Below are 112,406 nucleotides of genomic sequence, written 5' to 3' on the forward strand. Positions count from 1 at the left end.
GCACCCCGGCTGTGCCCATCAGCAGCGCCACCGCATACAGCTGTCCCAGCGTCACCGCCCCTAACAGGTAGGCCGCCGGGACACTGAGCAGTACTGCGGCGCGCACCAGGTCGGCAAGGATCATCAGACGGCGCTTGTGGGCTCGTTGGTCGACCCATGCCCCCAGGAAGATCGCGAGCAGGTTCGGGGTCCAGATCAGTGCGGTCAGCCACGCCACCTGGTTGGCCGAGGCGTTCAGGGCGCTGATGGCGATCAGGGGCAGGGCCAGTTCGGTGATCCTGTCGCCTAACTGTGAAACCGACTGACCGGCCCAGAAGCGGCGGAACCGTCGATCCCGCCACAGCGATATCGCTGCGGTCCGGTCCGGGCTGTTCACGACGTCTGCCCGGTCTGCTCCTCGGCACCTTCCGGCAGGACGTAGCGCATCAGCCGGACGCCGCGGCCGTCCGCGGGCCGCTCGGCCGGATCGCGAGTCACGTACGGCGCGAGAACGCGCTCGATCCCGTCCTCGATGGCGGCGAGTTCCTCAGCCGAGACGACGACGCGGGTGTTGGCCAGCCCGGCCAGCCTGCCCCACGCCGGATCGAGTTCGGGCTCGACCTCGGCAGCCCACTGGCTCGGGAGGTCCGCATAGCGCACGAACATCTGCTGCGACAGCACCCGCGCGGCTGACCGGCCTTCCTCATCGGCCGGGTCCTGCGGTGCCTCGAATCGGAAGCCTCGTGCCACGGCCTCCCACCGTCGCTGGCGTCGGTCCGGGCCCGGCTCACTGTCGCGGACCAGTCCGAAGCTCGCCAAGTGGCGCAGATGCCAACTGGTCACCGACGGCGTCGCTCCCACGTCGGGCGCGAGTTGCGTCGCGGTCGCAGGCCCGTGCCGGTGGAGGTGGTCAAGGATCGCCAGCCGAACCGGATGCGCCAAGGCCCGCATGGCTTGGGGGTCAGTGATCTCGATATCGCCCAGGCGATTATGGGAGGCCATGACGTGAGAGTCTCCTCTCACAATTTGTGAGAGTCAACTCTCACGTCTGTGCGGGGCGACGGTCTCGGTCGGTAGGTTCTCGCCAACAGCCTCGGTGCGGCGCCCGAAACGGCGACGGCCCGGTTCGCCACACTCACCCGGCAGCGGCTCGGCCAAGAAGCCACGGCGAGTCATCTGATCGCGGGCCGCGGCATCGTAGAGATAGAACGGCCCCTCCCAGCCGATGGACGACGAAGCCCGCTGGCCCACCGCCCGACGCCTGCTGCACGACGACAGAGAGGAAACGCACCAATGGGTATTTACGTGTCGGTCAGAGGATGGCTGGAGTGCGACAAGAAACAACTCGCCGCAGCCCAAGAAATCATCTCCTCTCACGAAGACGATCATTACTCCAACGGATGGGGCACACCTCGCCAGCACGTCAACTGGACTCACTATCTGTTCTACGGCGCCGACATCCGCGAGTCGGCCCTGGACTGGCTCGTTCACCAGATCCGAGACATAGCGAGGATCCCGGCCTCCGACGACGACGGAGACCGCATCAGGGGCCTCTTCCTCGCCGGCCACGAAGTCGATGGCACGGCTGAATGGCAGGTTCGCGAGGGCCAACTCTTCATCTCGTCAGGCGACAGCAGACACCGTTACCTCGACGGATAGCCGACCCAGGAGGTCGATCACAGCCGGCTGATGGAACGCGTCCAAGAACGGGAGCGCCAAAGTCATGGCTCGTCGTCCGACCCAGCGGTCCTGATCGCCCAGCGCCCGCGCGAGGGACTCGGCCGCCCCCGCGTCCAGATCCTCGCCCGCCAGGTGCTCGCACGAAGGTCCGCGGACGAGGAACCGGCTCTGAGCACGCTGCGGACAGCTTGGCGTGAATGTGGGCGACTGTGTCGTCCATGGGCGCTTCTTTTCAGATGCAGCCACACCCTGTGTGTGCCGCGTTCGCCGACATCCTAGGCGGAGACGGCCCACGACTGAGCGCGCCGCCTGTCGGTTGCGCTCTGTCTCAGCCGCCGCACTGCGTCAGCATCATCTTCTTGTCCGCCGCGGTCACCGGCAGGTCGTACTTGAGAGAGACCTGTGCGAAGCGCACCGCGTACGAACAGCGGATCTGCTTGTTCGGCGGTAGCCAGGAGGCCGGGCCCGAGTCGCTCTTGGAGCCGTTGGTCGGCCCGTCGACCGGGATGAGGTTGAGCGGGTCGTTTATGTCGGCACCCGTAACTGTCTCAGCGATCATCCGGTTATGCATGCATACAGCTTGTCTCACGACGGGTAGGACGGCATGCGTACGGAAGAGGCAGCAGGGTCCGGCAGTGCACCTGAGGCAGTAGTGGTCCTGCATCGGACCGCCGGCCGACCGGCGACGTCAGAGAGCTTCGGCTTCGATGCCGAAGCGGTCCTGAAAAGAGCCGGGGTCCGCGAGGGGCGACCGTTCATCCTCGCCCCGGACGGCAGCTACGACCTCGAACTGAACCGGTTCCTGCGGGACATGGAGAACTGGGGCGTGAGATCGAAGAACGGGATCATCGGCTACAGCACCGACATCATGCTGTACTGCCGGTTCCTGTACGAGTCCCGTTGCGGCAAGGCCATCTGGCAGACGGACGGCGCCGACCTCCGTGCATACAAGGGCGTACGGCTGCACGGCACCGGCCCGGGCAGGGTGTCCGTGGCGACCTGGAACCGTTCCATCGCCGCGCTCGACAAGTGGGTTCAGTGGTCGCTGTACGAGGAGCTGCTGCCTGCGGAGCCGTTCCGGTACGTCGACAAGACTGTGGTGTCTCCGCAGGGACCGAAGCGGGTGCGGGTCAACGCGGACGCCGAGCCCGAGGTACCCCGGCAGCCGATCAGGTTCCTGTCTCACGAGGACTTCATGCTCTGGCGGGACGTCGGCCTCCGGGGTCTGCTGCCGGATGGCTCCCCGGACGCAAGGTGGCGGGGCCGCAACGGCGAACGCAACGCCCTCTTCGCCGATCTCCTGATCTGCACCGGCATGCGGCTGGGCGAGGCGGCCGGCCTTCTGGCGACGGAACTGCCGCCGGTCACCGGCAGACGCGTGATCGGCGACATCACCGTCTCGGCCGCCGTGGCGAAACGGAACAGAGCACGCACGGTGTATGTCCGCCCCCGGGTAGCCCGCGACCTGCACCACTACGTCGGCATCGAGCGCGACGAGTTGGTGCAGCGGCGACGCACTCAAGGCGTGTACGAGACGTGTGCCGATCTTCTGCCGGTACGCCGTGCGAACCGCCACGCGTTGGCGATCGAATGCGGGTCCACCTGGTTGTACTCACGGATCGGCACGGCGGACCGGGCACGGCTTATGCAGGTCGACGGTCAGGGGCTCGCGAACGGGCCTCTATGGCTGTGGCTGGGCGAGAACGGACTGCCGCTGCGGAGCAGTACGTGGCAGTCGGTCTTCCGGCGGGCGAACGAGCGGTGTACTGGCTTCGGGCTGGACTTCGACGTCCACCCACACACACTGCGGCACTCCTTCGCAGTGCACATGCTCGGCCTGCTGCTGCGGCAGACCGTCCGGGCGCTCGGCATGCGGGAGGACCGCCGGTTCACGCACGCCGAGGTGAAGCGCCTGCTCATCGGCAACCCTTTGCGCAAACTACAACTGCTGCTCGGCCATCGTCATGAGGCGACGGTCTACACGTATCTGGACGTGCTGGACGAGGCCCAGGAGATCGTGCTGGCGGCTCTCGGTGACTGGGACGAACAGGCCGCCGCGTTCGAGCAGGTCCGCCTGGGCACGGAGGAGGACCGGTGAGCCCGCGCCGCGTCCGCTTCCCCGCCGTTGTCGACACCCCTGCTGCCGCGGAGCCGGTGCCGTCGATCGGTCCGGTGGTCTTCACTGTGGATCTGAGCGGGAGCCCCGAACGCATCGACCTGTCCGGACTCCCGTGCCCACGCCTCACCCGGGCCCTCGCCACCGCGCTCGCCGAGGTCATCAGCCTTCCCGGATCTCTGCGTGACCGCAGCGCTGTCCGCTACGTCGTCAAGCGCGTGCGGGAGTTCATCCGGTTCACAGCCGCGGCCCTCCCCGAATCCGCCGACGACCTGCGGCTGGGCGACCTGGAGCCGGACCTCCTCGACGCTTTCGAGCTGCGGCTGATCGCCCAGTACGGGGAGGCGAGCAAGGAGCCATACCTGACCATGACGTACCTCGTGCGACTCCTGAAACTGGTGCACGAGGCACACCCCGCCGCCTTCGACGCCGCGTTCCACGCTCGCTTGGGATTCACCTCGGCATCGGCCAACCGCGTGACGAAACCGCTCGACGCCTATCCGTTCCCGGTGCTGGACGCCCTGGAGAACGCCGCCCGGGAAGACGTCGCCCGTATCCGCGACCGGATCCTGGAAGGCGAGAAAGTGGCCGCTACTGGACGCGACCCTCATCAGCACGGCTGGGACCGGCTGGAGAACGTCCTGTGGCACATCCTGAATCGCGGGCCACTGACGGCAGACGACATCTCGTACAAGACCCTTCGCCCCTGGGGCGGCAAGAAGGAACTCAACGGCCGCCTGCACCTGAGCCCGCGGGACTTGGTGCCTTTCCTTGTGCTGCTGGCCTGCCAGACCGGTATGGAGCCGGAGTGCATCCGGCGGCTGCGGTCCGATTGTCTGGTCAGTCCGGCACGCGGCTACGTCAGCGTCGCCTACGTCAAGAAGCGCGCTGCGGGCTCCACCCACAAGACGATCAGGGTCACCGACGGCGGCTCCCTGCGCTTTCCCGGTGGAGTGATCCGGCTGGCTCTTCGTCTGACAAAACGGATCCGTGAACTGATCGGTACTGATGCACTGTGGTGCGACGTCAGTGGGTTCGGGCATCCCCGCGCGCCCTTCGACGGCCTGCACGCCTGGTCGACCGTGACCCGGGAGTGGATGTCCGAGCACGGGCTCGACCGCCTGAGCGACCGCAGCGGACTGCCGGTCGTCCTCGATCTGCGCCGCGTTCGCAAGACGGTCAAGTCCCGGCAATACCTGCGCGCCGGCGGGGTGCTGGAGGACTTCGCGTCGGGCCACACGCGGCCGGTCGCGGCGAAGCACTACGCGGACATCGGCGCTCACCACGAGACCCATGAGCAAGCGGTGGAGGCGGGCCTTGAGCAAGCGCTGCGCGCGGCTCTGGTCCCGCCGGTGGTGCTGTCGGACGACGGTGACCGTCTTGACGACGGCGAGGCCGCGCTGAGCGCGAAGGAGATCGAGTCCGCGATCTCGGGTGAGCAGGACGTGTGGCTCGCCTCCTGCCGCGATTTCTTCGCCTCCCCGTTCGCGCGCAAACCCGGGGCAGCCTGCCCGGTCCCGGCCTGGGGGTGCCTGGAGTGCCCGAACGCGGTGTTCACCAGCCGCCACCTGCCGAGTCTGCTGTCCTTCCTGGACTTTCTGGAGCGGCAGCGCGAGGAGTACCCGACTGCCGAGTGGAACGCGCGGTTCGGGCTCGCGTGGGACCGCATCGTCCACGGCGTCCGGGCCCGCTTCAGCACCCGCCAGCTCACCACGGCGCAGGCCATCGCCGAGGCCGATGGCGTCCGTCTGCTGCTGCCCGAATCGTTCCTGGAGGCCATCACATGACTGCCGTGCCGAGGCCCAGAGCCGAGCAGCAGGGCCTGCCGCCCTCCGAGGAGTTCGCCCTCCCTGAGCGGCTCACACTCGGCCTGCCGAGCCGGGGGCCGCTCCTATCCGACGACACCTGGGACCTGCGGTGCGTGCTCCCCCGTACGTGGCGAACGTGGCGGCTCGACTTCACGCAGATCTTCGACCCGGTGACGCGCCACACGGCAAAGGAGTACGTCGCCTCCCGCCTGCGTCGGGGTTCGCTGGGCCTGGGTCCGATCAAGGCCACGGCGGCGGCTGGAGAGTTGCGGGTCTTCGTCGCTATCGCGGCGGATCTACGGGACGAAGGCGCCTCACGACTGTCCGAGGTGAACCGAACCCATCTCGATGCGGTGCTGAAGAAGTGGAAGAGCAAGCCGCACACGGCTGTCCGTAACGTGACGCTGCTCAAGCAGCTCTCGGCGCACGGACCATTCCTGTCCGAGGACAGGCTGAGAATCCTGCCGTGGAACGGCCGCAGCGCCTACAGTCTCGCCGGGATGCAACGGGTCAAGGGCGAGAACGCCACTCCCCGCATCCCAGAGGAGGTTCTCGCCCCTCTGCTGCGGGCGGCGGTCTTCTACGTGGAGACAGCGAGCGGCGACATCCTTGCCGCACGCAGGGAGATCATCGCACTCCAAGCAGCCCGCAAAGGCCGGAGTCTCGGGCACGGCCAGGCCCGGGCGCGAGTGCTGGCCTTCATCGCCGAACGTCGCACGGCAGGCCGGGGCATCCCCGCGGTTCCTCGCGAGACGGCCCATACCGTGCCGCACGCCGTCGCCGTCAACGGAGTACTGCAGGCCCCCAACCACACCCTCATCTCTCTCCTCGCCGGCTGCGGAACGGCCGAACACCTGCGAGCGCTGATGGTCGAGGCCGGGGAAGCCATTGGATACGAGGAGGGCGGGCTCGACACACGGCTGTCGGAGTGGCCAGGATCGGACAAGCCATGGCGGTCACGGCTCAGCCCCTTCAGCCTGGCCAACGAGCTGTCCTTCCTGCGCACCGCGTGCTGGATCGTCGTCGCCTATCTGTCGGGAATGAGGGACACAGAGGTGCGTGAGCTGGGCCGCGACTGCGTGCTCACCGAACGCGGGGCCGACGGGCGGACCCGGTACAAGATCCGCGGCAGGGTCTTCAAGGGGAAAACACGCAGGCTCAGCGGAGAAGAGGCCGAGTGGGTTGTCCTTGAAGTCGTCCACCAGGCCGTCGCCGTTCTCCAAGAGGTCAACGACGACCCCGGTCACCTCTTCGGCTACGACGGGGGTGGCCGCGACGGGCACGTGCTGCTGAGCAATCTGCCCCGGCGCATCCGAGCCTTCCGGGATCACCTCAACGAGCTGTTCAGCACACCGGATGGCCTCTACGTGCCCTTGGCCACGGCGACACCCAACGATCCCGGCCCAGGCGGGGATGACACAGCGGAATCTACCGCGCTCCCCTGGGCCTTCGACACCCGGCAGTTCCGCCGGACCCTCGCCTGGCACATCGCCCATCAGCCATTCGGCGTGGTCGCGGGCGCCCGCCAGTACAAGCATGCCGCGATCACCATGTTCGAGGGATACGCGGGAACCTCCGCCTCCGGCTTCGCCGACGAGGTCGCCGCCGAGGAAGCTGTAGCCAAGCTCGACTACGTCGAGGACCTTTACCACGACTGGAACGAGGGCGGGCGCTCGGCAGGCGGCGCCGCCCAGCGGATCGAGGCCGAGTTCGACCGAATCCGCAGCGAACTAGGCGGCCTGCCCGGCGTCGTAGCCAGTCCCGCCCGGCTCCGGACGCTGCTGCACCATCTGACGAGGACCCTGCACCCCGGTGTGCTCAACGACTGCTTCTACCAGGCTGAGACAGCCGTGTGCCGCAAGCGCGCCAAGCCTCTGGGCCGTCCCGTCCCCATGCTCGACATGTGCACGCGTTGCCCCAACTCACGCCGCGCTTCCGTCCACATGCCCCGCCTGGAGCGAGCGCGGAACATGGCGAAGGCCGAACTCGGCGAGGCCACCGGACTCTCGCATCTCCAGCAACTGGCCATCACCGAACACCTGGCCACGCTCACCCGCCTGATCGCCGAGATCGACCACGAGGACACCTCACGATGACCGACTCCATGGACGAGACCCTCCGAGTCATCCGTACCGCCTTCGGACGCCTCACCCGAGAGAACTCCGACCTGACCGACATCGACCGAAGGATCATGCGCGCCTTCGAGCAGCTCATGCTCGGCCGGCCCGGGATCACGGACGGCCGGACCTCGGCGGTGAACATCTGCGCCGAGGCCGGTGTCTCCAGAGCCTCGTACTACCGCTCGCCGGTCTCGGCGGCGATCAAGGAAATCCTCGGCGCCCCGCAGGCCAAGCGGCCCGAGGCCGACGAACTCAGGCAGGAGATCGCCCGGATCAAGAAGGCTGTGCACGAGCTCCGTATCGAGAAGGCCGCCGAGATCCGGGAACTGCGATCGACCGTCGCGGCGTACGCGAACCAGATCCAGACCCTCACGCTCAGGAACGCCGAGCTGGAAGCGGACTCCCGTCGCCTGCAGTCCCGGAACGCGGAGAGCCAGGACGGTGTGATCAGGCAACTTGAGCGCCGACGCGAACCTGCTCCGTCGTCTCCGCCGGTTCAGACGTGACGCGTCGATAATCTGTCGGCTGACTATCAGCCCTTCGGCTCTTCCACTGGCCGCTTGCTCAAGAACTGCTCCGCGGCCTCGACCGCTTCCCTGTTGAGCTCCTCAATGGAGACGCCCCAGCTCTCCTCCCAGCCGTCCAAATTGTGCGCACAGTGGACGAGTGGTTCGAGGTCTTCGGGATAGTCGAGGTCGTAGGCGATGTCCGCCCAGATGAGATACGTGCCGGTGGCAGGATCGATGGATCCGTCGACGATCTGACCAGCGATCCAGTGGGCCATGGCCCACTTTGCGGCCGTGGGGTCAGCCGGCAGGCGGAAGAGCAATCCCAGCTCCTCCAGCACGTGGTCGAAAAGCTCTGGAGCTTCGGGCTCTTCGCTCCGCAGGAGGCCTGCCAACATGGCGAGCGAGGGACTCTCGATTCCAGCGACCAGTGCGTCCAACCCCGCCTGGATTAGCCGGTCAGACCCAACATGCCTACCGAACGCCCTCTCGCGCGCGATATGGCTGAGATGTCTCCGGGCATCGTCCTGGGTCATTCTTGGGCTCCGTCGATGGTCAGGGGAGCACTCTTGCACGGCCGCCGAAGCTTTCACCATTGAGTTCCCAGGCGCCCACCTGGCGATCAGAACGTCAAGGTCCGCTTCCGTTGCAGACCTGAAGCCGACAAAGCCGAACATCTGGCGCCTGCGTATCTCAGGCACCGCACTGCTTGAGCATCATGCTCTTGTCCGCCGACGTCACAGAGAGCTTGTACTTCTCTGCCACCTGCGCGAACCGCACCGAGTACGAGCAGCGAATCGCCTTACTGGGTGGCAGCCAGGATGCCGGCCCTGAGTCTCGCTTGGCGGAGTTCGTCGGGCCTGAGACCGGCAGAAGATTCAGCACGTCGTTCGCCAACTGCTCCCGCTTGTCCTTGTCCCAGTGGGCGGCACCCATCTGCCAGGCGTAGGACAGTGGCACCACGTGGTCTATCTGTACCGCCGACGCCTCCGCCTTCTTCCAGGAAATGTCCTTGGCCGTGTACGGATCGTACAAGTTCATCGAGACGACCACGCAGGTGGAACCCGAGCGGAACTGGACCTTCTGACCATCCCGTTTCAACAAATCGTTCCGCGTGTCACAACCGTTCCTGGCCAGCGGCACGCCGTCCGCCGTATCCATCCACGCGTAGCCGAACTTGTCCCGTGCGTACCCCGTCTTCGGCCCTCGCCCCTTGGTATCAAGCTTGGCGATCAGGTCACGAGCCGCCGCTGTGTCCTTCGCGGAAGAGATCGCTGCCAGCCCCGGCTTTGTGCCGTCCGGATCGGCAAGCGGACTGATGCCGCGCGCGTCCGACACTGGCGGGCCGCCACCAGGCGACTGGCTCTCGCTGGAGAGAGGGCCTTCCTTACAACCTGTCAGCAATGCCCCGAGCACCAGCACGGTACAGATGAGGGCCCTTCCACGAGCAGCCCGGATCATGTGTTCCGTCACTTCCCCACCTTCTCGCCGACCACCGAGCCGAGACAGTTCCCGCGTGAGACATGGCTTCGCAGTACGGGGACCAATCCCCTGAGACACCACAGCGTGAGACACCTACGCCGCCAACATAAGGTCGTTGGCGATCTGCTCGCGCTTGGATTCGTTCCAGCGGGCGGCGCCCATCTGCCAGTCGTACGACAGCGGCATCACATGGTCGATCTGCACCTTCGTCGCCGACTGTTTGCGCCACTCGATGGACTTCCCCGTGTAGGGGTCGTGCAAGGTCATCGAGACGACGACACAGTCGGACCCCGAGCGGTAGCGCACCTGCTGACCGTCCCTGGCCAGCAGGTCGTTCCGCGTGTCGCAGCCGTTGCGCGCGAGGGGCACCCCGTCCGCCGAGTCCATCCAGGCGTAGCCGAACTCGTCCCGGTCGTAGCCGGTCTTCGGGCCCCGGCCGGCGGTGCGTACCGTGTCGATGAGCCGGCGCGCGGCCTTCTTGTCGGGCTCCGAGGTGATCGGCGCGAGCCCCGGCTTCGTACCGTCGGGGTTGCCGAGCGGACCGGCACCGTGGCCGGTTCCCGAGCCGGTTCCCCGGTCGCCGCTCGCCGCCGACTGCCCCGGATCCGGGACGAGTTCCTCCTTGCAGCCCGCGAGCACGAGCAGGGAGAGGGCAACGGCCCCTCCGCAACGACACGTTCGCGATATCCGTACCCGAAGTCTGCGCACGTCCGCACCTTACGTCCTGTGCCGGACGGGCCCGGCACAGGACGTGTGCCCCAGTTGTCAGCTGAGAATCGTGGTGAGGAACTCGCCTGTCCACACCAGCAGTTCGCGTCCCACCACCGGCTTGCCGCCGATCTTGCCCGCCGTCGGGCGCGGGACCAGGATCTGGTGGGCGCCCGGCTTGATGACCGTACGGGGATGGAGCCGCTTCAGCCGCAGCTCCTGGGACTCCCTCAGCTCCACCGGTGCGAAGCGGATGTTCGGGCCCTGGAGCACGATCTCGCCGACGCCGCACGCCCGCGCGAGCATCCGCAGGCCCGCCACCAGCAGCAGGTTCTCCACCGGCTCCGGGAGCTTGCCGTAGCGGTCGGTGAGCTCCTCGCGGACCGCGGTGATGTCCTCCTCCGTATTGGCGGAGGCAATCGCGCGGTACGCCTGTAGACGCAGCCGCTCACCCGGCGCGTACTCGTGCGGGACATGCGCGTCGACCGGAAGCTCGATCTTGACCTCCAGCGGCGGTTCCTCCTCCACCCCGCCTTCGAGGGAGGCGCGGTAGTCGGCGACCGCCTCGCCCACCATGCGCACATACAGATCGAAGCCGACGCCCGCGATATGACCCGACTGCTCGCCGCCCAGCAGATTGCCCGCGCCGCGGATCTCCAGGTCCTTCATGGCGACATACATGCCCGCGCCCATCTCGGTGTGCTGGGCGATCGTCGCGAGCCGCTCGTGGGCGGTCTCGGTCAGCGGCTTCTCCGGCGGGTAGAGGAAGTACGAGTAGCCGCGCTCCCGCCCGCGCCCGACACGGCCGCGCAGCTGATGCAGCTGCGAGAGACCGAAGTTGTCGCCGCGCTCCACGATCAGGGTGTTGGCGTTCGAGATGTCGATCCCGGACTCCACGATCGTCGTGGAGACCAGCACATCGAACTTGTTCTCCCAGAAATCCACCACGACCTGCTCCAGCGCCTGTTCCGACATCTGGCCGTGCGCCGTGGCGATCCGGGCCTCGGGGACGATCTCGCGCAGCCGGGCGGCGGCACGGTCGATGGACTCGACGCGGTTGTGGATGTAGAAGACCTGGCCCTCGCGCAGCAGTTCACGCCGGATGGCCGCGCCGATCTGCTTCTGCTCGTACGGCCCGACGAAGGTCAGCACCGGATGCCGCTCCTCCGGCGGGGTGGTGATCGTCGACATCTCGCGGATGCCGGTGACGGCCATTTCGAGCGTACGGGGGATGGGCGTCGCGGACATCGTGAGGACGTCGACATTGGCGCGCAGCTTCTTCAGCTGCTCCTTGTGCTCCACGCCGAAGCGCTGCTCCTCGTCGACGATGACCAGGCCCAGGTCCTTGAACTTGGTCTCGGCGGAGAACAGCCGGTGCGTCCCGATGACGAGATCGACCGAGCCCTCCCTGAGCCCCTGGAGGGTCGCCTTCGCCTCCGCGTCCGACTGGAAGCGGGACAGCGCCTTCACGACGACCGGGAACTGCGCGTACCGCTCGGAGAACGTGCCGAAGTGCTGCTGCACCAGCAGTGTCGTCGGGACCAGGACCGCGACCTGCTTGCCGTCCTGGACCGCCTTGAAGGCCGCCCGTACGGCGATCTCCGTCTTGCCGTAACCGACATCGCCGCAGACCAGCCGGTCCATCGGGACCGTCTTCTCCATGTCCTCCTTGACCTCGGCGATCGTGGAGAGCTGGTCGGGCGTCTCCACGTACGGGAAGGCGTCCTCCAGCTCCCGCTGCCAGGGGGTGTCGGGGCCGAACGCGTGACCGGGGGCCGCCATCCGCGCCGAGTAGAGCTTGATCAGGTCGGCGGCGATCTCCTTGACGGCCTTCTTGGCGCGCTGCTTGGTCTTCGTCCAGTCCGCGCCGCCGAGGCGGTGCAGCGTCGGGGCCTCGCCGCCGACGTACTTGGTGACCTGCTCCAGCTGGTCGGTGGGGATGTACAGCCGGTCCCCGGGCTGGCCGCGCTTGGCGGGGGCGTACTCGACGAGCAGATACTCGCGGGTCGCGCCCTGCACGGTGCGCTGCACCATCTCGACATAGCGGCCCACGCCGTGCTGCTCGTGGACGATGTAGTCGCCCGCCTCCAGCGTGAGCGGATCGATGGTCTTGCGGCGCTTGGCGGGCATCCGCGCGCCGTCCTTGCCGGCCGCCTTCTGGCCCGACAGGTCGGTCTCCGTGAGCACGGCCAGTCCGAGGGCCGGGTCCACGAAGCCGTAGTCGATCGAGCCGCAGGCGACATGTACGACGGCCGGGGCGATCTCGGCGAGGCCGCCCGCGGTCCGCGCGCCGGGGGTGTCGAGCCGGGCCGGGATGCCCTCGCCGCGCAGGACCTCGACGGTACGGGACGCCGTGCCGTGGCCCTCCGTGACGAACACCGTCCGCCAGCCGTCCGCGAGCCAGCCCTTCGTGTCGGCGAGCGCGCGGGCGGTGTCGCCCCGGTACGACTCCGGGGCGTGCATCCCCAGCGTGATGGACTCTTCGGAGAGCTCCTCGTCCACGGCGAACGGGGACACCGACCACCACATCATGCCCAGCTCACGCGCCCGGTCCCGGACGTCCGCGATGCCCCACAGCGAGGCCGCGCCCACATCGATCGGGGCCTCGCCGCCACCCGCGGTCGCCGCCCACGACGCCTGCAGGAACTCCTGGCTGGTGGCCACCAGGTCCGCCGCGCGGGTCCTGACCCGCTCCGGGTCGCAGACCAGCGTCATCGAGCCCTTGGGCAGGACGTCGAGCAACAGCTCCATGTCGTCGACGAGGACCGGCGCGAGGGACTCCATGCCCTCGACCGCGATCCCCTCGGCGATCTTGCCGAGCAGTTCGCCCAGCTCCGGATGGAGCTCGGCGAGGGCGGCGGCCCGCTCCCGTACCTCGGGCGTCAGCAGCAGCTCCCGGCACGGCGGCGCCCACAGGCCGTGCTCGGCGACCTCCAGGGAACGCTGGTCGGCCACCTTGAAGTAGCGGATCTCCTCGACGTCGTCGCCCCAGAACTCCACCCGCAGGGGGTGCTCCTCGGTGGGCGGGAAGACATCCAGGATGCCGCCGCGGACGGCGAACTCGCCGCGCTTCTCGACCAGCTCGACCCGGGCGTACGCGGCGGCCGCCAGCGCTTCCGTGACCTCGTTCAGGTCGGCGCTCTCGCCGGTGCGCAGCGCGACGGGCTCCAGCTCGCCGAGGCCCTTGACCTGCGGCTGGAGTACGGACCGCACCGGCGAGACCACGACGCTGACCGGACCGGCCGACGGGTCGTCCCGCACCGGGTGCGCGAGCCGGCGCAGCACGGCGAGCCGGCGTCCGACGGTGTCGGAGCGTGGTGAGAGCCGCTCGTGCGGCAGCGTCTCCCACGACGGGTACTCGACGACGGTGTCCGGGTCCAGCAGGGACCGCAGGGCCGCCGCCAGGTCCTCGGCCTCCCGGCCCGTGGCGGTCACGGCCAGCACCGGCCGCCCGGCCTCACGCGCCAGCGCGGCCACCGCGAAGGGCCGCGCGGCGGGCGGTCCCACCAGGTCGACATGCATGCGGTGACCGTCGGTGGCGGCCTTCACCGCTTCGGCGAGCGCCGGGTCCTTGGTGACGGCGTCGAGCAGACCGTGCAGGCTCATGAAGGGGGTTTCCGTCCGGGTCCGAAGAGCGAGGGGCAACGCGAAGGGCCCGACACGTCTCACGGGCCGGGGTCCTCCAGCGTACGACGCCGGTGTGACACCCGGGACCGGAGCGCGGTCGCGGGGCGAGGCCGCACGGTCACTGTCCGGGCGAAACCGGGAATGATCTCACCAGCTCCGGTCATTGAGCGAAGGAAAAGACGCGAAAAGACGCGGCCGTGACCGGCGCGGCGTGAGATTCCGTAGATTCCGACGCGAGATTCCGCAGATGGGGATGGTCAGCATGCCTCTTGAGGGTGAGTACGAGCCCAGTTCGTTGGCGATGGCACGCGAGCAGGTCGAGGTGTACGAAGGCTCGGGCGGTACGGAAGGGACGACGCTGGGCGGCCGCCCCGTCATCGTCCTCACGACCCGGGGCGCGAAGAGCGGCAAGATCCGCAAGAGCCCGCTGATGCGGGTGGAGCACGAGGGAGCGTACGCCGCCGTGGCCAGTCTGGGCGGCGCCCCCAAGCACCCGGTCTGGTACCACAACGTCGTGGCCGACCCCCGGGTGGAGCTCCGGGACGGCACCGAGCGCTGGGACATGATCGCCCGCGAGGCCACCGGGGAGGAGAAGGCCATGTGGTGGGAGCGCGCGGTCGCGGCCTTCCCCCCGTACGCCGAGTACCAGGAGAAGACGGACCGCCGGATCCCGCTCTTCATCCTGGAGCCGTCACCGACCCCGCACTGAGCGCCGATGGGCTGACGCCGGACGGCCCCGCACACCACGCGGTCCGGCCCCGGTGGGCGTTGGAGGACGCCCACCGGGGCCGGAAGCCCCCACCGTATCGCTCCGCTCCCCCGCTCCCTGTTACTCCGTGGCTATCGCGGTTACTCCGTGGCTATCGCGTTGAGCACGTTCATCCGGCCCGCCCGGAAGGCCGGGATCAGGGCGGCGAACAGGCCGACGAAGGCCGAGGCCACGAAGACCGTCAGGATCGTCGGCCACGGGATCTCCAGGACGCCGAGGCCCTCCAGGGCCAGCAGCTTCTGGGCCGCCGTGCCCCAGCCCATGCCCAGGCCGAGACCGAGCAGGGCGCCGAAGAGGGCGATGACGACCGACTCCAGGCGGATCATGCGCCGCAGCTGGCGGCGGGAGAGACCGATCGCCCGCAGCAGACCGATCTCGCGGGTCCGCTCCACCACCGACAGGGCCAGGGTGTTCACCACGCCCAGCACCGCGACGATGATCGCGAGGGCCAGCAGGCCGTAGACGATATTGAGCAACTGGCCGATCTGGTCCTTGAGCTGCTGCTTGAAGTCGGTCTGGTCCTGCACCGTGTACTGCGGGTAGGCGGCGAGCGAGTCCTTGAGGGCCGCGTACGCCTGCTTCTCCTTGCCGTCCTCGGCCGCCGCGAACATGATCATGTTCTTGGGCATCTTGTCGGCGGGCACGTACCGCTCGGCGGTCGAGATGTTCGTGTACATCGCGCCCTTGTCGACGCTCGTGTCGTCCGAGGTGATCGCCGCGACCGTCAGCCGGGCCGTCTTTCCGCCCGGGAAGACGACCGACATCGTGTCGCCGACCTCGACGCCGTGCTTCGTGGCGTACGTGTCGCCGACCGACATCGCGTCCTTCCCGTACGCCGCGGACAGCTCACCCCCGACGGTCTCGCGGCGCAGGTCCTGCGCGTACGTCGGGTCGGCGGCGACCACTCCGACGCTGTCCGTCTTGCCCGCGGGGTCGGTCAGCTCGACGTCGACCCACTTGTACTCGGTGACGTACGCGATGTCCGGCGCCTTCTCCAGCGCCGCCTGGGCCTGCGGCATGATCGGCTGGCCGTTGCCCGACTGGATGATGAAGTCCGCGCCGACCGACTTGTCCAGCTCTTCGGTCGCCGAGGCGACCATCGAGGAGCCGACCACCGAGAGACAGGCCACCAGCGCGAGCCCGATCATCAGGGCGGCGCCGGTCGCTCCCGTACGCCGCGGGTTGCGCAGCGCGTTGCGCTCGGCCATCCGGCCGACCGGGCCGAACATGCGCAGCACGACCGCGCTGAGCACCCGGACCAGACCGCCCGCGAGCAGCGGGCCGATGACGACGAAACCGATGAGCGTGAGGACCACGCCGAGGCCGAGGAAGAGCGAGCCCTCGCCGGCCTTGTCGGCCTGCGTGGAGACGAGCAGGGCGGCGGTGCCGCCGCCCGTGAGAACCAGTCCGATGCCCGCCCTGATCCATCCGGCCCGGCCGTCGGCCGGCGTACCGGCGTCGCGCAGCGCGGCCATCGGGGAGATCTTCCCGGCCCGCCGGGCGGGGATGTACGCGGCGAGGACGGTGACCACGACGCCGAGCACCAGCCCGATCGCCGGAGTCGTCCACTTCACCGTCAGATCCTGCGTGGACAGCTCCATGCCCATGGTGGCCATGAGCTTCATCAGCCCGACGGCGAGCCCCACCCCGGCGGCGACACCGGCTATGGAACCGAAGATCCCGAGCAGCACCGCCTCCAGCAGCACCGAGCGGTTGACCTGCTTACGGCTGGAGCCGAGGGCCCGCATCAGGCCGATTTCCCGGGTCCGCTGGGCGACCAGCATCGAGAAGGTGTTGACGATCAGGAAGATGCCGACGAGGAAGGCGATCCCGGCGAAGCCGAGCATGGCGTACTTGATCACGTCGAGGAAGGACCCGACGTCCGAGCGGTTCGCGTCCGCGGCTTCCTGCTGCGTCTGGAGCTTGTACGGGCCGTCGCCGATCGCGGCCGCCACGTCCTGCTTGAGCCGGGTGTCGCTGACGCCGTCGGCGGCGGTGACGTTGATGTGGGTGAACCGGCCGGTGTCCCCGAGCAGGGCGCGCTGGGCGGTGGCGGTGTCGAGGAAGACGATGGCCGCACCGGGGTTGGTCACGGTGAACGAGGCGATACCGGAGATCTTCGCCGTGAGGTCGCCCGTGACCGCGATGGTGCGCAGCTCGTCACCGATCGCGAGGTGGTGCTTGTCCGCGGTGTCGGCGTCGACCATCACCTCGGTGGGGCCGCGCGGGGCGTGGCCGGAGGTGATCTCCATCGAACGGAGGTCGTTGCGCGTCCAGTTGCCGGCGATCGTCGGGGCGCCGCTGGTCGCGCCCACGTTCTCGTTGTCGGCGTCGACGACGGTCACGCTCATGCTGCTGACCGCGCCCTCGGCGGACTTCACGCCGTCCGCCTTCTCGACCGTCGCCACGGCCGAGGCCGGCAGCGACTCGGGCTTGCCGGTCTGCGAGACCTCGTCCGCGCCCTTGGCGGCCTTGGGGCTGACCGTGACATCCGAGGAGGTCGCGGCGAAGAGCTTGTCGAACGTGGTGTTCATGGTGTCGGTGAAGACGAGCGTGCCGCACACGAACGCCACCGACAGGAGGACCGCGACGGCGGAGAGCGCCATCCGTCCCTTGTGCGCGAAGAAGTTGCGCATCGAGGTCTTGAACACGGTCACGACGTCCGTCCCCGCGCGTCGAAGTCCTTCATACGGTCGAGCACGGCGTCGGCCGTCGGCCGGAACATCTCGTCCACGATGCGGCCGTCGGCCAGATACAGCACGCGGTCCGCGTAGGACGCGGCGACCGGGTCGTGCGTGACCATCACGATCGTCTGGCCCAGCTCGTCGACGGACCGGCGCAGGAAGCCCAGCACCTCGGCGCCCGCCCGCGAGTCCAGGTTCCCGGTCGGCTCGTCACCGAAGATGATCTCGGGCCGGGCGGCGAGCGCCCTGGCCACCGCGACGCGCTGCTGCTGGCCGCCCGAGAGCTGGGTCGGCCGGTGCTTGAGCCGGTCGGCGAGCCCCACGGTCTCCACGACCTTCTGCAGCCACGGGCCGTCCGGCTTGCGGCCGGCGATGTCCATGGGCAGCGTGATGTTCTCCAGGGCGTTGAGCGTCGGCAGCAGGTTGAACGCCTGGAAGATAAAGCCGATCCGGTCTCTGCGCAGCTGCGTGAGCCGCTTGTCCTTGAGCTTCGTGATCTCCGTCTCGTCGAGGTGGATCTCCCCCGACGTCACGGTGTCCAGACCGGCGAGGCAGTGCATCAGCGTCGACTTGCCGGAGCCGGACGGGCCCATGATCGCGGTGAACTGCCCGCGGTCGATGTCCACATCGACATGGTCGAGCGCGACGACCCGGGTCTCCCCCGAGCCGTACGCCTTGACGACCTGCCGCGCTCGCGCCGCGACGGCCGTACGCCCTCCAGTACCCCCGTGCCTGGGAATGGTCACAGCCGTTGTCACGGTAAGTCTCCTATTTCGCTTGATACTTCGATGAGGCCGGTAGACCGGTGAGGATCGATTCACCGGTGCCGTCGTCGGGTGTGTGATGAGTCTGCTGTCTTCAGGGGCCCCGGCGCGCTGGTGCGCAGCGCAGTCTTCGCCTGGGGTTTTCCCCACCCCCCTGCTGCGGTGAGCCCCCGTCGGGGGCCGTCCGCAGCCGTAAGAACAAGGTAAAGAACGGGCGCCCGTCTCCTCGTCCTCCAGCGGGACGAACGGTCCCTGGCCAGAAGTAAGGACAACCCCCTAGGGGTCTCCCCCTTCAGGTGGAGCCCCTGGGTGGAGCTGATGGGGGAGTTCCTGGGGGAACGCGTCGGGGGAACCCGCGCCCTCCCGCCGCGCGAGGTGCGGGTGAGAGGGTGTCCCCCAGGAGATACGTGCACAGGGAAGGGATCTTGTGAGCGGCGGCGGAAGTGGCGGCGGAAGTACCGAGGACTCCGGACGGACGGAGGCGATACCCGAGGCCCCCGCGCCGGCCTCCGCGCCGGTTTCCGCATCGGGCCCCGCGCCGGCCTCCGCGCCGGTTTCCGCATCGGGCCCCGCGACGGGCTCCGCACCGGGCTCCGCACCGGGCTCCGCACCGGGCCCCGCGCCGGCTTCCGCACCGGGCCCTGCGCCGACCTCCCCACCGGCCCCCGCATCGCCCTCCGCACCGCGCGAGCGCAAGCGCGGCCGCGGCCCGGTCGTCGCCGCGCTGATGCTCGGCATGGCGCTCGCCGCCCTGGACGGCACCGTCGTCTCCACGGCCGTCCCGCAGATCGTCGGCGACCTCGGCGGATTCGCCGTCTTCTCCTGGCTGTTCTCCGGCTACCTGCTCGCCGTGACCGTCACCCTGCCGGTGTACGGAAAGCTCTCCGACACCCTCGGCCGCAAGCCCGTCCTCATCGCCGGCATCATCCTCTTCCTCGTCGGCTCACTGCTCTGCGCCACCGCCTGGAACATGGCCTCCCTGATCGCCTTCCGCGTCGTCCAGGGCCTCGGCGGCGGCGCGCTCCAGGGCACCGTGCAGGTCATCGCCGCCGACCTCTACCCCCTCAAGGAACGCCCCAAGATCCAGGCCAAGCTGTCGACGGTCTGGGCCACGTCGTCCGTGGCGGGTCCTGCCCTCGGCGGACTGCTCGCGGGCTACGCGGACTGGCGCTGGATCTTCCTGATCAACCTTCCGGTGGGCGCGGTCGCGCTCTGGCTGGTGGTCAAGTACCTGCACGAGCCGCGCCGTACGCCGCCGACTCCCGACGGCGCCCGTACCGCACCGGCGCTCCGGCGCCGTATCGACTGGGCGGGCGCGCTCGCCGTCTTCGCCACCGGCGCGCTCCTGCTCACCGCCCTCGTTCAGGGCGGGGTCGCCTGGCCCTGGCTCTCCGCGCCCTCGTTCGCCTTCCTCGGCGGCAGCGCGGTCCTCGCCGCCGCCACCGTCGTCATCGAGCGCCGCGCCGCGGAGCCGATCATTCCGGGCTGGGTCTGGCGCCGCCGTACCATCGCCGCCGTCAATCTCGCGCTCGGCGCGCTCGGCCTGCTGATGGTCGCCCCGACCGTCTTCCTCCCGACGTACGCCCAGTCCGTGCTGGGCCTCGGACCGATCGCCGCCGGCTTCGTCCTCTCCGCCATGACGCTGAGCTGGCCGGTCAGCGCGGCCCTGTCCAACCGCGTCTACAACCGCATCGGCTTCCGGCAGACCGCCCTCATCGGCATCTTCCTCGCCATGCTGATCCTGCTCGCCTTCCCCCTCCTGCCGTTCCCCGGACAGGCCTGGCAGCCGGCACTGATCATGCTGCTCCTCGGCGGCGCGCTCGGACTCTTCCAACTCCCCCTGATCATCGGGGTCCAGGCGACGGTCGGCTGGTCGGAGCGGGGCACCGCCACCGCGTCCATACTCTTCTGCCGCCAGGTCGGACAGAGCGTCGGCGCCGCCCTGTTCGGCGCCGTCGCCAACGGAATCATCGCCTCCCGGCTCGCCCACCCGCCCACCCCGGGGCTCCCCGACGACCTCGACTCGGTCTCCCACGCCCTGGAAAACCCGGCCACCCTCACCACCGAGGCCGCGGACTACCTGCGCCGCGCGGTGGACGCGGCGGTGGACCACGTCTACCTGGGCGCGGCCGGAGCGGCCGCCGTCGCCCTACTGACACTCCTCTTCGTAGCCCCCCGCCGCTTCCCGGTCCTCCCGGACAAGGACGGCGCCTGACCGCACGATGACGTCCGAGGATGGTAATCATGAGAAGGGCTCTCGCCCTCCCCCTGCTGGTGGCCCTGCTGCTCGGCGCAAGCGCCTGTAGTGACGAGGGCGGGGACTCCGCGCCCAAGGATTCCGCCGCTGCCCAGGACTCCGCCTGCGAGGAACTCCTGGGCGACGCCGGCCTGAAGTGGCTCGAAAGCCGCACAGGAGGGCCCGGGAAGGCACACATGAGGAGCGACGACGGCCTGGAGGAGGCGCGGACGCTGTTCTACGACCAGGTGCTGGGCTGGGATCCGGACAGCGACGGTGTGCCCTCGTTCGTGACGGCCGAGGTGTGCAAGGCAAGGACGGACGTCGCAGATCCCCGGAAACAGCTCGCCCTCCAATTCGGCGCCTCCCTCTTCCCTTTCGACTCTCCTTTCGACGCGGAGTCCGACATCCAGGCCGAGCCGGCCGTGACTCCGGTCGGCCCCGATGTGAAGCTGGTCCACGGGAAGGACCGCGACGGAACGGTTCGCTATCGCGTGTACGTCAAGTGCCGGATCGCCGGGGCACCCGCGGAGCAGGAGAACGAGATACCGGTCGAGGGGCAGCTGGCCGACACTCTCACCGGCGAAACCAGCGCCCGCGTCCACCTCACCCGTCTGCTGCACTCCGCCGGGGTCATGACGAAGAACCTCGGCTGCGAGAACAAACCCCTCGTCCCGGCCGAACCGCCCGCCTCCGTGAAGTAACCGGCCGCTCGTGGTGGAGGGGTGGGGTCAGCCCTCCACCGGGGCGCGGCCGGTGAGGGCTGCCAGGCTGTTGCGGACGTGGGCCATGTGCGCCTGCGTTTCCTCGCGGCTCTCCTTGTGCTCCCGGAGCACCCGCTCCGTGTCCCGTGCCACGCGTTCCGCGCGCGCCCGGGCCTGGGCGATCAGTTCCGCGGCCCGGGCCTGGGCGTCCTCCTGGCCGTGCCGTGCCTGCTCGCCCGCCTCGGCGAAGGCACGCTGCGCCTCCGCGAGACCCGCCTGCGCGTACGCGGCGAGTTCGGCGCGCTGGACCTCCACCGCGGCCTCGCGCTCGGCGAACTCACGCTCCATCACCGCCAGCCGCTCGGACTGCTTCCGCTCCAGATCGTCGATCACACCCTGAGCTCGCCGGCGCATCGCCTCGAACGCCGCGAGTGTCTCCCCGCGCCGTGCCTTCACCTCGCGCCGCGCGTCGGCCCGCTCCGCGTCGGCCACGTTCTGCGCGGCCCGCAGGACCTGTTCGGCGAACGCCTCCGCGTCCGCCCGTACCGTGTCCGCCTGTTCGCGGGCCGCCGCCCGCACCCGCCGGGCCTCGGCCGCTTCGAGCAGCGCCCGGGCCTCCTCCCGCGCCCCGGCCCGTACCGCCTCGTCCGCCTCCGCCGCGAGCACCAGGATCTGCTGGGCGCGCCGGCCGAGCGTCTCGTACGTCTGCGGTGCGAGCGCCGCCGCCCGGCGGCTGAGCCGGTCCGCGTCGCCCTCCATCCGTTTGGCGAGAACGGTGAGCCGTGCCGCGCGCTCCCAGGCGTCGTCGCGGTCCCGGAACAGCGCCACGACGCGCTGGTCGACCTGCTCGGGGTGGTAGCCGCGGCCCCGCACGGACACAAAGCCATGAGCCGACAACGGTGCAGCACTCATCCTTGAAACCCCTCTCCGACAACAACGCCATCCGGCGCAATCCTGCTGGATCCAAACGAAGTGCCCATAACGCGACACTCTGCCTGCTCAACCCGGCCTAGGATGCGGCATGAGGGGTGAAAAGCCGGAATTTCCCGCCGGAGGGAGGCCCCTTCCGAGAGCACGTCCGAGAGCGCGGCCGGCACCACAGCCGTCAGCACAGCCGTCAGCGCGCCCGGAAACGGCCGAGGCGCCCACCGCGTCTCGCGGGGGCGCCTCGGTCCATCCGTACCCGGTACGTTCACCGGGCCGCGCTCACATCACAGCAGGCCGTCCCACATCTGCTCCAGCAGCACCGACCACCAGCTCTCCGGCGACGACAGCGCCGCCGGGTCGAGCGCGGCGAGCTGCGCCTGGAAGTCGACGGTCCAGCGGCCCGCCTGCTCCGGAGTGAGCCCGAAGCGCAGCCGCCACATCCGGCCGAGCAATGCCAACGACCGTGTGAATTCAGGCAGTCCCGTGTTGACGAACTGCGGCGGCACCGACTGCCCGCCGGGGCCCGCCTCGACCGGCACCGCCATGATGTGCGCCGTGCCGTACTGGACACAGATCGCCCGGCCGAAGTCGCTGCCCATCACCAGATACGAGCCCGCGTCCGGGGCGGCCTGCACCTGCCGCTGCGCGGCCAGTTCGGCCAGCGTGGGCACCACCGGCTGGGCGGGCTGCGCCCAGAAGAACGGGCCGAAGTCGGCCGGCAGACCCGCCCACACCAGGGTGCGCGCCACGATCTCCGGCACCCCCTGGCGGGACACGCCCCGCTGGTCGAACCGGCAGATGCCCTGCGGGCCGAACGCCCCCATCAGCTCCTGCGCGATCCCCTCCGGCGGAAGCGGCGGCGCGGGCGGCATCTGCGGCAGCGGCGCGCGCACCGGCGCGGGCCGCGCGGGGCCGTCCGCGACCTGATGCAACTCACCCTGGTGGGTGAGCAGATGCTGCACGCCCTGCTGACGACTGGCGTGATCCTGCCCGTACGGGGCGACGCTGGTGATCCGCACCTGCGGCCAGGTCTCCCGGATCATCCGCGCGCAGTAACCACCCGGGAGCTCGCACGACTCCAGCTCCGTGTGCAGTTCGAGCACCTGCTGCGGCGGCACGTTCATGCCGCGCAGCTCATGCAGGATCTGCCATTCGGGATGCGGGGTGCCGGGCGCGGAGCGGCGGATGAGCTGCGCCTCGGAGCCGTCGGGCGCACGGTAGCGCAGCACGGCCTGGTAGCCGGGGCCGACGGTCGGCAGACCGGGCGGCTGCTGCGGATAGCCGTACGCCGGGGGCTGCGGCGCCTGCGGTGACTGCGGTACGGGGCCGGGGCCGGGGGCGCCCGGCGGCATACCGGGAGGACCCGGAGGGCCGGGAGGCCGTGGTGCGGCCGGCGGCGGGCCGACCGGGCCGGGCCCCGCGAGCATGGTCGCCGCGTGGTGCACCCCGCCCGGAGGCGTACCCGGCGCACCGGGCGGACCGGGAGGCTGCGGAGCACCGTGGGCACCCGGCGCACCAGGAGGGCCGGGCGGCTGAGGCGGACCCGGCGGCGGGGACTGACCGCCCAGGCTCGGGTTCGCGAACATCGTCGCCGCGTGATGCACCCCGCCCGGAGGCGTACCCGGCACACCAGGAGGACCGGGCGGACCGGGAGGCTGCGGAGCACCGGGCGGCTGCGGCCCCTCGGGGCCGAGGTTCGGGGCCAGTTGCGTCGGCAGGTATCCGCCCGCCGGGGCACCGGGCGCACCCGGACCCGACGCGGGCGGGGTGGCGCCCGGCGGCCGCGCGCCCGGGATACCGGGAGCGCTGGGCGGCGGCGGAGTCGTCGGACCGCTGCCGCGCGCACCACGCCGCGGGACGGTTGCCTTGCTGGTCGCGGCGTCGGCGATATCACCGGCGCCGGAACCGGGACCGCCGGGACCGGGACCAGAAGCGGGACCGGCAGGCCCTCCGGGCCCTCCGCCGGGGCCGGGCGGCTGCCCGCCCAGCCCGGGAGCGAACGTCGTACGCGGCAGTTGACTGCCGCCCGACATCAGCGCGGTCGGCGCCTCGGCGCCCACCACCGGCGGCGGGGTGTCATCGTCGTCCGACCCGGAGAGCGGCGGCGCGAAGACCGTCACCGGCAGCGGTACGGAACCGTCCTGCGGCGACGCGGACCCGCCATTGGTGTCGGTCCCGGCCCACGGGGTGGCGCCGGCGGGCACACCCGGCGACGAGGCCGGCACACCCTCGTTGGCGGTGGGCTCGTACACGGCGCCACCACTACTGCTGCCCGGCCCTGCCCAGCCGGAACTGCTCTGCGAGGCGTTGGCCCCGGAGACCCCGGCCGCGCCGGCGCCGTAACCGCCCCCCAGGGACGGCGAACTCGCGCCGCCCTGAGGCCCGGACAAAGCGGACGACGCCGACGCCGACGCCGACGCCGAAGGAGCCGACGAAGCTCCCTCCGGCGTCCGCCGGTCCGGAATTCCCAGCTTGTCCGCCGCCTCCTGGAGCCACTCAGGCGGGCTCAACAGGAACGACGTCTGATTCAGATCGATCCGCTGCGGCGGCTCCGGCGCGGGCACCGCCTCGGCCGGTGTCCCGTACTCCTCCTCGTACCGCCGGATCACCTCACCCACCGGCAGCCCCGGCCACAGCGTGGCCTCGCCGCTGTCCCGGGCGATCACCAGCCGCTGTCTGCCGCCGTCCGACGTCGGACCGTCCTCACGGTCCTCCGCCCACACGACGAAGCCCAGCTCGAACTCCCGTACCCGCACCTCGCGATGCTGATAGCCGGGCAGATCGCCGTTGACCCACTCTTCCGCGCGCTCCTGCGCCTGCGCGAAGGTCACCATCGCGCTCATCCCTCCACCGGGACGGCGCGCGCGAAGCCGCCGTCCACCATCAGGTTCGCCACGGTCTCCAGCTCCGCCGGACTGCCCGCCAGCCGCTGCAGAAAGGCGTCGAAGTCGTCGCCACAGGGCAACAGCAGGCGCTCCACGCGCTCCTGCACACTCCAGCCGTCCTGGTCCCTGGCGTCGTCGTACGCGCAGAACCAGACCGAACCGGTCCGCTCGCCCTTGACCTTGACCGCGAGAATGCCGCCCTGGACGAAACCGACGCCCAGATAGTCCTTGGTCAGATGGTCCCGCAGACACTTGTTGACGTACACCAGGTCATTGACCGCGGCCTCGTCCCGCACCGTGAAGAACGGCTGGTCCACCAGCAAACCCAGCTCCGGATCGAGCGCCGCGCCCACCGGCGCGCAGCCGCCCGCCGCCTTCAGGAACGAACGGTAGGCACCCGGCAGCCGGTAGCCGAGATCCTCCTCCACGCCCAGCAGTTGCTGCTCGCTGACCGCCACCGCGCCCTTCGGCAGCCCGAAGTGCACCGGACGGGTCGCCTGCAACGGACGCGTGCCCCGCTTGCCGTGGTCCACGAGCGCCGTCGCCAGACCGCCGTGATGCCGCAGCAGCGCCTTCACCTCGACCGGCACCAGCACCAGCCGGCGCGAGGCCGGCACATGGTGCCAGGTCAGACCGTGCGGGGTGGCCACCGAGGGAATCGTGCCCCACAACTCGTGGCCCGCGGCGTGCAGCGCGGCATTCGCCGACACATAGTCCGTGAGCCGCAGCTCGTCCACACCGAACCCCTCGGGGGGCTCGGCTATCTCCGCGGCGGCGCGCGCGTACGGCGAGAAGTCCGGATAGCCGTTGTCATCCACCCGCACACCCCTGGGGTGACGGGAGGCCCGGACCGGATCCGGGAAATGCACGACCTGCCCGGCATAGGCCGCGTTTGGCGCGGCGTGCTGCCCGAGCCGACCTGTCGTCATGGCGGTTGCCCCCTGCTGCTTCCGGCTGGTTCACCACAGCCCTGGTTCACGACAGCCTATGCGGTGAGGCAAGGGGGAGATCCGGCGCTCCTCGCCCCTGCCGGTCCCGCTCCGGCCCGCCTCCGGTTCCTGCTCCGGTCCCACCCGGAGCCGACACCGGCCCGACACCGATCCGCCCCCTCCCGCGCGGTGACCAACGGTCACGCGGGAGTGACCCAGCGCCGACGCCACGCCACAATCCCCGCCCCAGCTTTCCCACAGCCCTTCACATTTGGCAGGCTGTCCCCGCAACTCGGGGGCGTGACACCAGCGGCCACCGGCCGCGGCACAGGGGAGGGGACAGCACTTTGCACACAGCAGCAACCGACGCATCCGGCGACCCACGCCTCAGCTGGAGCAGTACGGAGCCCCACCGCGCACCCGCGCTCCACCGGCGGCGCGACGGCATCCTGCCCGCCGTCGCCGCGGCACTCTCCGTCCGCGGCGAGACGCTCACCAGCACCGCGGGCAAGGGTGACCGGCCCCCCACCCTCCACCCCCTCGTACAGGACTTCCTCGACGCCCTCACCAGCAGCCAGCGTGAACGGTTCACCGGCCGCTGCCCCGAAGCCATACTGCTCTCCCGCCATCTCACCGCTGCCGAGGAAGCCCGCTCCAAACGAGCCCGGCGCAAACCCCTCACCCACAGCGAGGCGCGCCGCTCCCTCAAACACTCCAAGCTGACCGCGCGCCGCATCCGCGAGGACGGCGACCCGCTGCACGGCAGCTACGCCCCGCCGTGCCGTTCCTGTACGGCCCTGCTCGCCCACTTCGGCGTACGGCCCGTCGACCCCACCGAGAACGGCTGAGCATGCCCGACCTCAACACCGCCCGCTTCCCCGTGCCCGTCGACGCCGCGCTGCGCGAGGCCGGCTGGCAGCCGGGGCGCTGGGACATCAGACAGGCCGAGGTGTGGGCCGACGCCCTGAGCGCCCACACCACCCCGGCCGGCCACCGGCTCAACGTCTTCCCCACCGCCGTCGAGGCCTGGGCGGAATTCGGCGGACTGCGCGTCACCGCGCCGGGACCTGGCCGGCAGGTGGCCCCCTCGTCCGTACGCATCGACCCGATGGCGGGCATCCACCTCGCCCGTACGCTGGCCGACCTCGGCCGGTCCCTCGACACGGAGATCAGCCCGCTCGGCGAGGAAGGCGAAGGACAGGCCGTCCTCGCGATCGACATCACCGGCCGCGTCTTCAGCATCGACCACACCGGCGACTGGTACCTGGGACCGGACATCGACCAGGCGCTCGCCACCCTGATCACCGGCATGGAACCGGCCCGGCTGATCTCGGACTGACGGACCGGGGCCGGGCGGCCCGAAGCGGGGCCGGGCGACCCGAAGCGGGGCCGGGCGACCCGAAGCGGTCGTACGCGAGTCCCCTGCGGCCCGGTCACGCAGCCCCGGTAGGTCAGCCACGGTCAACCAGCGGCGGTCACGCAGCGGCACGCGGCGCCGGCAGCACCGCCGACACCCGGAAACCCCCCGCGTCCGTCTCACCCGAGACGAACACGCCCCCCAGAGCCGTCACCCGCTCCCGCATCCCCACCAGGCCGTTCCCCCCGCTCGGCAGCCCCGCGTCCTGCGCGCCACCGTCCGAAGGCCCGTTCTCCACCTGCATCGCGACCTCCGCGTCACGATGCGCCAACCGCACCATCACCTTCGCCCCGGCCGCATGCTTGAGGACGTTCGTCAGCGCCTCCTGCACCACGCGGTACGCCGTCTGCTCCACCACGGGCGCGTACGAACGCCACTCCCCCTGCACCGACAGCTCCACCACCATCCCCGTCTCCCGGGACTGGCCCACCAGCACCTCGATGTCCTCCAGACCGGGACCGGCCTCCGCCGCCGCGGCTGCGGCCGCCGCGGCCGCGAGACCCACCGACGCCAGCGGCACCGCCACGGGCACCGCCGCATCCGCCGCCTTACGCGCGGCCACCTGCTCACCGGCCCGCAGCACCCCGAGCATCTCCCGCAACTCGGTCAGCGCCTGCCGGCCCATGTCCCCCACCAGCGCCGCGTTCTTCACCGCCTTCGACGGATCCTTCAACGCCACCGCCTGCAACGCCGCCGCGTGCACCACCATCAGACTCACCCGGTGCGCCACCACGTCGTGCATCTCCCGGGCGATCCGCGTCCGCTCCTCCGTACGCGCCCACTCCGCACGCTGCTCCGCGCGGTCGGCGAGCAGCGACAGCTCCTGCTCCAGACTGTCCGCCCGTTCCCGCAGGCTCTCCATCAGCCGCCGTCTGGCCCCCACGTACAGGCCGAACAGCACCGGCGGCGCGGTCAGCCCCACCGACATCAGCACCGCGACCGTCGGTACGTACCACCGCCCCGAGTCGAACCCCGTGTCGGTCACGTTCTGCCGGGTCCGTACGAACGTCACGATCAACGTCCCCACCAGCGACATCCCCGCCAGCGAGACGATGATCCTGCGCGGTGTCTCCGAGGCGGCGAGCGTGTACAGCCCGACCAGCCCCATCAGATAGCCCATCTCCGCGGGCGTGATGGCGATCGAGACCAGCACCACGGCGAACGGCCACCGCCGCCGCACCAGCAGCACCGAACCGGCCAGCAGCCCGAACACCACCCCCACCGGCACGAGCAGCCCGGCGGAATCCGAGAACCGGACCCCCTCAAGACCGCACTCCAGAGCCGACACGAGTGCCAGCCCCACATCCAGTACGGCACTGCGCCGCCGCCCCCACCACCACACACCGCGGGCGGTCGTGCCCGCAGCGTCCTGGTGTGCCCCCGTTGTGGTCATGTCTCCCAGACTACGGGCGCCCGCGACCCAATTTCCGGCGACCGCGACAGCACAGAACGCAACGACGCACGCCCAGAACAAGCGTCGATCCCTCGAACTGGCGAACCGCCCGCGTATTCGATCCGAGCGTCCGCATTCCGGACGACGATCTCCCCTATGACAGCAATCACCAGCAAATGCCCGGACTTCGAACGCCTCCGCGAACGGCCGAAACGCCCGAACGCGAAGGACGACCTGCGCGAAAAGGCACGGGAACTGCGCCTCAAAGGGCTCACGTACAACCAGATACAGCGGGAGCTGGGCTGCTCGAAGAGTTCGATCTCCCTGTGGGTGCGGGACCTGCCGAAACCGGAGCGGCACGACTCGGTCGAGCAGGCGAAGCTGGCGTCCCGGAAACGGTGGGACCAGGAACTGGCGACACGGGACACGGACCGCCGGCAGACGAAGACCGAGGCGGCGCGCGCGATCGGCACCCTGACCGACCGGGAGCTGCTCATCGCCGGAGTCACCCTCTACTGGGCCGAGGGGGCCAAGGACAAGCCGTACCGCCGCTGCGAGAGGCTCCAGTTCATCAACAGCGATCCCAATGTGATCAGGCTCTACCTGCGCTGGCTCGAACTTCTGGAGGTCCCGCGCGACCGGATGCGCTTCCGGGTCAGCATCCACGAGTCGGCGGACGTCCCCGGGGCCGAGGCATTCTGGGCCGGCCTGGCAGGCGTCGACCCTTCCGCCTTCCAACGGGCGACGCTCAAGAAGCACAACCCGAAGACGACACGGAAGAACACCGCCGAGGCATACAGGGGATGCCTGATCATCTACGTCACCAAGAGCGCCGAGCTCTACCGTCGCATGGAGGGGGCTTGGTACGGCATAGTGTTGGGTGCTGATTCACCGACCTGACCCAATGTCCGGTTTGGCGATATATATTCCCCCGTGGTGTAATTGGCAGCACTGCGGCTTTTGGTGCCGTATGTCCAGGTTCGAGTCCTGGCGGGGGAGCTGCTCACTTCGGGTCCTGACCTCACCGGTCAGGACCCGCATTCGTTTCCGCCCCGATACCCCCCGGTATCCTGCGGTTGTCCACCACCCGAAGCCGAAGGGCATTCCCGTGAGCGCCAACCGCCCGGCAGCCGTCGTCGTCCTCGCAGCGGGTGAAGGTACCCGCATGAAGTCGAAGACCCCCAAGGTTCTGCATGAGGTCTGCGGGCGCTCGCTCGTCGGACATGTCGTGTCCGCGGCCCGTGAGCTCGGTCCCGAGCATCTCGTCGTCGTCGTCGGCCACGCCCGTGAGCAGGTCGAAGGCCATCTCGCCGACTCCTTCCCCGGCGTACGCACCGCCTTCCAGGCCGAGCAGAAGGGCACCGGCCACGCCGTCCGGACGGCGCTCCAGGAGCTGGGGAACACGCCTGACGGAACCGTGGTCGTCGTCTGCGGGGACACCCCCCTGCTCTCCGGCGAGACCCTGACCGCGCTCGCCGCGACACATGCCGCCGACGGCAACGCGGTGACCGTGCTGACCGCCGAGGTCCCCGACTCGACCGGGTACGGGCGGATCGTCCGGGACGGCGCGAGCGGCGCGGTCACGGCGATCGTGGAGCACAAGGACGCCACCGACACGCAGCGCGCGATCCGGGAGATCAACTCGGGTGTGTTCGCGTTCGACGGGCAGCTGCTCGCGGACGCGCTGGGCAAGGTGCGTACGGACAACAGTCAGGGCGAGGAGTATCTGCCCGACGTGCTGGGCATTCTGCGGGAGGCCGGGCACCGGGTAGGGGCGTCCGTGGCCGTTGATCACCGGGAGATCCTGGGGATCAACAACCGGGTGCAGCTGGCGCAGGCGCGGCGGCTGCTGAATGAGCGGCTGTTGGAGCGGGCGATGCTGGCGGGTGTGACGGTCGTTGATCCGCTGTCCGTGCTCGTGGATGTCACGGTGACGTTCGAGCAGGACGCGGTGGTGCATCCGGGTACGCAGCTGCTGGGGGCCACACATCTCGGTGAGGGCGCCGAGGTGGGGCCGAATTCGCGGCTGAAGGACACGACGGTCGGCGCGGGTGCCCGGGTGGACAATACGGTCGCCCACGGCGCGGTGGTGGGTGAGGCCGCGTCGGTGGGTCCTTACGCGTATCTGCGGCCGGGTACCCGGCTGGGTGCGAAGGCGAAGGCCGGCACGTATGTGGAGATGAAGAACGCGACGGTCGGCGAGGGCACCAAGGTGCCGCATCTGTCGTATGTCGGGGACGCGACGATCGGCGAGTACACGAATATCGGCGCCGCGAGTGTCTTTGTGAATTACGACGGTGAGGCGAAGCATCACACGACGGTCGGCTCCCACTGCAAGACGGGTTCGGACAACATGTTTGTGGCGCCCGTCACGGTCGGGGACGGTGCCTATACGGCGGCCGGGTCGGTGATCACGAAGGATGTTCCGGCGGGTTCGCTGGCGGTGGCCCGGGGCCAGCAGCGGAATATCGAGGGTTGGGTGGCCCGGAAGCGTCCGGGCAGCGCTTCGGCGCTGGCGGCTCAGGCAGCTCAGTCGGCGCCGGGGAGCGCCGGGAACGAAAGCTGACCGGAAACAGGTGCTCCGATCTGGGCGTACCGTGATATCTGCACGATTCGGCTGGCTCGCAGGGACGCGCGGGTGCAGCGGCCGTCAACACGTCTGAGGAGACAGTGCTGTGACCGGGATCAAGACGACCGGCGAGAAGAAGCTGATGCTCTTTTCCGGCCGCGCCCACCCCGAGCTGGCCGAGGAGGTCGCGCAACAGCTGGGTGTCGGCATTGTGCCGACCAAGGCTTTCGATTTCGCCAATGGTGAGATCTATGTCCGTTATCAGGAGTCGGCGCGCGGTGCGGACTGTTTCCTGATCCAGAGCCATACCGCTCCGATCAATAAATGGATCATGGAGCAGCTGATCATGATCGATGCTCTGAAGCGGGCTTCGGCCCGGAGCATCACGGTGATCGTTCCGTTCTACGGTTATGCCCGGCAGGACAAGAAGCACCGTGGGCGTGAGCCGATTTCGGCCCGTCTGGTGGCGGATCTGATGAAGACGGCGGGCGCTGACCGGATTCTGACGGTGGATCTGCACACGGATCAGATCCAGGGCTTCTTCGACGGTCCGGTGGATCATCTTTTCGCGCTGCCGGTGCTCGCGGACTATGTGGCGGGGAAGGTGGACCGGTCGAAGCTGACGGTCGTCTCCCCGGACGCGGGCCGGGTGCGGGTCGCGGACCGCTGGTGCGACCGGCTGGGTGCGCCGCTGGCGATCGTGCACAAGCGGCGTGACAAGGATGTCGCGAACCAGGTGACGGTCCATGAGGTCGTGGGCAATGTGTCGGGCCGGGTGTGTGTGCTGGTCGACGACATGATCGACACCGGTGGCACGATCTGCGCCGCGGCGGACGCGCTGTTCGCGCACGGCGCGGAGGATGTCATCGTGACGGCGACGCACGGGGTGCTGTCCGGTCCGGCGGCGGACCGGCTGAAGAATTCGAAGGTCAGTGAGTTCGTCTTCACGAATTCGCTGCCGGATCCGGGCAATCTGGAGCTGGACAAGATCACGGTTCTGTCGATCGCGCCGACGATCGCGCGCGCGGTGCGTGAGGTCTTCGAGGACGGTTCCGTGACCAGCCTCTTCGAGGAGCAGGCGTAGCGGTACGGCCTGGTGTCCGCCCCGGTTCCCGGGTGCGGGTGATCGATTTCTGAGGCGGCCTCCCCGCCGGGTAGACTCACGGAGTTGCTCGGCGAGGGAGGCCGCACTCATGTGCGGCGGTCCGTTATCGACGCGCTCTTCGTAGCAGGCCTCGTGGCCGGGTGACGGCCGATTTCCTGTCATCTACGAGGAGTGCAGCCATGGCTGAAGTGAAGATCAGCGCCGAGATCCGTACCGAGTTCGGCAAGGGCGCCGCCCGCCGTACCCGTCGCGCCAACAAGGTCCCCGCGGTCATCTACGGCCACGGCGCCGACACCGTCCACGTGACCCTGCCGGGCCATGACCTGATGATGGCGCTCAAGACCGCGAACGCGCTGATCGGCCTCGACATCGAGGGCCGCAGCGAGCTGGTCATCCCGAAGGCCGTGGTGCGTAACCCGATCAAGGGCTTCATCGAGCACGTCGACCTGCTCGCGGTGAAGCGCGGCGAGAAGGTCACCGTCGAGGTCGCGGTGCACACCGAGGGCGAGCTGGCCCCGGGCGCCAACCTGCTGGAGAACGTGCTCAACACGCTGACCGTCGAGGCCGAGGCCACGCACATCCCGGACTCGGTGACGGTCTCCGTCGCGGGTCTGGACGCCGGTGCGTCGATCCTCGCGAAGGATGTCCCGCTGCCGTCCGGCACCACGCTGGTCACGGACGAGGACGCGGTGGTCATCCAGGTCCTGTCCGCGCAGGCCGAGGAGCCGGCGGCTGAGGGCGCCGAGGGCACCTCTGAGGGCGCCGAGGCCTGATCCTCGGGCTGTTCCCTGCGGGGTGGCGGGCCACGGCCCGCCACCCCGTTCGCCTGTGAAGAACCCGACCTGACGAACGCCGGTACGCGAGGAGACGCAGCGCGCGATGACGACGGATGCCAACGCCCCCTGGCTGATCGTGGGCCTGGGGAACCCCGGTCCTGGCTACGCGGCCAACCGGCACAATGTCGGGTTCATGGTGGCCGACCTGCTGGCGGAGCGCATCGGTGGCTCGTTCAAGCGGGCGCAGAAGGCGCAGGCCCAGGTGATCGAGGGCCGGATCGGGGCGCCGGGTCCGAGCAATCGCCGGGTGGTGCTGGCGAAGCCCGGCTCGTACATGAACCTGTCCGGTGGTCCTGTGGTGGGGCTGCGTGATTTCTACAAGGTGCCGACGGCGAACATCGTCGCGATCCACGACGAGCTGGACATCGACTACGGCGTGCTGCGGCTGAAGCTGGGCGGCGGGGACAACGGGCACAACGGTCTGAAGTCGATGACGAAGTCGATGGGTCCTGACTACCACCGGGTGCGGTTCGGGATCGGCCGTCCGCCGGGCCGGATGCAGGTGGCGGATTTCGTGCTGAAGGATTTCTCGCCGACGGAGCGCAAGGAGCTGGGGTACTTCGTCGACCGTGCGGCCGACGCGGTGGAGGCTCTGGTGATCGAGGGCCTGGAGCGGGCGCAGAGCACGTACAACTCCTGACAAGAGCCCGCATTCCACGGCCGTGGGTTGACCGGGCGCGGTCCCATGGCCAAGGATCCGGCCCCATGTTCAGCCGTTCCGGGGGACGCCCCCAGACCTCCAGGGCCTCGTCGGCTCCCAGAACCTCGTCGCACCTCATGCTGTCGTTCGGCCGCCGTGCCGCGATGGGCTGTGTGGCCCTTCTGCTGCTCGTGGCGGGCGTCTGGTCGTCCTGGGGCGACGCGCAGCATGTGATGCTCGCCCAGGGCCGTGAGCACGGCACCCTCGCGGTCTCGCGCTGCGAGGACGGGGTGTGTACCGGGGCGTACGACCCCGAGGGGCCCGCAGGACCGCGCGGCGGGATGACGATCGAGCAGTCGGCGGCCGTCAAGAAGGGCGAGCGGTTCGCGGTGGTGGTGCGGCCGGACAGCGATGAGCTGGTCCGTACCGGCACGACGGGTCTGCTGTACGCCTGGGTGCCGCTCGGCGGTGCGCTGCTGCTGGCGTCGCTGGTCATCGGCGGCGGGCTGCGTCTGACCCGGGTGGCCTGGGGTACGGCGCTGGCGGGCGCGGCGCTGCTGCTGGCCGCGTTCTTCGCTCTCTGACCGGGGAGCCCCCGTACGAGACTGCCCCCGCCCCGGAATCCCGGAGCGGGGGCAGTTGTCGTACGAACGGCGTCAGCCGGTGTTGCGCAGTCCCGCCGCGACTCCGTTGACCGTCAGCAGCAGCGCCCGCGCGAGCAGCGGGTCCGGTGCCTCGTCCCGCGCCGCCGCCTCGCGCTGGCGGGCCAGCAGCGAGACCTGGAGGTAGGAGATCGGGTCCAGGTAGGCGTCGCGGATGGAGAAGGTCTGCTGGAGGACCGGGTTGGAGTCGAGCAGCTTCTCGCCGCCGGTGATCCGGAGGACTTCCTGCACGGTGAGGGCGTGTTCGGCCTCGATGTCCGTGAAGACGTGCTTCAGGTCGTCGGACACGAGGGTGTCGACGTAGTGGCGGGCGATCCTGAGGTCGGTCTTGGCGAGCGTCATCTCGACGTTCGAAAGGAAGTTCTGGAAGAAGTGCCACTGCTCGTACATCTCGTCGAGCACCGTGTCGAGTCCGGCCTCGCGCAGTGCCTTCAGGCCGGAGCCGACTCCGAACCAGCCGGGCACGATCTGCCGCGACTGCGTCCAGCCGAAGACCCAGGGGATGGCCCGCAGCCCGTCCAGGCCCGCGCCCGAGTCGGGCCGCCGTGAGGGCCGGGAGCCGAGGTGCAGGTCGGCGAGCTGGCCGACGGGCGTGGAGGCGAAGAAGTACGCGGGCAGGTCCGGGTCCTCGACCAGCCCGCGGTACGCGGCGTGCGCGGCGTCCGAGACGGTGTCCATCGCCGCGTCCCAGCGGGCCAGGGCTTCGTCGGACTGGCGGGGCGCGGTGTGCAGCGCCGAGGCCTGGAGGGTGGCGGCGACCGTCAGCTCCAGGTTCTCCCTGGCCAGGGACGGGATCAGATACTTGTCGGAGATGACCTCGCCCTGCTCGGTCACCTTGATCTCGCCTTCGAGGGTGCCCCACGGCTGCGCGAGGATCGCGTCGTGCGAGGGGCCGCCGCCGCGGCCGACGGTGCCGCCGCGGCCGTGGAAGAGCCGCAGCCGTACGCCGTGGCGGTGGGCGACGTCACGGAGCCGGCGCTGAGCCCGGTGGATCTCCCACTGGGAGGTGGTGATGCCGCCGAACTTGGAGGAGTCGGAGTAGCCGAGCATGACCTCCTGGACGTCGCCGCGCAGGGAGACGAGCCGGCGGTAGGAGGGGTCGACGAGCATCTCGTCGAGGATGACGTCGGCGGCGCGCAGCTCGTCGGTGGTCTCCAGCAGCGGCACGATGCCGATCTTCGCCCAGCCGCCGTGCAGGTCGAGGAGGCCGGCTTCGCGGGCCAGGACGGCCGCGGCGAAGACATCGTCGGCGCCCTGGCACATGGAGATGATGTACGACTCGATGACCTCGGGGCCGAACCGTTCGAAGGCCTGCCGGACGGTGTGGAAGACACCGAGTGTCTTCTCGCCCGCGGCGTCGAGCGGTGCCGGGGTGGGGGCGAGCGGGCGGCGGGAGCGCAGTTCCTTGGCGAGGAGCTTCTGCCGGTAGTCGCGCGGCATGTCGCTGTAGCGCCAGGACTCCTCGCCGAGCCGGTCGAAGAGCTGTCCGAGCGCGTGGTGGTGGGCGTCCGCGTGTTCGCGTACGTCCATGGTGGCGAGCTGGAGTCCGAAGGCGGCGAGGGTGCGGATCGTGCGGTCCATGCGGCCGTCGGCGAAGAGCCCGCCGCGGTGCTCGCGCAGCGAGGTCTGGATCAGGGTGAGGTCGTCGAGCAGTTCGGCGGTGCCGAGGTAGTCGCGGCCGTCGGTGTGCGGGGTGCCCTGGGCGAGGCGCTCGCGGGTGTTGACAAGCTTCTGGCGGATGCAGGTCGCCTTGAGGCGGTACGGCTCTTCGGCGTTGAGCCGCTTGTAGCGGGGGCTGATCTCGGGGAGCCGCTCCAGGTCGTCCTGGAGCGAGGTGAGCAGCTCTTCGGTGGCGCCGGTGTAGCGGATGGAGTTGGAGAGCTGGCCGCGCAGCTGGTCGACGAGTTCGAGGGCGTCGGTGATGCCGTGCTCGTGCTGGAGGATCAGCACCTCGCGGGTGACCTCGGGGGTCACGTTGGGGTTGCCGTCGCGGTCGCCGCCGATCCAGGTGCCGAAGGTCAGCGGGCGGGTGCCGGGGGGCAGTTCGACGCCGACGCGTTCCAGTTCGCCGACGAGGTCCTCCAGGACGTCGCCGACGGCGCCGGCGTGGAGTTCGTCGAGGTAGTAGATGGCGTTACGGGCTTCGTCGGCCGGCTCCGGCCGTACGACGCGCAGTTCGTCGGTCTGCCAGATGAGGTCGATGGACTCGGCGAGCCGCAGGTCGTGGCGGCGCCGGTCGGCGGAGATGACGGGTACTTCGAGCAGTTCGGCGATGCGGCGGAGCTTGTTCAGTACGGAGCGGCGGGCGGCTTCCGTGGGGTGCGCGGTGAAGACGGGCCGTACGTTGAGGTTCTTCACGGTCTCGCGCAGATGGTCCGGGTCGGCGTCCTTGAGCCGGTCGGCGGTGCGGGCCAGCAGCCCGCCCTCGGCGGCGCGCCGGTCGCGCATTTCACGGCCTCGGTGGACCTGTTCGGTGACGTTGGCCAGGTGGAAGTAGGTGGAGAAGGCGCGTACCAGCTTGGCCGCGGTTTCCAGGTCGGTGTCCCCGAGCAGCTCGGCGGCGGCTTCGCCGTCCTCGCGGGTCAGCGCGCGGACGCGCTCGACGAGTTCGAGAAGCTCCGGGCCTTCTTGCCGTACGAGGGTCTCGCCCAGCAGGTCACCGAGACGGCGGATGTCGGAGCGCAGCTCCGCGCTGGCGGAAGGGGTCTGGTCGGCACTGCTCACAGGTGCGGCTCCTTGCAGTGTTTGAGCACGTCTGGAGGTTTTCTGGAGACTTCAGGCCGTCCGGTATCGGAGGGGCGGCGTCGGACGGCCTGGCGGACCGCGCTGTCCGACGACACCAGGATAGGTGGCCTTCCCCTGGCGTTATCCACAGGACCTCTTGTCGCGGCGTTCGGCGCTGCCATACTTACGATGCCGTAGGTTACGCACCCGTATCCGGCATCTGCCGTATCCCTCATCCCCAGGGGACCCCCCATGACCGCAACCCCCGACGACGTGATCGAAGACCCGTCCACACCTCCCCCCTCCGCCGGCGGCTCCCCGCTTCCCTCCGCCACGCTCGGCGGGGACAGCAAGCGGTCCATCGAGCAGATCGCTCTGCTGCTCTTCATCGCCGTGCCCTTCGTCGCCCTGCTCGCGGCGGTGCCGCTGGCCTGGCGCTGGGGCGGCGTGAGCTGGCTCGATCTGGGCCTGATGGTGGCGATGTACTACATCGGCTGCCACGGCATCACGATCGGCTTCCACCGCTATTTCACCCATGGCTCGTTCAAGGCGAAGCGTCCGCTGCGGATCGCGCTCGCCGTGGCCGGTTCGCTCGCCGTGGAAGGTCCGCTGGTCCGCTGGGTGGCGGACCACCGCAAGCACCACAAGTTCTCGGACGCGGAGGGTGACCCGCACTCCCCGTGGCGGTTCGGCGAGTCGCTCCCCGCCCTGATGAAGGGGTTGTGGTGGGCGCACATCGGCTGGCTGTTCGACGAGGAGCAGACGCCGCAGCAGAAGTACGCCCCGGATCTGATCAGGGATCCGGCCATCCGGGCGGTCTCCCGGCAGTTCGCGCTGTGGACGGTCGTGTCACTGGCGATCCCGCCGCTGGTGGGCGGGCTGGTGACAATGTCCTGGTGGGGCGCTTTCACGGCGTTCTTCTGGGGGTCACTGGTTCGGGTGGCGCTGCTGCACCATGTGACCTGGTCGATCAATTCGATCTGTCACGCGGTCGGCAAGCGTCCGTTCAAGTCGCGTGACCGCTCGGGCAATGTGTGGTGGCTGGCGGTGCTGTCCTGCGGCGAGTCGTGGCACAACCTGCACCACGCGGACCCGACCAGCGCGCGGCACGGCGTGCTGCGGGGCCAGGTCGATTCCAGCGCCCGGCTCATCCGCTGGTTCGAGCAGTTCGGCTGGGCGTCCGACGTCCGCTGGCCGAGCGCTTCCCGGCTGGACTCCCGGCGCAAGGGCGCACCCTCCAACGCGGCATGATGGGCATTGTGGCGACCGACGGCAGTACCAGCAGCGCGGGCAGCACCGACAAGGGCCGGGCCCCGGCCGGCCGGCGGGCCCGGCGGGTCCGTATGACCGGTGCGGAACGGCGCGAACAGCTGCTGGACATCGGCCGCAAGGTCTTCGCCGAGAAGGGTTTCGAGGCGACGTCGGTCGAGGAGATCGCGGCGAAGGCCGGGGTCTCCAAGCCCGTCGTCTATGAGCATTTCGGCGGCAAGGAGGGGCTGTACGCGGTGGTGGTCGACCGCGAGATGCGTCAGCTGATGGACATGGTGACCAGCGCGCTGACCGCCGGCCACCCCCGTGAGCTGCTGGAGCAGGCCGCGTTCGCGCTCCTCGACTACATCGAAACGTATACGGACGGCTTCCGCATCCTGGTGCGTGACTCGCCGGTCGCGCAGTCCACGGGCACGTTCGCCTCGCTGATCAGCGATATCGCCACGCAGGTCGAGGACATTCTCGGCATGGAGTTCAAGGCCCGCGGCTTTGACCCGAAGCTGGCTCCGCTGTACGCGCAGGCCCTGGTGGGCATGGTGGCGCTGACCGGCCAGTGGTGGGTGGACGCCCGCCGCCCGAAGAAGTCGGAGGTGGCCGCGCATCTGGTGAACCTCGCCTGGCACGGCCTGGAGGGCCTGGAACCCAAACCCCGCCTCATCGGCCACCGCAAGAACTAGCGCCCGCGCTGCGCCGGGCCGACGGGTCAGGCGGGGGTGTGGGCGACCGCGAAGATGCGGCGGAAGGGGAATACCGTGCCGTGCGGTCCCGGTGGGTAGGCCTCGCGGAGCAGTGCGCGGTACTGGCCGGTGAACTCCTGCGTGGCCTCGTCGTCGCCGGCGAGCGCCGTCAGGACGGGGCGCAGGGCGGTGCCCTTGACCCAGTCGAGCACCGGGTCCTCGCCGGTGAGGAGCTGGAGGTACGTGGTCTCCCAGACGTCCGTCGCGCAGCCGAGGTCCGCGAGGCGCGTGAGGTAGTCCGCGGGCTCCAGGACCTTCACGAGGCGCCTGCCCGGGTGGTCGAGCCGCTCGCGCCAGCGCGGGCTGTCGCAGAGCTCGGCGAGCAGGGTGTGGCTGGGCGAGGAGAAGTTGCCGGGGACCTGGAAGGCGAAGGTGCCGCCGGGGGCGAGGGCGGCGATCCAGCGGGCGAAGGAGTCGGGGTGGTTCGGCACCCATTGCAGGGCCGCGTTGGACACGATCAGGTCGTACGGCTCCTCGGGCGTCCAGTGCGCGGCGTCGGCGGTGCGGAAGTCCATGGTCCCGCCGCCCGCGGTGGGGCCGGCGTACTCCCGCTGGGCCCGGTCGAGCATCTCCGGCGAGTTGTCGAGGCCGGTGATGCGGGCGGCCGGCCAGCGGTCGGCGAGGAGCGCGGTGACATTGCCGGGTCCGCAGCCGAGGTCGGCGATCCTGGCGGGTCCGCCGCCGGCCGGCGGTTCGGGGATCCGGGCGAGCAGGTCCAGGAACGGGCGGGTGCGGTGCCCGGAGTGCCTGAGGTACTGCGCCGGATCCCAGGTCGGTGCGGAATGCATGGTCGAGCCCCTTCGCGTGGTCGAGCGCCTTCGCGGCGACGGAACGACCGGGCGGAACGGCCCGCTCGCCCGGTGGGGGCAAGCCTGCACCGCCATATATCTTGACGTCAAGAGACTTCATGTCGAGGCACCCTCTACACTGATCGTCATGGAGGACGAGGTCGACCGACTGGTCGCAGCATGGCGCCGAGAACGCCCCGACCTCGACGTGGAACCGCTCGAGGTGCTCAGCCGCGTCAGCAGGCTGGCCCGCCATCTCGACCGCGCGCGTCGGATCGCCTTCTCCGAGCACAGCCTGGAGCCCTGGGAGTTCGACGTACTGACGTCGCTGCGGCGTGCCGGAGCCCCGTACCAGCTCTCCCCCGGCCAGCTGCTGACCCAGACCCTGGTCACCTCGGGCACGATGACGAACCGCATCGACCGGCTGGCGAAGAAGGGCCTGGTCGAGCGGCTGCCGGACCCCAGCGACCGGCGCGGCGTGCTGGTCAGGCTCACGCCCGAGGGACAGGACCGCGCGGACCAGGCGCTCGCCGGGCTGCTCGCCCAGGAGCGCGCGATCCTCGCGGAGCTGTCCCGGGCGCAGCGAGGCGAACTGGCCGGGCTGCTACGCCAGTTGACCGCCCCGTTCGACAACGTCCCCGGCTAGCGGATCGGCCGCCAGGTCGGCAGGGCCCACACCGGCCCGGCGGGCCAGGGCGACGGCGGCCAGCGTGGAGTGCACGCCCAGCTTGCCCAGCACGTTCTGCATATGGGTGCGGACGGTGTGCGGGGAGAGGAAGAGGCGCTCGGCGACCGCCTTGCGCCCCAGCCCCGCCACCATGCAGCGCAGCACCTCGCACTCGCGCGGGGTAAGCGACTCGACCAGCCGTTCGCTCTCCGTGCGGTGCTTGCGCGCGGCCGTCAGCTCCCGCAGGACGCCCGTGAGCAGGGCGGGCGGCAGATGTGTCTCGTCGCGCAGGACGCCCCGTATCACCGCGAGCAGCCGTTGCAGCGAGCAGTCCTTCGCGACCCAGCCGGAGGCGCCCGCCTGGAGCGCCAGCGCGGCGCGGCGCGGGTCGTCCCTCTCGGCGAGTACGACCATACGGACGGACGGCTGCCCCGAGCGGACCCCGGCGACCAGCGAGATGCCGTCGACCAGCGCCACGTCCCCGTTGTCGGGCACGGCGCGGGCGACGGGCACCTGGACGGCTCCCGCGACCGTGCCCAGATCGGCGTCGACGAGCATCACGTCGAAAGTGCGGCCCTCGGCCGCCGCCCGGTCCAGACAGCGCAGCGCGGCGGGGCCGCTGCCGGCCGCCGAGACGTCCACGTCGGGCTCGGCCGCGAGCGCGGCGGCGAGCGATTCGGCGAAGATACGGTGGTCGTCCACGACCAGAACCCGGATACGTACCAATGGACACCCCCTGAAGGTGGGGAGCGGACCGCGCGGAAACGGCGCCCGGTGCGTGGCGGTACGTCAGCGGCACGGCCCCCGCCGTGCGATGACCGCTACCCCGCTCCGAGCGTCGTACCCGACATGTCTCCACCCCTGATCAGCACCGGCCCCCACCGGTGCTGTGCATCAGCGTACGGGCGCGGGCCCGGGGCGGAAGCAAATTCGCAGAACTGATGGGCCTCGATGCTTAGGCTGGGGCCCATGTTTCGTATGGAGACAGAAGTCGACAAGGAACGGCGTGCTGTGCTCGGCGAACGGCTTGGCACGGCCAATTCTGACCGCTCGCCGGTGATGCGCGCGCTGCGGGACAGTCCGATGGGCGAGGAAGTCCCGCTCCATGTCTGGCTGTTCGAGGAGTCCACGGGCGAGCTGGCCGGCGGGCTCACCGGCCGCACCTGGGCGCGCTGGCTCCACGTCGATCTGCTCTGGGTCGACGACCGGCACCGGGGCGCCCGCCTGGGCAGCCGCCTGCTGGCGGAGGCGGAACGCCTGGCGCTGAAGGAGCGCGGCTGCGCCCGCTCGCGGCTGGAGACCTGGGACTTCCAGGCGCCGGGCTTCTACCAGAAGCAGGGGTACGAGATCGCCGGCCGGGTCGCCGACTATCCGCCGGGCGTGATCGAGTACATCCTGATCAAGTCCCTGGCCTGAGCCCCGTGGCCCTGGACGTGGGCACGGGGCGGGCGCAGGCGCGGGCGTTTGCGTAAACGGGCAGGTCAGCGCAGGCGGTGCGCGCCCCGCGACGGGATCGCCGGGAAGATCCGGGGGGACATGTGCCCCGCCGTCGCGAACGCCTCCGTGACCGCCTTCGCTGTCGCGTCCGCGTCGGACTCCTCCACCAGGACGATCGCCGAGCCGCCGAAGCCGCCGCCCGTCATCCGGGCTCCCAGCGCGCCGGCCGCCATGGCCGCGGTGACGACCAGGTCGAGTTCCGGGCAGGAGACCCGCAGGTCGTCGCGGAGCGAGGCGTGGCCCTCGACCAGCACCGGGCCGACGGCGCGGACGTCACCCGCGTCGAGGAGCGCGATGACCTGTTCGACCCGGTGGTCGTCGCTCACCACATGGCGGACGTAGCGGCGGACGTTCTCGCTCTCCCCGGCCAGCCGGCCGAGCGCCGCGCCCAGTTCCTCGTACGGGACGTCGCGCAGCGCGCCGACCCCGAGCGCCCGCGCGCCCGCCTCGCACCCGGCGCGCCGCTCGGCGTACGCGCCGTCGCCGAGCGCGTGCTTGACCCGGGTGTCGACGACGAGCAGCTGGAGCCCCTGGGCCGCCAGGTCGAACGGCACCTGGCGCTGTGAGAGGTCGCGGGTGTCCAGGTACAGCGCGTGCCCGTCGGTGCAGCACGCGGAGGCCATCTGGTCCATGACCCCGCACGGCACACCGACGAAATCGTTCTCGGCGCGCTGGGCGAGCACCGCCAGTTCGGCGCCGGACAGGCCGAGGCCGTACAGCTCGTTCAGGGCGAGGGCGGTGACGACCTCCAGCGCCGCGGAGGACGACAGGCCCGCGCCGGTCGGGACGGTCGACGCCAGATGGATGTCGGCGCCGCCGACCGGGTGGCCGGCTTCGCGCAGCGCCCAGACGACGCCCGCCGGATACGCCGCCCAGCCGCTGTCGGAGCGCGGGGCGAGTCCGGCGGCGTCGAGCTGGACCACGCCCTGGGGGACGTCCGCGGAGTGCAGCCGCAGGACCGTGTCGCTCCGGCGGGACACCGCGGCGACCGTGGTGTGCGGCAGCGCCAGCGGCATCACGAAGCCGTCGTTGAAGTCGGTGTACTCGCCGATCAGGTTCACCCGGCCGGGGGCCGCCCAGACTCCTTCGGGTCCGGCCCCGTACAGCTGGCGGAACTCCCGCGCGACACGGTCCGCGGCCACACTCTCACTCACCCTTGGGTCTCCTTCCGGCGTGCGAACGCCCACGCGTCCGCCACGATGCCCGACAGATCGGCGCGGCTCGGGGTCCAGCCGAGGCGGCGGTGCGCCGCGTCGGCGGAGGCGACCAGGACGGCGGGGTCGCCGTCGCGGCGCCCGGCCATCACCTCGGGCACGGGGTGCCCGGTGACCTCGCGTACGGTCTCGATGACCTCGCGGACCGAGAATCCGTTGCCGTTGCCGAGGTTGCAGATCAGGTGTTCGCCCTCCGCGGCCGCGTCCAGTGCGCGCAGATGGGCCTCGGCGAGGTCCGCGACATGGATGTAGTCACGGACGCAGGTGCCGTCCGGCGTCGGGTAGTCCTCGCCGTAGACGGAGATCGACTCGCGCCGGCCGAGGGCGACCTGTAGGACGAGCGGGATGAGATGCGACTCGGGGTCGTGCCGCTCGCCGACGACGGTGTCCGACAGCGTTCGGTACGCGCCCGCGACGTTGAAGTAGCGCAGGGAGACCGCCGCGAGGCCGTGCGCCGCGCACTCGCCGCTGATCATGTGGTCGACGGCGAGCTTCGTCGCGCCGTACGGACTGGTCGGCGCGGTCGGGTCGGTCTCCGTGATGGGCGTGGACTCGGGCTCGCCGTAGGTGGCGGCGGTGGAGGAGAAGACCAGTTTGCGCACCCCGGCGGAGCGCATCGCGGCCAGCAGCGCCATGGAGCCGCCGACGTTGTTCTCCCAGTACTTCTCGGGCTTGGCGACGGACTCGCCGACCTGCGAGAACGCGGCGAAGTGCAGCACCGCGTCGTACGAGGGGTCCAGCCACTTGGCCGCGTCCTGGATCCGGCCCTCGATGAATTCGGCGCCCGCGGGGACGCTCTCCCGGAAGCCGGTGGAGAGGTCGTCGAGCACGGTCACCTCGTGCCCTGCCTCCAGCAGATGCGCGGCCACCACACTGCCGACATATCCCGCGCCACCCGTTACCAGGTACTTGTCGCTCACTCGCTCGCTACCTCTCGCAGTCGCTCTGCCGCGGCCTCCGGCGGCACATCGTTGATGAACACACTCATGCCGGATTCGGAACCCGCGAGAAACTTCAGCTTGCCGGAAGTGCGGCGCACGGTGAAAAGCTCGAGGTGAAGGGCGAAATCGAGCCGCCCGGCGGCCCGGAACGGTGCCTGGTGCCAGGCCGCGACGTACGGCGTCGGCGGTTCACCTTCGCCGAACAGCCGGTCGAAGCGCTTCAAGAGTTCCAGATACATCTGTGGGAACTCTGTGCGCGCCGCGTCGTCGAGGTCCCGCAGATCGGGCACCCGGCGCTTGGGGTAGAGGTGCGTCTCGTACGGCCAGTGCGCCGCGTACGGCACGAACGCCACCCAGTGCTCGCCTTCAAGCACCACCCGGGTGCCATCGGCCCTCTCGCGCCCGACGATCTCGTCGAAGAGGTTGCCGCCGGTCCTGGCCCGGTACTCCTCGACCGAGCGGAGCATCAGCTCGGTGCGCGGGGTGACGAAGGGATACGCGTAGATCTGCCCGTGCGGATGGCCGAGGGTCACACCGATCTCGGCGCCGCGGTTCTCGAACGGGAAGACCTGCTCGACCTGCGGCAGCCCGGCCAGCTCCGCGGTGCGGTCGGTCCAGGCCGCCAGCACCAGAGCGGCCCGCTCCTCGGTGAGGTCGGCGAACGACGCGTCGTGGTCGGAGGTGAAGCAGACGACCTCGCAGCGGCCGGCGTCCCCGGCGAGGGAGGGGAAGCGGTTCTCGAAGACGGCGACCTCGTAGCCGTCGGCCGGGATCTCGCTGAGCCGGCCGTCGCCGGAGGGGCAGAGCGGGCACTCGTCGGCGGGCGGGTGGTACGTACGGCCCTGGCGGTGCGAGGCGATGGCGACCGCGTCGCCGAGCAGCGGGTCGCGGCGGATCTCCGAGGTGGTGGCGACGGGGCCGAGGGGCCGGTGGTCGACGGCGTCGCGCACGGCGTCGTCCCGGGAGTCGTAATAGATCAGTTCGCGGCCGTCGGCGAGCCTCGTCACCGTCTTCTTCATCCATTGCCTCCCGGCCCACACTCAAACAGAACCGAACATAATTAATCACAAGCCAACAGCTGCGTCAACGGGCGCACGGTGGGCACACGAGCAGACGCCAACGACCGCCCAGCATCCGACCGCGACTTCTCTTGCGACGAAGCGAGTACCCCCATGCGATACCTGGCCGAAGGGCTCCGGCTCCCCACGAACGGGCTCGACTACACCATCCTGGCGATCTACTTCGTCGTGGTCCTCGGCATCGGGTTCGCCGCCCGGGCCAGCGTGAAGACCAGCCTCGACTTCTTTCTCTCCGGGCGCTCACTGCCGGCCTGGGTGACGGGGCTCGCCTTCGTCGCCGCCAACCTCGGCGCCACCGAGATCCTCGGCATGGCGGCGAACGGCGCGCAGTACGGCGTCTACACCGTGCACTGGTACTGGATCGGCGCCATCCCCGCCATGGTCTTCCTCGGGCTGGTGATGATGCCGTTCTACTACGGCTCGAAAGTGCGGTCCGTCCCCGAGTTCCTGCTGCACCGCTTCGGGCCCTCGTCCCACCTGCTCTCCTCGATCATCTTCGCGGTGTCGTCCGTACTGATCGCGGGCGTCAACCTCTACGCGATGGCGATCGTGCTGGAGGCGCTGCTCGGCTGGCCGGAGTGGGTCGCGATCGTCGTCGCGGGCTTCTTCGTCCTCGCGTACATCACCATCGGCGGCCTCTCCTCGGCGATCTACAACGAGGTGCTGCAGTTCTTCGTGATCCTCGCCGCGCTGATACCGCTGACCATCGTCGGCCTCAGAGCCTGTCGGGTGACCTTCGATCGGAGAGCGGACGCGGTCTGGTGCGTGTGATTCCAAGGCGCCGGGATGTCCTCGTAGCGGAGCTACTAGGATATTTCGGCAACGCGGGAAGCGCGCGTGCCAGGGCGTGGCCGCCCGATCAGAGGTCATCCGACAGGCTCTCAAGCGCGTCGGCGGCTGGGACGGACTGACCGACTCTCTCACCGGCTCGCACGGCGGCGCGTTCCTCACCGCCTGGGAGGGCACCGGCATCGGCTCGCCGAACCCGCTCGGCGCGAACTGGCTGACCATCGTCCTCGGCCTCGGGTTCGTGATGAGCTTCGGCTACTGGACCACCAACTTCGCCGAGGTGCAGCGTGCGCTGTCCGCGAAGAACCTCTCCGCGGCCAGGCGCACCCCGCTGATCGCGGCCTTCCCCAAGATCCTCATACCCATGGTCGTGATCATTCCCGGCCTGATCGCGCTCGTCATGGAACCGACCCTGGGCAAGGCGGGCAGCGGTCTCCAGTACAACGACGCGATCCCGGTCCTCATGCGCGACCTGCTGCCGAACGGTGTGCTGGGCATCGCCGTGACCGGTCTGCTCGCCGCGTTCATGGCCGGTATGGCGGCCAACGTCTCCTCGTTCAACACCGTGTTCACGAACGACATCTGGGGCGCGTACCTCAAGAAGGACCGTCCGGACGCCTACTACCTCAAGACCGGACGCGTCGTCACGGCGGTCGGTGTGCTGATCGGCATGGGCACCGCGTTCATCGCGTCCAGCTTCAGCAACATCATGAACTACCTGCAGACGCTGTTCTCGTTCTTCAACGTCCCGCTGTTCGTGGTCTTCATCATCGGCATGTTCTGGAAGCGGACGACCCCGGCCGCCGGATTCTGGGGCCTGCTCTCCGGCACGGTCGCCGCGATGGTGAACTACTTCTGGCTGTACAAGGGCGGGATCGTCGACATCCCCAGCGACCAGGGCGCGAACTTCGTCTCCTCCATCGTCGCGTTCGTCGTCGGCGCCGTGGTGATGGTCGTGGTCTCGTACGTGACGAAGCCCAAGCCGGCCGAGAAGCTGGCCGGCCTGGTGTACGGCAGCCGCTCGCCCGGGATGGACGAAGTCCCCGCCGAGGGCGACGACGCGTGGTACCGCAAGCCGGCCCTGCTGGGCTGGGGCGCGATCGTCCTCGCCGCCCTCTGCTACATCCCCTTCTCCTTCTGACCTTCTCCGTCTGACCGGCTTCCGACCGAGGCTGAGAGGAACGCATCACCATGAGCGACTACCAGAACGACGTCGAGGAACTGGAGGCCAAGTCCGCGACGGCGGCACGGCTCTTCGACATCCGCCGCATCATCGGCGGGCTCTTCGTCCTCTACGGGATCATCGTCACGATCGCCGGGATCACCGCGTCCGACGCCGATCTGAAGAAGGCGCAGGACATCAACATCAATCTCTGGACGGGCCTGGGCATGCTGGCCCTCGGCCTCTTCTTCCTGATCTGGCTGAAGCTGCGCCCGACGGCGCCGCCCACCCCGCCGGCCGCTTCGGCCTCATCCCAGGACCACCCGGCCGAGTAACGGCCAGGTCGCAGGCACGTTCGGGGCCGGACCTCACTCGCGCTGATCGCGGGGGTCCGGCCCCGTCGCCGTACCGCCCGGCGGCCGGGCCGGCCCGGCCCGGTCCAGCAGCCCCGTACGCGCGGCCAGCGCGGCCGCCTCCAGCCGGGAGCCCACCCCCAGCTTCATCAGCACCCGCTGCACATGCGTCCTGGCGGTGCTGGGCGCGATGCCCATCCCGGCGGCGATCAGCCGGGTGTCCTCGCCCTCGGCGACCCGTACCAGCACCTCGATCTCGCGCGGTGTGAGCATCCCCAGCAGCCGCTGCCCCTCGTCGTCCGGCTGGGCCGCCGGGTTGAGCAGCTCGGCGAAAGCGCTCTGGAGCAGCTGCGGCGACACCGCGCTCTCCCCCGCCCGCGCCTTGACCATGGCCCGTTCGACGCCTTCGATGCGCTCGTCGTGACGTACGTAGCCGGAGGCGCCGGCCGCGAAGGCCGCGGCGATCCCGCGCGGGCTGGGCACGGGCCCGAGCACCACCACCGCCACCTGCGGGCGGTCCCGCTTGATCCGTACGATCGGGTCGAAGACCCCCGGCTCGGCCGGTGTCGACGTGCCCAGCAGACACACCTCGGGCGCCCTGCTCACCACCAGCTCGGCCACGCCCGCCGTGGGCGCGGCCGCCGCGAGCACCCGGTGCCCGCGCAGTTTCAGAGCCGAGGCGAGCGCCTCGGCGAGCAGTCGGTGATCATCGACCACCATGAGCCGCACGCCCATCGAGCACTCCCCCGTCCCCGCTCAACCCTGGCCCCCGGCCTCCTGACCCGGCAAGCTACACGCTTGTTCGACGTCGTGCGCCGCTTACCGGCGAGAAGCCCCCCGGATTGCCGAATTCGCCGCTATTCGGGACTAGTCGGCGGGGTGGCGCGGGTACGGCGCGGGGCCCCGGCCGTGGTGTCGTCCACGGGCCGGGGCCCCGCGCCGCCGGGTGCGGGCCGGCTGCCTGTACGCCCTGCCGACGCGCTACTTGGTGCGGAACGCGACCGCGAGATACGACCGGTCGTCCGCGGACGAGGGCTTGCTCACCATCACCTCGGAGACGAACATCCGGCCGTCCGCGTAGCGGATCTCCGAGTAGTCCGGGGTGAAGCTGGTCTCCGCGCCACGGACGGCCTCGTCGCCCGGGTTCTCCATCAGCACCGTCTCCTTGAAGGTGCCACCGTCGATGGAGACGATCTGGCCGCCCTTGTCGTACGGAGGCCACTTGTAGGCGATGATGTTGCCGCCATCCATGCGCACCGGGAACATCGTGTAGCGGTCGCCCGCGTCGGCGCGGTCCGAGGTGGTCTTGCCGGTGGTGAGGTCGAAGGAAACGATCTCGTTGGTGTTGCCGTACTCGCCGGTGCCCTGGTGTTCCTCGGTCGGCAGATAGATCCGGCCGTTGCCCACCGCGAGCTGCTGGCAGGACTCGACCTCGGTGGACCGGCAGTCCGCCGCGTACTTGTCCGCGTCGGCCGCGATCTTGACGAGCAGCTTGCCGGTCTTCTCGTCGATCGAGAAGAAGTCCGAGATACCGCTGCCGTCGCCCGCGGTGTCACCGACGTCGGCCGCGACGACCAGCGGCTTGGTGGAGACGACGCTCGCGTACTCGACACCGGACGGCATCTTGTACGTGGAGAGCGGCGTGCCGTCGCGCGGGTTCAGATTCTGGATGCTGACCTGCGGGTCGTCGTACGTACCGCACTTGCGGACCGCCACGAGTCCCTCGCCGCCGCCGTAGCCCATGTCGTAGCAGCCCTGGGCGTCGATCTCGGGCTTCCAGCGGACCGCGCCGGTGGCGATGTCGAAGGCCGCGCCGCCGTCCGTACCGCCGGCCGCGACGGTCGCGCCGCTGAGCGTGATCTCGCTGAAACGGACCTTCGAGTCACCCGCGTTGGAGCCCGTGACGGACTTGCTCCACAGCAGCTTGCCGGACTCCAGGTCGAGCGCGCCGACCTCCGTGCACGCCTGGTAGTCCTTCGCGGAGGTCCGCTTGGCGGACTCGAAGGCGACCGCGGTCTTGTTGTCCTCGGTGACATGCCTCGACGCCGCGCAGACCTGTCCGGGCAGCGGGATCGACCACAGCTGGCTGCCCTTGTCCAGGTCGTATCCGACGATCTGGTTGATGCCGGTCTTCACATACGCGGTGTCGGTGATCCACGAGCCGTCGACGGCGGTGACGTCGGCGACCTTGGGTGTCGGCAGCTGGAAGGCCACCGCGGAGCGGGTGTTGGCGGGCGCCTTCTCCTTGCCGCCGCCACCGATCCCCTTCTCGCCGCCCGTGCCGCCCTCGGTGGAGCCGGACGTGGACCCCTTGGCGTCCTTCTTCGTGCCGTCGTCACCGGAGCCGGCGAACCAGATACCACCGCCGATGATCAGCACCACGGCGACGGCCGCGGCGATGATGATCTGCGTCTGGGTGGTCAGCTTCTTGCCGCCACCGCCCTGCGGGGGCGGCTGGTACTGCGGCTGCATGGGCTGCGTCGGGTAGCCGTAGCCGGGGTACTGGCCGGGCGGGCCCGGCTGCCCCGGCTGCCCGGGGTATCCGTATCCCTGCGGCGGCGGCTGCGGATAGCCGTACTGCGGGTTCTGCGCGGGCGGCTGCGGAGCACCGTACCCACCGGGCGGCGGGTTCTGCGGGGCGCCGAAGCCACCGGGGGGAGGCTCCTGCGGGGCGCCGAAGCCGCCGGGCGGCGGGTCCTGCGGGGCGCCGAACCCTCCCTGCGGGGGCTCGTTGGGCGGCTGGGGCGGCTGCGTCATGGCGTTCGTACCTCGAAAGGGAACTCGGAAAGCTCGAAAGAAGCTCGGGGAAGGGGAGTCGGGGACGGAAGGACGTCAGGCCGTGGTCACTCGCCGAAGGCCATCATGGTCTTCGCCTGCAGTTCCTCGGCGTCGTTCCCGGCGCTGACCCGGCCGCTGGTCACATAGAAACGGCCGTCCACATAGGCCAGCGTCGACGAGTAGAAGTCGTTCTCGATCTGGGCCGTCGACGCCGGGTGCCGCTGCAGCGTCTTGGGGGCGCCGCCGCTCGGGGCCACGGTCGCGACCACGCCGCCCTTGTCGTACGTGGCCTCCATGTAGACCAGGACGTTTCCGCCCTCCATGCGCAGCGGCGTCATGACGCGTCCGGCCGGTGCCTTGGAACGCCACTTCTGCTTTCCGGTGGCCAGATTGAACGCGACGACCTCGTTGGTGCCTGCGGTGCCGCTCTGGTCGGGCGCGGTCGACATGTAGAAGGTGGTGGCGTCGGCGGCGACACCGACACAGCCCTCCAGGTTCTGGCCGAGGACGATGAAGCTGCCGCCGCACTCGGGCTGGAACTTGTCGTCGCCGCCCTCCATCTGCGAGCGCAGGGTGCCGTTCGCGTTGAGCGCGAGGATGCTCCAGCTCTTCTTCTCGGCGTTCTTCAGGGAGATGACCAGCGGGTCGACCGAGTAGACCTTGTCGACCTCCCAGTCCTTCTTCACCTTGTACGTCCACTTGGCCTTGCCGGTGACCGGGTCGAGCTCCTGCACCTGGTTCGGCGCCACGCTGGCGTCACCGATCGGGCAGCTCTCGGCGGCGATCAGCTTGGCGCCGCCGGCGAAGGCGTACGGCTGGCAGTCGCCGGGCAGCTTGCTGAAGAGTTCCTTGCCGTCGCTCATCCGGAAGGCGTTGGCGCCCCCGGTGCGGGCGGCGGTGACGGTGTCCCCGCTGATCGCGAGGGTGATGTCGGAGAGCAGGTCGAAGAGCCCCGCCTTGGGGATCTCCTTCTTCCAGCCGCCCTTGCCGGTCGTGAGGTCGACCAACTGGATCTGGTCGCAGTCGGCCGTGTCGGCGGTGCCGTTCTTGAATCCGATGACTATCTTTCCGTCGGCCGAGGGCGCGAAGGGCGCCGAGCACAGCTCCGCGGGCAGCGTAAGCGTCCACTTCTTCTTGCCGTCGGTGGCCGAATAGCCCACGACCTGCTTGTACATGGCCTTGACGACGGTGTCGCCGTGGAACCACGGCCCGAACACGTCCGAACCGTTGCGCGGCAGGTCCACATCGTTCGTCTGCAGCCACAGCACCTTGGACTCGCCGTCCTTGCGCCCGGCGTTGAGGTCGTCGTTCGCCTCGCGGCCACCGCCGGTGCCGTCGCCCTCGTCCACGCTGGGCGAACCGCTCGGCTCGGCGTCCTGGCTCTTGTCGGCGACCGGCTTGGTGCCGCCGTCGTCACCGCTGAGGACGAACCACGTACCACCGCCGATGACCAGCAGCGCTGCGGCGGCGGCCGCGACGATGACGCCGGGCTTGCCCGAGAAGAAGTTCTTGCCGCCGCCACCGCCGGGGGGCGGGGTGGGGCCGCCGGGGAACTGCTGGGGCGGATAGCCGCCACCGTACGGATTGGGCTGCTGGCCGTAGGGGCCCGGCTGTTGACCGTAGGGGCCGGGCTGAGCGTACGGTCCCGGCTGCTGACCGTACGGCCCCGGCTGCTGGTTGTACGGGCCAGGCGCCTGGCCCGGCGCCTGGCCCGGCGCCTGCGGATAGCCGTAGCCCGGCTGCGGGGGCGGCGGCATCTGCGGTGGCGGTGGCATCTGCGGGGACTGCGGGGGCGGTTGCGGAATCCCCTGCTGCGGGTCCTGCGGAGCGCCGAAGCCTCCCTGCGGCGGTTGCTGGCCGGGTGGCTGGGTCATCAGCGCTTTCCCCCTTCGCGTGCGGACCACCACCCGATCGGCCTCCCCCGCGATCCCGGCGGCTGACCCCCCGGAATGGAGTGATTCGAGTGTGGATTCCGCATCGTCACATCAGTCGAGCGGGGCTTCTTTGTATCACTCGGACTGGTGTACGGGACGGGCCGGTCCGCCCCTGTTCCCAAGGGAGAACCGGCCCGTGATGCGCTCGTTACGCGCCCTGCACGCCGTCTCTACGCGTCCTCCGCGAGCTCCAGCCAGCGCATCTCCAACTCTTCACGCTCACCGGTCAGTTCACGGAGCTCCGCGTCCAGTTCGGCCACTTTCTCGAAGTCTGTGGCGTTATCGGCGATCCGCTGATGCAGCGTGGTCTCACGGCCGGACATCTTGTCGAGCTGACGCTCGATCTTCTGCAGTTCCTTCTTCGCCGCGCGGCCGTCCTTGGCCGACGCGGAACCCGCCGGACGCTCAACGGCTGTCGCCTGCGCGGGCACCGGGACGGCGGTCTCGACCATCCTGCGGCGCCGCTCCAGATACTCGTCGATGCCGCGCGGCAGCATCCGCAGCGTCAGGTCGCCGAGCAGCGCCATCACCTTGTCGGTGGTCCGCTCGATGAAGAACCGGTCGTGGGAGATGACGACCATCGAACCCGGCCAGCCGTCGAGCAGGTCCTCCAGCTGGTTGAGCGTCTCGATGTCGAGGTCGTTGGTGGGCTCGTCGAGGAAGAGGACGTTCGGCTCGTCCATCAGCAGCCGCAGCAGCTGGAGCCTGCGCCGCTCACCACCGGACAGATCACCGACCGGCGTCCACTGCTTCTCCTTGGTGAAGCCGAACTGCTCGCACAGCTGACCCGCCGTCATCTCCCGGCCCTTGCCGAGGTCGACGCGGTCCCGCACCTGCTGGACCGCTTCGAGTACCCGCAGGGTGGGCTTGAGTTCGGTGACCTCCTGGGAGAGGTACGCCAGCTTCACGGTCCTGCCGACGATCACCTTCCCGGCGGTGGGCTGGACGTCGCCCTGCGTACGGGCGGCGTCGGCGAGCGCGCGCAGCAGCGAGGTCTTGCCCGCGCCGTTCACCCCGACCAGGCCGATCCGGTCGCCGGGGCCGAGCTGCCAGGTGAGATGGGTGAGCAGCACCTTCGGACCGGCCTGGACGGTCACGTCCTCCAGGTCGAAGACGGTCCTGCCGAGCCGGGCGTTGGCGAACTTCATCAGCTCGGAGGTGTCGCGGGGCGGCGGTACGTCCGCGATCAGCTCGTTGGCCGCCTCGACCCGGAAGCGCGGCTTGGAGGTACGGGCGGGGGCGCCGCGGCGCAGCCAGGCCAGCTCCTTGCGGACCAGGTTCTGCCGCTTGACCTCCTCCGTCGCGGCGATGCGCTCGCGCTCGGCGCGGGCGAAGACGTAGTCGGAGTAGCCGCCCTCGTACTCGTGCACCGCACCGCGCTGGACGTCCCACATCCGCGTACAGACCTGGTCGAGGAACCACCGGTCGTGCGTGACGCAGACGAGCGCGGACCGCCGGGCCCGCAGATGCTCCGCCAGCCAGGCGATGCCCTCGACGTCGAGATGGTTGGTGGGCTCGTCGAGCACGATCAGATCCGGCTCGCCGATGAGCAGCTTGGCGAGCGCGATCCGGCGCCGCTCGCCACCGGAGAGCGGCGCGATGACGGTGTCGAGCCCCTGCGGGAACCCCGGCAGGTCCAGCCCGCCGAACAGCCCGGTCAGCACATCCCGGATCTTGGCGTTGCCGGCCCACTCGTGATCGGCGAGATCACCGATGACCTCGTGCCTGACGGTGGCCTCGGGATCGAGCGAATCGTGCTGCGTCAGCACCCCGAGCCGCAGCCCCCCACTCTGGGTGACCCGCCCGGTGTCGGGCTCCTCCAGCTTGCTCAGCATCCGGATGAGGGTCGTCTTGCCGTCGCCGTTACGCCCCACGACCCCGATCCGGTCCCCCTCGGAGACGCCGAGAGAGACACCATCGAGCAGCGCACGGGTGCCGTACACCTTGGTGACTGCCTCGACATTGACCAGATTGACGGCCATTTCACTCCTGTACAGGGGGATCGATCGACGTCCCAGCGTAGTCGCCGGGAACAGTGCGACGGCCTGCCGCCCTCGCACCGTCCGGCGTACGTCAGGCGGGGCCCGCCACGATCGTGGCGCCCGGGGCTGGGGACAGGGCTACGCGGGCGGTGCGGCAGGTGGCGGAGGACCGTAGGGCTTCGGCTACCTCGGCGGCCGCTTCCGGGCTCTTGGTGAGGAAGGCGGTGGTCGGGCCGGAGCCGGAGACCAGGGCGGCCAGGGCGCCGGCGGCGGTGCCGGCGGCGAGGGTGGCCGTCAGGGAGGGGCGCAGGGAGAGGGCCGCGGGCTGGAGGTCGTTGGCCAGGGTGCCCGCCAGGGCGACGGCGTCGCCGGCGCGCAGGGCGTCGAGCAGCGCGGGGTCGGCGGCCGGGGCCGGGACCTCCGTGCCCGCGCCGAGCCGGTCGAACTCGCGGTAGACGGCGGGCGTGGACAGGCCGCCGTCGGCGACCGCGAACACCCAGTGGAAGGCACCGCCGGTTTCCAGGACGGTGAGCTGTTCGCCGCGGCCTGTGCCCAGCGCAGCGCCGCCGATCAGGCTGAACGGCACATCGCTGCCCAGCTCGGCGCAGAGGGCGAGGAGCTCGTCCCGCGAGGAGTTCAGCGACCAGAGCGCGTCGCAGGCCAGCAGGGCGCCCGCGCCGTCCGCGCTGCCGCCCGCCATACCGCCCGCGACCGGGATGTCCTTGGCGATGTGGATGTGGACGTGCGGGTCGATGCCGTGCCGCCGCGCCAGCGCGAGCGCGGCCCGCGCCGCGAGGTTCGTCTCGTCCAGGGGCACCTGGTGCGCGTCGGGGCCCGAGCAGGTGACGCGCAGCTCGTCGGCGGGCGTGACCGTGATCTCGTCGTAGAGGCCCACGGCCAGAAAGACGTTCGCCAGGTCGTGGAAGCCGTCGGGGCGGGCCGCGCCCACCGCCAGCTGCACATTGACCTTGGCCGGTACTCGTACGGTGACGCTCACGCGCCCGCCGGTGATGCTCACGCGCCGTCCCCCTTCGCCTGCGACTCCGCGTTCTTCGACTCCGCGATCCGCGCGAACTCTTCCACCGTCAGTGCTTCGCCGCGCGCCTGCGGCGAGATCCCCGCCGCGACGAGCGCCGCCTCGGCCGCCGGGGCGGATCCCGCCCATCCGGCGAGGGCCGCCCGCAGGGTTTTGCGGCGCTGCGCGAAGGCCGCGTCGACGACCGCGAAGACCTCGGCCCTGGAGGCCGTCGTCTTCACCGGCTCGGCCCTGCGCACCAGGGAGACGAGGCCGGAGTCCACGTTGGGCGCGGGCCAGAAGACGGTGCGGCCGATCGATCCCGCCCGCTTGACGTCCGCGTACCAGTTGGCCTTCACGGACGGCACTCCGTACACCTTGTTCCCCGGCGCCGCGGCCAGCCGGTCGGCGACCTCGGCCTGGACCATCACCAGGGTCCGCTCGATGGTCGGGAAGTGCTCCAGCATGTGCAGCAGGACCGGCACGGCCACGTTGTACGGCAGGTTGGCGACCAGCGCGGTGGGTGCGGGGCCCGGCAGCTCCCGTACCCGCAACGCGTCGGAGTGCACCAGCGAGAAGCGCCCGGCGCGCGCCGGCATCCGCGCCTCGATCGTCACGGGCAGTGCCCCGGCCAGGACGTCGTCGATCTCCACGGCCGTCACCCGGTCCGCCGCCTCCAGCAGCGCCAGCGTCAGCGAGCCGAGCCCGGGACCGACCTCCACGACGACGTCGTCCGGGCGCACGTCGGCGGTGCGGACGATCCGGCGGACGGTGTTGGCGTCGATGACGAAGTTCTGCCCGCGCTGTTTCGTCGGGCGTACGCCCAGCGCTGCGGCCAGCTCGCGGATGTCTGCGGGGCCCAGGAGGGCGTCGGGCTCAGTGGTGCTCACCGGGTAAGCCTACGGCCGCGCCGGAGCGCCCCCGGGCGCCGTTATGGGTCAGTAACCGAAGGCGTGCGCCGTATTGCGTGAAATCGCCTCCGCCATGGCGTCCTCACCGATCCCGCGCACTTCGGCCATCGCACGCAGCGTGACCGGAATGAGATAGGGCGCATTCGGCCGCCCCCGGTAGGGCGCCGGAGTGAGAAAAGGCGCATCCGTCTCCACAAGAACAAGCTCTATTGGCGCTACTTTGAGCGCATCACGCAACGGCTGAGCGTTTTTGAATGTCACATTGCCTGCGAAAGACATGTAGTAACCCGCCGCAGCGCAAATTTCGGCCATTTCCGCATCACCGGAATAGCAATGGAAGACCGTTTGTTCCGGGGCGCCCTCGTCGGCGAGGATCCGCAGCACGTCGGCGTGCGCCTCGCGGTCGTGGATGACGAGCGCCTTGCCGTGGCGTTTGGCGATCTCGATATGGGCGCGGAAGGAGCGCTCCTGGGCGGCCATGCCCTCGGGCCCGGTCCGGAAGTGGTCGAGCCCCGTCTCGCCGACGGCCCGCACCTGGACCAGGGCGGCCAGCCGGTCGATCTCCGCCAGCGCGTCGTCCAGCGCCGGGTCGCCGCCGCCCGCGCGGGCGCCCTGCCGCGACCAGCCGTCGGGGTCGCCGTGCACGATGCGGGGCGCCTCGTTCGGGTGCAGGGCGACCGCCGCGTGCACGTTCTCGTACGCCGCGGCCGTCTCGGCGGCCCAGCGCGAGCCCTTGAGGTCGCACCCCACCTGGACCACCGTCGTCACGCCGACCGAGGCGGCCTTGTCCAGGCCCTCCCCGACCGTTCCGTCCTGCATGTCCAGGTGGGTGTGCGAATCGGCGACCGGCACCCGCAGGGGCTCGGGCAGTGGCGGCGCGGCGTGCTTCGAACTCATGGGCGCGATCCTACGAGGATCGCGCCCATGGACTCACGTGCGGTGGAAGCGGCGGCTCACGTGCGGTGGTGGAAGGGGTGCAGCAGATCGGAGAGATGCCAGTGGTGCCGGCCCGCCCCGGCGGCGGAGGCGCCGGCGGGTATGCCGTCGGCCGATCCGGCGGATATCTCCTCGGCGGGCTGCGCGGACCCCTCCGCGGACTCCGGCTTCGTCTTCGTCTTCCCGGCCCGCTTGCCCTTGGCCGGGCTCTTGGCGGGGTGGTGCTGCTCCATCATCAGAGCCCGTACGGACGAGACCTGCCCGGACCGCATGATGCGGACGATGTGCCCGCCGCAGTTCTGGCAGGACGGGCTGGACAGCGGCGAAGGTACCCGCACCCCGTTGGACTTGTAAACGACGAAATTCTGTCCCGAGCCGTCGACGTGATGCTCTATGTCGTAGGCCTGCTCCCAGCCGTGCCCACAACGCATGCAACAAAAGGCATATGCCTCGTGGGCTACGGCGGTGCCCGTGATCTCACTCATGCCAGCTCCTCTCCACGGACCCAGTGGACGCCTTTAATGGCGGGAGCGCATCAGCGCCTGTCGATTAATGGAATGCTCTTGGCCTTCTCATGCCCCAAAGGCCCGGCACGCGGTCTGCGCTTTGCTTTTCACGATAGTCCTTTACCGTCCGCGGGGGACGTTCGCGCGGCATTTTTTGCCGCGACGACCGCGTCGAACACCTCGCGCTTGGGCACCCCGGCCTCGGCGGCGACGGCGGCGATGGCCTCCTTGCGCCGCTCCCCCGCCTCCTCCCTCACGCGCACCCGTTGCACCAGCTCGGCGGGATCCAGTTCCCCGGGCCCCGACTCCGGTGCGCCCTCGACGACGACGGTGATCTCGCCCCGTACGCCCTCGGCCGCCCAGGCCGCCAGGTCACCGAGGCCACCGCGCTTCACTTCCTCGTACGTCTTGGTCAGCTCGCGGCAGACGGCGGCCCGGCGGTCGGCGCCGAAGACCTCGGCCATCGCGGCGAGGGTGTCGTCGAGCCGGTGGGGCGCCTCGAAGTACACGAGGGTGCGCCGCTCGGCCGCGGCGTCCCGCAGCCGGCTCAGCCGCTCGCCCGCCTTGCGCGGCAGGAAGCCCTCGAAGCAGAAGCGGTCCACGGGCAGCCCGGAGAGCGCCAGCGCGGTCAGCACGGCGGACGGTCCCGGCACGGCCGTGACCTTGATGTCTCGCTCCACGGCCGCCGCCACCAGCCGGTACCCCGGGTCGGAGACGGACGGCATGCCGGCGTCCGTGACCAGCAGCACCCGCGCCCCGCCCACCAGCGCCTCGACCAGCTCGGGCGTCCTGGCGGATTCGTTGCCCTCGAAGTACGACACGACCCGGCCACGGGTCTGCACGCCCAGCGCCTGGGTCAGCCGGCGCAGCCGCCGGGTGTCCTCCGCGGCGACCACGTCGGCGGTCTCCAGTTCGGCGGCGAGCCGGGGCGGCGCGTCCGTCACATCACCGATGGGCGTCCCTGCGAGTACCAGCGTTCCGTTCACATCCGCCATCCTCGCAGGGCGCGACGCACCCCTCGCACAGCGGCGTTCCCTACGATGGCGCGGTGACCAGTACTGCGCCAGAAGCCCTACAGGGGCACGACGCCGGCGACAAGCCGCCCTCATGGCCTCAGCGGCTCCGCCGATTCGGCCATGCGCCCAGGCCGGTGATCGGGCTGCGCGAGCGGCTGGTGCCGCCGTACACCCGCCCCTCGGAGCGGCTGTGGGCCGTGCTCGCGGTGCCGCCCCTCCTCGCGGACCGGCTGGTCCGCTGGTCGGCCTGGGGCGGGCCGCTGCTCGTGGCCCTGGTCGCGGGGGTGCTGCGGTTCTGGCACCTGGGCAGCCCCAAGGCGGTGATATTCGACGAGACGTATTACGCGAAGGACGCCTGGGCGCTCATCAACCAGGGGTACGAGGGCAGCTGGCCCAAGGACATCGACAAGCAGATCCTGAAGGATCCGTCCCTGGTCCCGGTGCCGACCGACCCCGGGTACGTCGTCCATCCGCCGGTGGGCAAGTGGGTCATCGGCCTCGGTGAGCAGCTGTTCGGGTTCACGCCCTTCGGCTGGCGCTTCATGGTGGCGGTGCTCGGCACCCTGTCGGTGCTGATGCTGTGCCGGATCGGGCGGCGGCTGTTCCGCTCGACGTTCCTCGGATGCCTGGCGGGCGCGCTGCTGGCCGTCGACGGCCTGCACTTCGTGATGAGCCGTACCGCGCTCCTCGACCTCGTGCTGATGTTCTTCGTGCTGGCCGCCTTCGGCTGTCTGCTGATCGACCGCGACTGGTCACGGCGGCGGCTGGCGGCCGCGCTCCCGGTGGACGAGGAGGGGGTGCTCCGCCCCGACGTCGAGGTCGCGGAGTACCTGCGGCTCGGCTGGCGGCCGTGGCGGCTGGCGGCCGGGCTGATGCTGGGCCTGGCTTTCGCGACGAAGTGGAACGGGCTCTACATCCTGGCCGCCTTCGGGATCATGGCCGTGCTGTGGGACGTGGGCGCGCGCCGGACGGCGGGCGCGGTGCGGCCGTACTGGGCGGTGCTCCGGCGGGACCTCGTGCCGGCCTTCTTCTCGACGGTGCCGGTGGCGATCGTCACGTACGTCGCCTCGTGGACCGGCTGGATCGTCAGCGACAAGGGCTACTTCAGGAACTGGGCCGAGACCCAGGGCAAGGGCGGCCACTGGACCTGGCTGCCGGACTGGCTGCGCAGCCTGTGGCACTACGAGAACGAGGTCTACAGCTTCCATGTGAACCTGACCTCGGGCCACACCTACCAGTCGAACCCCTGGAGCTGGATCGTCCTGGGCCGCCCCGTCTCGTACTTCTACGAGGACCCGGCGGCCGGCTCCGACGGCTGCCCGGCGTCGACGGCCGGCAAGTGCGCCCGCGAGGTGCTGGCGATCGGCACGCCGCTGCTGTGGTGGGCGGCGGGCTTCGCGCTCTGCTACGTCCTGTGGCGCTGGTTCTTCCGGCGCGACTGGCGCGCGGGCGCCATCGCCTGCGCTGTCGCGGCGGGCTGGGCACCCTGGTTCCTGTACCAGGAGCGGACGATCTTCCTCTTCTACGCGGTCGTCTTCGTGCCGTTCCTGTGTCTCGCGGTGGCGATGCTGGTCGGCGCGCTGGTCGGCCCTGCGGGCTCGGACGAGAGACGCCGGACGATCGGCGCGGTCGGCGCGGGCGTGCTGGTCCTGCTGATCATCTGGAACTTCATCTACTTCTGGCCGCTCTACACGGGCACCTCGATCCCCGTCGACTCCTGGCGCAACCGGATGTGGTTCGACACCTGGGTCTAGTGCCCCTCCCGGCAACGTTTGCCCCGTCGCGACGCCCAGCACGCGCGCTCGCGGCGTTGGCCAAAAGCCCAGGTAGCTCCGGCCGGCGGAGCGAACCATCCACCGCTCAAGAGTTTCCGGGCGGTGGCGGAGTCAGCTCGCGTCGCCGAGGGCGTCGGCCGCGGCGGCGCCGATCCTGGCGAGGCGGGCGAGATCGGTGCGCGGCACGGTGGCGCAGCGCTCTGCCACAGCGCAGGCGAACGCGTCGCTCATCTCCTCGCCCACCTCGCGGCCCTCGTCGGTGAGGACAACGCGGCTCACCCGGCGGTCGGCCGGGTCGGTCTCTCGGCGCACGAGACCGCGCCGTCGCCGAACGCCTGGGCGCGGACGGCGCGGCCGTCGTCGTCAACTACCGCTCGGACGCGGACTCCGCGGCAAAGGCCGTCGCCGCCGTCGAGGCGGCCGGTGGCCGGGCGACAGCCGTGCGTGGCGACGCCGCCGAGCCGGCCGAGCTGCGGAGGCTGTTCGACACCGCGGTGAAGGAGTACGGCGGCCTCGACATCGTGGTGTGCAACGTCGGCGTCGCCCGTTTCGCATCCATCGCCGAGACCACCGACGAAGACTTCGATGTGATGTTCCGGACCAACACCCGCGCCACCTTCACCGCGCTGCGCGAGGCCGCGATACGGGTGCGCGACGGCGGACGGATCGTCGTCGTCTCCAGCGGAGCGGCTGTCACCCAGCGCCCCGGATCCGGCGTCTACGCTGCTTCCAAGGCCGCGGGCGACGCGCTCGTCCGCACCCTCGCCCACGAGCTGGGCCCACGCCGCATCACCGTCAACAGCGTGCTCCCCGGCGCCACCGACACCGATGCGCTCGCCGCCCAGCTGCCGCCTCAGGCCCGCGAGCAGTTGGCGACACAGATCCCGCTCGGCCGCCTCGGCCGGCCCGACGACATCGCCGACGTCGTCGGTTTCCTTGCCTCCGACGCCGCCCGCTGGATCACCGGCCAGGCCATCCGAGCGGGTGGCGGGATGTTCTGACGATTCGGCTCTGCACCGAAAAGCCGGCCGTTGACGGCCACCAGTTGCCCCGGCGCGGCGCGAAACAGCGGCCCGTCGCAGTCCGATAACGCTCCCCCTCCTGACGCGCCTGTCCCGTAGAGTGCATCCGATACTTCCTTTGAACATGTTCAAAGGAGCTCCTGGGGAGGGGGACTGCACAGATGCGCAGTGGAGTGAAGGTCGCCGTGGTCGGCGGAGTGTTCCTCGTCGTCGCCGGCGGGGTGGGATACGGCGCGTACAACGTCTACAGCGGGATCACCGGTGGCATCTCGGACACCACCAGCACGTCCGCGACGCGCGAGATCGAGACCGGACCGCTGAGCGACGAGGAGATCGACAAGGCGGCGAAGGCGTTCCTGACCGCCTGGGCGAGCGGGAGCGAGGCGTCCGACGTCGCCCAGCTGACCAACAACGCCACCGCCGCATCGCCCGTCATCAGCGGCTACCGCGACGAGGCCCATGTCACCGACGCGGTGATCACACCGGGGAAAGCGGTCGGCGCGAAGGTGCCGTTCACGGTCAAGGCCACGGTGGCGCTCGACGGCAAGACCAAGCCGTGGTCGTACAGCTCGGAGCTGACGGTGGTGCGCGGGCTGACCACCGGGCGGCCGCTGGTCGACTGGGCGCCTTCGGTGATCCATCCGAAGCTCACGAAGAACACTCACCTGACCACGACCGAGGCCGCCACCCCGCCGATCGAGGCGGTCGACCGCAACGGCAAGGTGCTGACGAAGGAGAAGTACCCCTCGCTCGCGCCCATGCTCGACCAGCTGAGGAAACGGTACGGCGCCGACGCGGGCGGCACGCCGGGCGTCGAACTGGCGTTGAAGAGCGACGGTGACAGCACGCCTGGAGAGACGCTGCTCACGCTCGCCAAGGGCAAGACGGGCAAGCTCAGGACCACGCTGGACGCGAACGTGCAGGCGGCCGCCGAGCAGGCGGTGAAGAAGTACAGCGAGGCGTCGGTCGCCGCCGTCAAGCCGAGTACGGGCGAGATCCTGGCCGTCGCCAACAACCGCTCGGACGGCTTCAACGCGGCGATGCTCGGCAAGCAGGCGCCCGGCTCCACGATGAAGATCGTGACCGCCGCGATGCTGCTGGAGAAGAACCTGGTCTCCGCCCTGCGGCCGGCCGAGTGCCCGGCGACCGCGATGTACCAGGGCCGTACGTTCCAGAACCTGGACGGCTTCTCGATTCCGAACGGCACCTTCGCGCAGAGCTTCGCCCGCTCCTGCAACACCGCCTTCATCAAGCTGATCGACGACACCAAGGACGACTCCGCGCTGAAGAACGAGGCCGAGCAGGTCTTCGGCATCGGCCTCGACAACTGGCAGACCGGCGTCCCGTCCTACGACGGCAGCGTTCCGTCCGCGACCGGCGGCGAGGCGGCCGCCCAGTACATCGGGCAGGGCACGGTGCAGATGAACGTCCTCAACATGGCGTCCATCACGGCCACCGCCAAGAACGGCACGTTCAAGCAGCCCATTCTCGTGGCGCGTTCGCTGGACGACCGGCAACTGGCCACCGCCACGCGCTCGCTGCGGTACTCCGTGGCCCAGCAGCTGCGCGACATGATGCGGCTCACGGCGACGAGCGGCACGGGCGCGAACGCGATGGCGGGGCTCGGCGGCGACAAGGGCGCGAAGACCGGCTCCGCCGAGGTCGACGGCCAGACCACGTCCAACAGCTGGTTCACCGGATTCCAGGACGACCTGGCCGCGGCGGCGGTCGTCGAGGCCGGCGGGCACGGCGGCGACGCGGCGGGCCCGGTGGTGGCGGCGGTACTGGGCGCGGGGTGAGGCCCAGGGTGACGGTGCGGCCCGCGGAGGTCCCGTGTGCCACCGGCCCCGCGGCCGGTCCCGTACGCCTCCGTGCCACCGGCTGCTCCGGGCGGACTCCGGAAGCCGGTCGCACGGCCCGTACCGCGACCGCTAGCGTGCGGTCCATGAGCACTCCCGAAACCGCCGCCCATCCCCGTTTCGTCGAGGCCCTGCGTGAGCTCGGCCTCGACGGTCTCACCGAACGGGTCCGCCGTTTCCCGGACGCCACCCGCACCGCCGCCGAGGCCGCCGCCGCCGTCGGCTGCGGCCTCGGCGAGATCGTCAAGTCGCTGGTCTTCGAGGCCGACGGGGTGCCGGTCCTGGTGCTGATGGACGGCGCCTCACGGGTCGATGTGGAGCGCGTACGGCAGGAGTTGGGCGCGGCGGCCGTCAAGCGGGCGAACGCCGAGCTGGTCCGGGAGACCACGGGTTACGCCATCGGCGGCGTGCCGCCCTTCGGTCACCGTACGAAGACCCGGGTGCTGGCCGATCAGGGGCTGCTCGGCCACGCGGTGGTGTGGGCGGCGGCCGGCACTCCGCACACGGTGTTCCCCATGGACCCCACGTCCCTGGTCACGCACGCCGGCGGCACCGTGGTGGACGTCCGTGAGCGCAAGGGGTGACCCCCCTCGTCGCCGCCGCGGTCCTGGTGGCCGCCCTCACCCATGCCGGCTGGAACGCCATCGCCCATACGATCAAGGACCAGTTGGTCGCCTTCACCCTGATCGCCGGGGGCGCGACGGTGATCGGCGCGGTCGTCGCCTGCTTCGCGCCGCTGCCGCACGCGGCGGCCTGGCCGTATCTGATCGTCTCCGCGCTGCTGCACGTCGGCTACCAGGCGCTGCTGATGCGGTCGTTCAGCCTCGGTGACTTCGGCCAGATGTACCCGATCGCCCGCGGCACGGCGCCGCTGGTGGTCACCGTGCTGGCCGCCATCTTCGTGGGCGAGTCCCTGGACGCCTGGCAGGGGGCGGGCGTCGCCATCGCCTCGGCGGGGCTGGTCGGCGTCGCGCTGTGGGGCATCCGGGGCTCGAAGACCGCGCCACAGTGGCCCGCCCTGCTGGCCGCGCTGGCGACGGGCCTGTCGATCGCGGCGTACACCGTCGTGGACGGTGTCGGCGTACGCAACTCCGGCTCACCGATCAGCTATATCGCCTGGCTGATGATCCTGGAGGGCGTCCTGATCCCGGCCTACGCCCTGTACGCCCGCCGCGGCCTGCTCCTCGCCCAGCTGCGCCCGCACGCGGCGCGTGGCCTGCTCGGCGCGGTGCTCTCCCTGATCGCGTACGGCCTGGTCCTCTGGGCCCAGACCCGCGCCCCGCTCGCCCCGGTCGCCGCCCTGCGCGAATCGTCGATCATCGTCGGCGCGGCGATCGGCGCGGTCTTCTTCAAGGAACGCTTCGGCACCCCGAGAATCGCGGCGGCGGGCCTGATGGTGGTGGGCATCAGCCTGATGCTCCACACGAGTTGAGCGAGCGGACAGGCCCCCTCCCTCAGTCCTGGCCGCCGATGGCCTCGCCGCCGATCGCCCGGCGCAGGCCCACGTTGCTCGTCAGGAGGCCGCCGTCGACCGGCAGGGTCGTGCCCGTGATCCAGGAGGCGTCGGGGGACGCCAGGAAGGCGACCGCGGCGGCGATGTCGTCCGGGGTGCCGACCCTGCCCATCGGGTAGTGGGCCGCCGCGCGGCCCAGTTCGGCCTCGCGGCCCGTCCAGGCGTCCGTGTGGATCGTCCCCGGCGCGACGAGATTGACGCGGACACCACGCGGCGCCGCGTGGCCCGCGAGGGTGCGGGTGAGGCTCGTCAGGCCCGCCTTGGCCGCGCTGTAGGCGTGGTTGCCGAAGTCCTGCTCGCCGTTGACCGAGCCGATCGTGACGATCGAGCCCCGGCCCGACGCCACCAGGTGCGGAAGCGCCGCGCGGGCGCAGCGGAAGGCGCCCGTCAGGGTGACGTCGAGATCACGCGCCCAGACCTCGTCCGGCTCGTCCTCGAAGAGCGGGGCGTCGGGCGTGCACGCGTAGGCGTTGTTGACCAGGACGTCGAGGGAGCCGAAGCACTCCACGGCATACGCCACCGCCGCCTCGACCGACGACCTGTCGGCCACGTCGCAGCCGAACGCCACCGCGCCCGGGATGCTCCCGGCCGCCGTCGCGGCCCGCTTCTCGTCCAGGTCGGTGACCAGGACGCGCGCTCCTTCGGCCGCCAGTCGACGGGCGGTCGCCGCGCCGATGCCCTGGCCCGCTCCGGTGATCAGTACGCCGTATCCGTCGAATCGCTGCATCCGGCGATCATGTCGCCGAGCGCACCGCCCACGCCAGAGCCCGGCGGCCTCACAACGACGAGCGCACCGCCCGCACCAGGGCCTGTGCCCGCGGGTCCGCCGTCACTCCCTTCCGCATCCCGTTCGTCACATACCCGAACGCGATCCCCGACTCCGGGTCGGCGAACCCGAGCGAGCCGCCGCGCCCCGGGTGGCCGAAGGAGCCCGGACCCAGCAGCGGCGCGGCCGGGCCGTGCAGCATGAAGCCGAGGCCGAAGCGGGTGGCGACGACCAGCACCCGGTCGGGGCCCGCCGACTCCTCCGTACGCGCCAGGGTGAGGGTCGCCGGGGCGAACAGCCGGTGGCCGTCCACGGGACCGATCATCGCGGCGTAGCAGCGGGCCAGCGCCCGGGCGGTCGAGATGCCCCCGGAGGCCGGGAGTTCGGCGGCGCGGTACGCCGGGTCGTTCTCGTCGGGACGCGGCTCGATCACCGCGAACGCGCGCCGGGTGAGCGACCGCGGGTCCTGGTACGCCTCCGAGACGGACCGCTTGGGCCGCAGCCTGAGCGCGCCCCCGCCGCCCGCCGGCTCCTCGACCGGCCCGATCCGCCCCACCCGGTGCGCTTCCTCGGCCGGCAGTCCGACCCAGAAGTCCAGGCCCAGCGGCCGGGCGATCTCCTCGGCGATCCATCGGCCGATGCTCCGCCCGGTCACCCGCTTGACCAGCTCGGCGATGAGCCAGCTGTAGGTGTGCGCGTGATAGCCGTGGTCGGTGCCCGGCTCCCAGACGGGCCGCTGAGCGGCGAGGGCCAGCGCGCCCGACGTGCCGTCGACGGCCTCCGCCGGGGTCAGTGGCCGGTCGAGGACGGGCACCCCGGCGCGGTGCGAGAGCAGATGCCGTACGAGCGCCCGCTCCTTGCCCGCCGCCTTGAACTCCGGCCAGTACGTGCCGACGGGGGCGTCGAGATCGATCTGTCCGCGCTGGTGCAGCAGCAGCGGTACGGCCGCGGTCACGCCCTTCGTCGCCGAGCGGACGACCTGCGCCGTGTCCAGGGCCCATGGCTCCAGGACCGTCGTCTCGTCGGCGTTCCGCGTGCCCGCCCACAGGTCGACGACCTTGTACCCGTCCCGGTACACGGCGACCGCCGCGCCGCGTTCACCGAGATGCTCGAAGTTCCGTACGAAAGCGTCCCTGACCGGCTCGAAGCCCGCCGCCACCGTCCCCTGGACGTCCACGCCCGCACTCCCGCCCGCCGGTACCGCCGCGTCGCACCGCCCGCGCCGTACCGCTCATCGCCCCGCCACGCCCCGGCGGCGCGACCCCTCTATGGTGCAACGTGCCCCGGCGACACGGAACGCGGGTCGAAACCGAACGGCAGCTCCAGCCGGTGCGCGCCCATCAGCTCCTCGTCGCCGAGGAGTTGCGAGGTGGGCCCGTCGGCCACGATGACGCCGTCGCTGAGGATCACCGCGCGGGGGCAGAGTTCGAGAGCGTACGGCAGATCGTGCGTGACCATCAGCACCGTGATGTCCAGCGACCGCAGGATGTCGGCCAGTTCACGCCGGGAGGCCGGGTCCAGGTTGGACGAGGGCTCGTCGAGGACGAGGATCTCCGGTTCCATCGCCAGGACGGTCGCCACGGCGACCCGGCGGCGCTGCCCGAAGGAGAGGTGGTGCGGCGGCCGGTTCGCGTACTCCGCCATCCCGACCTGGGTCAGCGCGGCGACGACCCGGGCCTCCAGCGCGGCGCCGCGCAGTCCGGAGGCGGCCGGGCCGAAGGCCACGTCCTCCCGCACCGTCGGCATGAACAGCTGGTCGTCCGGGTCCTGGAAGACGATGCCGACCCGGCGCCGGATCTCGGCGAGATTGCGCTTCGCCACGGGCAGCCCGGCGACCTCGACGGAGCCGGCCCCCGCGGTGAGGATGCCGTTGAGGTGCAGGACGAGCGTGGTCTTGCCGGCGCCGTTGGGGCCGAGCAGGGCCACCCGCTCACCGCGCCCGACGGTCAGATCGACGCCGAACAGCGCCTGGTGGCCGTCGGGATACGCGTACGCGAGGCCACTGACCTGGAGCGACGCCGGTACGGGAAGAGCGTTCATAGGGTCCAGCCAAGCAGACAGACGGCGAGCGCCGACAACGGGAGGGCGGCGGCGTACGACCACTGCGCCCGGGACGCGGTCACCTCGTCGATGACCGGCATGGTGCCCGCGTACCCCCGGCTCACCATCGCCAGATGGACGCGCTCACCCCGCTCGTAGGAGCGGATGAAGAGCGCGCCGGCGGACTTGGCCAGCACACCCCAGTGCCGTACGCCCCGCGCCTCGAAGCCGCGCGAGCGCCGGGCGATCGACATCCGGCGCATCTCGTCGGTGATGACATCGCCGTACCGGATCATGAAGGACGCGATCTGGACCAGCAGGGGCGGCAGCCTGAGCCGCTGGAGTCCGAGCAGCAGGGAGCGCAGCTCGGTCGTGGAGGCGAGGATCACGGACGCGGCGACGCCGAGCGTGCCCTTCGCGAGGACGTTCCAGGCGCCCCAGAGGCCGGGAACGCTCAGCGACAGCCCCAGGAACCGCACTTGTTCGCCGGGGACCACGAACGGCATCAGGACGGCGAAGGCCACGAAGGGGATCTCGATCAGCAGCCGGCGCAGCAGGAAGCCGGCCGGCACGCGGGCCACGACCGCGGCCGCCGCCAGCAGCACCGCGTACAGGCCGAAGGCCCAGATCGCCTCGCGCGGGGTGGAGACCACCACGACGACGAAGCAGAAGACGGCGGCGAGCTTGCAGTGCGGGGGCAGCTCATGGACCGGCGAGTGCCCGTGCCGGTAGAGCTTGTGGGCGTGGCCCGCGCCCATGTCAGGCCTTCCCGCCGACAGAGCCGGCGGGACCGGCGGGACCGGCGGGACCGGCCGGCAGGGACTCCCCGGCCGTACGGCGGCGGCGCACCGCCCAGAACACGCCGCTGCCCACGGCGACCGTGGCGCCCACTCCGATCACACCCGCGACACCGCCGGCGAGCCGGGCGTTCGAGACGTCCTTGACGCCGTAGTCGGCGAGCGGCGAGTCGGCGGTGTGGTGCTCCTCGGTCTTCTTGTCGATGCCCTGGTCCGCGGCGACCTTCTCCAGGCCGTCGGGGTTGGCGGAGGCGTAGAAGGAGACGAAGCCGGCCAGCACGAGGGCCGTGACCAGGCCGGTCGCCCAGACCCGCCGGGTGGAGCGGGCGGCCACGGGCGAACCGGCCGGCGGAGCGGCGGAGGGCTCGGGCCTGGCGTCGACCAGCTCGCCGCCGACGCGCAGCTTCAGCGGCGCGGTCAGCCCCCGGGCGCCGTACACCAGGTCGGGGCGTACGGCGATGACGGCGCCGACCGTCAGCGCGGTGATCATGGCCTCGCCGATACCGATGAGCACATGGACACCGACCATCGCGGTCAGCACCTTGCCGATCGGGATGTCCGTGGTCCCGCCGACGGCGTACAGGGCGGTGAAGGCGGCGGCCGCGGCCGGTACGGAGACCAGCGCGGCGATGAACGCGGAGACGGTCACCGAGCGGCGTGTCCGGGGCAGGACCGTGACCAGCCCGCGGAAGAGCGCGTACGCGACGACGGTCGTCACCAGCGCCATGACGGTGATGTTCACCCCGAGCGCGGTCAGCCCGCCGTCCGCGAAGAGGATGCCCTGCATCAGCAGGACGACCGAGACACAGAGCACGCCGGTGAAGGGACCGACGAGTATCGCCGCCAGGGCTCCGCCCAGCAGATGGCCGCTGGTCCCGGCCGCGACGGGGAAGTTCAGCATCTGTACGGCGAAGATGAACGCGGCGACCAGTCCGGCGAGCGGGGCGGTGCGCTCGTCCAGCTCGCGGCGCGCGCCGCGCAGGCTGACCGCGACACCACCCGCGGCGACGACACCGGCGGCGGCCGAGACCGGCAGGTTGATGAATCCGTCGGGGACATGCATGGCGGGGCTCCGCTTCCTGCGGGGGACGGGGGACGGGGCGACGAGAACCGTCTGATGATAGGTCCCTCTTGCGAATAAGTTGCAAGAGCAGGTTGTATGCGGGCTGCCGGTGCGGTGTTCACCAGATGAGACATCAGTGAACATGCGACTCAAGCGGCACCCTTTGTAGAACCTTTGTAGAATTGGGTGGTGAATGTCCGATAAGAGATGGTTTGTGACGCACCTCAAACGGACTCCGCGCCGCAGCAGCCGCAGAGGAGCCAGCCGATGTCACCCCTCGTCGAGCAGCCCGCCAAGGCCCGTCTCATCACGGACGCACCCCACCCCAAGGCCGTCACCGTCACCCTCCGCTACGACGGCGCCGATCCGCTCGCCCTGCGCATCGTGTTCCCGCCCGAGGTATCCCTCGACCAGGGTGAGGTGGTCTGGGCGTTCGCCCGCGACCTCCTCGAATCGGGCCTGCGGCTGCCGTCTGGCTACGGCGACGTCCAGGTCTGGCCCTGCGGCCGCGCCCAGACCGTGCTGGAGTTCCACTCGCGTGAAGGAGTGGCGATGGTGCAGTTCGACACCGCGCCGCTGCGCCGGTTCCTGAAGAGCACGTACGCGATGGTGCCGATCGGCGAGGAGCGGCACGACATAGAGGTCGAGACCGAGCTGAGCAAGCTGCTCCACAAGACCTGAACACGCACAACGGCCCGGCCCCACACCCCCTTCGGGGCGCAGGACCGGGCGCGAAGCAGAGGCGTCAGACGCGTACGAGCTCACGCTCCGCGCCGGGACCGCCGTCCGGACCCCCGGCGCTGTCCGCGAGCCGCTTGCGCAGCGCCTCGCCCTCCACATCCACGTTGGGCAGCGCCCGGTCCAGCCAGCGCGGCAGCCACCAGGCCCGGTTGCCCATCAGGGCGAGCACCGCGGGCACAATCGCCATCCGGACCACGAACGCGTCGAAGAACACCGCGATGGCGAGCCCGAAGCCGATCATCTTGATCATCGACTCGCCGGAGCCGATGAAGCCCGCGAACACGGCGATCATGATCACCGCCGCGGCCGAGACCACCCGCGCGCCGTGCCGGAAGCCGGTGACGATCGCCTCGCCGGGCCGCTCCCCGTGGACGTACGCCTCCCTCATCCGGGTGACCAGGAAGACCTCGTAGTCCATGGCGAGACCGAAGACCACACCCACCATGAAGATCGGCATCATCGACATCACAGGACCGGTCTGCTCGACGCCGAGCAGGCCCCCGAGCCAGCCCCACTGGAAGACCGCGACGACCGCGCCCAGGGCCGCGACCACCGAGAGCAGGAAGCCGAGGGCCGCCTTGAGCGGCACCAGCACGGACCGGAAGACCACCATCAGCAGGAGAAAGGCCAGGCCGACGACGAGCGCGAGATACGGCAGCAGCGCGTCGTTCATCTTCTGCGAGAAGTCGATGTTCATCGCCGTGGCACCGGTGACCAGCACCTCGGCCCCGCTGTCCGCCGTGATCTCCCCGCCCGTGTCCCGGATGGAGTGGACCAGTTCCTCGGTCTTGACCGACGAGGGGCGGTCCTTGGGGATCACCGTGATCGTCGCGGTGTCGCCCGCCTTGTTGAGGGTGGACGGAGTCACGACCGCGACGCCGTCCATCTTCCGTACGGTGTCGGAGACCCGGGTGGCCGCCGCCTTGGCGTTGTCGTTGGCCTTGCCGTCGACCACCACCACCAGCGGCCCGTTGAAGCCGGGCCCGAAACCGTCGGAGAGCAGGTCGTACGCCTTGCGCTGGCTGGTGCTGGTCGGCTGCGAGCCGTCGTCGGGCAGGCCCAGCTCCAGCGAGGCGGCCGGGATCGCTATGGCCCCGAGGCCGACGACACCCGCGATCAGCACGGCGACCGGGCGGCGCAGCACGAAGCGCGCCCAGCGGGTGCCCATGTTGGGCTTCTCCGCCGCCTCCGCGCCGGACTCCATCGCCTTACGGGCCTTGCGGCCGTGCACCCGCTTGCCCGCGAAGCCCAGCATCGCCGGGATGAGGGTGAGCGCGATGAGGACGGCGATCACGACCGTACCGGCGGCGGCGAAGCCCATCTTGCTGAGCATCGGGATATTGACGACCGCCAGGCCGACCAGCGCGATCACGACGGTCAGACCGGCGAAGACCACCGCGGACCCGGCCGTTCCGACGGCCCGTCCCGCCGCCTCCTCGCGCTCCCGTCCCTCGGCCAGCTCGGCCCGGTAGCGGGAGACGATGAACAGCGCGTAGTCGATCCCGACCGCGAGGCCGATCATCATCGCCAGGATGGAGGTGGTGGACCCCAGGTCCAGGACGCTGGCGAGCGCGGTGATCGTGGAGACACCGACGCCGACCCCGATGAGCGCGGTCAGCAGGGGCAGCCCCGCCGCGATCAGCGACCCGAAGGTGATGACGAGCACGACCGCCGCGACGGCCACCCCGATGATCTCGGTGGATCCCGTCTCCGGGGCGGCCTGGAGCGCGTCTCCGCCGATCTCCACCGCCAGCCCCTGGCCCCGCGCGTCGGCGCCGGTCTCCAGGAGCACCTCACGGGTCGCCTCGGTCAGCTCCATCGAGCTGACCTTGTACGAGACCTGGATGTACGCCGTCGAGCCGTTCTTCGAGACCGCCTTCGCGGTGTACGGATCGGTCACCGAGGCGACCTGGTCCGACCCGGCCGACAGCTCGTCCACGATCCCGCGGACCTCGGCCTTGTGGCCGGCGTCGGTCATCTTCTCGCCCGCGGGCGCCTTGAAGACGACCCGGGCGGTCGCTCCGTCGGCACGCGCCCCGGGGAAGCGCTGTTCAAGCAGGTCGAAGGCCTTCTGGGCCTCCGTCCCCGGAATGGAGAAGGAGCTTGAGGTGGCAGTGGACGCGGAGGCCGCTCCCACCCCGGCGAGCGCCAGCAGCGCCACCCACACCAGGGCGACATAGCGGCGGCGCCGGAAGGCGAACCGTCCGAGCTTGTAGAGAAACGTGGCCACGAGGGCGTACTCCCGGTCTATGGAGGAACAGGGCATGGGGAGCCGGCCCGACGGCGAGAGCGGACGCGTCAGGTAGTGCGAGTACTGCTGGGGACGGTCAGACGCCGAGGGCGGGGAGCACCACGGCGTCGAGGTACGAAACGAGGAAGCTCCGGTCGACCGGCCGGTCCTCGATCAGCTGGCGGGCGATGAACGCGCCGATCAGCATGTGCGGGACATAGCCCAGGGCGGGGTTGTCCGCTGGGATCTCGCCCCGGTCCACGGCACGCCGCAGCAGTTGTCCGAGTCCGGTGAGCTCCGGCTCGATGAGCAGCTCGCGCAACGCCTGGTGGAGATCGGGGTTGTCGTGAACGGCATGGAACAGACCCCGCATCAGCGCGGAGTCCTTCTCCATCTGACAGTCGTCGCTGCGCGCCACCATCTCGTGGAAATCGCCACGCAGCGAACCGGTGTCGATCTGCTCGAGGGCGACCGGCTTGTTGTTACGCAGCGCACGAGCGACGAGCTCCGGCTTGCTCCCCCACTGGCGGTAGAGGGTGGCCTTGCTGGAGTGGGTACGGGCGGCGATGGCATCCATGGTCAGGGCGTCGTAACCGACCTCGCGCAGCAGATCGAGCACGGCGGCGTACAGCTCGGCTTCGCGCTCCGGCGTAAGCCTGCTGCGTGCCATGCCCAACCTCCCGAACGAAACGGTTTCGTACAGTACGAAGATAACCCGGCCCCCACCGAAACGAACCCGTTTCGCTTGTGTCCTGCGCCACTTCCGCGCGGGCCCGGTCCGCGCCGGGTGCGGGTGGGTGTGTCCGGCGCGGGTTGTCGCCGGTGGTCGTGCAGGGGGTGTGTCCTGGACTGCATGATTTACGGCGCGTGCGGACCGGATCTCGGGTGACCGGTTGTCGAGCGCCACAAATCACGCTCTACGTCCTGGACACACCCCCTGCACGCCCCCCTTCACCGCCCGCCACAGACCCCCCGGCCCCAGGCCCCAGATCGTCGGGTCGGGGCCACCGGCGGGAGGGGGGTGGGGGCGCAGGATGTGGGTGTCCGGACGTAGAGCGTGATTTGTGGCGCACACCGAGCCGCACCGTTCATCCGGCCCGCACGCGCCGTAAATCATGCAGTCCGGACACGCACCTCCGGAGCCCGCGACCCCCGCACCACGACGAACGCCCCCGCGCCCCGCGCCCCGCACCACAACCGACCCGCTCCCCCAGAGGCGCTGCCCGTTCAAAACGGGCAGCATTGTGGGGTGAGTGACGACGTTGCGTATCTCCGCTTCCCGCACCTTCACGACGACTTGCTGTGCTTCGCCGCCGAGGACGACCTCTGGGTCGCCCCCCTCGTGCCGGCCGGGCACCGGCCCGGACGAGCCTGGCGGGTGACCGTCGACCGCACCCGCGTCGGCCACCCCCGCTTCTCGCCCGACGGCCGTCACATCGCCTATACGACCTGGCGCAGCCTCGACCCCGAGATCCACCTCGCCCCGGTGGACGGCGGCCCCGCCCGCCGGCTCAGCTACTGGGGCTCCACCGACACCCGCGTCTGCGGCTGGACACCCCCCGACCCCGACGGCACCGCGCAGATCCTCGCCGTCTCCTCGCACAGCCAGCCCTTCTCCTACTTCTCCTGGGCCTACACCGTCCCCACCGACGGCTCCCCCGGCGCCAAGCTGCCCTGGGGCCCGGTCACCGACCTCGCCGTCGCGGACATCGACGGCGAGCACCGTACGCTCCTGCTCACCGGCAAGCCGCCGCACGAGCCCGCCGCCTGGAAGCGGTACCGGGGCGGGGCGATGGGCCGGCTGTGGCTGCACGGCGAGCGGCTGCTCGCCGACCTCGGCGGCCATCTGGACTGCCCGATGTTCGTCGACGGACGCATCGCGTTCCTCTCCGACCACGAGGGCGTCGGCAATCTCTACTCCTGCCTGCCCGACGGCACCGATCTGCGCCGCCACACCGACCACGACGCCTTCTACGCCCGCCACGCCTCCTCCGACGGGCGCCGGGTCGTCTACCAGTGCGCGGGCGATCTCTGGCTGGTCGACGCGCTGACCCCCGACTCGGTGCCGCGCAAGCTGGACGTACGGCTCGGCGGACCCCGCACCGGACGGCGCGGCTACCAGGTCCCGGCCGCCGGCCACCTCGCCGGGATCTCGGTGGACACGACGGGCCGGGCGAGCGCCGTCTCCGTACGCGGCAGCCTGTACTGGCTCACCCACCGCGACGGCCCGGCCCGCACGATCGCGGACACCCCGGGCGTCCGGGTCCGGTCCCCCGAGATGCTCGGCAGCGGCGGCCAGGTCGCGTACGTCACCGACGCGGACGGCGAGGACGCGATCGAGATCGCGTATCTGCCCCGGGCGAGCGGCGACCGCGCGCCACGGCGGCTGGCCTCCGGACAGCTGGGCCGGGTACTGGAAATGGTCGCGGACCCGGACGGGGAGCGAATAGCCATCGCCTCGCACGACGGCAGGCTGCTGCTCATAGACGTCCCGGAGGAACCCACGGAAGAGCCCGCGGACGAGACCGCGGACGAAACCGCAAGCGAGACCACGGAGGACGCCAAGAGCGCCGCCGCCGAACCACCCTCCGAACCCGACCAGCCCCCCGCACCCCCCGAACCCACCGAACTCATCCGGTCCATCAACGGCCCCGTGACCGACCTCGCCTTCTCCCCCGACGGCGACTGGCTCACCTGGTCCCACCCCGGCATCGGCCGCTCGCTCCGCCAGATCAAGCTGGCCAAGATCGCCGGAAGTTTCGCCCGTACGATCGTCGACGTCACCAACGGCCGCTTCGAGGACGAGAATCCGGTCTTCACCAGCGACGGCCGCTATCTCGCGTTCCTGTCCTGGCGCGGCTTCGACCCCGTGTACGACGTGCACACCGGCGACCTCTCCTTCCCCCTGGGCTGTCGCCCCTATCTCGTACCGCTGTCCTCCGCGACCCCGTCCCCCTTCGCGCTCTCCCCGGACGGCAGGCCCGCCGCCGGCGGACTCGACCCGGCCGTCAGCGACTCGGGCGACGGGACGGTCATGGTCGAGGTCGAGGGCCTGGCGGACCGGGTCACCCCGTTCCCCGTCACCGCGTCCAAGTACTCGGCGCTGTACCCGGTCAGCGGCGGCGGTCTGGTCTGGCTGCGCTGGCCGATCTCGGGCGCGCTCGGCGAGACCTTCGCCAACCCCGCGGACATGTCGGGACGGCCGACCCTCGAACACTTCGACATCACGAAGGCCCGCAAGAGTGAACTGGTCGGCCATCTGGACTGGTTCGCGCCGAGCGGCGACGGCACCAGGCTCGTGGTCGTGGACGACGGCGAGCTGCGCGCGGTGCCCGCCACCGAGCCCGGGGACAGCGACTCGACCGTCTATCTGGATCTGCGCCGGATCCTGCACGACGTCGACCCCGAGGCCGAGTGGCGTCAGGCGTACGAGGAGGCGGGCCGCATCATCCGTTCCTTCTTCTGGGAGCCGGACCTGTGCGGCATCGACTGGGACGGCGTCCTCGACCAGTACCGTCCGCTGGTCGAACGCGTCGCCTCCCCCGACGAGTTCGCGGATCTGCTGCGCGAGGTCCTCGGCGAGCTGGGCACCTCCCACGCGTATGTCACCCCGGCCCGCCGCAACGAGGGCCCGCCGCACTACCAGCGCGCGATGGGCCTGCTCGGCGCCAATCTGGTCTGCCGGGACGGCGAGTGGATGATCAAGCGGATCCTGCCCGGCGACTCCTCCGACTCCAAGGCCCGTTCCCCGCTGGCCGGTACGGGGATCCGCCCGGGCGCGGTCCTCACCCATGTCGACGGGCGGCCGGTCGATCCGGTGGCCGGCCCCTATCCGCTGCTGGCCGCCGCCGGCGGCACCACGGTCGAGCTGACCTTCCGGCCCGCCGGCCGCGAGGGCCCCTTCCGCCGCGTCGCGATCGTCCCGCTCATCGACGAACGGCCGCTGCGCTACCAGGACTGGGTGGCCAAACGCCGTGAGGTCGTACGGAAGATCAGCGGCGGCAGGTGCGGCTATCTGCACATCCCCGACCTGGGCGGCTCCGGCTGGGCCCAGTTCAACCGGGATGTGCGCCTGGAGGTCTCCCGCCCGGCGCTGATCGTGGATGTACGGGGCAACGCGGGCGGTCATATCAGCGAGCTGGTCGTGGAGAAGCTCAGCCGCCGGATCATCGGCTGGGACCTCACGCGCAACGCCCAGCCCGTCTCGTACGCCTCCAACGCGCCGCGCGGCCCGGTGGTCGCGCTCGCCGACGAGGCCACCTCCTCGGACGGCGACATGATCACCGCCGCCTTCCGGCTGCTCAAGCTGGGGCCGGTGGTCGGCCAGCGCACCTGGGGCGGCGTGGTCGGCATCACCGGACGGCACCGGCTCGGCGACGGGACGGTGATCACGGTGCCGATGAACGCGGCCTGGTTCGACGCGTACGGCTGGTCCGTCGAGAACCACGGCGTGGCACCGGACATCGAGGCCCTGCGCACTCCGCTCGACTGGGCGGAGGGCCGGCACGCGCAGCTCGACGACGCGGTGTGGGTGGCGCTGGATCTGCTGGCCGCGCACGCGGCTTCGACCCCGCCCGGGTACGGAGCGGTCCCCGATCTGCGCCGCCCCGCTCTGCCGCCCCGCACGACCGACTGAGCCCATGCGGACCGACTGAGCGCATACGGGAGGCGCACCCGGCGGACCGGGTGCGCCTCTCGCACGCGTCAGAAGCTCAGAACGCCGGGATCAGATCCCGACTCAAACGTCGAAGTGGTCGTCCATCTCGTCGTGGGCGTTCTGCGTCTTCCGCTGCGCCTGGTCGCGGCCGTCCTGCGCGCGGTCCTTGGACTGCGAGCCCGACTGTGAGCCGCGGCCGGACTGGCCGGACTGGCCCTGCCCGTGCTGTCCGGGCTGCTGGGTCCGGTCCGACTGCGGCGACTGCCCCGACTGGGGGCGCTGCGACTGACCGGAACGCTGGGCCTGCTTGGCCTGCTCGTCCTGCCTGTCCTTGTCGCTCACCTGCGACTTCGCCCGGTCTCCGAGCTGCTGTGCCTTGTCCTTGAACTGGTCGGAAATTCCCATGGAAACTCGCTCCTGAAAGGAAGGGGGTGTGGGGATGGGCCCCAATGGGTGGGGCCTCGACCAGACTTACACGCCCCGACATTCCGCGCATTTCGATCAGTTACGCTGCGTGCGCTCCTGCTCGTCAGCGGCCCCGCCCGCGCCCACGAGCCCCTTCCGCACCCCCGCCAGACGGGGTTCGAAGCGCCGCATCTCGCGCTGCCCGACGGCGGCGATGATCCCCGGCAGATATCCCCGTACGGGCTGCATCCCGCGCAGCCACCACTGGGCGTAGACGTGCGCGGAGCGCCGCTCGATCCCGGCGACGATGCGGTCCACGGCGGGGCCGAGCGGATACGTACGGTTCGACGGCCACGGCAGCCGCTGCCGCAGTTCCCGCATCACCTCGTCCTGGTCGGCGCCGCGCACCATGTCGGTGTCCGTCCAGGACAGATAGCCGACGCCCACCCGCACGCCTTTGTGGCCGACCTCGGAGCGCAGGCTGTGCGCGAAGGCCTCGACGCCGGACTTGGACGCGCAGTACGCGGTCATCATCGGCGCCGGGGTGATCGCGGCCAGCGACGCGATCTGTAGGAAGTAGCCGCGGCTCGCCGTCAGGGCGGGCAGGAACGCCCGCGCCGTCACCGCGCCGCCGATCAGATTGACCTCGATGACCCGCCGCCACGCGTCGGGGTCGGAGTCCGCGAACGGCCCGCCGGACGCCACACCCGCGTTGGCGACCACGATGTCCACCCGGCCGAAGCGCTCCTTGACCTCCGCCGCCACCCGCGCCATCGCCTCGTGGTCGGTGACATCCGCGTACCAGTGGTCGCACTCGGAGTGCAGCCGGGCCGCGACCCGCTTCAGCTCGTCCGCCTCCAGGCCGACGAGCGCCACCTTGGCGCCGCGCGCGGAGAGCTTGCGGGCCAGCAGTTCGCCGACGCCGCGCGCCGCGCCCGTGACGACCGCTACCTGTCCGTCCAGGCCGCGCGTTCCCTTCCCGCTCATGCCGCGTCCTCCGTCGTGCTCACGTACGTGGCGACCAGCCCGCGGATCGTGGCGGTGACGGTCTCCGGAGCCTCCACCGGTGTCATGTGCCCGATCCCGGGGAGTTCGGTGAGCCCGGCGCAGTCGGGCAGCGCGGCGGCCAGCGCCGCCGCCTGGACCGGCGGCGTCAGCCGGTCGGCTGTCCCCACGACCACGGCGGTGGGCACCCTCAACTCCCTTACGCCCGGGTCGAGATCGAGCTCGCCGAGGACATGCGACCAGGCCACCCGGGAGACCCGGGGACACGCGTGCACGATCCGGGCGCACTCCGCGACCCGCTCGGGCGCGGAGCCGGGGCCCATCGTCCCGTAGCGCAGGATCCGCTTCGACAGCCCGGTGACCGGCCCCAGCGGGGCGCGCGACCCGAGCACCAGCCTGGTCAGCCAGGTCCGTACGCGCCCGGCCCGCATCGGCAGCACCAGCGACTCGGCGACCAGCCGCGAACTGCCCGTGCTGCACAGCAGCGCGGCGGCCGTGTGCTCCCGGAAGGCGGGCCGCCGCGCGGCGGCCATGATCGTCATGCCGCCCATGGAGTGCCCGGCGAGTACGGCCCGCTCCCCCGGCTCCAGCGTCGCGGTGAGCACCGCCTCAAGGTCGTCGGCGAGGGCGTCGGTGGTGTAGCCGTCGCGTGTCGGCAACGGCGAACGGCCGTGCCCGCGCTGGTCGTAGACGATCACGCGGTGGTCTGCCGCCAGGTCCTCGATCTGGGCCGCCCAGAAGCGGATCGAGCAGGTCCAGCCGTGCGCGAGGACGACTGCGGGCCGACCCTCGGAGCCGTACACCTCGATATGGATACGCGAACCGTCGGCGGAGACGGCGGTCAGCTCACGGCCCTGGGGCGCCCGGTTCATCGGACGGCCTCCTTCTCAGTGGTCTGCTCGGGCTCTGTGGTCTGCTCGGGCCCGGCGGCCGCTGTCGTCCGCTCGGGCCCCGCGGTCTCGGTCGTCCGCTCGGGCCCCGCGGCGCGGATCACCTCGTACTCCGAGAGGTCCACCTCCCGCGTGGCCCGCCGGAACTCGGTCGTCGTCCCCGGCCAGATGGTGGTGTTGCGACCGTTGTCGTCCAGATACCAGCTGGTGCAGCCGCCGGTGTTCCACACGGTCCGCTTCATGCGCTCCTGCACCCGGTGGTTCCAGGCGCGCACGGCCGACGGGCGGGCGCCCAGCGCCGCGCGGCCCTCCAGGGCGTCCAACTGCCGCAGATAGCCGGCCATGTAGTTCAGCTGGGACTCGATCATCAGGATCATCGAGGAGTTCCCGAGACCGGTGTTGGGACCGATGATCGTCATCCAGTTGGGAAAGCCGGCCGCGGTCGCGCCGCGCAGCGACTCCATCCCGTCCTTCCACGCCTCGGCGAGCGTGATCCCGCCGGCGCCCACCACCCGCTCGGCGATCGGCATGTCCGTCACATGGAAGCCCGTCCCGAAGACGACCGCGTCGGCCTCGGTCTCCGTACCGTCCGCCGCGACCAGCGTCGAGCCGCGCACCTCCGCCAGACCCGAGGCGACCAGGTCCACATTGGGCCGCGCGAGCGCCGGGTAGTACGCGCTGGAGAGCAGGATCCGCTTGCAGCCGATGCGGTACGACGGCGTCAGCTTGGCCCGCAGCGCCGGGTCCTTGATCGCCTTCTTCATATTGGCCTTGGCGAGCGACTCCACCAGCCCGAGCTGGTTCGGCCGCTTGGTGAACGCCTGGACCTGCAACTCCCTGACGCCCCAGAGCAGTCTGCGCCGCGCGGCCCCGGTGAACGGCAGCGTCCTGTGCAGCCGCCGCTCGGCCCCCGAGATCGCCCGGTCCGCGCGCGGCATCACCCACGGCGGCGTCCGCTGGAAGAGCGTCAGCCGCGCCACCTCCGGCTGGATCGCCGGCACGATCTGGATCGCGGACGCGCCCGTGCCGATCACGGCGACGCGCTTGCCGCGCAGGTCGTAGCCGTGGTCCCAGCGCGCCGAGTGGAACACCTTCCCGGGGAACTCCGCGAGGCCGGGGATCTCCGGGATCCTGGGGTCCGACAGCGCCCCGGTCGCGGAGACCACCACATCGGCGCTCAGCGTGCCCTGCGAGGTCTCGATCTCCCAGCGCAGCGCGTCGTTGTTCCAGCGCATCAGCCGCACCTCGTGGTTGAGCCGCACATGCGGCCGCAGCCCGAAGGTGTCCGCGACGTGCTCCAGATACGCCCTGATGTGCGGCTGCCCGGAAAAGGTGCGCGGCCAGTCGGGGTTGGGCGCGAAGGAGAACGAGTAGAGATGCGAGGGCACATCGCACGCGCACCCCGGATAGCTGTTGTCCCGCCAGGTCCCGCCGACCGAGTCCGCCCGCTCCAGGACGACGAAGTCGGTGATCCCCTCACGGCGCAGCCGGACCGCCGCCCCGAGGCCACCGAACCCGGATCCGATCACCGCCACACGCACGTGCTGGCCCATACCGCCTCCTGCCACCGGACATCCATGAACCGCGCCAGCGTTCACTGGCACAGTGGGGAGCGTAGGGCAGCGCCGTACTCATGGGTAGGGGTCCGACGCATCAAGTTACCGCCGGTACACGACATAGGCTGGCCGATATGGCAGAAGGTCGCGAACACCGCGAGAACCGCGAGTACCGCATGGAGGAGCTGGCCCGGGAGGCAGGAATCACCGTGCGCACCGTGCGCTTCTACCGCGAGCGCGGCCTGATCCCGCCACCGCGCCGCGAGGGCCGGATCGCCTGGTACGGCGACCATCACCTGGCCAGGCTCCGTACGATCGCCGCCCTGCTGGAGCGTGGCCACACGCTCAACGGCATCGCCGACCTCGCCACCGCCTTCGAGAGCGGGCGGGACGTCGGCGAGGTCCTCGGCCTCGGCGAGCCGACCGAGGAGACCCCGGTCCGGCTCTCCCCCGAGGAACTGGCCGACTACTTCGAGGGCGAGGTCACCCCGGAGAACCTCGCGGCCGCCCTCGACCTCGGCTATCTCGCGGTCGACGGCGAAGAACTCGTCCACATCAGCCGCCGCCTGCTGGACGTGTCGGCGGCCCTGGTCCGCGAGGGCGTCCCCCTCGCCGCGGTCCTCGAAACCGGCCGCCGGGTCCGCGCCCACGCGGACGCCCTGGCCGAACTCTTCGCCACGGTCCTGCACACCCACGCCGACCCGCTGGTCGAGGCGAAACTCCGCCCGCTGGCGAAGAGCGTGGTCGAAGCGGAACTCTCCATGGCCCTGGACCGCCACCTCCGCCCCGACCAGGACTGATCAGCTGGTCAGCGCCCGCTCCTCGCGGTGACGATCCAGACGGACCCGGGAATGCGGACACCGTCCGCGGTCTCGAACTCCACGAGTGCGTCCTGCACTTCGGCACGGATACGGGCGACGGTCGCCGGCTCGACCTCGCGCAGGTTGTGGCGCGTCGGGCCCATGGAGAAGAGGAAGCCGGCGGCGTCTCCCGCGTCGGCGCCCAACGCCATGGGCGCCTCCACCGGGGCTACGTCGATGTCGGCGAACCCGGCGGCGGCGAGCACCTGGCGGATGCGCGCGGGTTCCATGAGCGACCCCATACCCCTGGCGGCGGGGGACGCCTCGCGCAGGAACGGCGAGAGTGCGGCGGTCGCCCGGGCGAAGGCGCTGTCCGGACCCGCGGGCTGCGGGCCGAGGAACGCGAGCCGGCCGCCCGGCACGAGCGCGCGCCCGAGATGGGTGAAAGCCGCGATGTGGTCGGCGAAGAACATGACACCGCCGCGGCTGAGGACGACGTCGAACCCGCGGTCGGGGAACGGATGCACCTGTGCGTCGCCCTGTTCAAAGGTGACGTTGCCGAGACCTTCCGTGGCGGCGTCACGGCGGGCGCGTTCCAGCATCGGCGCGGACAGGTCGATTCCGACGACGTTTCCGTCGTACGCCCGCTGTGCGGCGAGGCGCGTCGTCCGGCCGGTGCCGCAGCCGACGTCGAGGACCCAGTCGTGGGCGGCGATGCCCGCGGCGGCGAACAGGGGCGCGTTGAACGCGCCCATCATCGCGTTGTAACGCTCGGGGTGTTCGGCCCAGTGGACGCCCTCCCAGTCGTTCCATGCCTCTGCCTGCTGACGGTTGGCGATGTCGTGCATGGCTCACCCTTCCATCGACTGGATCCCATTTCTAGAGTCGGCCTCTAGAGTTCGACTCTAGATATAGGCTCCAGTCATGCGTGAGGTCAAGGGGAACCGGGGCGACAAGGCCCGGGAGACACGGCGGCGGATCATCGACGCGGCCGGTGTGCTCTTCGTCGAGCAGGGCTACGGGGCGACCAAGCTGCAGGAGATCGCCGACCGGGCGGGCGTGGCGGTGCAGACGATCTACTTCGTCTTCCGGAACAAGCCCTCGCTGCTCAAGGAACTGGTCGATGTCGCCATCGCGGGCGACGACGAACCCGTGCCGACGATGGACCGGCCGTGGTTCGCGGAGGCCATGGCAGCGCCCACCGCCGAGTCCGCACTGGCCGCACTGGTCGCCGGCACCCGCAGGACACTCGAACGTGTCGCGGCCATCAACGAGATGGTCCGCGCCGCGACAGCGACCAACCCGGAGATCCGGGAGTTGTGGCCGGACCGGACCGACCCGCGATACACGGTGTTCTCGACAGCGGCGAAGTCTCTGACAAAGATGCCCGGCGCCCGCGACGCCCTCTCCGCCGAAGAGACTGCGGACATCATGTACGCCCTGCTCAGTCCGGAACTCTTCCTGGTCCTGACCCGCGACCGCGCGTGGTCGCCGGACCGATGGGAGCGATGGGCGTACGACACCCTCTGCTCTCAGCTGTTGGCGGCGAACAGGCCCTGACACGCCGGCGGGGCGGCGTATGCCGACGCGGTGTCGGCGTACGCCGCCCTGGGGCGGGACGCGCTGCGGGAGGTGGCCCGCGCGGTCATGGCGGTTACTTCGGGTCGCGGTTGAACTTCGAGGTAGACCAGAAGTATCCGAGCACCGCGAGGCCCAGGCACCAGACGACCGCGAGCCACCCGTTGTGGCCGATCTCGCTGCCGAGCAGCAGCCCGCGCAGGGTCTCGATGGCGGGCGTGAACGGCTGGTACTCGGCGATCGGCTGGAACCAGCCCGGCATCGTCTCGACCGGGATGAAGGCGCTGGAGAGGAGCGGCAGCAGGATCATCGGCGTCGCGTTGTTGCTGGCGGCCTCGGCGTTCGGGCTGATCAGGCCCATGCCGACCGCGATCCAGGTGAGCGCCATGGCGAAGAGCACGAGCAGCCCGAACGCCGCCAGCCACTCCAGGGCGGTTGCGTCCGTGGATCTGAAGCCGATGGCCACGCCGACGGCCCCGACAAGGACTACGCTCATCACGCACTGCAACACGCTGCCGACGACGTGCCCGACGAGCACCGAGCCGCGGTGGATCGCCAGCGTACGGAAGCGGGCGATGATGCCCTCGGTCATGTCCATGGAGACGGACACCGCCGTCCCGACGACGGTGCCGCCGATGGTCATCAGCAGGATGCCCGGGACGATATAGGCGATGTACGCGGAGCGGTCCGCGCCGCCGCCACCGATGCCCGCACTCATCACATCGCCGAAGATGTAGACGAAGAGCAACAGCAGCATGATCGGCGTGAGCAGCAGGTTCAGGGTGAGGGACGGGTAGCGCCGGGCGTGCAGCAGGTTGCGGCGCAGCATCGTGTTCGAGTCGCGGACGGCGAGGGAGAGAGCGCTCATCGGACAGTCTCCTTGGGCTGGTTGGGGATGTTGGTGCCGCTGGTCAGGGCGAAGAACACGTCGTCGAGGTCGGGGGTGTGTACGGTCAGCTCGTCCGCCTCGATGTCGGCGGCGTCGAGCCAGTCGAGGATCGAGCGCAGCTCACGCTGGCTGCCGTCGCTGGGAATCTGCAACGACAACGCCTCGTCGTCCCGGGTGACCTCACGCAGGGCGTCCGCAGCGGACCGGTACGCGGCCGGGTCGGCGAACCGCAGCCGCACATGCCCGCCCGGGATGAGCCGCTTGAGTTCCTCGGCAGTGCCTTCGGCGGCGATCTTGCCGTCGTTGAGGACCGCGATACGGTCGGCGAGCTCGTCGGCCTCCTCCAAGTACTGAGTGGTGAGGAAGACGGTCACGCCGTCGGAGACCAGCTCGCGGATGATCCCCCACATGTTGTGGCGAGAGCGCGGGTCGAGGCCGGTGGTCGGCTCATCGAGGAAGATGATCCGCGGGTTGCCGACCAGCGTCATGGCGAGGTCGAGCCGACGCCTCATACCGCCCGAGTACGTGGAGGCGGGCTTCTTCGCGGCCCCCGTCAGGTCGAACCGCTCCAGCAGCTCGGCGGCGGTACGGCGGCCCTCGCTCTTGGAGAGATGGTGCAGGTCCGCCATGAGAAGCATGTTCTCCTCGCCGGTGATCAGACCGTCGACGGCGGAGAACTGCCCGGTGACACCGATCGCGGCGCGTACCGCCTGCGGGTCGACGGCCAGGTCGTGGCCACCCACGCGGATGTCGCCGGAGCCGGGATCCGCGGTGACGAGGGTGGAGAGGATCTTGACGGCGGTGGTCTTGCCGGCGCCGTTCGGGCCGAGCAGGGCGAAGACGGTGCCTGTCGGGATGCGCAGGTCGATCCCGTCGAGGACCAGCTTGTCCCCGTAGGACTTGCGCAGGCCGACGGTGGAGACGGCGGCGGGCGGCTCCTGGCCGTCGCCGCGCTTGGGCATGGTCATGACAGATGAAGCCATGGGGCTCTCCCGATCGAAGGCCGGAATGAAGTGAAAGCCGGAATGGACTGAAGGCCGGAATGGAGTGAAAGGCGGACTCTCAGGCGCGGGCGCGGCGGACGTCGATGTTGCCCCAGCGGGTCCGGGCGCGGACCTCGACGGTGTCCTCGGTCTTCTCCGGGGGCTCGGAGGCGTCGAGCGCGTTGCGCACCTGCCCGCGGCCGGAGCTGACGTCGAGCCAGGCGGCGGTTCCCTCGCGGATGCCGATGTCGATGGCGCCGTAGGAGGTCTCCAACTGGACGGTGCCACGGGCGACTTCGGCGACACGCAGGGTGCCGTGGGCGGTGGTGGCGACGACCGAGCTCTCGGCGCGCTCGATGTCGATGTCGCCGTTGGCGCCGCTCACCCGCAGGTCGCCGGTCGCGGCACCGACGGTCGTGGTGCCGTGCGAGTTCTTCAGGACGGCGGGACCGTCGACGGTGCCGACGCGCAGGCTGCCGGAGCTGGTGGTGATCTCGGCCATGCCCTCGACCCGGTCGACGGTGATCGAGCCGTGGGAGGCGGTCAGCTGGAGCGGCCCGGTCGTGTCGAGGCGGACGTCGCCGGACGAGGTCTTCACGCGGACCTCGCCGAGCCGGCCCTCACCGAGCACCTGGGCCCAGGCGCCGGTCATGTCGACGCGCGAGCCCGTGGGCAGTTCGACCGTCACATCGACGGTGCCGGTGCGCCCGAGGGGATTGCGCTGCTTGGGCGTCCTGACATTCAGGACGCCGCTCGCGTAGGTGACCTCGGTCTGGTCGGCCGACCGTACGTCCTGGTCCCGCTTCGGGTCGCGGGGCCGCACCTCGACGACCGTGTCGAGGCGGTCGCCCGCGGTGAACTGGATGGAACCGGCGTGCACGTGGGCGTTGACCGAGATCGGCTGGGGAGTGTCGAAAGAAGGCATGGCTGTCCCGTCCTCTTGGGTGTTGGTGGCGTCTCCGCTGGTGGGACGTGGTGTGGGTGAAGTCGTTCCGAGGGGCTGGTCAGTGCACCCAGCCCGTGAAGCTCTGGCCGATGGACTTGGTCTTCTCTGGGGTACGGGGGGTGGCGGCGCCGCCCGCGTCGACCGCGGCCGACACGACGCGCACGAGCCATGCGTTGACCGACAGGCCCTCGCGGCTCGCGGCCTCCTCGGCGCGGGTCTTGAGGTGGGCGGGCAGACGCAGATTGACGCGGGCGGTGCCGCCCTCGTCCGTGTCGGCGGGGACCGGGGCCGGTGCGGGCGCCGGTGCGTCGAACGGTTCGGTCCGGTCCTCGTACTGCGGCAGCACCACCACGAAGTCGGGGTCGAGGCCACGCAGTCGTACGTCGACCGAGCCGGGGGCGAGTTCACGGGTGATCTCGTCCATGGCGGCGGACAGCACATTGAGCAGGGTCAGGCGGGCGGCCGACTCCAGCGGCGCGGTCAGCCGCTCGGCGAGCGCGCGGGCTTCGTCACCCCCGGCTTCGGCGGCCACCGCCAGTTCCCTGCGGAGTGTTTCGACATACGGCGTGAGGTCCATGACGCAATAATGGCACCACTATGGCGCCATTGGCAAGCCCGAAGGCGCGATGCGTGGCGCGGGATGAGAGTTAGGGATGGCAGATCTATCCGTTATCGCAGGTCAGGGCGCGATCGAAGGGTGGGCGGACGTACGGTGCCAAGGTGTCGCAGGATGGCGTCACAATGGGGCCGGCCGGGCGCCATCTCACCCGATCGAAGGTCACCCGCGACAAGCTCTCAGGCTGCCAGCGCGGCGCGGATGAAATCGCGCAGTTCATCGTCGGCGATGTCCGCCGCGTCCTGGGGGCGCAGCCGGATGGTTGCCTTCCCGCTGAGGAGCTCCGGGTGGCGGGAGGAAAAACCGGCGTCCCGGTCCGTGCCCCACCCGTAGATCGAGACCCCGTGCTGCCAGACCCCGACATGCAGCTTGCGCCCGCCGACCCGGTAGGTCGGCATCCCGTACGACAGCACCGGGCCCGCCTCGGGATAAGCCTCCAGAATCAGCCGCTCCACCCGGTCGAACAGCGGCCGGTGCTCGGATCCGATCCCGTCGATGTACTTCCGCACGTCAGCGTTCATACGCCCCATCCTGACCGCGCACCACCCCAAGCGCCCGCGAAGGAACGCCGCGCGGGCCTTACGGTTCCGATATGACGCGCGATCATTCCCCGGCGCCCCGCCCCGGCCGAGAAGGGCTGGGGCGGGCGCTCGTCGAGACGTGTGCGATGTCGTCGGACTGGGCTCCGACCTTCGCGGCCGTGGACCGGGCCGCCTTCCTGCCCGGCCTCGTGTGGCCGTTCGACATGGAACGCGGTACGAGCGTCGCCGTGGACCGGGCCGCCGACCCCGGCGGCTGGTATGCCGCGGCCGACAGCAACATCCCCATCGTCACGCAGTGGGACGACGGCAAGCACAGCGGCACCGAGCCGGGGAGGGTGTCCACCAGCTCCTCGTCCATGCCCTCCGTCGTGTACGCGATGCTGCGGACCTTGGCCCTGGACGACGGAATGCGGGTGCTCGACGTCGGCACCGGCACCGGCGAGACGGCCGGGGCGCTGTTCCACCGGTGCGGACCCGGACGCGTGACCACGATCGAGGTGGACCGCTCGGTGTCGGAGCAGGCCCACGAACGGCTGACCACGGACTGCGTCCAGGCCGTCGCCGACAAGCGCGAGGGGGCGCGGCCCGTGTGGTTCTACGGGCTGAGCGACCGGTCCTGGGCCTGCGTGATGTTCCGCGACGGAGAGACCGAGGCACACGTCTGGCAGTCGGGGCCGCGCCGGCTGTGGGACGAGGTGGAGGAGGCATACCGGTGGTGGGTCGACCGCGGCGAACCGGAGCACACCCGGTTCGGTCTCACGGTCACGCCGGACGGACAGCGGGCCTGGATCGACAGCCCGGCGGAGTCCTGGGCCGTCTAGCGGTGTGTCGCGGATCGAGAACCAGCACTCGACGAGGTTCCCATCGGCGGTACTCTCCCGAAATGCGACCCCTTCGGTACTCCATCAACGTCACATTGGACGGGTGCTGCGATCATCGTGCGATCCCCGCGGACGAAGACTTGCATCGTCACCACGTCGGGAACCTCGACCAGGCCGATGCGCTTCTCTTTGGCCGGACGACCTACGAAATGATGGAGGAAGCGTGGCGGCAGCCGGCGCCGTCGGGAGCGAGACCCGATTGGATGGAACCCTTCGCCCGGACGATCAACGCCGCAAAGAAGTACGTCGTGTCGAGCACCCTGGAGCGGGTCGACTGGAACGCGGAACTCGTGCGCGGGGATCTGGCCAAGGCCGTTCAGCAGCTCAAGCGGGAGCCGGGCAAGGGACTGTTCGTAGGAGGAGTGAAGCTCCCGCTGGCGTTGACGGAACTGGGATTGATCGATGAGTACGAGTTCGTGGTGCAGCCCAGGCTCGCGGGCCACGGGCCGGCGTTGTTCGCGGGGCTGTCGAAGCATGTCGACTTGAAGCTCGTGAGCCGGGTGGAGTTCGGCTCGGGGGCGGTGGCGATGCGGTACGAGCCGAGAAGGTAGCCATCGGGCTTGTCAGCCCGAGCCGACCTCCTATGCGGTGCCGGAAGCGTCGAGGAAGCGGAGCAGCACCGCGGCCTCCGCGCGAAGCCGCGCGGCTCGGTCAGCGTGCGCGGGCGCGGTCAACCGCGCCGCGACCTCCAGTCGCTCGGCGGCCTCGGCGCGCACGACATCCACCACACTGCGCTCGCTCAGCTCACGCCGCGACGCTTCGGTGACGCCGACACCAACCGGCGACTGCTCAAGAGCCACGCCACGGAGCTCAGCTTCGCCCACGGGCACCGCCTCGGCGTTGTCCAGCGCGGCAAGTGTGGTGCGCAGGGCAGTCACCGCGGCCTTGTCACGGGCGCGCATCGCTTCCGGCAGTGCTTGACGCATACGAAGACGCAAAGACATGCCGGTGACCCTATGACGGCGCCCCTGGATCCACAACGCGGTCGGACTCACTGCGCAGAACGCAGAATTCGTTGCCTTCGGGATCCGCAAGGATCGCCCAGCCCGAACCATCGGGATTCCGGTGATCGGCGACAAAGGTCGCACCGAGGCCCAGCAGCCGGTCCACCTCCTGATCGCGCGAGGTCTCAGGGCGCAGACACAGATGGATCCGGTTCTTGATCGTCTTGGCCTCGGGCACCTGGTTGAAGTGCAGCACCGGGCCCTCCGCCAGCAGCACCTGAATCTCCGGGTCACCCGGTCTGTCCTCCGGATGCAGCGGACGGCCGGTCACACCGCTCCAGAACCGAGCCAGCTCATAGGCATCCGCACAGTCAATCGCCACGTTCTGCAATACCGAGACCATGCACGCGAGCCTCCCTGATCTCCACGCCAAACGCCAACCCGCAAGATCACGAAGTACGACTGCCGGCCGGCAGCCAGGTGTCGACGGTTGCCGCCAGCTCGTCGAGTCCGGTGAAGACGTGGCCGTTCATGCCGATGGCTCGCGCCGCGCGTACGTTCTCCTCGCGGTCGTCGACGAAGAGGAAGTCGGCGGGGGCGGCCCGCATGGCGACGACGCAGTGGCAGAACGCCGCCGGGTCCGGCTTCGCCGCGTTGATCTTTCCGGAGAACGCGACGTGGTCCAGGTCGCGCAGCCATGGCTGCGCGGCGCGGAAGGCGTCCGCGTGGTCAGAGGGAATGTTGGACAGCAGGGCGACCTCGGCGATGTCACGCAGGGACCGCACGTAGGCGACCATACGGCCGTCGACGCGTGACCAGCTGTCGATGTCAGCGAGCCGCATCTTCTCGATCGTGTCGGCGTCGGCGGTGCGGGAGAGCCACCGCAGTACGGCCGTCCAGTACTCGGACGCGGACCACTGCCCGGCGTCGTAGGGCCGGCGGCAGGCCCAGTAAGCCTCGGCGAAGGCGTCTGCGGGTGCGTTGCGCCGGGCGGCCATCTCCGCCAGGGCGCCGGGGCGTTGGTGGTGGGCGATGACCCCGTAGAGGTCGAACAGCACGATGCGTCGGTCGGTGGACCGTCGGTCGGTGGACATGGTGGGTCTTCCTCCGGGGCCAAGGGTTTGGGTTCGGTGGCGGGGGGTTCAGGGGCGGGGGTCCAGGGCGCGGGCGAGTCCGGCGTCCGGCCGGGGTGGGCGGGGGCCTGTGCGGCACGGTGTCAGGGGCCGTGCCGCACAGGCGGTCGGTGACTGCTCCGTGCCACCTCGCGCGTGCGGCCGGATCCGGTGCGCAGGACTCCGGCAGCCGCGGCGGTGATCGCGCACAGCAGGGTGAGCAGCAGGAAGGCGTGGTTCAGCGGTACGAGATGGGTCAGCCAGCCGACGACGGCGGGGCCGGCGAGCATGCCGAGGTAGCCGAGCCCGGCGACACGGGAGACGTTGGCCCCGGCGGCGGCGGGGTCGACGCGCCCGCTCGCGCTGTACAGCTGGGGTACGCAGCCGGACAGTCCCAGGCCGAACAGCGCCCAGCCCGCGAACGCGGCCCAGATCCACGGTGTGACGGACACGATCGTGATCCCGGCGGCGGCCGCGACCGCGCCGTACCGCAGGACCGCCATGGGCCCGAACCGGCCGGATACGCGGTCGGCGAGCAGCCGTCCCGTGGTCATCGCCGCCGCGAAGGTGCCGTACGCGAAGGCGGCGGTGCTCGCGGGCGCGCCGAGGACGTCCTTCAGGTGCAGCGCGCTCCAGTCGTTGGCGGCTCCCTCGGCCAGCATGACCATCGCGGCCAGGACGGCGAGGATCCAGATCCGCCCGGGGGGCTTGCGCCGCTTCCCGGCGCGTGCCTGCCCGCCGTCCGCGGCGGTGGTGGCGGCGGGCGGCGGCGGCGCGGTCGGAAGCAGAGCCCGTGCCGACACCAGTGCGGTCACGATGCCGGCGGCTCCCACGGTGGCCATGCCCACGGACGGGCTCATGCCGGCGCTCGCGATGCCCGCTCCGACGAGTGCGGCGATGACACCGCCGACGGAGAACATGGCGTGGAAGGCCGACATGATCGGCCGGTTGTACGCCTTTTCCACGTGCACGGCGTGGGCGTTCATGCTCACGTCGAGGCAGCCGTTGAAGAAGCCGAAGACCAGCAGGGCACCCGCCAGCGTCCAGAGATCCGGGGACAGGCCGGGCAGCACCAGGGTCGCGCTGGACAGAACTCCGCCGATGGGGAGCACCACGCGCGCCCCGAGGCGGTCGGTCAGGCGCCCGGCCACCTGCATGCCGGCGAAGGACCCGAGCCCCAGCAGCACCAACAGGCTCCCCAGTGTGGCGTGGCTGATGCCCACCCGTTCTTCGATGGCGGGGATGTGCACCACCCAGGTGCCGATCAGGCTGCCGCACAGGGCGAAGTAGACGAAGTTCGCCACACGGGCGGATCGAAGCGAGCGTTCCATGCGATCCACCATAACGAACATATTTTGTGTTTGGAAAGCCCCTTCATGAACAGTTTGGTTGTTCATTTCGGGGTGGTGTTCAATCGCGGTATGAGCAACGCAGACCGGCACAGGCTGATCGCCCGGGCCGTCAGGGAGTCGGGCAGTGCCACGGTCCAGGAACTCGCCGAGCTGACCGGCGCCTCGGAGATGACCATCCGGCGCGACCTCGACACACTGGCCGCACAAGGCGCCCTCGAACGCGTCCGCGGCGGAGCACGCACCCTGCTGCTCAGGGGCGAGGAGCCGCCCTTCGCGCTGCGCGCCCACGAGGCCGTCGACGCCAAACGCCGGATCGCGGCCGAGGTGTCCTCACTCATCGCCGACGGCGAGACCGTCCTCCTGGACGGCGGCACCACCTGCCTGGAGGTCGCCCGTCACCTGCGTCAACGGCCGATCACGGTGATGCCCCTGTCCCTGCAAGCCATCCACACACTCGGCGACTCCCCGGGCCCGACCACGCTGATGGTGCCCGGCGGACGCCCCCGCGCCGCAGAAGGAGCCCTCACCGGCCCCCTCACCCTCGCCTCCCTGTCGGCACTGCGCTTCGACACCGCGATCATCAGCTGCTGCGGCCTGAGCGCGGCCGAGGGCCTGACCGCCTACGACCTCGACGACGCGGCGGTGAAGAAGGCCGGCATCGCCTCCAGCCGCCGCATCATCGTCGCCGCGGACGGCAGCAAACTCGGCCACACCGCCTACGCCTACGTCGGCCCCTCCGCACTCCTGCACACCCTCGTCACCGACGACACGGCGCCTACCGACGAGGTGACCGCACTCGAAGCAGCCGGCACCGTCGTCAAGACCGTCTGACGGGGCCGCCGCATGCCCCGCTGACCGGTCCGGCTCCACGACAACGCCCGCCGGGGGACGGGGAGACGGGGCTTCTTACGAGTCGTACGTCACCGTTACCGGGGCGTGGTCGCTCCAGCGTTCGTCGTGTGTCGCCGCGCGCTCGACCCAGGCCTTTACCGCGCGGGCCGCCAGGGCCTCCGTCGCCACGTGGTAGTCGATCCGCCAACCGCTGTCGTTGTCGAAAGCCCGGCCGCGGTACGACCACCACGTGTACGGGCCCTCCTGGTCGGGATGCAGGGCCCGTACGACGTCGGTGTACCCCGTCTCCTCGAAGACCCGGGTCAGCCAGGCGCGCTCCTCGGGGAGGAAACCGGATGACTTCCGGTTGGCCCGCCAGTTCTTGAGGTCGGCCTCCTGGTGCGCGATGTTCCAGTCGCCGCAGACCAGCACCTCACGGCCGTCGGCGGCAGCGCGCTTCTTCAGCCCCTCCAGGTACGTGAGGAACTCGTCCATGAACCGCAGTTTCTCGTCCTGCCGCTCGGTGCCCACCTCGCCCGAGGGCAGATAGAGGCTGGCCACCGTGAGGCCGGGCAGATCCATCTCGGCGTACCGCCCGCTCGTGTCGAACTCCGCACTGCCGAACCCGATCTGCGTACGGTCCGGCTCCCGCCGCGAGTACAGCGAGACACCCGCCCGCCCCTTGGCGGCCGCCGGGGCGTGCAGGGTGTGCCAGCCGACCGGCTGCCGTACGTCCTCGGGAAGCTGCTGCGGCTCGGCCCGTACCTCCTGGAGGCAGACCACATCGGCGGAGGTCTCCGCCAGCCACTCCACGAACCCCTTCTTGGCGGCGGCGCGGAGGCCATTCACATTCACGGATGTCACGGTGCGCATTCCGGCCACCCTACCGACCCCGCTCCGGCGCGCGTTCACATACCCCGCAGCCGCTGCCGGTGCAGCGCGGCGAGCGCGCGCAACTGCACGCGCTCGTGCGCGGTGGCCGGCCGGACGGCGGTCCTGTGCGCCTTCCAATTGAGCCCGGTAGGTCGTATGAGGAGGACCAGGGGACCAACAAAGCCGTAGATTTCCGCGGGCATTTCGTAACCACGGTCATAGACGGCCATGCCTATTCTGAGTTCGCCGGGCGCGGGCCGCGATCTCAGGGGAATGGGAATTCTCCGGGTCCGTACCTCCCTCACACCCCGCCCCTGCTGCTCCGCCTGTTTCGCTCGGCCACGCGCGTGCCGAGTTCGCCGGCATCTGGCTCGTCCGCCGGCGGTTCGGCAGCCGAACCCGGGGGCCGGTAGTCGGGGCAAACCGGCTGCCCACACCGGCACGGAGGCCAGCGGAGCCCGGAACCGGGGACAAGGTCTCCGCCCTCGTCTCCTGGCGCGGACTTCGGAACGATGAGAACACCGTCCGTGCCGTACGCCTCTGTCAGCCGGGACAGGAACTGTCGTGCCTCACTTCTCTTCAGCGCCATGTGTTCCTTCAACTTCCGTGTCGGTGCGGAGAAATGCCGAGGCATCCAATCTGCAATTCCTCGTTTCTACACCGAGCGTGGCCTCTTCCCCCTACTCTGAACAGGTAAATCGGAGTTCCAAACCACCTGGAACATCAGGGAGTTGAACACATGAGCGAGCCCACCACCCATGAGTCGGCGGAGCCGCAGGACGGAGCGGCCTACTTCGGCCAGGAGGTCAAGTACGCACGCGAATTCGCCAAAATGACCCAGCAGCAGCTGGCGGACGCCTGCCACTACAAGCGTCCGTACGTGACCAGGATCGAGGGCGGCTCGCTCCTCGCGTCCGAGCAGTTCGCGGAGGCGTGCGACCGGGTCTTCAAGACGCCGGGCAGCTTCACGCGGCTGCGGCGTCGGGTGAGCGAGCGCGGTCATCCCGGCTGGTTCATCCCGTACGTCAAGCTGGAGCGCGAAGCGACGGGCGTGGCCGACTACTCGAACGCCTTCGTCATGGGCATGTTGCAGACGTCTGCCTACGCGGAAGCCACCTTCCGGGCGACGCATCCCCGCGAAACCGACGAGCAGATCCAGGCACGGGTAGCGGCACGTCTACAACGTCACGAGGTGATGGAACGCTCAGCGCCCCCACTGCTGTGGGTCATCTTTCATGAGAGCGTGCTCCACACGGTGGTGGGCGGCAAGGACGTCATGATCGGCCAGCTCAACCACCTGGTCGCCGAAGCGGGAACGCCCCACATCACCGTCCAGGTTCTCCCCTTCAAAGCGGGTGCCCCCGCATCGAGCCTTCCGTTTATCCTGCTTACGCAGGCCGACGCAGCACCCGTCATGTACTCAGAGGCCAGGGGGCTCGGGCACGTGACCGACTCGGCAACGGCTGTGGCAAGCGCTCAGGCCACGTACGAACGGCTACGCGCCGCGGCACTGTCGCCGGACGACTCGTTGGCCTTCATCAGCAGGATCACGGAGGATCACGCCAAATGATCAACACTGAGTGGGTCAAGAGCACGTACAGCGGCGGCGAAGGCGGCAACTGCGTCGAGTGGTCGCCCAGCTACGCGGCGACCCACAACACCGTCCCCGTCCGGGACAGCAAGACCCCCACCGCCCCCACCCTCATGCTCACCCCCGCTGCCTGGACCGGCTTCCTCGCCTTCGCGACGAACGCCCCGCACCCCTCCCACTAATGGCTCGTCTCGCATCGTTGGGTGGGTAATCGGCGCCCCGTCTGATGGTCAGCGGACTGTCTCCAGGACCTGATCTTGGAGGTGATCGTGGGACGTCGGCCGAGTGTGCTCGTCCGTCCGGTCAGCACGGAGGAGGGTCGCCGCTTGCCGCGGATCAGCCGGACCGCGAAGGACCCGGTCAGGTTGCGGCGGGCGATCGTGGCTGCTGATGTCCGTCCAGGGCCGGACGGTCAAGGACATCACCTCGCTGATGCGGGTCGGCGAGGACTACGTCCGCGATGTCATCCACGCCTTCAACGAGCGGGGGTCAGACCCGCTCGACCCAAAATGGAGCGGGGGACGCCCCAGGGCGATCGGTGAGCGGGTGCGCGAGCACATCTGCCCGATCGCCCGGACGCCCCCGCCGACTGCGGGCCACCTACAACCGGTACGGCGGCGTGATGCACATGCTCGCCGCCCTCGACCTGGCCACCTACGGATCCTGGCTGCCCTGGATCGAGTCGGAGTTCGCGGCCCTGCGCCACTTCGCCCTCAACGGCACCGATCACCGCACCCACCAGGAGCGCCAGCATGTGATCGCCCCCGGCCGGGGCACCAGCGCGTAGCCCGAACGGAACGTGCTAGACACCAGAAGGGGCGAAGGACGAGCAGGGGAGGACCAGTTGGAACGGATCGGGTCGTACGCCGTGGTGCGTGAACTTGGTGCGGGCGGAATGGGCACGGTGTATCTGGCCCGGTCTCGCGGTGGGCGTCTGCTGGCGGTGAAGGTGGCCCGACCCGAGTTGGCCGCGGACGCGACTTTCCGGGCCAGGTTCCGGGCCGAGGTGGACGCCGCGCGCAGGGTCGGCGGCTTCCATACGGCACAGGTGGTGGACGCTGATCCCGACGGAGAGCCGCCCTGGCTGGCCACGGCGTATGTGCCCGGCCCCACGCTGGCTCACTTGATCAGCGCCGAAGGTCCCATGAACGAGGGGGAATTGCGACATCTGGGTGCGGCACTGGCGGAGGCGCTTCAGGCAGTGCACGAATGCGGGCTCGTGCACCGGGATCTGAAACCGGGCAACATCATCATGGCGCCGGACGGTCCGCGAGTCCTGGACTTCGGCATCGCCCGCGCAGTCGAGTCCACCCGGCTGACGATGACGGGCCACGCCTTCGGCACCCCTGGCTATCTCGCCCCCGAGCAGGCTGAGGGCCGGGAAGTGACCGGTGCCGCCGATGTGTTCGCCCTCGGTGCCGTCCTCGTGGCGGCGGCGGGCGGCAGCGCCTTCGGCGAGGGGACACCGATGATGCTGATGTACCGCTCGGTGCACGCGGAGTCCGACCTCTCAACGGTCCCGGTGAGCATGCGCGGGATCGTCGGGACCTGCCTGGAGAAGAACCCAGCACGCCGACCCACCACGGACCAACTGCTCGACGCATTCACCGATGCGGCGGACGTCTCCCACCCGCCCACTGTCGTGGGGCCACCCGCCACTCTCGTCATGCCGACGGCCGAGGCAGCCCCCGACCTGGCCGAGGAGTTCACCGGCGAGGAAGCGTGGTACTTCCAAGCCCGGGACACCGAACGTTCCCTGTTCATCGGGGATTACGGTGTCGAGATCCGTCGTGTCCGCCGGACCGACGTGAGCATGGACTTCGAGTGGAGCGAGATCGCAAGTATCGGCCACGCCTTCGACGACGACTCCTTGCAGTGCACCCTGTACATCCAGACCGACGAGGGCATCACGTGGGACTTCACCGTGATCGCGCCCGACGAGATGGCGTACGGCAAGTGGGCGCGCCACCTGCCGTACGTCCTGGATCACTACTGCGACTAAGGGGGGCGACGGTGTCCCCGGGGACGGTGACGGTGCAGGCGACGCTGACGCAGCGTCCGCGCGGGTCGCGATCGGGGGGCGTCCTGGGACCGTACAGGCACACGATGTGACGCCGATGCTCTTCGCGTAGGAGTCCGGCCGACGCCGTACGTGCACGGCACGGGCTGCGGGCACGGCGGCGGGATCGGTTGGCGCGGGTGCGGCAACGGTCGCCGCGGCGGGAGTTCGGCCCGCGGCGGGAGTTCCGGCGGCCGGGCCTTGGCTAACCTGCACGGGTGACCACCGACCTGACCCTGCTGCCGCGTGTCGCCTATCGCGGACAGGAGGTCACCGCGCCCCGGCTCCGCGGTCTCCTCGCGCTGCTCGCGGGCGACTTGCGCACGGGCCGCAGCACCGAGCGGCTGGTGGCGGGGCTGTGGCCGGACGAGTTGCCGGAGCGGCCGGGAAAAGCGGTGCAGGTCCTCGTGTCCAGGGCGCGGGCGCAGCTGGGCGCCGACGTCCTCGTCAGCACGCCGACCGGATACCGGCTCACCCTCGCCGAGGACCAGGTCGACAGCTCCGCCCTGCTGCTGTACGCCGCCGCCGGCGCGGACCGGGCCAGGGCCGGGGACCACGCGGGATCGCTGGCCGCGGCCGAGGCCGGGCTCGCGCTGTGGGAGGGCGCTCCTGACGGGGGCGGCGACACCGACGACCCCGTAGCCGCGTTGCGCACCGAGCGCGCCCCCGTCCGCGGCACGCTCGTACGCGCGCGGGCGCTCGCGCTCGCCCGCCTCGGGCGGCACGCGGAGGCGGCCGGGCCGCTGGCCGTGGCCGCCTCGGAGCGTCCGCGCGACGAGGAAGTGCTCGCCGAGCTGCTGCGCGGCGAGGCGGCGACAGCGGGCCCGTCCGCCGCGCTGACGCGGTACGAGGCGTACCGCCGTGAGCTGCGCGAGACGCTCGGTACGGATCCGGGCGCCGGGCTCAGGGCCGTACAGCGGGAGCTGCTGCGCGGCGAGGCGCCGGTGGTCAGGCACGGCGTGCCGCACGAGCCGAACCCGCTGCTCGGCCGGGACGAGGACATCGCGGCGGTGGAGCGGCTGCTGCGTACCTCCCGCGCCGTCACCGTCGTCGGCCCCGGCGGCCTCGGCAAGACCCGGCTCGCGCATGCCGTCAGCCGCCGGGCCGAGCAGCGCGTGGTGTATTTCGTGCCGCTCGCCGGCGTCACGGCGGACGAGGACGTGGCCGCGGAGGTGGCCTCCGCGCTCGGCGCGGGCGAGGGGCGGCCCGGCGCCGTGAGCGGCCACGCCTCGGCCGACCCGGTGTCCGGCATCCTCGGTGTGCTCGGCTCCGGGCCCGCTCTGCTGGCGCTGGACAACTGCGAGCAGGTCATACGGGGCGCCGCCGATCTCGTACAGGCCCTGGTCTCGTCCTCCAAGGACCTGCGGGTGCTCGCCACCAGCCGGTCCCCGTTGAGCCTCACCTCGGAGGCGGTGTACGCACTGCCGGAGCTCGGTCCCGACACCTCGGTCGAGCTGTTCACGCAGCGGGCCCGGGCCGCCCGGCCCGGCGTGGAGCTGCCGCCGGACGCGGTGGCCGAGCTGTGCCGCCACCTCGACGGGCTGCCACTCGCCGTGGAGCTGGCCGCGGCGCGGGTGCGGGTGCTTTCGGTGCCGGAGATAGCCCGCCGCCTCGGCGACCGGTTCGCGCTGCTGCGCGGCGGGGCGCGGGACGCACCGGAGCGCCACCGCACGCTGCACGCGGTCGTGGACTGGAGCTGGAACCTGCTCTCGGAGGACGCCAGGGCCGCGCTGCGCATGCTGTCCGTCTTCCCCGGCGGCTTCTCCGGCGAGGCGGGCGAGCAGGTGCTCGGCGAGGACGCGCTGCTTCTGCTGGAGCAGTTGGCCGGTCAGTCGCTGCTCACCGTCGCCGACACCCCGGCCGGCGTGCGGTTCCGGATGCTGGAGACCGTACGGGAGTTCAGCGCGGCCCGGCGCGCGGAGGCGGGCGAGGATGAGGAGGCCGTCGGCCGGTTCCTCGCCTGGGCGCGGGACTTCGGGGTCGCGTACCACGACTGGCTCTTCGGCTCGCAACCGCCGGCCGCCAGGGAGCGGATCAAGGCCGAGCAGGACAACCTCGTGCCGGCCCTGCGGCACGCCCTGGCCCGTACCGATGGCCCCACCATCGCGGCCCTCACCGCCGTCCTCGCCGCCCTGTGGTCCACCGAGTCCAACTACCTCCGCCTCGCCACCCTCGCCACCGACACCGGCCCGCCGCTGTCGCACTACTACCCCGAGCCCGAATACGTCGAAGTCGCCCGCGCCGCCGCGGTGTTGTGCACGGCGAACCTGTTCATGGGCTACGGCCCGCACGGCGTACGCCAGCTCGTCACCCTCCGCCGGCTGCCCCCGGCCCCGCCGGACACGCTGCTGCGCGCCATCGCGGCAGTGCTGAGCGCGGTCCCCGAGATGCTGCCTCCCGACTACGACGTGCTGCGGGGGCTCTGCGACAGCGAGCAGCCGCTGCTCGCCGGCATCGCCGAGTGCGTCGCCACCTTCATCTGGGAGTACGAGCACGACATCGGCCGCGCGCTCGCCTCGGCCCGCCGGGCCATCTCCGCACTGGCCTCGGTCGACAACCCGTTCCTCCAGGTCATGGGCCACTCCCGGCTGAGCCAGCTGTGCTTGCAGATGGGGCAGGGCGAGGACGCGTACGGGCACCTCAAGGCGGCGCTCGAGGCGCTGCGGCGGCTCGGCGACGAGCACGACACCATCGGCGTCCACTGGGGCCTCGTCCTCGCCTGCCTGCAGCGCGGCGACCCCGACGAGGCCGAGTACTGGCTGCGGCAGGCGGAGGACGTCAACAACCCGCAGAGGGACGACTCCGACAGCGCCGACCTCGGCGGCCGCGCCGAGATCGCTCTCGCCCGCGGACTGACGGAGGTCGGGCTCGGCTTGTGGCGCGGCGCCGTGGAGGGGGTGGCCGAGGCCGGCTCGATGTACAGCGGCGATCCCTTCCTCGACCGGTGGGTGCTGCAGATCCAGTCGGCGGCGGTGACGGCGCACGCGCATGCCGGCCGTCTCGAGCTGGTCGCGGAGCCGGTCGACCGGCTGCGGCAGGGGCTGCGGACCCTGCTCTCCGGTCCGTCCCACTCGCTCATGGAGCTCCCTGTGTTCGGGACGGTGCTGCACGCCCTCGGAATGGCGGGGCTCGCCTCCGGCGACGCCGGTGCCGGTGCCGGTGCCGGTGCCGGTGCGGGTGCCGGTGCCGGTGCCGTACGGATGATCGCGCTGGCCGAACGGCTGCGGGTGCTGCGCGATTACCAGCCGACGATGTCGGCGGCGCGGGCCCGGCAGGCGGCGGAGAACGCCGACGGGGCGGCGTACGCCGACGCGGTGTCGGAGTACGCCGCCCTGGGGCGGGACGAGTTGCGGGAGGCAGCCCGCGCGGTCATGGCGGTTACTTCGGGTCGCGGTTGAACTGCGCCGTCGACCAGCGGTAGCCGAGCGCGGTCAGGCCGACGCACCAGACGATCGCGATCCACCCGTTGTGGCCGATCTCGGTGCCGAGCAGCAGGCCGCGCAGGGTCTCGATGGCCGGGGTGAACGGCTGGTACTCGGCGATCGGCTGGAACCAGCCCGGCATCGTCTCGGCCGGGATGAAGGCGCTCGAAATGAGCGGCAGGAGGATCAGCGGCATCGCACTGTTGCCGGCCGCCTCGGGGTTCGGGCTGGCCATGCCCATGCCGACCGCGATCCAGGTGAGCGCCAGGGAGAACAGCGCGAGCAGCCCGAACGCCGCCAGCCACTCCAGGACCGTGGCGTCCGTGGACCGGAAGCCGATGGCCACGCCGACGGCGCCGACGAGGACCACGCTGGCGATGCACTGCACCACGCTGCCGACAACGTGCCCGACGATCACAGAGCCGCGGTAGACCGCCATCGTACGGAAGCGGGCGATGAGGCCCTCGGTCATGTCCATGGAGATGTACACCGCGGCCCCGACCACGGTGCTGCCGACGGTCATCATCAGAATGCCCGGGACGATATAGGCGATGTACGCGGAGCGGTCCGCGCCGCCGCCGCCGATGCCCGCGCTCATCACGTCGCCGAAGATGTAGACGAAGAGCAGGAGCAACATGATGGGCGTGAGCAGCAGGTTCAGGGTTGCGGACGGGTAGCGCCACGCGTGCAGGAGGTTGCGGCGCAGCATCGTGTTCGAGTCGCGGACGGCGAGGGCGAGGGCGCTCATCGGACGTTCTCCTTGGGCTGGTCGGGCACGGTAGCGGGGCCGGTGGTGGGGCCGGTGGCGGGGCCGGTGGCGGGGCCGGTGGCGGGGCCGGTGGTGGGGCCGGTCAGGGCGAAGAACACGTCGTCGAGGTCGGGGGTGTGCACGGTCAGCTCGTCCGCCTCGATGTCCGCGGAGTCCAGCCAGTCGAGGATGGAGCGCAGCTCGCGCTGGCTGCCACCGCTGGGGATCTGAAGCGACAGCGCCTCGTCGTCACGGGTGACCTCGCGCAGGGCGACCGCGGCGGACTGGTAGGCGGCCGGGTCGGTGAAGCGGAGCCGGACGTGCCCGCCGGGGATGAGCCGCTTCAGCTCGTCGGCGCTCCCCTGGGCGGCGATCTTGCCGTCGTTGAGCACGGCGATGCGGCCGGCGAGCTCGTCGGCCTCCTCCAGGTGCTGGGTGGTGAGGAAGACGGTGACGCCGCGGGAGACCAGCTCGCGGATGATGCCCCACATGTTGTGGCGGGAGCGGGGGTCGAGGCCGGTGGTCGGCTCGTCGAGGAAGATGATCCGCGGGTTGCCGACCAGCGTCATGGCGAGGTCGAGCCGGCGCTTCATGCCGCCGGAGTAGGTGGAGGCGGGCTTCTTCGCGGCCTCCGTCAGGTCGAACCGCTCCAGCAGTTCGGCGGCGGTACGGCGGCCCTCGCTGCGGGAGAGGTGGTGCAGGTCCGCCATGAGAAGCATGTTCTCCTCGCCGGTGATCAGGCCGTCGACAGCGGAGAACTGCCCGGTGACGCCGATCGCGGCCCGCACGGCCTGCGGGTCGGTGGCCAGGTCATGGCCGCCGACGTGCAGCTCGCCGGCGTCGGCGGTGACGAGGGTGGAGAGGATCTTCACGGCGGTGGTCTTACCGGCACCGTTCGGACCGAGCAGGGCGAAGACGGTACCGGCCGGCACCGCCAGGTCGATGCCGTCGAGGACCGTCTTGTCCCCGTAGGCCTTGCGCAGCCCTTTGGCCGCGATGGCGAGAGAGTGCGAAGTCGTTGTCGTCATGCCGCAGAGGCTGCGGCAGGCCGCATTCAGCGCGGTTTCACGACGGTTTCAGCACCCTGAAACCGAGCGTGCCCCTCAGCTTGATGGTGCGCCGGCGCTGTCTGGCCCTGGGCTGAGGCCCGCCCCGCTGGACTGACCCGGGGCTGGGAAAAATGTGGGTGCCGGTGAACAGCACGCGCCACTATGGTGGGCCGATGCCATCGGTCAAGCAGTTCCAAGTCACCTTCGATTGCGCAGATCCGGAGCGCGTCGCTCGCTTCTGGTGCGAGGTGTTGGGGTATGTCGTACCGCCGCCACCGAAGGGGTTTGCCACGTGGGACGATTTCGATCGCTCGCTGCCGCCCGAGCGTCAGGGTTCGGCGTTCGCCTGCATCGATCCCTCGGGTGTGGGCCCGCGCCTGTTCTTCCAGCGCGTTCCCGAAGGCAAGGTCGTCAAGAATCGGGTGCATCTTGATGTGCGGGTCGGCACCGGGCTCGTGGGTGAAGAGCGCCTGGCCGCGCTTGAGGCCGAGTGCGCACGACTGATCCCGCTGGGCGCGGTACGCGGGCTACTCCTGATTGCCGATGGATTCAACGAGTCGTGCCTTGGGATGCAGGACGTCGAGGGCAACGAGTTCTGTCTCGACTAGCCGGCCGTCTCCACCTGATCGAAGAAGTCGAGAACGCGCGGAAGGACCACGTCCGGGGCCGGTCCGGCTGCTGGTCTGACGAACACGCGACCGACACCGGGAGAGAGCGCACGGCGACATACCGCGATACCCCGAGGTCAGCGTTTTGGCGCCTTTCGATCTTCCGGAAGACCTGCTGCGAGGCCCTCCGGTAGGCGCCGGATCGGGCGGCGCCGAGGGATAGGGTGGAGCTTTCCCAGACCTGCCTCGGAGGTGCCTGCCCGGTGGCCGACAGCTTTGTTCACCTGCACAATCACACCGAATACTCGATGCTCGACGGAGCGCAGCGGCTCAAGCCGATGTTCGCCGAAGTGGAGCGTCAGGGCATGCCCGCCATCGCCATGAGCGATCACGGCAATATGTTCGGTGCCTACGAGTTCCAGCAGGTGGCCAAGGGCTTCCAGGGCGTGAAGCCCATCATCGGCATCGAGGCGTATGTCGCCCCTTCCGGGCGCCGGAACCGTCGGCAGGAGTTCTGGGGCCCCGGTGGTGTGAAGGCCATGTCGGACGACGGCGAGGGATCGAAGGACGTCTCCGGCGGCGGCCGCTTCACCCACATGACGATGTGGGCCCGGAACGTCCAGGGGCTGCGCAACCTGTTCTTCCTCTCGACGGAGGCCAGCTACACGGGCCAGTTCCCGGCGGGCAAGCCCCGTATGGACATGGAGCTGATCTCCGAACACGCCGAGGGCATCATCGGGACGACCGGCTGCCCCTCCGGCGCGATCCAGACCCGGCTGCGGCTGAACCAGTACGACGAGGCACGTGAGGTCGCCGCCTCCTACCAGGACATCCTGGGCAAGGAGAACTACTTCCTGGAACTGATGGACCACGGCCTGGACCTGGAGCGCAACGTCCGGGCGGACCTCCTGCGGCTGGCGGCGGACCTGAACATCCCGCTGCTCGCGACGAACGACGCGCACTACGTCCTGGAAGAGCACGCGGACGCGCACGACAACCTGCTGTGCATCGGTGTCGGCAAGAACAAGGACGACCCGGCCCGGTTCCGTTTCAACGGCTCCGGCTACTACCTCAAGACCGCGGCACAGATGCGGGAGCTGTTCTCGGAGATCCCCGAGGCCTGCGACAACACCCTGCTGATCGCCGAGCGCATCGAGTCCTACGAGGAGGTCTTCGCACCCGAGGACGAGATGCCGCAGTACCCGGGCGTCCCGGAAGGGGAGACCCAGGAGGCGTATCTGCGCCGGGAGTGCGTCAAGGGCCTGGAAATGCGCTACGGCGCCCCGGTCCCCGATCACGTCATGGAGCGGTTCGAGACCGAGATGAAGGTCATCGGTCCGATGGGCTTCAGCTCGTACTTCCTCGTCGTCGCCGACATCTGCCAGTACGCCCGCGACAACAAGATCCCCGTCGGCCCCGGTCGTGGTTCGGCGACCGGGTCCATCGTGGCGTACGCGACGCGCATCACCGAGCTGTGCCCGCTGGAGCACGGTCTGCTGTTCGAGCGGTTCCTGAACCCCGAACGCATCAACCCGCCGGATGTCGACCTCGACTTCGACGACCGCCACCGCGACCGCATGGTGCGCTACGTGGTGGAAAAGTACGGCGATGAGTACACCGCCATGGTGAACACCTTCGGCAAGCTCAAGGCCAAGAACGCGATCAAGGACACGTCGCGTCTGATGGGCTACCCCTTCAGCCACGGCGAGCGGATCACCAAGGCCCTGCCGCCGGACGTGATGGGCAAGTCCATCCCCATCAGCGGTATTTTCGACTCCGCCCACCCCCGCTACGGCGAGGCCGGCGAGATCCGGGCCCTCTACGAGAACGAGCCCGAGGTCAAGAAGGTCGTCGACGGCGCCAAGGGCGTCGAGGGCCTGATCCGTAATACCGGTGTGCACGCGGCCGCGGTCATCCTGTCCAAGACGAGGCTGACCGACCGCATCCCGCTGCACATGCGCGCCAAGGACGGCGTGAAGATCACTGGTTTCGACTACCCCAGCTGTGAGGACATGGGGCTGGTCAAGATGGACTTCCTGGGGCTCCGGAACCTGGGCGTCATCGACCACGCGATCCAGAACATCCGCGAGAACCGCGGCATCAACATCACCACCGACACCGTCCCGCAGAACGGCGACCAGCCGATCCCCCTGGACGACGCCACCACCTTCCAGCTCCTGGCCAGAGGCGACACCTTCGGCGTCTTCCAGCTCGACGGCGGCGGCATGCGCACCCTGCTGAAGCTGATGGAGCCCACCCGGTTCGAAGACATCGCGGCGGCCCTCGCCCTGTACCGGCCCGGCCCCATGGCCGCCAACGCGCACACCAACTACGCGCACCGGAAGACCGGCCGCCAGGAGATCACGCCGATCCACCCCGAGCTGAAGGACGCCCTGGAGCCGATCCTCGGCAACACCTTCCATCTGCTCGTGTACCAGGAGCAGATCATGGCCATCGCCCGGCAGCTCGCCGGGTACACCCTCGGCGGGGCCGACCTGCTGCGCCGCGCCATGGGTAAGAAGAAGCCCGAGGTGCTGGCCGCGGAGTGGGAGAAGTTCCACGGTGGCATGAGGGAGAACAAGTACTCCGAGGAGTCCATCAAGGCGCTGTGGGACGTCATGCTCCCCTTCTCGGGCTACGCCTTCAACAAGTCTCACACCGCCGGCTACGGGCTGGTGTCCTACTGGACCGCCTACCTCAAGGCCAACTACCCGGCCGAGTACATGGCCGCCCTTCTCACCTCCGTCGGAGACGACAAGGACAAGGCCGGCATCTACCTGGCCGACGCCCGCAAGCTCGGCATCCAGGTCCTTCCCCCCGACATCAACGAGTCCGTGGCGAACTTCACCGCCGTCGGCGACAGCGTCCGCTTCGGCCTGCGTTCCGTCCGCAACGTCGGCGACCACGTCATCGAGTCGCTGGTCGAGACCCGCAAGTCCAAGGGCAAGTTCTCCTCCTTCCCCGACTTCCTCGACAAGGCCGACATCGGCGCGCTCAACAAGCGGGCCGTGGAATCCCTGATCAAGGCCGGCTCCTTCGACTCGCTGGACCATTCCCGCAAGGGGCTGTCCGCCGTGCACGAAGACGCGATTGATTCGGTCATCCCGGTCAAGAAGCAGGCCGCGATCGGACAGGACGACCTGTTCGGCGACCTGGGCGGTGGAGACGACACACCGGTGTTCGGCCTCGACTTCAAGATCGACCCGAGCGAGTGGCCCCGTAAGCAGCTGCTGGCCACCGAACGGGAAATGCTGGGCATGTACGTCTCGGCCCACCCCCTGGACGGCACCGAACACATCCTGTCCCGCAACCGCGACACCACCATCAGCGAACTTCTCGGCTCGGGCCGGACCGAAGGCGTGGCGAAGCTCGCGGGCCTCATTACCAACGTCGACCGCCGCATGACCAAACAGGGAAACCCGTGGGCGATCGTCAACCTCGCCGACCGTGACGGCGAGATGGAAGTTCTCTTCTTCCCGGCCTCCTACACCCTGGTCCAGCACGCGCTGATTCCCGACAGCGTCGTCTCCGTGGCCGGCCGGCTCAACGACCGTGACGGCGCGGTGAGTATCTTCGGCCAGGAGATCGAGGTCCTGGACGTCTCCTCCGCGGAGAGCGGCGGGAAGCCGCCCGTACGCCTCGAACTGCGCTCACACCGCGTCAACGAGCCCACCGTGCAGGAACTCAAGCGCATTCTGAGTGCGCACAAGGGCGACAGCCCCGTACGGCTCCAGGTTCGCGCCCCGGACAAGACCGTGGTGTACGCGCTGGGATTTGAGGTCGACTCAACCTCGGTGGCCTCCGACATCAAGGGCACGCTGGGCGCGGACGTTTGGATCGGCGTGGCATAAACCGTCCACATGCTCCTTCCCCGGCGTCAGCCGTTGGCGTTGTCGCTGGGGTCGGTGTCGGCGTGGGCGCGTTGGCAGGCCTGTTGGTTCTCCGGGACGGAGCAGGGCAGATGGCCGTGCTTCTCGACGAGGTTCCGGCCGGTGTCCGCGGCCAGGTAGTCGAGAAACTTGGAGGTGAGGGAGTTCGCAGGCGGCGTGCCGTACGTGTACGCGTACTCCGGCTCCCAGAAGACGTACGTTCCTGCTCTGACCGCGTCGACGGAGGGCTTCCGGCCGTCCAGGGACAGCAGGTGGACATCGCCCCGGGCGCTGCGCAGTTCGGCGGCGCGCAGTTCGACGTAGCCGATCGCTCCCGGTGTCGCGGCCACCGTCTTCAGGACGTCCTCGGTGCTGTCCAGCTCGCAGCGGACGACGTCCTGGTTTCCGTACTTCAAGGTCCGGCAGTTGGCCGAGGTGCGGCCGAACTCGGGGGTGCCGCCCAGCACACGGGCCTCGAACACGCCGCGTGTCCCTGATTTCCCCTCGCGGCTCACGAGTCTGACGGCCAGGTCGGGTCCGCCGTCGATCTGATTCCAGTTGCTGATGCCGCCCGCGTACAGCTTCTTCAGATCCGCGCGGGAGATGCTCGGCAGCCGGACGTCCTCGTTCACCACCATGGTGAAGACGGACAGCGCGACCAGGTGCTCCTTGAGCTCCGGTCCGCCGCTGCCGTCCCGGCCGTCGGAGAGGGCGAGGTACGGGGGGAAGGTGCCCTTCGCCGCGTCCCCTTCGTCCCTGAGCGTGCTCGTGCCCCGGCCGCTGCCCTGGGCCTGGACCTTGATCCGGGCTCCTGGGCAGTCACTTTCGTACGCCCCGTCCAGATCCTTCATCACCGGCGCGAAGGCGGTGGAGCCTACGACGGTGAGAGCGCCCTTGCCGCACCCCTGGGGGAGTGGGTCTTCCCGCAGCAGCTGCAAGCCGGTGGACTGGAGAACCAGGAGGAGGAGCAGGCCGCCGATGAGCCCGAGCATGCGGTTGCTGGGGCGGCGGAATTTCTCGTTGTTCCGGATCCGGCCTTCCCTGATGCGGCCGCCGACACGCGGCTCCTTGTCGGTGCCGGCGCCCGTCAGCAGTACGAGCAGCTTGAAGTGATCGCCTCGGTTGAGCGGGACTCTCGGCAAGGAGATCTCGCTGCCGTGGGCGACCAGTCCGGGGCTTGTCTCGGTTCCGTGCTGGGGCAGGTGCCTGAGCAGGTCGGGATGGCTGGGTTCGGTGACCGCCACATCTCTGACCGTGCGGTTGGGGAAGGTGGCCGTGAGACCACGGTGGTCGGTGGTGGGCGCGGTGATGTAGTCCTCGGCGTCGATGCCGCGGAAGCCGTCGTTCTCGATCCGGAGCAGCACGAGTGAGGCACCGGCCAGGTCCGGGGTGTTCTCCAGCATGCTCAGCCGCTGGTGTATTCGTTCGTCCTGCGTGCTGTCGTCGATGAGCGTGTCCATCTGCACGCGGTATCCGATGCGTTTGCGGCCCGGCATGAACCGCTCGTACGAGAGCCCGCCGATCGTGACCACGACTCCGAGAAGCGCCAGCAAATTCTCCGGAGTCAGCAGCTCTTTCAACCACCCCACGGTCTTCCCCCGCCCACGTCACGACCTTTAGGGGGAGTCAATGTACGAGCCGTGGAGGGGCCCGGGGCCCGGCTGACCGAGAGCTCACTGACTGTTCGTCATATGTTCAGCCCCGCGCCGGTTCACCGACCCCGGACACGGCGAACCGGACATGGCAGAGGCCCGGTCCGGCGCAGGACGCCGGACCGGGCCTCTGGGGGCATCAGCGGTTGCCGACACCGTTCCCGGACAGGACCGGGATGGTTTCCAGGATGTGCGACAGGGGCTCGTCGCCCTTCGCCTGGGTGGAGTTCTCCGTGCACTGCTGGTTCTGCGGGGAAGCGAGGAGGTTGACGTCCTGCAGGGCGATCGGCGTGGCACCGACGAGGGAGGCGGTGTTCGTCTTGGTCGGCATGCCGATGCAGGGCTTGTTCAGCGAGCCCTGGACCAGGCCCAGCTGCGGGCTCAGGTCGCCGTGGGTCGACGAGTTGCCGAAGGCCTGCTTGGCACCGTTGCCACTGAAAGACGTCGTGCCCTGGTCGTCACCGAGCGCCAGCGCCGGCGACGCGGCCGCAGCCGTGGCTCCGATGATCGATACCGCGACAGCAGCGGTAGCCCACAGCTTCTTCATGTAAATACCCTTCCGGAAAAGCGAACTCCACCGGTGGAGTTCATCCTGTTCAACTTGGATACAGCCGGTATGGTTGCGGCGATTCCCCCGAACGGCCTATTACCGATCGCTCGCGGAAATACGCAAAAAAAGGCCGGACCGCCGCGGGATTCAGCGACGGTCCGGCCGGTCAGGCGATTTCTCAGTTGTTTCCGGTGCCGCTGCCCGAGAGCACCGGGACGGTTTCCAGGATGTGCGACAGCGGCTCGTCGCCCTTCGCCTGGGTGGAATTCTCCGTGCACTGCTGGTTCTGCGGGGAGGACAGGACATTGAGGTCCTGAACGGCGATCGGCGTGAGGCCGGTGAGGGCGGCGGTGTTCGCCTTGGACGGCATGGCGATACAGGGCTTGTTCAGCGACCCCTGGATGAGCGCCATCTGCGGGCTCATGTTGCCGTACGTCGCCGAGTTGCCGTACGCCTGGCTGGCGAAGTTGCCGCTCGCCGACGTGGTGCCGCCGTCGTTCCCGATGGCCAGGGCCTGCGGAGCGGCCGCGGCGGACATGCCGACGACGGAGGCGGCGACAGCGGCGCCGGCCATGAGCTTCTTGATCACGGTAAGTCCCCTTCTGAAGGATGCCCCAAGTCCCCGGGGCGCCCTGAGCAACTTCACATCGGGGGTTTGGTTCTTTCCCTTCACCCCAACGGCCTATTACCGGAGACCAGCGGAGCAGCCGCCCCGGCAACGGCGGCCCCCACACGCAGCCGAACGGGTGAAGTAGCGGAACCAAACCGTCGGCAGCCGGTTGTCCAGGTCGCTACACACGCATTTTCTGAGGCCGACAGGGGCAATGGCGCCGTCCCTGTCGGCAGAAATCTCCGATGCGGCAGTCGAGTGAGAAACGGGAGTCGTATAAACGCGGCAGTTTCCTTGTTACCGACTACTCGTTGGAGATCCAGCAGCGGCAGTGAGAGCCGAGAAATTAACGCTCGCGTACCACGACAGTCGTGCGGACGTAATTGCTGCTGCGGAAAGGGCTCAAGATGAAGTGCAAGAAAGCCGCAACGATCGTCGCAGGGCTGATGATCGCCGTGGGCGCCGCAGCCCCGGCTGTCGCCGACGCCGAGGCCAAGGGCGTCGCCATCGGATCCCCCGGGTTCCTGTCGGGCAATCTCCACCAGTCCCCCCTGCACCACCAGCACAACCTGTGCGGTAACAGCACCAACGCCACCACCTCGCTGCTGAACCCCGCCTTCGGCCACGTCTGCTTCAACGACTGACGTTGTACGGACACCCCGCGGGGTGTTCTCGGCCGGTCCCGGAGCGCGTGCGACCTGTGCTTCGGGGCCGGCCTCGGTCGGCACCGATATCACCTAGCGACAACTGCTCGCCGCACCAGGCAGCAGGAGGAGAAACCAGATGCGAGACCTCATCAGTAAAGGACTGCTCACGGCCGCCGCGGCGACCAGTGTGCTGTCCCTGAGCGGCGGTTACGCCCTCGCGGCAGAAGCGGACGGAGTCGCCGCCGATTCACCGGGGGTGCTGTCGGGCAACAGCGTCCAGGCGCCGGTGGACATCCCGGTGAACGTCTGCGGGAACACCGTGAACCCCATCGGGCTGCTCAACCCCGCCTTCGGCAACACCTGCGTGAACGCGTCGAGCGCGCCGGCTCAGTCGGCTTCCCAGGCGTCTTCGGGGTACGGAGAGTCCTCGTCGCACTCCGGCCGCCCCTCCTCGCAGTCGGGCCCCTCCTCGCACGCGCAGTCCCAGGGGCAGTACGGGAACCACCAGGCGCACGCGTCCCACCTGTCGTCACCGGGCGGCACGCGCGGCGACGGCGCCCAGGCCAGCGGGATCGCGAAGGGGTCGCCGGGCGTGCTGTCGGGCAACCTCATCCAGGCGCCCGTGCACGCGCCGGTGAACACCTGCGGCAACTCCGTGGATCTGGTCGGTCTCCTCAATCCGACCTTCGGCAACACCTGCGTCAACGGTGCGCCGGAGGCCCCCGAGCCGCCCCAGGTCGCCCCGCCCGAGCGGCACCACCACGAGGCACCCCCGACCCACCAGCGGCCGGAGGCTCCCATCTCGACGCCCGAAGAGGAACCCCACTTCGAAGGTCCCGAGCTGGCGCACACCGGCAGCGACTCCCACCTCCTCGCCGCGGGCGCGATGAGCCTCGGCCTGCTGATCGGCGGCGGAATCCTGTACCGGCGCAACAGCGCGGGCGCGCGCGCCTAGGCTTTTCCGAAAGCGCATCGCGCCGTCCGCCCGGTCGGGAGAATCACCGTGGCTTCTCCCGACCGGCGGAGGACGACGCACTCGTCAGGACTGACCTGCCATCAGGACCGACGCGCCGTCACGACCGACGCGCCGTCAGTTCTTCCGCGCCGCGGCCCGACGGCGTCCGCTCCGGCATCCACCCCGGCGCCGCCTGCCGCTGCTGGACCATGCCGCGCGCCCCGTCGCGCGCCCCGAGCCGTCGCCGTACGCCCCGTACGAGCTGCTCGGCCGTGTAGGACGCCCCGTACACGAACCGCATCGACGGGCCGAACGACGGAGCACTCAGCAGCCCGGCGAGAAACAGCCCCGGGTGCGAGGACTCGAAGTCCGCGTTCGCCTCGGGTGCGCTGCTGGGACCGAGGGTCCGCAGGCCGCCGCGCAACTCGCCGTCGAGCAGGCCGAGCCGCTCGATACCCGGGGTGAATCCGGTGGCGGCGATGACATGGTCCGTCTCCACGGTCGCCGCCCGGCCCGAGCTCGTGGCCAGCTCCAGCCGTACGCGCCCGCCCGCCGGGACCGCCCTCGCCACGCGTGCCCCCAGCCTGATGTCCACCACCGACTCGACGCGGTCCCGCAGCCACCACGCGCCCGCCGGACCCAGCGCCGAGGTGAAGACACGGGTCCTGGTCGGTGCGGGCAGCCGGCGGAAGAGACCTGGCGCCTCCGCGTAGACCCAGTTCCGCCACCCGCAGCCCAGACCGGTGTGCGGGGCGCGCGCCGCCCGCGCGACGGAACGTTCCCTGGGCGGCGGAACGGTGTTCCAGTTGAGCAGGCCGGACCGGGCCACCACCCGCACGGTGGTGCCCTGCTCAGCGAGCAGCGCCGCCGTCTCCAGAGCTGCCTGACCCGCCCCGACGACGGTCACGTCCCGGCCCTCGAAGCGGGCCAGATCCCCGTGGTGACTGCTGTGCGACACATGCTCGGCAGGCAGTGCGCGCAGGGGCGCGGGGATATCGGTGAAGGGCATCACCCCGACCGCGAGCGCCACCGTACGGGCGAGGACGCTCTCGCCGTCGTCGGTGGAGAGCCGGAACCCGCCGGGGCAGGGCCGTACCGCCGTGATCGTACGTTCGTCGACGGGCGGGGCCGCCCGG

The 112,406-nt window shown here is 70.2% G+C and carries 98 protein-coding genes, 1 tRNA gene and 5 pseudogenes (2 of these 104 running past the window's edge); 46 read left to right on the forward strand and 58 right to left on the reverse strand.

Going from position 1 to position 112,406, the window contains the following annotated elements:
• Together ACFVWW_RS16615 and ACFVWW_RS16620 are read right to left on the reverse strand one after the other, a co-directional pair.
• Positions 1–376: the start of an MFS transporter gene (locus tag ACFVWW_RS16615; protein WP_386879166.1), read on the reverse strand. 941 nt of this gene lie to the left of the window's left edge; the window shows 376 of its 1,317 coding nt (coding positions 1–376); the start codon lies at positions 374–376; its stop codon lies off the left edge, out of view.
• Positions 373–981, reverse strand: coding sequence for an ArsR/SmtB family transcription factor (locus ACFVWW_RS16620; RefSeq protein ID WP_386879167.1), 609 nt, complete (start codon positions 979–981; stop codon positions 373–375). The genes ACFVWW_RS16615 and ACFVWW_RS16620 overlap by 4 nt, the downstream gene beginning before the upstream one ends.
• Positions 982–1,272: 291 nt before the next feature.
• Here ACFVWW_RS16620 and ACFVWW_RS16625 point away from each other — a divergent pair, with 291 nt between their 5' ends.
• Positions 1,273–1,638 carry a hypothetical protein gene (locus tag ACFVWW_RS16625; protein WP_384333704.1) on the forward strand — a complete coding sequence of 122 codons (366 nt, stop codon included), beginning with the start codon at positions 1,273–1,275 and terminating at the stop codon, positions 1,636–1,638.
• 349 nt (positions 1,639–1,987) lie between these two features.
• Here the strand turns inward: ACFVWW_RS16625 and ACFVWW_RS16630 are convergent.
• A pseudogene (locus ACFVWW_RS16630) lies at positions 1,988–2,185 on the reverse strand (DUF1524 domain-containing protein); the annotation flags it as partial.
• 126 nt (positions 2,186–2,311) lie between these two features.
• On the opposite strand from ACFVWW_RS16630, the gene ACFVWW_RS16635 reads away from it, so the two are divergent.
• The 4 genes from ACFVWW_RS16635 to ACFVWW_RS16650 are packed head-to-tail and all read left to right on the forward strand — an operon-like array spanning position 2,312 to position 8,209.
• Positions 2,312–3,757, forward strand: a complete 1,446-nt coding sequence (locus ACFVWW_RS16635; RefSeq protein WP_386879168.1) for a tyrosine-type recombinase/integrase — start codon at positions 2,312–2,314, stop codon at positions 3,755–3,757.
• Complete coding sequence (locus ACFVWW_RS16640) at positions 3,754–5,562, forward strand: hypothetical protein (protein WP_386879169.1); 1,809 nt, start codon at positions 3,754–3,756, stop codon at positions 5,560–5,562. The genes ACFVWW_RS16635 and ACFVWW_RS16640 overlap by 4 nt, the downstream gene beginning before the upstream one ends.
• The gene (locus ACFVWW_RS16645; RefSeq protein ID WP_386879170.1) at positions 5,559–7,679 is read left to right on the forward strand and encodes a hypothetical protein; all 2,121 of its coding nucleotides are present in this window, start codon (positions 5,559–5,561) and stop codon (positions 7,677–7,679) included. The genes ACFVWW_RS16640 and ACFVWW_RS16645 overlap by 4 nt, the downstream gene beginning before the upstream one ends.
• A complete protein-coding gene (locus ACFVWW_RS16650; protein WP_386879171.1) occupies positions 7,676–8,209 on the forward strand; it encodes a hypothetical protein in 534 nt (177 codons plus the stop codon). Before ACFVWW_RS16645 ends, ACFVWW_RS16650 begins: the two co-directional genes overlap by 4 nt.
• A gap of 26 nt (positions 8,210–8,235) precedes the next feature.
• Here ACFVWW_RS16650 and ACFVWW_RS16655 read toward each other — a convergent pair whose 3' ends face one another.
• From ACFVWW_RS16655 to mfd, 4 genes and pseudogenes are all read right to left on the reverse strand, one after another.
• A complete protein-coding gene (locus ACFVWW_RS16655; RefSeq protein WP_386879172.1) occupies positions 8,236–8,745 on the reverse strand; it encodes a hypothetical protein in 510 nt (169 codons plus the stop codon).
• Between the two features lie 157 nt (positions 8,746–8,902).
• Positions 8,903–9,670 carry an HNH endonuclease family protein gene (locus ACFVWW_RS16660; protein ID WP_386879214.1) on the reverse strand — a complete coding sequence of 256 codons (768 nt, stop codon included), beginning with the start codon at positions 9,668–9,670 and terminating at the stop codon, positions 8,903–8,905.
• 132 nt (positions 9,671–9,802) lie between these two features.
• Positions 9,803–10,378, reverse strand: a pseudogene (locus tag ACFVWW_RS16665) (HNH endonuclease family protein); the annotation flags it as partial.
• 78 nt (positions 10,379–10,456) lie between these two features.
• Positions 10,457–14,005, reverse strand: a complete 3,549-nt coding sequence (gene mfd, locus ACFVWW_RS16670; RefSeq protein ID WP_384187287.1) for a transcription-repair coupling factor — start codon at positions 14,003–14,005, stop codon at positions 10,457–10,459.
• Between the two features lie 283 nt (positions 14,006–14,288).
• Here mfd and ACFVWW_RS16675 point away from each other — a divergent pair, with 283 nt between their 5' ends.
• On the forward strand, positions 14,289–14,735 hold the full coding sequence (locus ACFVWW_RS16675; protein WP_386879173.1) for a nitroreductase family deazaflavin-dependent oxidoreductase: 447 nt from the start codon (positions 14,289–14,291) through the stop codon (positions 14,733–14,735).
• 140 nt (positions 14,736–14,875) lie between these two features.
• Here ACFVWW_RS16675 and ACFVWW_RS16680 read toward each other — a convergent pair whose 3' ends face one another.
• Together ACFVWW_RS16680 and ACFVWW_RS16685 are read right to left on the reverse strand one after the other, a co-directional pair.
• Entirely contained in the window at positions 14,876–17,452 is a 2,577-nt protein-coding gene (locus ACFVWW_RS16680) for an ABC transporter permease (protein ID WP_384191668.1), read from the reverse strand.
• Entirely contained in the window at positions 17,449–18,237 is a 789-nt protein-coding gene (locus ACFVWW_RS16685; RefSeq protein ID WP_386879174.1) for an ABC transporter ATP-binding protein, read from the reverse strand. Before ACFVWW_RS16685 ends, ACFVWW_RS16680 begins: the two co-directional genes overlap by 4 nt.
• A 409-nt stretch (positions 18,238–18,646) precedes the next feature.
• Here ACFVWW_RS16685 and ACFVWW_RS16690 point away from each other — a divergent pair, with 409 nt between their 5' ends.
• Both ACFVWW_RS16690 and ACFVWW_RS16695 read left to right on the forward strand, forming a co-directional pair.
• Positions 18,647–20,458 carry an MFS transporter gene (locus tag ACFVWW_RS16690; protein ID WP_386879215.1) on the forward strand — a complete coding sequence of 604 codons (1,812 nt, stop codon included), beginning with the start codon at positions 18,647–18,649 and terminating at the stop codon, positions 20,456–20,458.
• A gap of 29 nt (positions 20,459–20,487) precedes the next feature.
• Entirely contained in the window at positions 20,488–21,183 is a 696-nt protein-coding gene (locus tag ACFVWW_RS16695) for a hypothetical protein (protein ID WP_386879175.1), read from the forward strand.
• A gap of 27 nt (positions 21,184–21,210) precedes the next feature.
• Here ACFVWW_RS16695 and ACFVWW_RS16700 read toward each other — a convergent pair whose 3' ends face one another.
• From ACFVWW_RS16700 to ACFVWW_RS16710, 3 genes are all read right to left on the reverse strand, one after another.
• Positions 21,211–22,095, reverse strand: coding sequence for a cellulose-binding protein (locus ACFVWW_RS16700; RefSeq protein WP_384191682.1), 885 nt, complete (start codon positions 22,093–22,095; stop codon positions 21,211–21,213).
• A gap of 299 nt (positions 22,096–22,394) precedes the next feature.
• Positions 22,395–24,953: an SUKH-4 family immunity protein gene (locus ACFVWW_RS16705; RefSeq protein ID WP_386879176.1), complete on the reverse strand. Its 2,559-nt coding sequence runs from the start codon at positions 24,951–24,953 to the stop codon at positions 22,395–22,397.
• Complete coding sequence (locus ACFVWW_RS16710; RefSeq protein WP_384191685.1) at positions 24,950–25,924, reverse strand: SMI1/KNR4 family protein; 975 nt, start codon at positions 25,922–25,924, stop codon at positions 24,950–24,952. The genes ACFVWW_RS16705 and ACFVWW_RS16710 overlap by 4 nt, the downstream gene beginning before the upstream one ends.
• Before the next feature lie 347 nt (positions 25,925–26,271).
• Here ACFVWW_RS16710 and ACFVWW_RS16715 point away from each other — a divergent pair, with 347 nt between their 5' ends.
• Together ACFVWW_RS16715 and ACFVWW_RS16720 are read left to right on the forward strand one after the other, a co-directional pair.
• Positions 26,272–26,772: a YwqJ-related putative deaminase gene (locus tag ACFVWW_RS16715; RefSeq protein ID WP_384191688.1), complete on the forward strand. Its 501-nt coding sequence runs from the start codon at positions 26,272–26,274 to the stop codon at positions 26,770–26,772.
• A gap of 2 nt (positions 26,773–26,774) precedes the next feature.
• Complete coding sequence (locus tag ACFVWW_RS16720) at positions 26,775–27,263, forward strand: SUKH-3 domain-containing protein (protein ID WP_386879177.1); 489 nt, start codon at positions 26,775–26,777, stop codon at positions 27,261–27,263.
• Positions 27,264–27,399: 136 nt separating this feature from the next.
• On the opposite strand, the gene ACFVWW_RS16725 is transcribed toward ACFVWW_RS16720, so the two are convergent.
• Complete coding sequence (locus ACFVWW_RS16725; RefSeq protein ID WP_384191694.1) at positions 27,400–28,734, reverse strand: sensor histidine kinase; 1,335 nt, start codon at positions 28,732–28,734, stop codon at positions 27,400–27,402.
• Between the two features lie 156 nt (positions 28,735–28,890).
• Here ACFVWW_RS16725 and ACFVWW_RS16730 point away from each other — a divergent pair, with 156 nt between their 5' ends.
• The 7 genes from ACFVWW_RS16730 to ACFVWW_RS16760 all read left to right on the forward strand — a co-directional run bounded on the left by ACFVWW_RS16730 (position 28,891) and on the right by ACFVWW_RS16760 (position 34,468).
• Entirely contained in the window at positions 28,891–29,634 is a 744-nt protein-coding gene (locus ACFVWW_RS16730) for a hypothetical protein (RefSeq protein WP_384333719.1), read from the forward strand.
• Positions 29,635–29,661: 27 nt separating this feature from the next.
• Positions 29,662–29,733: transfer RNA gene (locus tag ACFVWW_RS16735), tRNA-Gln, on the forward strand.
• Between the two features lie 109 nt (positions 29,734–29,842).
• Positions 29,843–31,300 carry a bifunctional UDP-N-acetylglucosamine diphosphorylase/glucosamine-1-phosphate N-acetyltransferase GlmU gene (glmU, locus tag ACFVWW_RS16740; protein WP_386879178.1) on the forward strand — a complete coding sequence of 486 codons (1,458 nt, stop codon included), beginning with the start codon at positions 29,843–29,845 and terminating at the stop codon, positions 31,298–31,300.
• A gap of 109 nt (positions 31,301–31,409) precedes the next feature.
• On the forward strand, positions 31,410–32,387 hold the full coding sequence (locus tag ACFVWW_RS16745) for a ribose-phosphate diphosphokinase (RefSeq protein WP_384191703.1): 978 nt from the start codon (positions 31,410–31,412) through the stop codon (positions 32,385–32,387).
• A gap of 200 nt (positions 32,388–32,587) precedes the next feature.
• A complete protein-coding gene (locus tag ACFVWW_RS16750; RefSeq protein ID WP_384191707.1) occupies positions 32,588–33,181 on the forward strand; it encodes a 50S ribosomal protein L25/general stress protein Ctc in 594 nt (197 codons plus the stop codon).
• Positions 33,182–33,287: 106 nt separating this feature from the next.
• On the forward strand, positions 33,288–33,884 hold the full coding sequence (gene pth / locus ACFVWW_RS16755; RefSeq protein WP_386879179.1) for an aminoacyl-tRNA hydrolase: 597 nt from the start codon (positions 33,288–33,290) through the stop codon (positions 33,882–33,884).
• Positions 33,885–33,949: 65 nt separating this feature from the next.
• A complete protein-coding gene (locus tag ACFVWW_RS16760; RefSeq protein ID WP_386879180.1) occupies positions 33,950–34,468 on the forward strand; it encodes a hypothetical protein in 519 nt (172 codons plus the stop codon).
• 72 nt (positions 34,469–34,540) lie between these two features.
• Here ACFVWW_RS16760 and ppc read toward each other — a convergent pair whose 3' ends face one another.
• Complete coding sequence (gene ppc / locus ACFVWW_RS16765) at positions 34,541–37,270, reverse strand: phosphoenolpyruvate carboxylase (RefSeq protein ID WP_384191716.1); 2,730 nt, start codon at positions 37,268–37,270, stop codon at positions 34,541–34,543.
• 252 nt (positions 37,271–37,522) lie between these two features.
• Between ppc and ACFVWW_RS16770 the strand changes: the two genes are divergently transcribed.
• Entirely contained in the window at positions 37,523–38,521 is a 999-nt protein-coding gene (locus ACFVWW_RS16770) for an acyl-CoA desaturase (RefSeq protein WP_384191719.1), read from the forward strand.
• Positions 38,518–39,216, forward strand: coding sequence for a TetR/AcrR family transcriptional regulator (locus ACFVWW_RS16775; RefSeq protein ID WP_384191723.1), 699 nt, complete (start codon positions 38,518–38,520; stop codon positions 39,214–39,216). The genes ACFVWW_RS16770 and ACFVWW_RS16775 overlap by 4 nt, the downstream gene beginning before the upstream one ends.
• A gap of 26 nt (positions 39,217–39,242) precedes the next feature.
• Here the strand turns inward: ACFVWW_RS16775 and ACFVWW_RS16780 are convergent, their stop codons facing one another.
• Positions 39,243–40,064, reverse strand: a complete 822-nt coding sequence (locus tag ACFVWW_RS16780; protein ID WP_386879181.1) for a trans-aconitate 2-methyltransferase — start codon at positions 40,062–40,064, stop codon at positions 39,243–39,245.
• Between the two features lie 148 nt (positions 40,065–40,212).
• Between ACFVWW_RS16780 and ACFVWW_RS16785 the strand changes: the two genes are divergently transcribed.
• Entirely contained in the window at positions 40,213–40,710 is a 498-nt protein-coding gene (locus ACFVWW_RS16785) for a MarR family winged helix-turn-helix transcriptional regulator (protein ID WP_384191729.1), read from the forward strand.
• Here the strand turns inward: ACFVWW_RS16785 and ACFVWW_RS16790 are convergent.
• Positions 40,669–41,457, reverse strand: a complete 789-nt coding sequence (locus ACFVWW_RS16790; protein ID WP_384191731.1) for a LuxR C-terminal-related transcriptional regulator — start codon at positions 41,455–41,457, stop codon at positions 40,669–40,671. The genes ACFVWW_RS16785 and ACFVWW_RS16790 overlap by 42 nt on opposite strands.
• 243 nt (positions 41,458–41,700) lie before the next feature.
• On the opposite strand from ACFVWW_RS16790, the gene ACFVWW_RS16795 reads away from it, so the two are divergent.
• Positions 41,701–42,147, forward strand: a complete 447-nt coding sequence (locus ACFVWW_RS16795; protein WP_386879182.1) for a GNAT family N-acetyltransferase — start codon at positions 41,701–41,703, stop codon at positions 42,145–42,147.
• Positions 42,148–42,212: 65 nt separating this feature from the next.
• Here ACFVWW_RS16795 and galK read toward each other — a convergent pair whose 3' ends face one another.
• The 3 genes from galK to galT are packed head-to-tail and all read right to left on the reverse strand — an operon-like array spanning position 42,213 to position 45,402.
• Positions 42,213–43,382 (reverse strand): galactokinase, encoded by a 1,170-nt coding sequence (galK, locus tag ACFVWW_RS16800; RefSeq protein WP_384333730.1) that lies wholly within the window; start codon positions 43,380–43,382, stop codon positions 42,213–42,215.
• A complete protein-coding gene (galE, locus tag ACFVWW_RS16805; protein WP_386879183.1) occupies positions 43,379–44,362 on the reverse strand; it encodes a UDP-glucose 4-epimerase GalE in 984 nt (327 codons plus the stop codon). Before galE ends, galK begins: the two co-directional genes overlap by 4 nt.
• Positions 44,359–45,402 carry a galactose-1-phosphate uridylyltransferase gene (galT, locus tag ACFVWW_RS16810; RefSeq protein WP_384191742.1) on the reverse strand — a complete coding sequence of 348 codons (1,044 nt, stop codon included), beginning with the start codon at positions 45,400–45,402 and terminating at the stop codon, positions 44,359–44,361. Before galT ends, galE begins: the two co-directional genes overlap by 4 nt.
• 153 nt (positions 45,403–45,555) lie before the next feature.
• Between galT and ACFVWW_RS16815 the strand changes: the two are divergent.
• The 3 genes and pseudogenes from ACFVWW_RS16815 to ACFVWW_RS16825 all read left to right on the forward strand — a co-directional run.
• Positions 45,556–46,176 (forward strand): annotated as a pseudogene (locus ACFVWW_RS16815) (Na+/galactose cotransporter); the annotation flags it as partial.
• A 166-nt stretch (positions 46,177–46,342) separates the two neighbouring features.
• Positions 46,343–47,392: pseudogene (locus ACFVWW_RS16820) on the forward strand (Na+/galactose cotransporter); the annotation flags it as partial.
• A 50-nt stretch (positions 47,393–47,442) separates the two neighbouring features.
• Positions 47,443–47,748: a hypothetical protein gene (locus ACFVWW_RS16825; protein ID WP_386879184.1), complete on the forward strand. Its 306-nt coding sequence runs from the start codon at positions 47,443–47,445 to the stop codon at positions 47,746–47,748.
• A gap of 33 nt (positions 47,749–47,781) precedes the next feature.
• Here the strand turns inward: ACFVWW_RS16825 and ACFVWW_RS16830 are convergent, their stop codons facing one another.
• From ACFVWW_RS16830 to rsmI, 9 genes are all read right to left on the reverse strand, one after another.
• On the reverse strand, positions 47,782–48,501 hold the full coding sequence (locus ACFVWW_RS16830) for a LuxR C-terminal-related transcriptional regulator (RefSeq protein ID WP_384191747.1): 720 nt from the start codon (positions 48,499–48,501) through the stop codon (positions 47,782–47,784).
• A 246-nt stretch (positions 48,502–48,747) separates the two neighbouring features.
• Positions 48,748–50,523: a PQQ-binding-like beta-propeller repeat protein gene (locus ACFVWW_RS16835; RefSeq protein ID WP_384187689.1), complete on the reverse strand. Its 1,776-nt coding sequence runs from the start codon at positions 50,521–50,523 to the stop codon at positions 48,748–48,750.
• 86 nt (positions 50,524–50,609) lie between these two features.
• A complete protein-coding gene (locus tag ACFVWW_RS16840; RefSeq protein ID WP_386879185.1) occupies positions 50,610–52,418 on the reverse strand; it encodes a PQQ-binding-like beta-propeller repeat protein in 1,809 nt (602 codons plus the stop codon).
• 230 nt (positions 52,419–52,648) lie between these two features.
• Positions 52,649–54,460 (reverse strand): ABC-F family ATP-binding cassette domain-containing protein, encoded by a 1,812-nt coding sequence (locus ACFVWW_RS16845; protein ID WP_384333739.1) that lies wholly within the window; start codon positions 54,458–54,460, stop codon positions 52,649–52,651.
• Positions 54,461–54,551: 91 nt separating this feature from the next.
• Positions 54,552–55,457 (reverse strand): 4-(cytidine 5'-diphospho)-2-C-methyl-D-erythritol kinase, encoded by a 906-nt coding sequence (locus ACFVWW_RS16850; protein WP_386879216.1) that lies wholly within the window; start codon positions 55,455–55,457, stop codon positions 54,552–54,554.
• 17 nt (positions 55,458–55,474) lie between these two features.
• The gene (rsmA, locus tag ACFVWW_RS16855) at positions 55,475–56,365 is read right to left on the reverse strand and encodes a 16S rRNA (adenine(1518)-N(6)/adenine(1519)-N(6))-dimethyltransferase RsmA (protein ID WP_386879186.1); all 891 of its coding nucleotides are present in this window, start codon (positions 56,363–56,365) and stop codon (positions 55,475–55,477) included.
• A gap of 48 nt (positions 56,366–56,413) precedes the next feature.
• Positions 56,414–57,283, reverse strand: a complete 870-nt coding sequence (locus tag ACFVWW_RS16860) for a TatD family hydrolase (RefSeq protein ID WP_384187698.1) — start codon at positions 57,281–57,283, stop codon at positions 56,414–56,416.
• Between the two features lie 56 nt (positions 57,284–57,339).
• Complete coding sequence (locus ACFVWW_RS16865; RefSeq protein ID WP_384187699.1) at positions 57,340–57,807, reverse strand: hypothetical protein; 468 nt, start codon at positions 57,805–57,807, stop codon at positions 57,340–57,342.
• 128 nt (positions 57,808–57,935) lie between these two features.
• Positions 57,936–58,823: a 16S rRNA (cytidine(1402)-2'-O)-methyltransferase gene (gene rsmI, locus ACFVWW_RS16870; protein WP_384187701.1), complete on the reverse strand. Its 888-nt coding sequence runs from the start codon at positions 58,821–58,823 to the stop codon at positions 57,936–57,938.
• Positions 58,824–58,876: 53 nt separating this feature from the next.
• Between rsmI and ACFVWW_RS16875 the strand changes: the two genes are divergently transcribed.
• Positions 58,877–60,598, forward strand: coding sequence for a dolichyl-phosphate-mannose--protein mannosyltransferase (locus ACFVWW_RS16875; RefSeq protein ID WP_386879187.1), 1,722 nt, complete (start codon positions 58,877–58,879; stop codon positions 60,596–60,598).
• A gap of 132 nt (positions 60,599–60,730) precedes the next feature.
• Here ACFVWW_RS16875 and ACFVWW_RS16880 read toward each other — a convergent pair whose 3' ends face one another.
• Positions 60,731–60,931 (reverse strand): hypothetical protein, encoded by a 201-nt coding sequence (locus ACFVWW_RS16880; RefSeq protein WP_384187772.1) that lies wholly within the window; start codon positions 60,929–60,931, stop codon positions 60,731–60,733.
• 23 nt (positions 60,932–60,954) lie between these two features.
• On the opposite strand from ACFVWW_RS16880, the gene ACFVWW_RS16885 reads away from it, so the two are divergent.
• The 4 genes from ACFVWW_RS16885 (at position 60,955) to ACFVWW_RS16900 (ending at position 64,932) form a co-directional block, all read left to right on the forward strand.
• Positions 60,955–61,620 carry an SDR family oxidoreductase gene (locus ACFVWW_RS16885; RefSeq protein WP_384187905.1) on the forward strand — a complete coding sequence of 222 codons (666 nt, stop codon included), beginning with the start codon at positions 60,955–60,957 and terminating at the stop codon, positions 61,618–61,620.
• A 182-nt stretch (positions 61,621–61,802) separates the two neighbouring features.
• On the forward strand, positions 61,803–63,440 hold the full coding sequence (locus ACFVWW_RS16890; protein WP_386879188.1) for a penicillin-binding transpeptidase domain-containing protein: 1,638 nt from the start codon (positions 61,803–61,805) through the stop codon (positions 63,438–63,440).
• Positions 63,441–63,586: 146 nt separating this feature from the next.
• Positions 63,587–64,084, forward strand: coding sequence for a YbaK/EbsC family protein (locus ACFVWW_RS16895; RefSeq protein WP_384187777.1), 498 nt, complete (start codon positions 63,587–63,589; stop codon positions 64,082–64,084).
• A complete protein-coding gene (locus ACFVWW_RS16900; RefSeq protein WP_386879189.1) occupies positions 64,081–64,932 on the forward strand; it encodes an EamA family transporter in 852 nt (283 codons plus the stop codon). The genes ACFVWW_RS16895 and ACFVWW_RS16900 overlap by 4 nt, the downstream gene beginning before the upstream one ends.
• 22 nt (positions 64,933–64,954) lie before the next feature.
• Here ACFVWW_RS16900 and ACFVWW_RS16905 read toward each other — a convergent pair whose 3' ends face one another.
• The 5 genes from ACFVWW_RS16905 to ACFVWW_RS16925 all read right to left on the reverse strand — a co-directional run bounded on the left by ACFVWW_RS16905 (position 64,955) and on the right by ACFVWW_RS16925 (position 69,679).
• Positions 64,955–65,740, reverse strand: a complete 786-nt coding sequence (locus tag ACFVWW_RS16905) for an SDR family NAD(P)-dependent oxidoreductase (protein WP_386879190.1) — start codon at positions 65,738–65,740, stop codon at positions 64,955–64,957.
• A 49-nt stretch (positions 65,741–65,789) separates the two neighbouring features.
• On the reverse strand, positions 65,790–66,956 hold the full coding sequence (locus ACFVWW_RS16910) for a serine hydrolase domain-containing protein (protein ID WP_386879191.1): 1,167 nt from the start codon (positions 66,954–66,956) through the stop codon (positions 65,790–65,792).
• A gap of 89 nt (positions 66,957–67,045) precedes the next feature.
• The gene (locus tag ACFVWW_RS16915; protein ID WP_384187787.1) at positions 67,046–67,819 is read right to left on the reverse strand and encodes an energy-coupling factor ABC transporter ATP-binding protein; all 774 of its coding nucleotides are present in this window, start codon (positions 67,817–67,819) and stop codon (positions 67,046–67,048) included.
• Positions 67,816–68,577, reverse strand: a complete 762-nt coding sequence (gene cbiQ, locus ACFVWW_RS16920; RefSeq protein WP_384333763.1) for a cobalt ECF transporter T component CbiQ — start codon at positions 68,575–68,577, stop codon at positions 67,816–67,818. The genes ACFVWW_RS16915 and cbiQ overlap by 4 nt, the downstream gene beginning before the upstream one ends.
• Before the next feature lies 1 nt (position 68,578).
• Entirely contained in the window at positions 68,579–69,679 is a 1,101-nt protein-coding gene (locus ACFVWW_RS16925; RefSeq protein WP_386879192.1) for an energy-coupling factor ABC transporter permease, read from the reverse strand.
• Positions 69,680–69,946: 267 nt separating this feature from the next.
• Between ACFVWW_RS16925 and ACFVWW_RS16930 the strand changes: the two genes are divergently transcribed.
• Positions 69,947–70,360, forward strand: coding sequence for an SsgA family sporulation/cell division regulator (locus tag ACFVWW_RS16930; protein WP_386879193.1), 414 nt, complete (start codon positions 69,947–69,949; stop codon positions 70,358–70,360).
• Between the two features lie 64 nt (positions 70,361–70,424).
• Here the strand turns inward: ACFVWW_RS16930 and ACFVWW_RS16935 are convergent, their stop codons facing one another.
• The gene (locus ACFVWW_RS16935; protein WP_386879194.1) at positions 70,425–72,650 is read right to left on the reverse strand and encodes an MMPL family transporter; all 2,226 of its coding nucleotides are present in this window, start codon (positions 72,648–72,650) and stop codon (positions 70,425–70,427) included.
• A gap of 97 nt (positions 72,651–72,747) precedes the next feature.
• Positions 72,748–73,320, reverse strand: coding sequence for a TetR/AcrR family transcriptional regulator (locus tag ACFVWW_RS16940; RefSeq protein WP_384187802.1), 573 nt, complete (start codon positions 73,318–73,320; stop codon positions 72,748–72,750).
• Positions 73,321–73,899: 579 nt separating this feature from the next.
• On the opposite strand from ACFVWW_RS16940, the gene ACFVWW_RS16945 reads away from it, so the two are divergent.
• Positions 73,900–77,286: a S41 family peptidase gene (locus ACFVWW_RS16945; protein ID WP_386879195.1), complete on the forward strand. Its 3,387-nt coding sequence runs from the start codon at positions 73,900–73,902 to the stop codon at positions 77,284–77,286.
• 102 nt (positions 77,287–77,388) lie between these two features.
• Here ACFVWW_RS16945 and ACFVWW_RS16950 read toward each other — a convergent pair whose 3' ends face one another.
• The 4 genes from ACFVWW_RS16950 to ACFVWW_RS16965 all read right to left on the reverse strand — a co-directional run bounded on the left by ACFVWW_RS16950 (position 77,389) and on the right by ACFVWW_RS16965 (position 81,160).
• Positions 77,389–77,712 (reverse strand): hypothetical protein, encoded by a 324-nt coding sequence (locus ACFVWW_RS16950; RefSeq protein ID WP_384187807.1) that lies wholly within the window; start codon positions 77,710–77,712, stop codon positions 77,389–77,391.
• Between the two features lie 96 nt (positions 77,713–77,808).
• Positions 77,809–78,699, reverse strand: a complete 891-nt coding sequence (locus tag ACFVWW_RS16955) for an SDR family oxidoreductase (protein ID WP_386879196.1) — start codon at positions 78,697–78,699, stop codon at positions 77,809–77,811.
• On the reverse strand, positions 78,696–79,589 hold the full coding sequence (locus ACFVWW_RS16960; RefSeq protein ID WP_386879197.1) for an alpha/beta fold hydrolase: 894 nt from the start codon (positions 79,587–79,589) through the stop codon (positions 78,696–78,698). The genes ACFVWW_RS16955 and ACFVWW_RS16960 overlap by 4 nt, the downstream gene beginning before the upstream one ends.
• A complete protein-coding gene (locus ACFVWW_RS16965; protein WP_386879198.1) occupies positions 79,586–81,160 on the reverse strand; it encodes a flavin-containing monooxygenase in 1,575 nt (524 codons plus the stop codon). Before ACFVWW_RS16965 ends, ACFVWW_RS16960 begins: the two co-directional genes overlap by 4 nt.
• Before the next feature lie 137 nt (positions 81,161–81,297).
• Between ACFVWW_RS16965 and ACFVWW_RS16970 the strand changes: the two genes are divergently transcribed.
• A complete protein-coding gene (locus ACFVWW_RS16970) occupies positions 81,298–81,963 on the forward strand; it encodes a MerR family transcriptional regulator (RefSeq protein ID WP_386879199.1) in 666 nt (221 codons plus the stop codon).
• 8 nt (positions 81,964–81,971) lie between these two features.
• On the opposite strand, the gene ACFVWW_RS16975 is transcribed toward ACFVWW_RS16970, so the two are convergent.
• Positions 81,972–82,811, reverse strand: a complete 840-nt coding sequence (locus ACFVWW_RS16975) for a class I SAM-dependent methyltransferase (RefSeq protein WP_386879200.1) — start codon at positions 82,809–82,811, stop codon at positions 81,972–81,974.
• A gap of 76 nt (positions 82,812–82,887) precedes the next feature.
• Here ACFVWW_RS16975 and ACFVWW_RS16980 point away from each other — a divergent pair, with 76 nt between their 5' ends.
• On the forward strand, positions 82,888–83,523 hold the full coding sequence (locus tag ACFVWW_RS16980) for a TetR/AcrR family transcriptional regulator (RefSeq protein ID WP_386879201.1): 636 nt from the start codon (positions 82,888–82,890) through the stop codon (positions 83,521–83,523).
• A gap of 94 nt (positions 83,524–83,617) precedes the next feature.
• Here the strand turns inward: ACFVWW_RS16980 and ACFVWW_RS16985 are convergent, their stop codons facing one another.
• The 5 genes from ACFVWW_RS16985 to ACFVWW_RS17005 form a co-directional block, all read right to left on the reverse strand.
• Positions 83,618–84,409: an ABC transporter permease gene (locus tag ACFVWW_RS16985; RefSeq protein ID WP_386879202.1), complete on the reverse strand. Its 792-nt coding sequence runs from the start codon at positions 84,407–84,409 to the stop codon at positions 83,618–83,620.
• A complete protein-coding gene (locus ACFVWW_RS16990; RefSeq protein ID WP_386879203.1) occupies positions 84,406–85,413 on the reverse strand; it encodes an ATP-binding cassette domain-containing protein in 1,008 nt (335 codons plus the stop codon). The genes ACFVWW_RS16985 and ACFVWW_RS16990 overlap by 4 nt, the downstream gene beginning before the upstream one ends.
• Before the next feature lie 79 nt (positions 85,414–85,492).
• Positions 85,493–86,338, reverse strand: a complete 846-nt coding sequence (locus ACFVWW_RS16995; RefSeq protein WP_384187828.1) for a DUF4097 domain-containing protein — start codon at positions 86,336–86,338, stop codon at positions 85,493–85,495.
• 79 nt (positions 86,339–86,417) lie between these two features.
• Positions 86,418–86,936 carry a hypothetical protein gene (locus tag ACFVWW_RS17000; RefSeq protein ID WP_386879204.1) on the reverse strand — a complete coding sequence of 173 codons (519 nt, stop codon included), beginning with the start codon at positions 86,934–86,936 and terminating at the stop codon, positions 86,418–86,420.
• Between the two features lie 218 nt (positions 86,937–87,154).
• On the reverse strand, positions 87,155–87,496 hold the full coding sequence (locus ACFVWW_RS17005; protein WP_386879205.1) for an iron chaperone: 342 nt from the start codon (positions 87,494–87,496) through the stop codon (positions 87,155–87,157).
• Between the two features lie 71 nt (positions 87,497–87,567).
• Between ACFVWW_RS17005 and ACFVWW_RS17010 the strand changes: the two genes are divergently transcribed.
• Positions 87,568–88,338 (forward strand): hypothetical protein, encoded by a 771-nt coding sequence (locus ACFVWW_RS17010; protein WP_386879206.1) that lies wholly within the window; start codon positions 87,568–87,570, stop codon positions 88,336–88,338.
• 62 nt (positions 88,339–88,400) lie between these two features.
• Positions 88,401–88,949 carry a dihydrofolate reductase family protein gene (locus ACFVWW_RS17015; RefSeq protein ID WP_384333802.1) on the forward strand — a complete coding sequence of 183 codons (549 nt, stop codon included), beginning with the start codon at positions 88,401–88,403 and terminating at the stop codon, positions 88,947–88,949.
• Between the two features lie 30 nt (positions 88,950–88,979).
• Here ACFVWW_RS17015 and ACFVWW_RS17020 read toward each other — a convergent pair whose 3' ends face one another.
• The 4 genes from ACFVWW_RS17020 to ACFVWW_RS17035 form a co-directional block, all read right to left on the reverse strand.
• Complete coding sequence (locus tag ACFVWW_RS17020; protein ID WP_386879217.1) at positions 88,980–89,300, reverse strand: hypothetical protein; 321 nt, start codon at positions 89,298–89,300, stop codon at positions 88,980–88,982.
• A gap of 52 nt (positions 89,301–89,352) precedes the next feature.
• Positions 89,353–89,745, reverse strand: coding sequence for a VOC family protein (locus ACFVWW_RS17025; RefSeq protein WP_386879207.1), 393 nt, complete (start codon positions 89,743–89,745; stop codon positions 89,353–89,355).
• Between the two features lie 46 nt (positions 89,746–89,791).
• Positions 89,792–90,436, reverse strand: coding sequence for an HAD family hydrolase (locus ACFVWW_RS17030; RefSeq protein WP_384333805.1), 645 nt, complete (start codon positions 90,434–90,436; stop codon positions 89,792–89,794).
• A gap of 122 nt (positions 90,437–90,558) precedes the next feature.
• Positions 90,559–91,785, reverse strand: a complete 1,227-nt coding sequence (locus ACFVWW_RS17035) for an MFS transporter (protein ID WP_384333808.1) — start codon at positions 91,783–91,785, stop codon at positions 90,559–90,561.
• Positions 91,786–91,875: 90 nt separating this feature from the next.
• Here ACFVWW_RS17035 and ACFVWW_RS17040 point away from each other — a divergent pair, with 90 nt between their 5' ends.
• Positions 91,876–92,637, forward strand: coding sequence for a DeoR/GlpR family DNA-binding transcription regulator (locus ACFVWW_RS17040; protein ID WP_384187860.1), 762 nt, complete (start codon positions 91,876–91,878; stop codon positions 92,635–92,637).
• Between the two features lie 75 nt (positions 92,638–92,712).
• Here the strand turns inward: ACFVWW_RS17040 and ACFVWW_RS17045 are convergent, their stop codons facing one another.
• Together ACFVWW_RS17045 and ACFVWW_RS17050 are read right to left on the reverse strand one after the other, a co-directional pair.
• Positions 92,713–93,510, reverse strand: coding sequence for an exodeoxyribonuclease III (locus ACFVWW_RS17045; RefSeq protein ID WP_386879208.1), 798 nt, complete (start codon positions 93,508–93,510; stop codon positions 92,713–92,715).
• Positions 93,511–93,545: 35 nt separating this feature from the next.
• Positions 93,546–93,740 (reverse strand): hypothetical protein, encoded by a 195-nt coding sequence (locus ACFVWW_RS17050; protein WP_384187877.1) that lies wholly within the window; start codon positions 93,738–93,740, stop codon positions 93,546–93,548.
• Between the two features lie 509 nt (positions 93,741–94,249).
• On the opposite strand from ACFVWW_RS17050, the gene ACFVWW_RS17055 reads away from it, so the two are divergent.
• The 6 genes and pseudogenes from ACFVWW_RS17055 (at position 94,250) to ACFVWW_RS17080 (ending at position 100,558) form a co-directional block, all read left to right on the forward strand.
• Positions 94,250–95,080 carry a Scr1 family TA system antitoxin-like transcriptional regulator gene (locus ACFVWW_RS17055; RefSeq protein WP_384187880.1) on the forward strand — a complete coding sequence of 277 codons (831 nt, stop codon included), beginning with the start codon at positions 94,250–94,252 and terminating at the stop codon, positions 95,078–95,080.
• Positions 95,077–95,283 carry a DUF397 domain-containing protein gene (locus tag ACFVWW_RS17060; protein ID WP_386879209.1) on the forward strand — a complete coding sequence of 69 codons (207 nt, stop codon included), beginning with the start codon at positions 95,077–95,079 and terminating at the stop codon, positions 95,281–95,283. Before ACFVWW_RS17055 ends, ACFVWW_RS17060 begins: the two co-directional genes overlap by 4 nt.
• A 250-nt stretch (positions 95,284–95,533) precedes the next feature.
• Positions 95,534–95,578, forward strand: a pseudogene (locus ACFVWW_RS17065) (hypothetical protein); the annotation flags it as partial.
• Between the two features lie 145 nt (positions 95,579–95,723).
• Positions 95,724–95,888 (forward strand): hypothetical protein, encoded by a 165-nt coding sequence (locus ACFVWW_RS17070; protein ID WP_386879219.1) that lies wholly within the window; start codon positions 95,724–95,726, stop codon positions 95,886–95,888.
• 108 nt (positions 95,889–95,996) lie between these two features.
• A complete protein-coding gene (locus ACFVWW_RS17075; RefSeq protein ID WP_386879218.1) occupies positions 95,997–97,103 on the forward strand; it encodes a serine/threonine-protein kinase in 1,107 nt (368 codons plus the stop codon).
• 275 nt (positions 97,104–97,378) lie between these two features.
• A complete protein-coding gene (locus ACFVWW_RS17080; RefSeq protein ID WP_386879210.1) occupies positions 97,379–100,558 on the forward strand; it encodes an ATP-binding protein in 3,180 nt (1,059 codons plus the stop codon).
• On the opposite strand, the gene ACFVWW_RS17085 is transcribed toward ACFVWW_RS17080, so the two are convergent.
• Both ACFVWW_RS17085 and ACFVWW_RS17090 read right to left on the reverse strand, forming a co-directional pair.
• The gene (locus ACFVWW_RS17085; RefSeq protein WP_386879211.1) at positions 100,539–101,330 is read right to left on the reverse strand and encodes an ABC transporter permease; all 792 of its coding nucleotides are present in this window, start codon (positions 101,328–101,330) and stop codon (positions 100,539–100,541) included. The genes ACFVWW_RS17080 and ACFVWW_RS17085 overlap by 20 nt on opposite strands.
• Positions 101,327–102,358 (reverse strand): ATP-binding cassette domain-containing protein, encoded by a 1,032-nt coding sequence (locus ACFVWW_RS17090; protein WP_386879212.1) that lies wholly within the window; start codon positions 102,356–102,358, stop codon positions 101,327–101,329. Before ACFVWW_RS17090 ends, ACFVWW_RS17085 begins: the two co-directional genes overlap by 4 nt.
• Before the next feature lie 194 nt (positions 102,359–102,552).
• Between ACFVWW_RS17090 and ACFVWW_RS17095 the strand changes: the two genes are divergently transcribed.
• Together ACFVWW_RS17095 and dnaE are read left to right on the forward strand one after the other, a co-directional pair.
• A complete protein-coding gene (locus tag ACFVWW_RS17095) occupies positions 102,553–102,987 on the forward strand; it encodes a VOC family protein (RefSeq protein WP_384333836.1) in 435 nt (144 codons plus the stop codon).
• A 263-nt stretch (positions 102,988–103,250) separates the two neighbouring features.
• Complete coding sequence (dnaE, locus tag ACFVWW_RS17100; RefSeq protein ID WP_384187897.1) at positions 103,251–106,838, forward strand: DNA polymerase III subunit alpha; 3,588 nt, start codon at positions 103,251–103,253, stop codon at positions 106,836–106,838.
• A 26-nt stretch (positions 106,839–106,864) separates the two neighbouring features.
• Here dnaE and ACFVWW_RS17105 read toward each other — a convergent pair whose 3' ends face one another.
• From ACFVWW_RS17105 to ACFVWW_RS17115, 3 genes are all read right to left on the reverse strand, one after another.
• A complete protein-coding gene (locus tag ACFVWW_RS17105) occupies positions 106,865–108,445 on the reverse strand; it encodes a substrate-binding domain-containing protein (protein ID WP_386879213.1) in 1,581 nt (526 codons plus the stop codon).
• Between the two features lie 202 nt (positions 108,446–108,647).
• Entirely contained in the window at positions 108,648–109,055 is a 408-nt protein-coding gene (locus ACFVWW_RS17110; RefSeq protein ID WP_384179062.1) for a rodlin, read from the reverse strand.
• Positions 109,056–109,236: 181 nt separating this feature from the next.
• Positions 109,237–109,647, reverse strand: coding sequence for a rodlin (locus ACFVWW_RS17115; RefSeq protein WP_384179060.1), 411 nt, complete (start codon positions 109,645–109,647; stop codon positions 109,237–109,239).
• A 428-nt stretch (positions 109,648–110,075) separates the two neighbouring features.
• Here ACFVWW_RS17115 and ACFVWW_RS17120 point away from each other — a divergent pair, with 428 nt between their 5' ends.
• Positions 110,076–110,312, forward strand: a complete 237-nt coding sequence (locus tag ACFVWW_RS17120; RefSeq protein ID WP_384179058.1) for a chaplin — start codon at positions 110,076–110,078, stop codon at positions 110,310–110,312.
• Between the two features lie 139 nt (positions 110,313–110,451).
• Positions 110,452–111,270, forward strand: a complete 819-nt coding sequence (locus tag ACFVWW_RS17125) for a chaplin family protein (protein ID WP_384179056.1) — start codon at positions 110,452–110,454, stop codon at positions 111,268–111,270.
• Positions 111,271–111,388: 118 nt separating this feature from the next.
• On the opposite strand, the gene ACFVWW_RS17130 is transcribed toward ACFVWW_RS17125, so the two are convergent.
• Positions 111,389–112,406 carry the 3' portion of an NAD(P)-binding domain-containing protein gene (locus tag ACFVWW_RS17130; protein ID WP_384335910.1) on the reverse strand. The gene runs 287 nt beyond the window's last position, so the window shows 1,018 of its 1,305 coding nt (coding positions 288–1,305); its start codon lies beyond the right edge, outside the window — the gene reads right to left on this strand; it ends in the stop codon at positions 111,389–111,391.

The sequence above is a fragment of the Streptomyces sp. NPDC058198 genome (genome assembly GCF_042882605.1).
Lineage (GTDB): Bacteria > Actinomycetota > Actinomycetes > Streptomycetales > Streptomycetaceae > Streptomyces.

What these genes read in the sequence shown, in the direction of transcription:
- ACFVWW_RS16620 (WP_386879167.1), bottom strand. Translation starts at nt 981, where the DNA reads ATGGCCTCCCATAATCGCCTGGGCGATATCGAGATCACTGACCCCCAA.
- ACFVWW_RS16625 (WP_384333704.1), top strand. Translation starts at nt 1,273, where the DNA reads ATGGGTATTTACGTGTCGGTCAGAGGATGGCTGGAGTGCGACAAGAAA.
- ACFVWW_RS16645 (WP_386879170.1), top strand. Translation starts at nt 5,559, where the DNA reads ATGACTGCCGTGCCGAGGCCCAGAGCCGAGCAGCAGGGCCTGCCGCCC.
- ACFVWW_RS16650 (WP_386879171.1), top strand. Translation starts at nt 7,676, where the DNA reads ATGACCGACTCCATGGACGAGACCCTCCGAGTCATCCGTACCGCCTTC.
- ACFVWW_RS16655 (WP_386879172.1), bottom strand. Translation starts at nt 8,745, where the DNA reads ATGACCCAGGACGATGCCCGGAGACATCTCAGCCATATCGCGCGCGAG.
- ACFVWW_RS16660 (WP_386879214.1), bottom strand. Translation starts at nt 9,670, where the DNA reads ATGATCCGGGCTGCTCGTGGAAGGGCCCTCATCTGTACCGTGCTGGTG.
- mfd (WP_384187287.1), bottom strand. Translation starts at nt 14,005, where the DNA reads ATGAGCCTGCACGGTCTGCTCGACGCCGTCACCAAGGACCCGGCGCTC.
- ACFVWW_RS16675 (WP_386879173.1), top strand. Translation starts at nt 14,289, where the DNA reads ATGCCTCTTGAGGGTGAGTACGAGCCCAGTTCGTTGGCGATGGCACGC.
- ACFVWW_RS16695 (WP_386879175.1), top strand. Translation starts at nt 20,488, where the DNA reads ATGAGAAGGGCTCTCGCCCTCCCCCTGCTGGTGGCCCTGCTGCTCGGC.
- ACFVWW_RS16700 (WP_384191682.1), bottom strand. Translation starts at nt 22,095, where the DNA reads ATGAGTGCTGCACCGTTGTCGGCTCATGGCTTTGTGTCCGTGCGGGGC.
- ACFVWW_RS16705 (WP_386879176.1), bottom strand. Translation starts at nt 24,953, where the DNA reads ATGAGCGCGATGGTGACCTTCGCGCAGGCGCAGGAGCGCGCGGAAGAG.
- ACFVWW_RS16710 (WP_384191685.1), bottom strand. Translation starts at nt 25,924, where the DNA reads ATGACGACAGGTCGGCTCGGGCAGCACGCCGCGCCAAACGCGGCCTAT.
- ACFVWW_RS16720 (WP_386879177.1), top strand. Translation starts at nt 26,775, where the DNA reads ATGCCCGACCTCAACACCGCCCGCTTCCCCGTGCCCGTCGACGCCGCG.
- ACFVWW_RS16725 (WP_384191694.1), bottom strand. Translation starts at nt 28,734, where the DNA reads ATGACCACAACGGGGGCACACCAGGACGCTGCGGGCACGACCGCCCGC.
- ACFVWW_RS16730 (WP_384333719.1), top strand. Translation starts at nt 28,891, where the DNA reads ATGACAGCAATCACCAGCAAATGCCCGGACTTCGAACGCCTCCGCGAA.
- ACFVWW_RS16750 (WP_384191707.1), top strand. Translation starts at nt 32,588, where the DNA reads ATGGCTGAAGTGAAGATCAGCGCCGAGATCCGTACCGAGTTCGGCAAG.
- pth (WP_386879179.1), top strand. Translation starts at nt 33,288, where the DNA reads ATGACGACGGATGCCAACGCCCCCTGGCTGATCGTGGGCCTGGGGAAC.
- ACFVWW_RS16760 (WP_386879180.1), top strand. Translation starts at nt 33,950, where the DNA reads ATGTTCAGCCGTTCCGGGGGACGCCCCCAGACCTCCAGGGCCTCGTCG.
- ACFVWW_RS16770 (WP_384191719.1), top strand. Translation starts at nt 37,523, where the DNA reads ATGACCGCAACCCCCGACGACGTGATCGAAGACCCGTCCACACCTCCC.
- ACFVWW_RS16775 (WP_384191723.1), top strand. Translation starts at nt 38,518, where the DNA reads ATGATGGGCATTGTGGCGACCGACGGCAGTACCAGCAGCGCGGGCAGC.
- ACFVWW_RS16780 (WP_386879181.1), bottom strand. Translation starts at nt 40,064, where the DNA reads ATGCATTCCGCACCGACCTGGGATCCGGCGCAGTACCTCAGGCACTCC.
- ACFVWW_RS16785 (WP_384191729.1), top strand. Translation starts at nt 40,213, where the DNA reads ATGGAGGACGAGGTCGACCGACTGGTCGCAGCATGGCGCCGAGAACGC.
- ACFVWW_RS16795 (WP_386879182.1), top strand. Translation starts at nt 41,701, where the DNA reads ATGTTTCGTATGGAGACAGAAGTCGACAAGGAACGGCGTGCTGTGCTC.
- galT (WP_384191742.1), bottom strand. Translation starts at nt 45,402, where the DNA reads ATGAAGAAGACGGTGACGAGGCTCGCCGACGGCCGCGAACTGATCTAT.
- ACFVWW_RS16825 (WP_386879184.1), top strand. Translation starts at nt 47,443, where the DNA reads ATGAGCGACTACCAGAACGACGTCGAGGAACTGGAGGCCAAGTCCGCG.
- ACFVWW_RS16830 (WP_384191747.1), bottom strand. Translation starts at nt 48,501, where the DNA reads ATGGGCGTGCGGCTCATGGTGGTCGATGATCACCGACTGCTCGCCGAG.
- ACFVWW_RS16835 (WP_384187689.1), bottom strand. Translation starts at nt 50,523, where the DNA reads ATGACGCAGCCGCCCCAGCCGCCCAACGAGCCCCCGCAGGGAGGGTTC.
- ACFVWW_RS16840 (WP_386879185.1), bottom strand. Translation starts at nt 52,418, where the DNA reads ATGACCCAGCCACCCGGCCAGCAACCGCCGCAGGGAGGCTTCGGCGCT.
- ACFVWW_RS16845 (WP_384333739.1), bottom strand. Translation starts at nt 54,460, where the DNA reads ATGGCCGTCAATCTGGTCAATGTCGAGGCAGTCACCAAGGTGTACGGC.
- ACFVWW_RS16860 (WP_384187698.1), bottom strand. Translation starts at nt 57,283, where the DNA reads ATGAGTTCGAAGCACGCCGCGCCGCCACTGCCCGAGCCCCTGCGGGTG.
- ACFVWW_RS16865 (WP_384187699.1), bottom strand. Translation starts at nt 57,807, where the DNA reads ATGAGTGAGATCACGGGCACCGCCGTAGCCCACGAGGCATATGCCTTT.
- rsmI (WP_384187701.1), bottom strand. Translation starts at nt 58,823, where the DNA reads ATGGCGGATGTGAACGGAACGCTGGTACTCGCAGGGACGCCCATCGGT.
- ACFVWW_RS16890 (WP_386879188.1), top strand. Translation starts at nt 61,803, where the DNA reads ATGCGCAGTGGAGTGAAGGTCGCCGTGGTCGGCGGAGTGTTCCTCGTC.
- ACFVWW_RS16895 (WP_384187777.1), top strand. Translation starts at nt 63,587, where the DNA reads ATGAGCACTCCCGAAACCGCCGCCCATCCCCGTTTCGTCGAGGCCCTG.
- ACFVWW_RS16905 (WP_386879190.1), bottom strand. Translation starts at nt 65,740, where the DNA reads ATGCAGCGATTCGACGGATACGGCGTACTGATCACCGGAGCGGGCCAG.
- ACFVWW_RS16915 (WP_384187787.1), bottom strand. Translation starts at nt 67,819, where the DNA reads ATGAACGCTCTTCCCGTACCGGCGTCGCTCCAGGTCAGTGGCCTCGCG.
- cbiQ (WP_384333763.1), bottom strand. Translation starts at nt 68,577, where the DNA reads ATGGGCGCGGGCCACGCCCACAAGCTCTACCGGCACGGGCACTCGCCG.
- ACFVWW_RS16925 (WP_386879192.1), bottom strand. Translation starts at nt 69,679, where the DNA reads ATGCATGTCCCCGACGGATTCATCAACCTGCCGGTCTCGGCCGCCGCC.
- ACFVWW_RS16930 (WP_386879193.1), top strand. Translation starts at nt 69,947, where the DNA reads ATGTCACCCCTCGTCGAGCAGCCCGCCAAGGCCCGTCTCATCACGGAC.
- ACFVWW_RS16940 (WP_384187802.1), bottom strand. Translation starts at nt 73,320, where the DNA reads ATGGCACGCAGCAGGCTTACGCCGGAGCGCGAAGCCGAGCTGTACGCC.
- ACFVWW_RS16950 (WP_384187807.1), bottom strand. Translation starts at nt 77,712, where the DNA reads ATGGGAATTTCCGACCAGTTCAAGGACAAGGCACAGCAGCTCGGAGAC.
- ACFVWW_RS16955 (WP_386879196.1), bottom strand. Translation starts at nt 78,699, where the DNA reads ATGAGCGGGAAGGGAACGCGCGGCCTGGACGGACAGGTAGCGGTCGTC.
- ACFVWW_RS16960 (WP_386879197.1), bottom strand. Translation starts at nt 79,589, where the DNA reads ATGAACCGGGCGCCCCAGGGCCGTGAGCTGACCGCCGTCTCCGCCGAC.
- ACFVWW_RS16965 (WP_386879198.1), bottom strand. Translation starts at nt 81,160, where the DNA reads ATGGGCCAGCACGTGCGTGTGGCGGTGATCGGATCCGGGTTCGGTGGC.
- ACFVWW_RS16970 (WP_386879199.1), top strand. Translation starts at nt 81,298, where the DNA reads ATGGCAGAAGGTCGCGAACACCGCGAGAACCGCGAGTACCGCATGGAG.
- ACFVWW_RS16975 (WP_386879200.1), bottom strand. Translation starts at nt 82,811, where the DNA reads ATGCACGACATCGCCAACCGTCAGCAGGCAGAGGCATGGAACGACTGG.
- ACFVWW_RS16980 (WP_386879201.1), top strand. Translation starts at nt 82,888, where the DNA reads ATGCGTGAGGTCAAGGGGAACCGGGGCGACAAGGCCCGGGAGACACGG.
- ACFVWW_RS16985 (WP_386879202.1), bottom strand. Translation starts at nt 84,409, where the DNA reads ATGAGCGCTCTCTCCCTCGCCGTCCGCGACTCGAACACGATGCTGCGC.
- ACFVWW_RS16990 (WP_386879203.1), bottom strand. Translation starts at nt 85,413, where the DNA reads ATGGCTTCATCTGTCATGACCATGCCCAAGCGCGGCGACGGCCAGGAG.
- ACFVWW_RS16995 (WP_384187828.1), bottom strand. Translation starts at nt 86,338, where the DNA reads ATGCCTTCTTTCGACACTCCCCAGCCGATCTCGGTCAACGCCCACGTG.
- ACFVWW_RS17000 (WP_386879204.1), bottom strand. Translation starts at nt 86,936, where the DNA reads ATGGACCTCACGCCGTATGTCGAAACACTCCGCAGGGAACTGGCGGTG.
- ACFVWW_RS17005 (WP_386879205.1), bottom strand. Translation starts at nt 87,496, where the DNA reads ATGAACGCTGACGTGCGGAAGTACATCGACGGGATCGGATCCGAGCAC.
- ACFVWW_RS17010 (WP_386879206.1), top strand. Translation starts at nt 87,568, where the DNA reads ATGACGCGCGATCATTCCCCGGCGCCCCGCCCCGGCCGAGAAGGGCTG.
- ACFVWW_RS17015 (WP_384333802.1), top strand. Translation starts at nt 88,401, where the DNA reads ATGCGACCCCTTCGGTACTCCATCAACGTCACATTGGACGGGTGCTGC.
- ACFVWW_RS17020 (WP_386879217.1), bottom strand. Translation starts at nt 89,300, where the DNA reads ATGCGCGCCCGTGACAAGGCCGCGGTGACTGCCCTGCGCACCACACTT.
- ACFVWW_RS17025 (WP_386879207.1), bottom strand. Translation starts at nt 89,745, where the DNA reads ATGGTCTCGGTATTGCAGAACGTGGCGATTGACTGTGCGGATGCCTAT.
- ACFVWW_RS17030 (WP_384333805.1), bottom strand. Translation starts at nt 90,436, where the DNA reads ATGTCCACCGACCGACGGTCCACCGACCGACGCATCGTGCTGTTCGAC.
- ACFVWW_RS17035 (WP_384333808.1), bottom strand. Translation starts at nt 91,785, where the DNA reads ATGGAACGCTCGCTTCGATCCGCCCGTGTGGCGAACTTCGTCTACTTC.
- ACFVWW_RS17040 (WP_384187860.1), top strand. Translation starts at nt 91,876, where the DNA reads ATGAGCAACGCAGACCGGCACAGGCTGATCGCCCGGGCCGTCAGGGAG.
- ACFVWW_RS17045 (WP_386879208.1), bottom strand. Translation starts at nt 93,510, where the DNA reads ATGCGCACCGTGACATCCGTGAATGTGAATGGCCTCCGCGCCGCCGCC.
- ACFVWW_RS17050 (WP_384187877.1), bottom strand. Translation starts at nt 93,740, where the DNA reads ATGGCCGTCTATGACCGTGGTTACGAAATGCCCGCGGAAATCTACGGC.
- ACFVWW_RS17055 (WP_384187880.1), top strand. Translation starts at nt 94,250, where the DNA reads ATGAGCGAGCCCACCACCCATGAGTCGGCGGAGCCGCAGGACGGAGCG.
- ACFVWW_RS17060 (WP_386879209.1), top strand. Translation starts at nt 95,077, where the DNA reads ATGATCAACACTGAGTGGGTCAAGAGCACGTACAGCGGCGGCGAAGGC.
- ACFVWW_RS17070 (WP_386879219.1), top strand. Translation starts at nt 95,724, where the DNA reads ATGCACATGCTCGCCGCCCTCGACCTGGCCACCTACGGATCCTGGCTG.
- ACFVWW_RS17075 (WP_386879218.1), top strand. Translation starts at nt 95,997, where the DNA reads ATGGGCACGGTGTATCTGGCCCGGTCTCGCGGTGGGCGTCTGCTGGCG.
- ACFVWW_RS17085 (WP_386879211.1), bottom strand. Translation starts at nt 101,330, where the DNA reads ATGAGCGCCCTCGCCCTCGCCGTCCGCGACTCGAACACGATGCTGCGC.
- ACFVWW_RS17090 (WP_386879212.1), bottom strand. Translation starts at nt 102,358, where the DNA reads ATGACGACAACGACTTCGCACTCTCTCGCCATCGCGGCCAAAGGGCTG.
- ACFVWW_RS17095 (WP_384333836.1), top strand. Translation starts at nt 102,553, where the DNA reads ATGCCATCGGTCAAGCAGTTCCAAGTCACCTTCGATTGCGCAGATCCG.
- ACFVWW_RS17110 (WP_384179062.1), bottom strand. Translation starts at nt 109,055, where the DNA reads ATGAAGAAGCTGTGGGCTACCGCTGCTGTCGCGGTATCGATCATCGGA.
- ACFVWW_RS17120 (WP_384179058.1), top strand. Translation starts at nt 110,076, where the DNA reads ATGAAGTGCAAGAAAGCCGCAACGATCGTCGCAGGGCTGATGATCGCC.
- ACFVWW_RS17125 (WP_384179056.1), top strand. Translation starts at nt 110,452, where the DNA reads ATGCGAGACCTCATCAGTAAAGGACTGCTCACGGCCGCCGCGGCGACC.